At 31.0% G+C, this 115,343-nt stretch carries 102 protein-coding genes, 1 riboswitch and 1 other annotated feature (2 of these 104 cut by a window edge); of the genes, 19 read left to right on the plus strand and 83 right to left on the minus strand.

Annotation, left to right across the window (positions count from 1 at the left end; genetic code table 11):
• From OCU55_RS10710 to OCU55_RS10795, 18 genes are all read right to left on the minus strand, one after another.
• On the minus strand, positions 1 to 172 hold the beginning of the coding sequence (locus OCU55_RS10710) for an RrF2 family transcriptional regulator (protein WP_261852310.1). The gene continues 275 nt to the left of window position 1, outside the view; 172 of the gene's 447 nt are visible here — the first part of the coding sequence; the start codon lies at positions 170 to 172; the stop codon falls past the left edge of the window.
• Positions 173 to 495: 323 nt separating this feature from the next.
• Entirely contained in the window at positions 496 to 1,764 is a 1,269-nt protein-coding gene (locus OCU55_RS10715; protein WP_261852311.1) for a replication-associated recombination protein A, read from the minus strand.
• Positions 1,765 to 2,103: 339 nt separating this feature from the next.
• On the minus strand, positions 2,104 to 2,604 hold the full coding sequence (locus OCU55_RS10720; RefSeq protein WP_261852312.1) for a flavin reductase family protein: 501 nt from the start codon (positions 2,602 to 2,604) through the stop codon (positions 2,104 to 2,106).
• Between the two features lie 23 nt (positions 2,605 to 2,627).
• On the minus strand, positions 2,628 to 3,296 hold the full coding sequence (locus tag OCU55_RS10725) for a Type 1 glutamine amidotransferase-like domain-containing protein (RefSeq protein WP_261852313.1): 669 nt from the start codon (positions 3,294 to 3,296) through the stop codon (positions 2,628 to 2,630).
• Between the two features lie 42 nt (positions 3,297 to 3,338).
• Positions 3,339 to 3,644: a hypothetical protein gene (locus OCU55_RS10730; RefSeq protein WP_261852314.1), complete on the minus strand. Its 306-nt coding sequence runs from the start codon at positions 3,642 to 3,644 to the stop codon at positions 3,339 to 3,341.
• A 29-nt stretch (positions 3,645 to 3,673) separates the two neighbouring features.
• Complete coding sequence (locus tag OCU55_RS10735; RefSeq protein ID WP_261852315.1) at positions 3,674 to 4,237, minus strand: DUF402 domain-containing protein; 564 nt, start codon at positions 4,235 to 4,237, stop codon at positions 3,674 to 3,676.
• 297 nt (positions 4,238 to 4,534) lie between these two features.
• Positions 4,535 to 5,308 carry a GGDEF domain-containing protein gene (locus OCU55_RS10740; protein ID WP_261852316.1) on the minus strand — a complete coding sequence of 258 codons (774 nt, stop codon included), beginning with the start codon at positions 5,306 to 5,308 and terminating at the stop codon, positions 4,535 to 4,537.
• 183 nt (positions 5,309 to 5,491) lie between these two features.
• Complete coding sequence (purD, locus tag OCU55_RS10745) at positions 5,492 to 6,745, minus strand: phosphoribosylamine--glycine ligase (RefSeq protein ID WP_261852317.1); 1,254 nt, start codon at positions 6,743 to 6,745, stop codon at positions 5,492 to 5,494.
• 20 nt (positions 6,746 to 6,765) lie between these two features.
• Positions 6,766 to 8,271 (minus strand): bifunctional phosphoribosylaminoimidazolecarboxamide formyltransferase/IMP cyclohydrolase, encoded by a 1,506-nt coding sequence (purH, locus tag OCU55_RS10750; protein ID WP_261852318.1) that lies wholly within the window; start codon positions 8,269 to 8,271, stop codon positions 6,766 to 6,768.
• A complete protein-coding gene (gene purN / locus OCU55_RS10755; RefSeq protein ID WP_261852319.1) occupies positions 8,272 to 8,907 on the minus strand; it encodes a phosphoribosylglycinamide formyltransferase in 636 nt (211 codons plus the stop codon).
• Positions 8,895 to 9,896: a phosphoribosylformylglycinamidine cyclo-ligase gene (gene purM / locus OCU55_RS10760; RefSeq protein WP_261852320.1), complete on the minus strand. Its 1,002-nt coding sequence runs from the start codon at positions 9,894 to 9,896 to the stop codon at positions 8,895 to 8,897. The genes purN and purM overlap by 13 nt, the downstream gene beginning before the upstream one ends.
• Before the next feature lie 7 nt (positions 9,897 to 9,903).
• Positions 9,904 to 11,313, minus strand: coding sequence for an amidophosphoribosyltransferase (purF, locus tag OCU55_RS10765; RefSeq protein WP_261852321.1), 1,410 nt, complete (start codon positions 11,311 to 11,313; stop codon positions 9,904 to 9,906).
• Between the two features lie 23 nt (positions 11,314 to 11,336).
• Complete coding sequence (purC, locus tag OCU55_RS10770; RefSeq protein ID WP_261852322.1) at positions 11,337 to 12,041, minus strand: phosphoribosylaminoimidazolesuccinocarboxamide synthase; 705 nt, start codon at positions 12,039 to 12,041, stop codon at positions 11,337 to 11,339.
• Complete coding sequence (gene purE, locus OCU55_RS10775) at positions 12,041 to 12,520, minus strand: 5-(carboxyamino)imidazole ribonucleotide mutase (RefSeq protein ID WP_261852323.1); 480 nt, start codon at positions 12,518 to 12,520, stop codon at positions 12,041 to 12,043. Before purE ends, purC begins: the two co-directional genes overlap by 1 nt.
• A gap of 48 nt (positions 12,521 to 12,568) precedes the next feature.
• Positions 12,569 to 16,312: a phosphoribosylformylglycinamidine synthase gene (locus OCU55_RS10780; RefSeq protein ID WP_261852324.1), complete on the minus strand. Its 3,744-nt coding sequence runs from the start codon at positions 16,310 to 16,312 to the stop codon at positions 12,569 to 12,571.
• Positions 16,313 to 16,832: 520 nt separating this feature from the next.
• Positions 16,833 to 17,882, minus strand: coding sequence for an alanine racemase (locus OCU55_RS10785; protein ID WP_261852325.1), 1,050 nt, complete (start codon positions 17,880 to 17,882; stop codon positions 16,833 to 16,835).
• Between the two features lie 681 nt (positions 17,883 to 18,563).
• Positions 18,564 to 19,172, minus strand: coding sequence for an HD domain-containing protein (locus tag OCU55_RS10790; protein WP_261852326.1), 609 nt, complete (start codon positions 19,170 to 19,172; stop codon positions 18,564 to 18,566).
• A 48-nt stretch (positions 19,173 to 19,220) separates the two neighbouring features.
• Positions 19,221 to 19,910: a YjbE family putative metal transport protein gene (locus tag OCU55_RS10795; protein WP_261852327.1), complete on the minus strand. Its 690-nt coding sequence runs from the start codon at positions 19,908 to 19,910 to the stop codon at positions 19,221 to 19,223.
• Between the two features lie 367 nt (positions 19,911 to 20,277).
• Between OCU55_RS10795 and OCU55_RS10800 the strand changes: the two genes are divergently transcribed.
• On the plus strand, positions 20,278 to 21,948 hold the full coding sequence (locus OCU55_RS10800; RefSeq protein ID WP_261852328.1) for an alpha-keto acid decarboxylase family protein: 1,671 nt from the start codon (positions 20,278 to 20,280) through the stop codon (positions 21,946 to 21,948).
• Between the two features lie 116 nt (positions 21,949 to 22,064).
• On the opposite strand, the gene OCU55_RS10805 is transcribed toward OCU55_RS10800, so the two are convergent.
• Entirely contained in the window at positions 22,065 to 22,955 is an 891-nt protein-coding gene (locus tag OCU55_RS10805; RefSeq protein WP_261852329.1) for a GGDEF domain-containing protein, read from the minus strand.
• Positions 22,956 to 23,526: 571 nt separating this feature from the next.
• On the minus strand, positions 23,527 to 25,722 hold the full coding sequence (locus OCU55_RS10810) for an alpha-galactosidase (protein WP_261852330.1): 2,196 nt from the start codon (positions 25,720 to 25,722) through the stop codon (positions 23,527 to 23,529).
• 366 nt (positions 25,723 to 26,088) lie between these two features.
• Here OCU55_RS10810 and OCU55_RS10815 point away from each other — a divergent pair, with 366 nt between their 5' ends.
• Together OCU55_RS10815 and OCU55_RS10820 are read left to right on the plus strand one after the other, a co-directional pair.
• Positions 26,089 to 26,583: an RNA polymerase sigma factor gene (locus OCU55_RS10815; RefSeq protein WP_261852331.1), complete on the plus strand. Its 495-nt coding sequence runs from the start codon at positions 26,089 to 26,091 to the stop codon at positions 26,581 to 26,583.
• Positions 26,576 to 27,964: a serpin family protein gene (locus tag OCU55_RS10820; protein ID WP_261852332.1), complete on the plus strand. Its 1,389-nt coding sequence runs from the start codon at positions 26,576 to 26,578 to the stop codon at positions 27,962 to 27,964. Before OCU55_RS10815 ends, OCU55_RS10820 begins: the two co-directional genes overlap by 8 nt.
• Positions 27,965 to 28,028: 64 nt before the next feature.
• Here the strand turns inward: OCU55_RS10820 and OCU55_RS10825 are convergent, their stop codons facing one another.
• The 6 genes from OCU55_RS10825 to OCU55_RS10850 all read right to left on the minus strand — a co-directional run bounded on the left by OCU55_RS10825 (position 28,029) and on the right by OCU55_RS10850 (position 32,807).
• The gene (locus OCU55_RS10825) at positions 28,029 to 28,424 is read right to left on the minus strand and encodes a (deoxy)nucleoside triphosphate pyrophosphohydrolase (protein ID WP_261852333.1); all 396 of its coding nucleotides are present in this window, start codon (positions 28,422 to 28,424) and stop codon (positions 28,029 to 28,031) included.
• Between the two features lie 192 nt (positions 28,425 to 28,616).
• Positions 28,617 to 29,351: an amino acid ABC transporter ATP-binding protein gene (locus OCU55_RS10830; protein ID WP_280923796.1), complete on the minus strand. Its 735-nt coding sequence runs from the start codon at positions 29,349 to 29,351 to the stop codon at positions 28,617 to 28,619.
• Between the two features lie 17 nt (positions 29,352 to 29,368).
• Positions 29,369 to 30,145 (minus strand): amino acid ABC transporter permease, encoded by a 777-nt coding sequence (locus OCU55_RS10835; protein WP_261852334.1) that lies wholly within the window; start codon positions 30,143 to 30,145, stop codon positions 29,369 to 29,371.
• A 243-nt stretch (positions 30,146 to 30,388) separates the two neighbouring features.
• Complete coding sequence (locus tag OCU55_RS10840; protein WP_261852335.1) at positions 30,389 to 31,225, minus strand: transporter substrate-binding domain-containing protein; 837 nt, start codon at positions 31,223 to 31,225, stop codon at positions 30,389 to 30,391.
• Between the two features lie 251 nt (positions 31,226 to 31,476).
• A riboswitch (Lysine riboswitch) is annotated at positions 31,477 to 31,660 on the minus strand.
• A gap of 190 nt (positions 31,661 to 31,850) precedes the next feature.
• Positions 31,851 to 32,099, minus strand: coding sequence for a DUF1858 domain-containing protein (locus tag OCU55_RS10845; protein WP_261852336.1), 249 nt, complete (start codon positions 32,097 to 32,099; stop codon positions 31,851 to 31,853).
• Positions 32,100 to 32,435: 336 nt separating this feature from the next.
• Positions 32,436 to 32,807, minus strand: coding sequence for a pyridoxamine 5'-phosphate oxidase family protein (locus OCU55_RS10850; RefSeq protein ID WP_261852337.1), 372 nt, complete (start codon positions 32,805 to 32,807; stop codon positions 32,436 to 32,438).
• Between the two features lie 140 nt (positions 32,808 to 32,947).
• Here OCU55_RS10850 and pdxR point away from each other — a divergent pair, with 140 nt between their 5' ends.
• Positions 32,948 to 34,378, plus strand: a complete 1,431-nt coding sequence (gene pdxR / locus OCU55_RS10855) for a MocR-like pyridoxine biosynthesis transcription factor PdxR (protein ID WP_261852338.1) — start codon at positions 32,948 to 32,950, stop codon at positions 34,376 to 34,378.
• A gap of 191 nt (positions 34,379 to 34,569) precedes the next feature.
• On the opposite strand, the gene OCU55_RS10860 is transcribed toward pdxR, so the two are convergent.
• The 3 genes from OCU55_RS10860 to htpG all read right to left on the minus strand — a co-directional run bounded on the left by OCU55_RS10860 (position 34,570) and on the right by htpG (position 38,026).
• Positions 34,570 to 35,049: a hypothetical protein gene (locus OCU55_RS10860; RefSeq protein WP_261852339.1), complete on the minus strand. Its 480-nt coding sequence runs from the start codon at positions 35,047 to 35,049 to the stop codon at positions 34,570 to 34,572.
• Positions 35,050 to 35,259: 210 nt separating this feature from the next.
• Entirely contained in the window at positions 35,260 to 35,985 is a 726-nt protein-coding gene (locus tag OCU55_RS10865; protein WP_261852340.1) for an alpha/beta hydrolase, read from the minus strand.
• A gap of 160 nt (positions 35,986 to 36,145) precedes the next feature.
• Positions 36,146 to 38,026 carry a molecular chaperone HtpG gene (htpG, locus tag OCU55_RS10870; RefSeq protein WP_261852341.1) on the minus strand — a complete coding sequence of 627 codons (1,881 nt, stop codon included), beginning with the start codon at positions 38,024 to 38,026 and terminating at the stop codon, positions 36,146 to 36,148.
• A 449-nt stretch (positions 38,027 to 38,475) separates the two neighbouring features.
• Between htpG and OCU55_RS10875 the strand changes: the two genes are divergently transcribed.
• Positions 38,476 to 40,386 carry an NAD(+) synthase gene (locus tag OCU55_RS10875; protein ID WP_261852342.1) on the plus strand — a complete coding sequence of 637 codons (1,911 nt, stop codon included), beginning with the start codon at positions 38,476 to 38,478 and terminating at the stop codon, positions 40,384 to 40,386.
• Positions 40,387 to 40,488: 102 nt separating this feature from the next.
• On the opposite strand, the gene OCU55_RS10880 is transcribed toward OCU55_RS10875, so the two are convergent.
• The gene (locus OCU55_RS10880; RefSeq protein WP_261852343.1) at positions 40,489 to 40,914 is read right to left on the minus strand and encodes a YaaR family protein; all 426 of its coding nucleotides are present in this window, start codon (positions 40,912 to 40,914) and stop codon (positions 40,489 to 40,491) included.
• A gap of 322 nt (positions 40,915 to 41,236) precedes the next feature.
• On the opposite strand from OCU55_RS10880, the gene OCU55_RS10885 reads away from it, so the two are divergent.
• Entirely contained in the window at positions 41,237 to 43,855 is a 2,619-nt protein-coding gene (locus OCU55_RS10885; RefSeq protein WP_261852344.1) for a calcium-translocating P-type ATPase, PMCA-type, read from the plus strand.
• A gap of 106 nt (positions 43,856 to 43,961) precedes the next feature.
• Here OCU55_RS10885 and OCU55_RS10890 read toward each other — a convergent pair whose 3' ends face one another.
• From OCU55_RS10890 to OCU55_RS10900, 3 genes are all read right to left on the minus strand, one after another.
• Positions 43,962 to 44,816 (minus strand): ComEC/Rec2 family competence protein, encoded by an 855-nt coding sequence (locus OCU55_RS10890; protein WP_261852345.1) that lies wholly within the window; start codon positions 44,814 to 44,816, stop codon positions 43,962 to 43,964.
• Positions 44,817 to 44,997: 181 nt separating this feature from the next.
• Positions 44,998 to 45,831: a CvfB family protein gene (locus OCU55_RS10895; protein ID WP_261852346.1), complete on the minus strand. Its 834-nt coding sequence runs from the start codon at positions 45,829 to 45,831 to the stop codon at positions 44,998 to 45,000.
• A gap of 14 nt (positions 45,832 to 45,845) precedes the next feature.
• Complete coding sequence (locus OCU55_RS10900; protein ID WP_261852347.1) at positions 45,846 to 46,346, minus strand: gamma carbonic anhydrase family protein; 501 nt, start codon at positions 46,344 to 46,346, stop codon at positions 45,846 to 45,848.
• Positions 46,347 to 46,556: 210 nt separating this feature from the next.
• On the opposite strand from OCU55_RS10900, the gene OCU55_RS10905 reads away from it, so the two are divergent.
• Positions 46,557 to 47,582: a CehA/McbA family metallohydrolase gene (locus tag OCU55_RS10905; RefSeq protein ID WP_261852348.1), complete on the plus strand. Its 1,026-nt coding sequence runs from the start codon at positions 46,557 to 46,559 to the stop codon at positions 47,580 to 47,582.
• A 9-nt stretch (positions 47,583 to 47,591) separates the two neighbouring features.
• Here the strand turns inward: OCU55_RS10905 and OCU55_RS10910 are convergent, their stop codons facing one another.
• On the minus strand, positions 47,592 to 47,924 hold the full coding sequence (locus OCU55_RS10910) for a hypothetical protein (RefSeq protein ID WP_261852349.1): 333 nt from the start codon (positions 47,922 to 47,924) through the stop codon (positions 47,592 to 47,594).
• A 355-nt stretch (positions 47,925 to 48,279) separates the two neighbouring features.
• Here OCU55_RS10910 and OCU55_RS10915 point away from each other — a divergent pair, with 355 nt between their 5' ends.
• From OCU55_RS10915 to OCU55_RS10925, 3 genes are all read left to right on the plus strand, one after another.
• Positions 48,280 to 48,738 carry an Lrp/AsnC ligand binding domain-containing protein gene (locus tag OCU55_RS10915; RefSeq protein ID WP_183276733.1) on the plus strand — a complete coding sequence of 153 codons (459 nt, stop codon included), beginning with the start codon at positions 48,280 to 48,282 and terminating at the stop codon, positions 48,736 to 48,738.
• Positions 48,739 to 48,869: 131 nt separating this feature from the next.
• A complete protein-coding gene (locus OCU55_RS10920) occupies positions 48,870 to 49,094 on the plus strand; it encodes a DUF378 domain-containing protein (protein WP_261852350.1) in 225 nt (74 codons plus the stop codon).
• A 380-nt stretch (positions 49,095 to 49,474) separates the two neighbouring features.
• Complete coding sequence (locus OCU55_RS10925; protein ID WP_261852351.1) at positions 49,475 to 50,281, plus strand: putative ABC transporter permease; 807 nt, start codon at positions 49,475 to 49,477, stop codon at positions 50,279 to 50,281.
• A 49-nt stretch (positions 50,282 to 50,330) separates the two neighbouring features.
• Here OCU55_RS10925 and OCU55_RS10930 read toward each other — a convergent pair whose 3' ends face one another.
• Together OCU55_RS10930 and OCU55_RS10935 are read right to left on the minus strand one after the other, a co-directional pair.
• On the minus strand, positions 50,331 to 52,076 hold the full coding sequence (locus OCU55_RS10930; RefSeq protein WP_261852352.1) for a phosphoenolpyruvate carboxykinase: 1,746 nt from the start codon (positions 52,074 to 52,076) through the stop codon (positions 50,331 to 50,333).
• A gap of 345 nt (positions 52,077 to 52,421) precedes the next feature.
• Entirely contained in the window at positions 52,422 to 53,147 is a 726-nt protein-coding gene (locus OCU55_RS10935) for a lysophospholipid acyltransferase family protein (RefSeq protein ID WP_261852353.1), read from the minus strand.
• Positions 53,148 to 53,343: 196 nt separating this feature from the next.
• Between OCU55_RS10935 and OCU55_RS10940 the strand changes: the two genes are divergently transcribed.
• A complete protein-coding gene (locus OCU55_RS10940) occupies positions 53,344 to 54,210 on the plus strand; it encodes a ComEC/Rec2 family competence protein (RefSeq protein WP_261852354.1) in 867 nt (288 codons plus the stop codon).
• A gap of 77 nt (positions 54,211 to 54,287) precedes the next feature.
• Here OCU55_RS10940 and OCU55_RS10945 read toward each other — a convergent pair whose 3' ends face one another.
• Both OCU55_RS10945 and OCU55_RS10950 read right to left on the minus strand, forming a co-directional pair.
• Positions 54,288 to 54,971: a ribonuclease H-like domain-containing protein gene (locus OCU55_RS10945; RefSeq protein ID WP_261852355.1), complete on the minus strand. Its 684-nt coding sequence runs from the start codon at positions 54,969 to 54,971 to the stop codon at positions 54,288 to 54,290.
• Positions 54,972 to 54,986: 15 nt separating this feature from the next.
• Positions 54,987 to 55,715 (minus strand): HAD-IB family hydrolase, encoded by a 729-nt coding sequence (locus OCU55_RS10950; RefSeq protein WP_261852356.1) that lies wholly within the window; start codon positions 55,713 to 55,715, stop codon positions 54,987 to 54,989.
• 331 nt (positions 55,716 to 56,046) lie between these two features.
• On the opposite strand from OCU55_RS10950, the gene OCU55_RS10955 reads away from it, so the two are divergent.
• The 3 genes from OCU55_RS10955 to OCU55_RS10965 are packed head-to-tail and all read left to right on the plus strand — an operon-like array spanning position 56,047 to position 58,242.
• The gene (locus tag OCU55_RS10955; RefSeq protein WP_200274054.1) at positions 56,047 to 56,268 is read left to right on the plus strand and encodes a FeoA family protein; all 222 of its coding nucleotides are present in this window, start codon (positions 56,047 to 56,049) and stop codon (positions 56,266 to 56,268) included.
• Positions 56,269 to 56,294: 26 nt separating this feature from the next.
• Positions 56,295 to 58,058, plus strand: coding sequence for a ferrous iron transport protein B (gene feoB / locus OCU55_RS10960; RefSeq protein ID WP_261852357.1), 1,764 nt, complete (start codon positions 56,295 to 56,297; stop codon positions 58,056 to 58,058).
• 13 nt (positions 58,059 to 58,071) lie between these two features.
• On the plus strand, positions 58,072 to 58,242 hold the full coding sequence (locus OCU55_RS10965) for a FeoB-associated Cys-rich membrane protein (protein WP_261852358.1): 171 nt from the start codon (positions 58,072 to 58,074) through the stop codon (positions 58,240 to 58,242).
• Between the two features lie 3 nt (positions 58,243 to 58,245).
• Here OCU55_RS10965 and OCU55_RS10970 read toward each other — a convergent pair whose 3' ends face one another.
• Complete coding sequence (locus tag OCU55_RS10970) at positions 58,246 to 59,049, minus strand: ribonuclease H-like domain-containing protein (protein WP_261852359.1); 804 nt, start codon at positions 59,047 to 59,049, stop codon at positions 58,246 to 58,248.
• 2 nt (positions 59,050 to 59,051) lie between these two features.
• A complete protein-coding gene (gene argS / locus OCU55_RS10975) occupies positions 59,052 to 60,743 on the minus strand; it encodes an arginine--tRNA ligase (protein ID WP_261852360.1) in 1,692 nt (563 codons plus the stop codon).
• 236 nt (positions 60,744 to 60,979) lie between these two features.
• Positions 60,980 to 61,186 (minus strand) — a binding site (T-box leader).
• 187 nt (positions 61,187 to 61,373) lie between these two features.
• Between argS and OCU55_RS10980 the strand changes: the two genes are divergently transcribed.
• A complete protein-coding gene (locus OCU55_RS10980) occupies positions 61,374 to 62,888 on the plus strand; it encodes a Ppx/GppA phosphatase family protein (RefSeq protein ID WP_261852361.1) in 1,515 nt (504 codons plus the stop codon).
• 118 nt (positions 62,889 to 63,006) lie between these two features.
• Here the strand turns inward: OCU55_RS10980 and OCU55_RS10985 are convergent, their stop codons facing one another.
• The 9 genes from OCU55_RS10985 to OCU55_RS11025 all read right to left on the minus strand — a co-directional run bounded on the left by OCU55_RS10985 (position 63,007) and on the right by OCU55_RS11025 (position 72,444).
• The gene (locus OCU55_RS10985) at positions 63,007 to 63,246 is read right to left on the minus strand and encodes a DUF3892 domain-containing protein (RefSeq protein ID WP_261852362.1); all 240 of its coding nucleotides are present in this window, start codon (positions 63,244 to 63,246) and stop codon (positions 63,007 to 63,009) included.
• 309 nt (positions 63,247 to 63,555) lie between these two features.
• A complete protein-coding gene (gene trmB / locus OCU55_RS10990; RefSeq protein WP_261852363.1) occupies positions 63,556 to 64,194 on the minus strand; it encodes a tRNA (guanosine(46)-N7)-methyltransferase TrmB in 639 nt (212 codons plus the stop codon).
• A gap of 17 nt (positions 64,195 to 64,211) precedes the next feature.
• On the minus strand, positions 64,212 to 64,847 hold the full coding sequence (locus tag OCU55_RS10995; protein ID WP_261852364.1) for a site-2 protease family protein: 636 nt from the start codon (positions 64,845 to 64,847) through the stop codon (positions 64,212 to 64,214).
• 230 nt (positions 64,848 to 65,077) lie between these two features.
• The gene (locus OCU55_RS11000; RefSeq protein ID WP_261852365.1) at positions 65,078 to 66,142 is read right to left on the minus strand and encodes a hypothetical protein; all 1,065 of its coding nucleotides are present in this window, start codon (positions 66,140 to 66,142) and stop codon (positions 65,078 to 65,080) included.
• A gap of 10 nt (positions 66,143 to 66,152) precedes the next feature.
• Positions 66,153 to 67,154, minus strand: coding sequence for a phosphodiester glycosidase family protein (locus tag OCU55_RS11005; RefSeq protein WP_261852366.1), 1,002 nt, complete (start codon positions 67,152 to 67,154; stop codon positions 66,153 to 66,155).
• 26 nt (positions 67,155 to 67,180) lie between these two features.
• On the minus strand, positions 67,181 to 68,056 hold the full coding sequence (locus OCU55_RS11010) for a M15 family metallopeptidase (protein ID WP_261852367.1): 876 nt from the start codon (positions 68,054 to 68,056) through the stop codon (positions 67,181 to 67,183).
• 169 nt (positions 68,057 to 68,225) lie between these two features.
• Positions 68,226 to 69,602 carry a PhoH family protein gene (locus tag OCU55_RS11015; protein ID WP_261852368.1) on the minus strand — a complete coding sequence of 459 codons (1,377 nt, stop codon included), beginning with the start codon at positions 69,600 to 69,602 and terminating at the stop codon, positions 68,226 to 68,228.
• A gap of 392 nt (positions 69,603 to 69,994) precedes the next feature.
• Positions 69,995 to 71,104: an LCP family protein gene (locus OCU55_RS11020; RefSeq protein ID WP_261852369.1), complete on the minus strand. Its 1,110-nt coding sequence runs from the start codon at positions 71,102 to 71,104 to the stop codon at positions 69,995 to 69,997.
• A 386-nt stretch (positions 71,105 to 71,490) separates the two neighbouring features.
• A complete protein-coding gene (locus tag OCU55_RS11025; RefSeq protein ID WP_261852370.1) occupies positions 71,491 to 72,444 on the minus strand; it encodes an L-lactate dehydrogenase in 954 nt (317 codons plus the stop codon).
• 339 nt (positions 72,445 to 72,783) lie between these two features.
• Here OCU55_RS11025 and rocF point away from each other — a divergent pair, with 339 nt between their 5' ends.
• The gene (gene rocF, locus OCU55_RS11030; RefSeq protein WP_261852371.1) at positions 72,784 to 73,686 is read left to right on the plus strand and encodes an arginase; all 903 of its coding nucleotides are present in this window, start codon (positions 72,784 to 72,786) and stop codon (positions 73,684 to 73,686) included.
• Between the two features lie 225 nt (positions 73,687 to 73,911).
• Positions 73,912 to 74,523, plus strand: a complete 612-nt coding sequence (locus OCU55_RS11035; RefSeq protein WP_261852372.1) for a 3'-5' exonuclease — start codon at positions 73,912 to 73,914, stop codon at positions 74,521 to 74,523.
• A 313-nt stretch (positions 74,524 to 74,836) separates the two neighbouring features.
• Here OCU55_RS11035 and OCU55_RS11040 read toward each other — a convergent pair whose 3' ends face one another.
• Positions 74,837 to 76,138, minus strand: a complete 1,302-nt coding sequence (locus tag OCU55_RS11040) for a M48 family metallopeptidase (protein WP_261852373.1) — start codon at positions 76,136 to 76,138, stop codon at positions 74,837 to 74,839.
• Positions 76,139 to 76,297: 159 nt separating this feature from the next.
• Between OCU55_RS11040 and rd the strand changes: the two genes are divergently transcribed.
• Positions 76,298 to 76,459 (plus strand): rubredoxin, encoded by a 162-nt coding sequence (rd, locus tag OCU55_RS11045; RefSeq protein ID WP_261852374.1) that lies wholly within the window; start codon positions 76,298 to 76,300, stop codon positions 76,457 to 76,459.
• A 185-nt stretch (positions 76,460 to 76,644) separates the two neighbouring features.
• Here the strand turns inward: rd and pflA are convergent, their stop codons facing one another.
• From pflA to OCU55_RS11180, 27 genes are all read right to left on the minus strand, one after another.
• The gene (gene pflA / locus OCU55_RS11050) at positions 76,645 to 77,379 is read right to left on the minus strand and encodes a pyruvate formate-lyase-activating protein (RefSeq protein ID WP_261852375.1); all 735 of its coding nucleotides are present in this window, start codon (positions 77,377 to 77,379) and stop codon (positions 76,645 to 76,647) included.
• 140 nt (positions 77,380 to 77,519) lie between these two features.
• Entirely contained in the window at positions 77,520 to 79,745 is a 2,226-nt protein-coding gene (pflB, locus tag OCU55_RS11055; RefSeq protein ID WP_261852376.1) for a formate C-acetyltransferase, read from the minus strand.
• 444 nt (positions 79,746 to 80,189) lie between these two features.
• Positions 80,190 to 80,750 carry an orotate phosphoribosyltransferase gene (gene pyrE, locus OCU55_RS11060; RefSeq protein ID WP_261852377.1) on the minus strand — a complete coding sequence of 187 codons (561 nt, stop codon included), beginning with the start codon at positions 80,748 to 80,750 and terminating at the stop codon, positions 80,190 to 80,192.
• Between the two features lie 40 nt (positions 80,751 to 80,790).
• Positions 80,791 to 81,687, minus strand: a complete 897-nt coding sequence (locus tag OCU55_RS11065) for a dihydroorotate dehydrogenase (protein ID WP_261852378.1) — start codon at positions 81,685 to 81,687, stop codon at positions 80,791 to 80,793.
• Positions 81,688 to 81,699: 12 nt separating this feature from the next.
• Positions 81,700 to 82,440, minus strand: coding sequence for a dihydroorotate dehydrogenase electron transfer subunit (locus OCU55_RS11070; protein WP_261852379.1), 741 nt, complete (start codon positions 82,438 to 82,440; stop codon positions 81,700 to 81,702).
• The gene (pyrF, locus tag OCU55_RS11075; protein WP_261852380.1) at positions 82,430 to 83,323 is read right to left on the minus strand and encodes an orotidine-5'-phosphate decarboxylase; all 894 of its coding nucleotides are present in this window, start codon (positions 83,321 to 83,323) and stop codon (positions 82,430 to 82,432) included. The genes OCU55_RS11070 and pyrF overlap by 11 nt, the downstream gene beginning before the upstream one ends.
• Positions 83,316 to 84,527, minus strand: coding sequence for a dihydroorotase (locus OCU55_RS11080; protein WP_261852381.1), 1,212 nt, complete (start codon positions 84,525 to 84,527; stop codon positions 83,316 to 83,318). The genes pyrF and OCU55_RS11080 overlap by 8 nt, the downstream gene beginning before the upstream one ends.
• A gap of 3 nt (positions 84,528 to 84,530) precedes the next feature.
• Positions 84,531 to 84,971 carry an aspartate carbamoyltransferase regulatory subunit gene (locus tag OCU55_RS11085; RefSeq protein ID WP_261852382.1) on the minus strand — a complete coding sequence of 147 codons (441 nt, stop codon included), beginning with the start codon at positions 84,969 to 84,971 and terminating at the stop codon, positions 84,531 to 84,533.
• On the minus strand, positions 84,971 to 85,894 hold the full coding sequence (gene pyrB, locus OCU55_RS11090; protein WP_261852383.1) for an aspartate carbamoyltransferase: 924 nt from the start codon (positions 85,892 to 85,894) through the stop codon (positions 84,971 to 84,973). The genes OCU55_RS11085 and pyrB overlap by 1 nt, the downstream gene beginning before the upstream one ends.
• Positions 85,895 to 86,750: 856 nt before the next feature.
• Positions 86,751 to 87,458, minus strand: coding sequence for an ABC transporter ATP-binding protein (locus OCU55_RS11095; protein WP_261852384.1), 708 nt, complete (start codon positions 87,456 to 87,458; stop codon positions 86,751 to 86,753).
• 457 nt (positions 87,459 to 87,915) lie between these two features.
• A complete protein-coding gene (locus tag OCU55_RS11100) occupies positions 87,916 to 89,160 on the minus strand; it encodes an ABC transporter permease (protein WP_261852385.1) in 1,245 nt (414 codons plus the stop codon).
• Between the two features lie 17 nt (positions 89,161 to 89,177).
• Positions 89,178 to 90,338: an ABC transporter permease gene (locus tag OCU55_RS11105; RefSeq protein WP_261852386.1), complete on the minus strand. Its 1,161-nt coding sequence runs from the start codon at positions 90,336 to 90,338 to the stop codon at positions 89,178 to 89,180.
• Between the two features lie 72 nt (positions 90,339 to 90,410).
• The gene (locus tag OCU55_RS11110; protein ID WP_261852387.1) at positions 90,411 to 90,761 is read right to left on the minus strand and encodes a hypothetical protein; all 351 of its coding nucleotides are present in this window, start codon (positions 90,759 to 90,761) and stop codon (positions 90,411 to 90,413) included.
• A 579-nt stretch (positions 90,762 to 91,340) separates the two neighbouring features.
• Entirely contained in the window at positions 91,341 to 91,961 is a 621-nt protein-coding gene (locus tag OCU55_RS11115; protein WP_261852388.1) for a DUF5105 domain-containing protein, read from the minus strand.
• An 83-nt stretch (positions 91,962 to 92,044) separates the two neighbouring features.
• Entirely contained in the window at positions 92,045 to 92,308 is a 264-nt protein-coding gene (locus tag OCU55_RS11120; protein ID WP_261852389.1) for a class II aldolase/adducin head domain-containing protein, read from the minus strand.
• A gap of 187 nt (positions 92,309 to 92,495) precedes the next feature.
• On the minus strand, positions 92,496 to 92,756 hold the full coding sequence (locus OCU55_RS11125; protein WP_261852390.1) for a beta/alpha barrel domain-containing protein: 261 nt from the start codon (positions 92,754 to 92,756) through the stop codon (positions 92,496 to 92,498).
• Between the two features lie 241 nt (positions 92,757 to 92,997).
• Positions 92,998 to 94,542: a phosphohexomutase domain-containing protein gene (locus tag OCU55_RS11130; RefSeq protein WP_261852391.1), complete on the minus strand. Its 1,545-nt coding sequence runs from the start codon at positions 94,540 to 94,542 to the stop codon at positions 92,998 to 93,000.
• 131 nt (positions 94,543 to 94,673) lie between these two features.
• On the minus strand, positions 94,674 to 95,120 hold the full coding sequence (gene rpiB, locus OCU55_RS11135) for a ribose 5-phosphate isomerase B (protein ID WP_261852392.1): 447 nt from the start codon (positions 95,118 to 95,120) through the stop codon (positions 94,674 to 94,676).
• Between the two features lie 131 nt (positions 95,121 to 95,251).
• Positions 95,252 to 95,923: a ribulose-phosphate 3-epimerase gene (rpe, locus tag OCU55_RS11140; RefSeq protein ID WP_261852393.1), complete on the minus strand. Its 672-nt coding sequence runs from the start codon at positions 95,921 to 95,923 to the stop codon at positions 95,252 to 95,254.
• A 44-nt stretch (positions 95,924 to 95,967) separates the two neighbouring features.
• Positions 95,968 to 96,903, minus strand: a complete 936-nt coding sequence (locus tag OCU55_RS11145; RefSeq protein WP_261852750.1) for a transketolase family protein — start codon at positions 96,901 to 96,903, stop codon at positions 95,968 to 95,970.
• Complete coding sequence (locus tag OCU55_RS11150) at positions 96,899 to 97,717, minus strand: transketolase (protein ID WP_261852394.1); 819 nt, start codon at positions 97,715 to 97,717, stop codon at positions 96,899 to 96,901. The genes OCU55_RS11145 and OCU55_RS11150 overlap by 5 nt, the downstream gene beginning before the upstream one ends.
• A 21-nt stretch (positions 97,718 to 97,738) precedes the next feature.
• Positions 97,739 to 98,770, minus strand: a complete 1,032-nt coding sequence (locus tag OCU55_RS11155; RefSeq protein WP_261852395.1) for a zinc-binding dehydrogenase — start codon at positions 98,768 to 98,770, stop codon at positions 97,739 to 97,741.
• A 15-nt stretch (positions 98,771 to 98,785) separates the two neighbouring features.
• Positions 98,786 to 99,826: a galactitol-1-phosphate 5-dehydrogenase gene (locus tag OCU55_RS11160; protein WP_261852396.1), complete on the minus strand. Its 1,041-nt coding sequence runs from the start codon at positions 99,824 to 99,826 to the stop codon at positions 98,786 to 98,788.
• A gap of 42 nt (positions 99,827 to 99,868) precedes the next feature.
• Entirely contained in the window at positions 99,869 to 101,140 is a 1,272-nt protein-coding gene (locus tag OCU55_RS11165) for a PTS galactitol transporter subunit IIC (protein ID WP_261852397.1), read from the minus strand.
• An 83-nt stretch (positions 101,141 to 101,223) separates the two neighbouring features.
• Positions 101,224 to 101,502, minus strand: coding sequence for a PTS sugar transporter subunit IIB (locus OCU55_RS11170; protein ID WP_261852398.1), 279 nt, complete (start codon positions 101,500 to 101,502; stop codon positions 101,224 to 101,226).
• Between the two features lie 36 nt (positions 101,503 to 101,538).
• Positions 101,539 to 102,000: a PTS sugar transporter subunit IIA gene (locus OCU55_RS11175; protein ID WP_261852399.1), complete on the minus strand. Its 462-nt coding sequence runs from the start codon at positions 101,998 to 102,000 to the stop codon at positions 101,539 to 101,541.
• A gap of 75 nt (positions 102,001 to 102,075) precedes the next feature.
• Positions 102,076 to 105,009, minus strand: a complete 2,934-nt coding sequence (locus OCU55_RS11180) for a sigma 54-interacting transcriptional regulator (RefSeq protein ID WP_261852400.1) — start codon at positions 105,007 to 105,009, stop codon at positions 102,076 to 102,078.
• 486 nt (positions 105,010 to 105,495) lie between these two features.
• Between OCU55_RS11180 and adhE the strand changes: the two genes are divergently transcribed.
• Entirely contained in the window at positions 105,496 to 108,102 is a 2,607-nt protein-coding gene (gene adhE / locus OCU55_RS11185; protein WP_261852401.1) for a bifunctional acetaldehyde-CoA/alcohol dehydrogenase, read from the plus strand.
• A 179-nt stretch (positions 108,103 to 108,281) separates the two neighbouring features.
• Here adhE and OCU55_RS11190 read toward each other — a convergent pair whose 3' ends face one another.
• The 6 genes from OCU55_RS11190 to OCU55_RS11215 form a co-directional block, all read right to left on the minus strand.
• Complete coding sequence (locus OCU55_RS11190) at positions 108,282 to 109,061, minus strand: serine hydrolase (protein WP_261852402.1); 780 nt, start codon at positions 109,059 to 109,061, stop codon at positions 108,282 to 108,284.
• Positions 109,062 to 109,205: 144 nt separating this feature from the next.
• Complete coding sequence (locus OCU55_RS11195; protein ID WP_261852403.1) at positions 109,206 to 110,303, minus strand: 6-phosphofructokinase; 1,098 nt, start codon at positions 110,301 to 110,303, stop codon at positions 109,206 to 109,208.
• Positions 110,304 to 110,456: 153 nt separating this feature from the next.
• Positions 110,457 to 110,903, minus strand: a complete 447-nt coding sequence (locus tag OCU55_RS11200) for a hypothetical protein (RefSeq protein ID WP_261852404.1) — start codon at positions 110,901 to 110,903, stop codon at positions 110,457 to 110,459.
• A gap of 210 nt (positions 110,904 to 111,113) precedes the next feature.
• Positions 111,114 to 111,956 (minus strand): undecaprenyl-diphosphate phosphatase, encoded by an 843-nt coding sequence (locus OCU55_RS11205; protein WP_261852405.1) that lies wholly within the window; start codon positions 111,954 to 111,956, stop codon positions 111,114 to 111,116.
• A 479-nt stretch (positions 111,957 to 112,435) separates the two neighbouring features.
• On the minus strand, positions 112,436 to 113,413 hold the full coding sequence (gene manA / locus OCU55_RS11210; protein WP_261852406.1) for a mannose-6-phosphate isomerase, class I: 978 nt from the start codon (positions 113,411 to 113,413) through the stop codon (positions 112,436 to 112,438).
• A gap of 127 nt (positions 113,414 to 113,540) precedes the next feature.
• Positions 113,541 to 115,343 carry the 3' portion of a tetratricopeptide repeat protein gene (locus tag OCU55_RS11215; RefSeq protein ID WP_261852407.1) on the minus strand. 51 nt of this gene lie beyond the right edge of the window, so only the last 1,803 of its 1,854 coding nucleotides appear in the window; its start codon lies beyond the right edge, outside the window — the gene reads right to left on this strand; it ends in the stop codon at positions 113,541 to 113,543.

The following is a 115,343-nucleotide window of genomic DNA, read 5'->3' on the forward strand; positions in this document are numbered from 1 at the left end:
TACTCTTGATAAGCTTCGCCTTCCTCAAAGGACTAAAAAGCTGTTCTAAATAATATTCGGAAATACTTTGTCTTTCGGAAATGGTCTTAATGGATACGGGTGCTTCGCCATAATTAATGGCTAAGTCAACCATAGCCTTTACTCCATAACGTCCTTTGGTTGACAACTTCATACTATCACCCCTTAATGTTGAGTAAAACACTAAACTTTCCATTTCATATAATAGCAAATCCGACTTAAACTGTCAACAATTAAAAAAGAACATTTTTCCTTATGACTTTATCAACTTGCACTTACTAATCAATACTAAGTATACTTTTTAACAATTTCCCCACAATTACATAAAGGATTGATAATTTTATCAATCCTTCTTTAAAATATTATTAATTCATTAAATTTTCTTTATCATATTATACCATTACTTTTTTGTTATAAATTTATATTTTTTATTTATGCAAATTAGCGTTTTATTTTTTTGATAATTAACTTTTGAAATCATTCCTTTATCTTCTTCCAGTAATCAAATATAACCTTCTCATTCTTATTCTTTCCTGGTACATAATAATTTCTGCTTTTTAAATTGTCTGGAAGGTATTGTTGTTTAATATAATTATTTTCATAATTATGAGGATACTTATATTCTATTCCTCTTCCTAATGCCTTTGCCCCACTATAATGCGCATCCTTTAGATGAACTGGTATGTCACCAATGTTTACCTGTTCAATATCTTGAAGTGCAGCATCAATAGCACTTACCACAGAGTTTGACTTTGGTGCAGTGGCTAAAACTAAGGTAGCTTGCGCTAATGGAATCCGTGCTTCTGGAAAGCCTAGCATATTTGCTGAATCAACACAAGCTTTAACTATCATAGCCGCATTTGGATATGCGAGGCCAATATCTTCAGATGCAATCACCATAAGTCTTCTACATATTGATTGGATATCGCCAGCTTTAACCAGTCTAGCTAAATAGTGAACTGCCGCATCTGCATCACTACCTCTTATGGATTTTTGAAAAGCACTTAAGATATCATAGTGACTATCACCTGACATATCGTAATTAAACACCTTACTTTGAGTACAATCTCTGGCTACTTCTTCATCTATTAGTATTATCCCTTCACTATTAGGGTTAGTTGAATTTATTGCTACCTCTAAGCCATTGATAGCTTTTCTTACATCTCCATTTGAAGAGGCTGAAAAGTAATTCAATGCTTTGTCATCAACCTCTATGGTAGTATTTTTATGATCCTCCTTTAATATGTCTACAGCTCTAACTAATGCTTTTATAACATCGCTATCTTGCATTGGTTTAAACTCAAATACAGTAGATCTACTTATTATCGCTTTAAATATATAGTGATATGGATTCTCTGTAGTACTTGAAATAAGAGTTATTCTACCGTCTTCTATAAATTCAAGCAGAGATTGCTGCTGCTTCTTATTGAAGTTTTGAATCTCGTCTAAATAAAGAACTACACCATTGATCCCATCAAAACTATCAAGCCCTTCTATTATTTGTTGTATATCTTTTATAGAAGCATTGGTTGCGTTTAGCTTATAAAACTTTTTCTTGGCTCTTGCAGCAATTATATTTGCAACAGTAGTCTTTCCTACACCTGGCGGACCATAAAAAATCATATTTGATATAGTTCCACCTTCTACTATTCTATTTAGTATCTTGCCTTTTCCTAAAATATGTTGTTGACCAACTACCTCTTCTAAAGTAGTTGGCCTTATCTTATCTGCTAATGGTCTATACACAATACTCACATCCTACTTACATTTGTTTATAAAAAAATGCGGTTAAAGCGCAGTGTTAAAATCTTAAACATAACCTATATAAATTGATTAAATAACTCCAACTTCTTTCAAGCCCGCATTTTTCCTGTAAATTTTTAACTTTTTATCTTTTTAAATTCTTATATTTTTATAAATTTATGCATTTATAATTTTTTCAAACAAGAACAGTTTCAATCTTTTTAATAAAGGTGTTTCTATAAAAATACTACATGAGTAAGCCATTAAAATCAAATAATTTTCTTAAATAAAATAACTTACCACAACACATATGTGATAAGTTATCTATACATTCTTCTAATTTTATTTTTCGTAGCAAGAAACTATTTCTCCATAATATATGGTGTGATAGTCACCTTTCCCGTATGATCTTTCTTTAACCTCTGGGCTCACAAGACTTTCATCCATATCCTGTTTGTAAACAATCTTACATTCATAATACATATTACAGCCATCAACTACAGGACTTTCAACATCATTTGAAGGTACAAACTTAATTCCAGCTTCAGCTACTTTGTCTATATCTCTTCCTGATTTAGTTCCGCATATCCCAAGGGCTGCTTTCATTTCATCTCCATAAGGTATGCTTATGGTAAAACTATCTGCTTTTTCAATTAGTTCGTGAGTAAATCTTGATTTTCTAATTAAAGCGGTTAAAGTAGGCTTTCCCCAAATGAATCCTATACTTCCCCAGCTTATAGTCATTGTATTAACCTTTTCCCCTGATTTTACAGTAAGAAAAGCTCCTCTTTTATGTAATTTTTCCATTCCCTTTTCAAGGTTTGTTATAAAATCAACTGACATCTTTTGTCCTCCTCTTTATGCTATTAAAATACTTTGTAGTTACCTTTATATACTGAAACAGATCCATTCTTTATGTTTATTATATCTCCATAAAATTCAACTTTATCCCCGAGTAGAGATACTCCATACCCATCATTAAAAGCAAATATGTTCTTATCTGTGTTTATTGTATAATCTATAAGCTTAGGCAGTAAAACCTTATTTTCCTGCCAGTGAGGTAAAACTTCAAACTTAGTCAATGAAAAACCTCTTGTCTGAAGAGCTTCATAAGAATTTTCATAAATTAGTGATGATAGAGAAATATCTTGTGTTAAAAGTATGCTGCCCCCGCCTACTCCAACAATTATTCCATTTCTCTTTGCAAACTCTTTTAGCGCTTCTGTGAGCTTTCTTTTTCTTAAAAGTAGTAAGAATTTATAAGTATTTTCTCCTGATAAGTATATAACATCTGAATTTAAAAGTTTTGTTATTAATGAAGGATTATACTGCGCTGCAAGATCAAAATAGAGTATGTCACCGTATCCTAGTTCCTTATAAAACTCAGAAATTTCCTTATAATACTCTATACTTTTCTCAGATGAAGATGGTATATATGCAATTCTACCTTTTCCTTTTTTTATCTCACTGATAAGAGCCTTGTTTAGAGGGTTTTCCTTATCAGTGCTTTGTTTTCCCATTAAGAATAATTTCATAATGTTTACCCCCTAGTCCCCAAAATTTCGTTTATTGCTACGTTATTGATTGTAAATTCTTCCTTTATAATACTCTTCATTATCGTCTTCAAAAATATCAATTTCAATATAAGCCCCTTCAAGTGCTGAAACAGTATATTCTATAGTAAATCCTTCTATGTTAACTGTCTCAATTTCATATTTCTCATTCATACAGGTCGCTAAAGTCATATATTGATCTTCTTCACTATCATATATAGAATTAACCTTTAGTATTTTAAAAGTTGCTTTCTTTATATAGGTGTAATTGCTCTCGTCTCTATAATTATCTTTTCCATTAGTATCTTTGAAAAAAGAATTATTAAACATGGACACCTCCAATATATTATATCTTTATTTTAGGCTTCACATCTAAGTTGCTTTTTAGAGTTACAATCTCCTAAAATTCTTTTTAGCATACATCTACTTAAAGTTATTAATTTGTGTATATCTACAATTTGCTCTAATATTTTTATTTCCCTATAAGCCTTATCATACTGACACAAATTAATATCATTATTATATAGTGCCTTATTAATTTCTTTCTCACCTATTATCTTTTTGAATCCATCTGGTAGAACCAGCAAACTTAATATAAGGTCTTCAAACATCAAACTTATTTTACCATCAACTTCATTATTATCTATTATTTGAAATTCCCACTGAAGTATTTCATCTTTATCGTCAAGTATAGTTATGAGATTGTAATTTGCATTTAATGGAGTTATCTGAAGCCACTTAAATTCATTATCCATTATTTTTATTCTTTTGTCATCTACGCTTCTAAAAACGGCCTCACTCACCTTGTGAATTGCTGCTAAGTGAACATAACCATTAAATTCTTCTGTATTAATAAAAGAAACTCTAAAGTCTACATCCTTTATTTGACTATAATCTAGTTTTTGTTCAAAATTCCTCCTCATTATAAACCTCTCCTTGAAACTATGACTTAACGAAAATCATATAAAATCTTTACAAAGCTCATTAAAGTTTCAACTGAATGGATAAAAATTCTTAAACACTGAATTTAACTTATCCAAATTTTATTGTATAACTAAATTAATGATACTTTTTCATAATTAATATTTCTACAAAACAAATAAAAATCCTCTCATGATGTACCACTTCATTATAAAATTTATATTTTCAAATCTGCCTCTCAGAAGCCAGATGCATTTTGAAAATAGTTTTCTAATTGAAGTGGTACATCCATGCTTGTTTTAATCTACAAATTTAACATTGTTCTTTCCGCTGTTCTTTGCTATATACAGTGCCTTGTCTGCCTTGTCAAAAAACTCTTTATATGTTAGTTCCTTTTTGTATTCTGCCACTCCAACACTTACAGTTACTCGCTCAAGTGCAACAAATATATTTTCTGAAACTAATTTTCTTACCTTTTCTCCTAATATCAAAGCACCTTGCATATTAGTTTCTGGAGCAAGTATAACAAACTCTTCTCCTCCCCAACGTATAAAAAAATCCGTTTTTCTTAATTTAGAAGTTATAATTTTCGTGATATTTTTTAAAATTACATCTCCTCTACTATGCCCATGCTTATCATTAATTTTCTTAAAATCATCAATATCAAAGATTATCATTGATAATGGGATATTATATCTCTTGCTTCTTTCAAATTCAATCTCAATTATCTCCTGAAGTTTTCTTCTATTGAAAGCTCCAGTAAGTTTGTCCACCAAAACTTCTTCTTTTAGTTTAAGGTTTTCTTCTTCGAGTTTAGCTAGTTTCAAATTAACTTGTTGCAGTTTACTGTAAGTAAATTTATGTAAAGCAAAAATATCAATTGCTATTACAATAATAAAGAAACTTATTGTCTGCATTCCAAGCAGAGTATTGTTTTTAATTATGTATTTGAAAATTATTCCTAAAAATATTATAGCTATAACTGATAGTATCAAAATTATTAACTTATGTGTATTTCTAATATATTCATCTTTATTTCTACTGATTGTAACACCTTGTTTTAAATCTTCCACTGTTATATATCCTCCAACAAATTAAATTCTCCTGTTCAACATTGCTAATCTTTACAAATATATTGGAGTTTTTAATTTATTATTCATTAAATATATAACTAAAACATTTTTAATTATGGAAAAAAGACTGCCAAAGAATAAAACTTCATTTTGACAGTCCTTTATCTATAATACGCTTAACTCTTACTCAGAAATTAATCCTATATCTTTTCTGAAATATCTTCCTTCAAAAGTTACTGAATCTATATTGGAGTATGCTTTTTCTCTTGCAGCTTCAATTGTATCTCCTACACCTACTACCGAAAGTACTCTTCCACCTGAAGTTACTAAAACCTCATCTTTAATAACTCCACCAGCAATAAATACATTCTCTTTTACAGCAGGATCAATCTCTATCTTAAAGCCTTTTTCAAAGGCTTCTGGGTATCCTTTTGAAGCCAAAACCACATTGCAGCATGCACCGTTTTTCCATTTCACCTCTGCAACACTTAATTTTTCTTCAAGTGAAAGTTCTATTAGTTCTAAAAGATCACTATCCATTAAAGAAAGTACTGATTGAGTTTCAGGATCTCCCATTCTTACATTGTATTCAAGCAGATAACATCCTTTTTCGGTAATCATTACTCCAAAAAATACAATTCCTTTATAATCAAAACCTTCTTCTTTTATTCCTACAAGAGTTGGATCCATTATATTCTTCTCAAAGTCTTCAAAAACTTCGTCAGTAACATAAGGATTAGGCGCTATTACTCCCATACCACCAGTATTAGGACCTACTCCTCCATCAAAAATCTGTTTATGATCTTTTGCCGATATAAAAGGGATTATAGTCTTACCATCAGTTATTGATAATATTGAAGCTTCAACACCTTGTAAAAACTCTTCAATAACTATCTTTTTACCTGCTCCTTTAAACTTATCTTGCACCATAAAGTCTTTTATAGTATCTTCTGCTTGTTTAAAATCTTCGCAGATACTTACGCCTTTTCCTGCAGCTAACCCGTCCGCTTTTATTACTATAGGATACTCAGCACTTTTTAAGTACTCTACAGCTTTCTCACTATCATAAAAAACTTCATAAGCTGCAGTTTTTATATTATATTTTCTCATAAAATCCTTGGAGAAGCTCTTGCTACCTTCAAGCATAGCAGCTTTTTGCTCTGGTCCAAATATCCTTAAGTCTTCCTTCTTAAATAAATTTACTATACCCTTTGTTAATGGTTCTTCTGGTCCTACCACAGTCAAATCGATGTTATTTTCTTTTACAAACTTAGCCATTTCTTCGTAAGTTTCTAACCCTATATTCTCACATTTATCTTCTAGCGCTGTTCCACCATTGCCAGGTGCTACATATATCTTTTCAACCTTTTGGCTTTTTGCAAGCTTCCATGCTATTGCATGTTCTCTTCCTCCGCCTCCAATTAGTAAAAGCTTCATCAATAATCACTCCATCTATATTAGTGTTTGAAATGTCTTATTCCAGTGAACACCATGCTTATACCATGCTTGTTACACTGATCTATGGATTCTTGATCTCTAACAGATCCACCTGGTTGAATAATTGCTTTTATATCATATTTTGAAGCTTCTTCTACTACGTCACCAAATGGGAAGAAAGCATCCGAAGCAAGAACTGTAGCTCCTGTTCCTCTCTTTAAGGCATCTATTGTAGGCCATATTCTATTAACTTGACCTCCACCGATTCCCACTGCTTTTCCATCGTTTATTACAACAATAGCATTTGATTTAACGTATTTTACTACCTTCATACCAAAAATCATATCCTTCATTTCCGCCTCAGAAGGAGTATTTTCAGTCACTACTTTTAATTCTTCTATAAGCTTCTTATCTTCTTCTTGTACTAATATTCCGCCATCCACTGTAACCATATAATTTTTAGCCTTTGGAGCTGAATTTACCTTTATAACTCTTAAGTTCTTCTTTTTTCTTAAAACTTCTAAAGCCTCTTCATCAAATTCTGGCGCTGCTACTACTTCTAAAAATATCTTGCTCATCTCTTCTGCTGTAGCCTTGTCAAGTTTTCTGTTTACCGCAACTATGCCACCAAAGATTGAAGTAGGGTCACACTCATAAGCTTTTATATAACTGTCATATACATTTTCTCCTATAGCCACTCCACAAGGGGTATTGTGCTTTAATCCACAGGTAACTATTTCATCAAACTCACTTACAACCTTCCAAGCAATATCAAGATCCTTTAGGTTGTTATAAGAAAGCTCTTTTCCATTAAGTACTTCAAAAGTATTCATAGCGCCATCCACTTCATTATTTGAATAGTAAGCAGCACTTTGATGAGGATTTTCACCATATCTTAATTCTTGTTTTTTCTTGTAGGAAATTGAAAGGTATTCTGGATATTCTTCTTCTCCTTCAAGTAAAAAGTTACTTATAGCTCCATCATAAGCACTCATAAGATTAAACACTTTACCTGCAAGAACTTTTCTTGTTTTTAGACTTACATCTTCACTTTGCTCAATTTCTTCTTGAACCTTGCTATAATCCTCTATATTGCTTATTACTACAACATCTTTAAAGTTTTTAGCTGCTGCTCTAAGCATTGTAGGACCACCGATATCTATAAATTCAACCTTTTCTTCAAAGCTCAAATCTTCTTTTAACTTTTCAAAGAAAGGATATAAGTTAACAACTACTAAATCTATAGTATTTATTCCTCTTTCTTTTATAGTGTTCATATGCTCTTCGTTGTCTCTTATAGCTAAAATCCCTCCATGAATCACTGGATGAAGGGTCTTAACTCTTCCATCTAGCATCTCAGGTGCTTTTGTAATCTCAGCTATTTCCTTAACAGCTACACCATTTTCCAGAAGATATTTGTAAGTACCTCCAGAGGATATTAACTCCACATCCTTACTAACAAGAAACTTAGCAAAATCAAGTATGCCAGTTTTATCATATACGCTTAACAAAGCTCTTTTTATCATTTAAAAAACCTCCTTAGGATTGGTACTATTCAGTAAAAAAGTTTTTCCATCTTTTATTATAACTTTCCCTTCACTTATAAGCTTTATAGCTTTAGGTAAGATTTCGTGTTCCTTTACAAGAATTCTTTCTTGAAGTGTTTTTGGTTCATCCTCTTCACGAACCTCAACCACTTCTTGAAGAAGTATTTCTCCACCATCAACCTCTTCATTAACAAAATGCACTGTACATCCAGAAAATCTAACCCCTTTTTTAATAGCAGCTTGATGAACCTTTATCCCATACATTCCAGCTCCTGAAAAAGCAGGAATAAGAGAAGGATGGATATTTATTATCCTGTTTTTAAAGTATCTTAGCAAATCTCCATTTAAAATGGATAAGTAGCCTGCAAGCACTACTAAATCAACCTTATCTCTTAAAAGCTCTAATATCTTATTTGAAGATTCAGAGCCAAATTCCTTCTTATCTACTACATACGCTGGTATATTTTTTTCTTTTGCTCTTGTTAAGGCAAAAGCGTCTTTTTTATCAGAAATAACAGCCTCAATGGAGCAGTTTAAGTACCCTTTTTCAATACTTTCTATTATGGAGCCAAGGTTACTTCCTCCACCTGAAACTAGTACTGCTATTCTAAACAAATTCCTGTACCTCCGTTCTTAACATATCCAATCTCATAAGCTTTCTCGCCTTGAGATATTAAAAGCTCAAGTACAGCATCTTTATCTTGTTTATCAACTGCTAATATGAAACCTATTCCCATGTTGAAGGTGTTGTACATATGGTCCTTTTCAACGCCTCTATTTATTATTTCCTGAAAAATATTTGGAAGTGGATAGCTATTCTTATTGATAACCGCAGTAAGTTCTCTGTCCCCAAACATTCTTGGAACATTTTCTATAAAACCTCCACCAGTTATATGTGCCATTCCTTTTATATCATAACTTTCTAGAACTTTCATCACTGGTTTTACATATATTTTGGTAGGCTCAATCAAAGTTTCCCATACTGGCTTTCCATCAAATTCTTCATTTAAATCAGTAAATATCTTTCTTACCAAAGAGAATCCATTAGAGTGTATTCCTGAAGATGCTAAGCCTATTAGGACATTTCCTTCTTCTATGGTACTTCCGTTTATTATCTTATCTTTATCTACAATTCCTACTGCAAATCCTGCTACATCATATTCTCCTTCTTTATAGAAGCCAGGCATTTCTGCTGTTTCGCCACCAACTAAGGAACAATCTCCTTGAAGACAACCATCGGAAACACCTTTTACTAAATCTGAGGCTACTTCCGCCTCAAGTTTGCCACAAGCTATATAATCTAGGAAAAATAGTGGCTTTGCACCATGACATAATATATCATTTACACACATAGCAACGCAGTCTATTCCAACCGTATCATATTTTTTTGTCTTAAAAGCTATATCAAGCTTTGTACCAACTCCATCTGTTCCTGAAACTAGCACTGGTTTTTTATACCCCTCAGGGAGTTCTACCATTCCAGCAAAGCTTCCAAGTCCATTTAAAACATATTTTGATAAAGTTCTGCTTGCATATTCTTTTATGAGTTTAACGGATTTATATCCTTCTTCAATATCTACTCCTGCTTGTTTGTATGTTAACATTTCTTCACTACCTTTCAAGATGATCTTTTGCTGTTTCTATTGGGGTTGACACTGGATAAATTCCATTAAAGCAGCCTAAACAGTAACCTTTCTTTTCTCCAAAACACTTTAATAAACCTTCTAAAGAAATATAAGATAGAGAATCTGCACCAATTACCTCATTTATTTCTTCAACTGTTCTATCTGAACCAATTAATTCTTTTCTATAAGATATGTCTATTCCAAAATAACATGGAAATTTCACTACTGGTGATGCAACTCTAAAGTGAACTTCTGTAGCCCCTGCTTTTCTAAGGGCTTCAACAAGATGTCTTGAAGTTGTTCCTCTAACTATTGAATCATCAATAAGAATTACTCTTTTACCCTCTACATTTACTTTTAACGGATTTAGCTTTACTGATACCGCTCTTTCTCTAATCTCTTGATTTGGTGTTATAAAGGTTCTTCCAACATACTTATTCTTCACGAAACCTGTTTCATAAGGAATACCAGAGGCTCTTGAATATCCAATTGCAGCTGAGATTCCTGAATCGGGAACACCTATTACAATATCAGCCTCAACTGGAGACTCTTTGAATAGCATTTCTCCAACTTTAATTCTTGATTGATGAACATTTATGCCATCTATTGTACTATCTGGTCTTGCAAAATAGATATACTCAAACACACAAGTTTCGCACTGAGTTTGTTCTGAATATCTTACACTTTCAATACCGTGTTCATCTATTATTACAATTTCACCTGGTTTTACGTCTCTTACAAATTCAGCACCAACTGTATCTAAAGCACAGCTTTCAGAAGCTAAAATATAACTATCATCAATTTTCCCTATACATAAAGGTCTTATTCCATTAGAATCCCTAACACCTATAAGCTTATCCTTAGTCATCATGACTAAAGCAAAGGAACCTTTTATGGTTTGAACAGCATCTGCTATAGCTCTTTCTATTCCTCTTTTTGCTCCTCTAGCTATTAAGCTTATAATTACTTCTGAGTCTATCGAGGTATGAAATACGTGTCCAGAATCTTCTAGAAGTTCTCTAAGCACATCAGCATTAACTAGATTTCCGTTATGTGCTATGGCAATAGAGCCAAGCTTGTATGAGCTTAAAAGTGGTTGTGCATTTTCCACATTAGTCGATCCTGTAGTTGAATATCTAACATGTCCAATTGCTATATGTCCCTTTAATTCCTCTAGGTGCTTTTCTTTAAAAGCTTCAGTTATAAGGCCTAAATCTTTATGATGCTTTAAGCTTTCACCATCAGAAACTGCAATACCCGCACTCTCTTGTCCTCTGTGTTGTAATGCATAAAGTCCATAGTATGTGATTCTTGCTACATCTAAGTTGTTCTTGGAAAACACTCCAAATACTCCACATTCTTCTTTAAACTTATCTTCAATCGGCTCTATTCTCATAATCAGATTCCTTTCACTAATAATTACTGGTTAATTCTATTAAGTATTTCTACATATGCATCTTTAACATTTCCAAGATCTCTTCTAAATCTGTCTTTATCTAATTTTTCATTAGTAGTTGCATCCCAAAATCTACATGTATCTGGCGATATTTCGTCAGCAAGTAATATTTCTCCGTTATATCTGCCGAACTCAATTTTAAAGTCTATAAGCTTTATGTTTTGCTTTAAGAAGAATGCCTTAAGTACATCATTAACCTTGGCAGTCATTTCATACATTTTTTCTAATTCTTCAAATGTAGCAGCCCCTATTCCTACTGCATGATAATCATTGATTAGTGGATCTCCTAAGGAATCATCCTTTAAGCAAATTTCAAAAACTGTAGTCTTTAAAGGGAATCCTTCTTCTAGTCCTAATCTCTTAGCCATACTTCCAGCTGCTACATTTCTAACTATAACTTCAAGAGGTACTATTTCAACCTTTCTGCAAAGTTGCTCTCTATCACTTAACTTTTCTATAAAGTGAGTCTTAACTCCTTCTTTTTCAAGAAGTTCAAAAAGCACTGAAGTTATTGCGTTATTTAAAACACCCTTGTCTTCTATTTGACCTTTCTTTTCTCCGTTAAATGCTGTTGCATCATCCTTATAATAAACTATTACCTCATCAGCCTTATCTGTTGCATATATTTTTTTTGCTTTTCCTTCATACATCATTTCTCTTTTTTCCATTATAGTTCCACTCCTTCTCCATTTTCTTTTATAAATTTTTCTTTCATATCTTTACGGAAATTTATTAGCTTTTCTTTAAGCTCTGGATATTTTAATGAAAGCATCTGTACCGCAAGCATACCTGCATTATAACTGTTGTTTATTCCAACTGTTGCTACTGGTATTGATTTAGGCATCTGCACTATTGAATATAGAGCATCTAGACCATTTATTGCTGCGTTTACAGGTACTCCTATTACAGGCATTGTTGTATGTGATGCTATAACTCCAGGTAGATGTGCTGCAAGTCCAGCACCTGCAATTATTACTTCAAAACCTTCTTCATCTATTTCATGTAGAGTTTCCATAAGCTTTTCAGGAACTCTATGAGCAGATAATACAAAAGCCTTATATTCCACTCCAAATTCCTTCAGAGCATTAGCTGCTCCCTTCATTACATCAGTATCTGATTTTGAACCAAAGAAAATTGCTACTTTCATCTTATACCTCCAGCTTGATTAAAATTATTTTTATCATTAATTTCAGCACTATTTAAAGTAATTCACACCAGACTTGAAGAGTTTTTGGTCAAACTCTCCAACAATGTTCTTATACAAGTTTGCACCAATTCTTTCTGAATGACCCATCTTGCCAAGTATTCTTCCATCAGGACTTGTTATACCTTCGATTGCAAGCATTGACCCATTTGGATTGTATGGCATATTAAGTGTAGCCTCTCCATTCATATCCACATATTGAGTTGCTATTTGTCCCTTTGCTTGAAGCACTGTTAAAAGCTCTTGTGGTGCAACAAATCTTCCTTCACCATGAGATATTGGAACAGCATTGATATCTCCTAAATTAACTTCATTAAACCAAGGTGACAGCTTTGAAACTACTTTTGTATTTACTATTGAACTCATATGTCTTCCCATAGTGTTAAAGGTTAATGTAGCCATCTCTTCTTCCATATCAACTATCTCTCCGTATGGAAGTAACCCTAGTTTAACTAATGCTTGGAAGCCGTTACAAATACCTAGCATAAGTCCATCTCTATTTTTTAGAAGTTCCATCACAGCATTACTAATTCTTTCATTTCTAAACACAGTCGCTATGAATTTAGCAGATCCATCAGGTTCGTCTCCGGCACTAAAGCCTCCAGGAAGCATTATTATCTGACTGTTTTTAATTTCTTTTTCCATTTGCACTAATGAATCTAAAAGACTTTCTTTAGTAAGATTCTTAAGTACTAGCTGTTTTACTTCAGCACCTTCTTTTTCAAAGGCTCTTGCACAGTCATATTCACAGTTTGTACCTGGGAATACAGGTATTAGCACTCTTGGTTTTGCAGTTTTAATTGCTGGTGACTTTTTATAGCTATTTTTATATAGAATAGAAGTTACCTTTTCATTTTCTTCTTCAGTCTTAATCTTAAATACTTTATTTAATTTTCTTTCCCACTGTAATATAAGTTCATCAATATCAAAGCTCTCATCTAAAACTTTAATAGCTGCTTCTTCTATTGTTTCACCAATAATCTTGTAACTAGCCCCTTTAAATTCGCTATCAATATCTACTCCACATGGAACTTCAAGTATAAATGTTCCATAGTTAATATTGAAAAGTTCCTCTTTGCTTAATGCTGAAAGCCTAACCCCAATTTTGTTTCCGAAACACATTTTAGATATCCCTTCACAAATGCCCCCATTTTTCAAGGAATATGCTGATATAATTTTTTTCTCTTCTATCAATCTTTCAATTACTTCTAAATTTTTCTTAAATTCTTCTATATTAATAAGTTCACTTTCATCTCTATTCACACTTACATAAATCACTTGAGAATTTACTTTCTTAAACTCAGGTGAGATTATATTTTTAGCTTTCTCAACAGCTACAGCGAAAGATACTAAAGTAGGTGGTACATCCATCTCTCCAAAACTTCCTGACATACTATCTTTTCCGCCTATGGCTGCTATCCCTAAATCTATTTGAGCTTGGTATGCTCCAAGTAGTGCTGCTAGTGGCTTTCCCCATCTTTCAGGATTTTTTCCAAGCTTTTCAAAATACTCTTGGAAAGTTAGCCAAACCTTTTTGCTCTTACCACCACAAGCAACTATCTTTGCTACAGATTCTACCACTGCGTTATAAGCACTATGGTATGGACTCCATTTAGCAATTTTAGGATTGAATCCAAATGCCATTAGAGTTGCTTCTTCAGCTTCCCCATTAACTACAGGTATCTTCGCCGCCATTCCTTCAGCAGGAGTCAACTGATACTTTCCTCCAAAAGGCATTAATACAGTTCCTGCTCCTATTGTTGAGTCAAATCTTTCAACTAAACCTTTTTGTGATGCAACATTTAAACTCTTTAAAGTTTCTATCCATTGTTTTCTTAAGGTTTCACTATTTTCTTCGTTAAATACATTTTCTTCAGATCTAGGTGCTTTTAATATAGCGGCTGCTGTTTGCTTTGCCCCATTTGTATCTAAAAATGCTCTTGATAAATCTACAATCTTTTTACCATTCCAGAACATTCTCATTCTTTCAAGATCAGTAACTTCAGCAACAATAGTTGCTTCTAAGTTTTCTTCAAGTGCTAGTTCAACAAACTTCTGTCCATCTTCTTTCGAAACAACTACTGCCATTCTTTCCTGAGATTCTGAAATAGCTAGTTCTGTTCCATCAAGACCTTCATACTTTTTAGGTACTAGATCTAAGTTAATATCAAGACCTCTGCAAAGTTCTCCTATAGCTACGGATACTCCTCCTGCACCAAAGTCATTACATCTCTTTATCATATTAGAAACCTTAGGATTTCTAAAAAGTCTTTGTAATTTTCTTTCAGTTGGTGCATTTCCCTTTTGCACTTCTGCTCCACATTGCTCTATTGACTCAACTGTATGTTCTTTAGACGATCCAGTTGCTCCACCACAACCATCTCTTCCTGTTCTTCCCCCAAGAAGAATTATTATATCTCCCTTTACAGGTTCTTCTCTTCTTACATTCTTAAGTGGTGCTGCTGCTATTACCGCACCGATTTCCATTCTCTTAGCAACATAACCAGCATCGTATATTTCATTAACCTGTCCTGTAGCAAGACCTATCTGGTTACCATAAGAGCTATATCCATGTGCTGCACCTAAAGTTATCTTTCTTTGAGGTAGTTTCCCCTTTAAAGTACTTTCTATAGCTACTGTAGGATCTCCACTTCCTGTAACCCTCATAGCTTGGTATACATAAGTTCTGCCTGATAGTGGGTCCCTAATCGCCCCACCAAGACATGTAGCTGCCCCTCCAAATGGTTCAATTTCAGTAGGATGATTATGTGTTTCGTTCTTGAACATCACAAGGTAATCTTCAGTACCTGCTTCTGTTTCAACCTTTACTTTTATGGAACATGCATTTATTTCATCTGAAATATCTAGATCTTCAAGCATTCCTTTAGCTTTAAGTTCTTTCATTGCTATAACAGCTATATCCATCAAAGTCATATCTTTGTGTTTATCTTTATATAAAAGTTTTCTAGCTTCTTTATATCTATTAAAACTTTTAATGATAGGACTTGTGTAGACACTTTCCTCTATTTCAACACTTTCTATTGCAGTTAAAAAAGTTGTGTGTCTGCAGTGATCTGACCAATAAGTATCTATAACCTTTATTTCAGTAATACTTGGATTTCTATTCTCCTCTGAGAAATATTCTTTTATTAATATTAAATCCTCTATAGTCATAGCTAAGCCTAATTCTTTATGAAGAAAACTTAGCTGATCTTCATTCATATTTATAAAACCATGTATATTTTTTACTTCACTTGGAATTTCATAGGATGAGAACAGTTCTTTAGATAGAGGATCAACCTCTCTTGAGTCAACAGGATTTATGTAATATTGTTTTATATTTATTAGTTCATCTTTACTTATATTGCCACTTAAGCATACAACCTTTGATGATTTTATCTCAAGCTTATCTCCTGCTGTTAGGATTTGAAAACATTGTTCAGCTGAGTCTGCTCTTTGATCATATTGGCCTGGAAGGTATTCTACTGAAAAAACAGCTTCTCCTTCTAAAATAGGAAATTGGTCTTCATAAACTTTATCTACCATAGGTTCAGAAAAGATTATAGCTTTTGCTTTTTCATAAACTTCACTCTCAACTTCACTGAAAGAATATTTGTTTATTAAACGTACATCTTTAATAGTGTCTATTCCTAAATTTGTTTTGAAGTCCTCTAGTAGTGCTTTTGCTTCAATGTCAAAGCCCTGTCTTTTTTCTACATACAAAGTTCTAATCATGATTTCCTCCCAAAACACAAATATTCAGATTTATTATAGCTTAATGCTTTTAAGCTTTTAAAAAGTCGCTGAAGCGACTTTCTTCAGTGATTTTTTTTGCGCATCTGCCTTTCCTAATGCATATTAGGAAAACTAGGCTGGCGCCATATTATTCTTTTTTTATTCTTTAACTTATATTATGTTTTAAGTCTGTTACGCATTTTTATGTATGTACCATTTCGTAATAAAACTTATTATTTTTAAATTCTCTCACCATAAGCAGTGAGAGTTTTAAAAATAGATTTCGGTTCGGAGTGGTACATCTATATATTAAATTATAATTTCCTAAAGAATAAAAAAATCCTAAGGGCACACTTAGGAATGTAATCGCCCTTGATTACGAATTATACTCTAAATAGTCTTAAAATTATTCGTCTTTATAAAAATAAAATAACACTCGCTCCATACTTTGTCAATAATAAAACAAAAAAATAAGTTATTATTCGTTATATGACGAATAATAACTTATTTAAACCGCAACCTAATTCGTTATGTAATTTTTCTCCACTGATGAATCTGCAAGTATAGGAGATATATCAATTCTAAGTATACTTTCTATATTTATGCCATTCATTGATATTAATGTAGTATTCATGTTAGCAGTACCAAGAATTCTTACTCCAATGTTTCCCGAAAAGATTACAGGTCTAAACTTAACATGATTATAAATAGCCTTTAAAATATCATAAAGTACATTATGCTTTACTGACTTATTAAAGCCAAAATGCTCTATGTTTCCAAAACCTAATACTCCCACATGCATATCTTTCTTAGCTTTATATTTACATCCATAACCAACATATCCTCCCTTTTTTACAAAGTGAGTATTAACTGGTTTAGCATAAAACCCGTAAGCTTTTTTGAATCCCTGATTTAACCCATCATATCCATATAGAATATTTCCACTTCTAACTGTGTTAGTAAACTCAGCCAGTTGTCTATATTCACTGTTTAGTGTGCAAGTTGAATTTAAACAGTGTATATGGGGTATTATCCCTATATACTTCTCAACTGTGCCCCTGAATATATTAATTTGATTTTTCGTATACTTGATATCGCTTCCATTATGTAAGTGAGTATATATTCCATCTATAATTATGTTTTCAAATTCATTTTGTATTCTTTCTATTACACTATCAATTCTTTCTGGGCTTATTCCCATTCTATTCATTCCACTATCAACATATAAGTGAACTTTTATACTTGTTTCAGGTGAAAGCTTATCTAGTATAGCTTCGTTATCTATTGTAAAAATTACATTATCCATGTCTGTATTAAAATCAGTGAAAGTTACCAATGGAGTCAATAGTAGGATTTCTTTTTGACTTTTAACTCTCTTAGCCTCTTCTAAATCTCCAACAGCGAAGAAATCTACAAATTGATCTAAAAATTCAGTAATCCCTTCAATTCCTAATCCGTAAGCATTTCCTTTAACGACTGCTATTATTTTTTTGTTATTAGTCAAGTCTTTTATTCTATCTACATTGTTCTTTATCTTATCTAAGTACACATCGCACCAAAAATTCTTCATATGATGTTCCCTTCCTATTTTTAATCCTTGTACCTCTTTGAATTTGTCCATATATAGGCACTGCCTAAAAGTATTATTATCACAGCTTTAACAATTGTTGCGGTATCCATATATATCCCCTTCTCACAATATATATAGATAATCCAGTCTTATTTAACAAAACTAAGTGATACTTCTATTAACTATCAATAGTAATAGGAGTATCAAATATAGATTTTATTTGGAACTGGTTTATCTATAGATGAATCACTTCTTAATAAAATTTATATCTTCAAATTCTCCTATCAGAACCCAGAGGAGTTTTGATCATAGATTTCCAATTTAAGTATTTCATCTTTTGATGTACACTTCGTATTTAAATATATATTCTTAAAAACATTACAACCGACTCAATACATCTCAATTCAATATTATATACCATAGATATACAATTTTAAATTGATTTTTACACAAATTGAGCTGGCACATCTTTGGAGACAAAAAAAAGCTGCCAATCGGCAGCAAGATCCTACGTAATGACCATATCGGTCATTAGTATTATATACACTTTTTCATATTATATACATTTTTAAATTTAATTTTTAGGGGGTAAAAATTAAAACTTATTATGTTTATATAATAGCTTAGAATTGTATTATACTTATGTAATAAATATGTATTGTTTGTGTGAAATAAAATTTATCAACTTTTTAAAGAATCAAGATCAATATCAGCTTTTATCAATTTCTGTTCAGCTTGTTCTAACACTAATTTTTTAAGTTCCATTAAGGCCGGCTCAAATTCAACATGTTTGTCAAGCATATAGCACATCTTAAATTCTATATCTATCCACGTAGATAAATCTGCTTCGTTATGCTGTATTTGCGCTTCTAACTTGTCCAATCCATTGGCAATCTTAGCCTCATAAGTTTCTTTCTCTTCAAATTCCATCCATAAATCATACATATCATTACCTAAGATACCACCAATCATATCTCTTATTTTTTCAATGGCTCTGATTTCATTTTTATGTTTCATATTCTTTTTTATCTCATTGTTCATAGTATCAAAAGTAGGAATATCTCCCACTTCTGCTTCTACTAGGTCATGTATTATAGTCATCTTTAAAAGTTTTTCTAAATCTATAGGCTTAGTAAGATGTTTCTCTATCATTATGGCCATAAGAGAAAGCCTCCAACTGTGCTCTGCAACACTCTCTTGCCTTCCATTAGATAAATAACTATGCCTTAATTCATACTTTAGTTTTTCAGAAAAATTTATAAGTTCCAATATACTCCTTAGTTCTCCCACTTTGATCCATCCCATCTTTCATTTATGTAATTTTTGTTATACTATCTCTTATAGATTTTCAATACCATAAACCAACACTGCTAATGCACATAAAATCGAAAAAATTAAACCTAGCGCAGGATTTATATTATTTATTGCCCCTGACACTAATTTATCGTCAAAAATCATTTTCACTGCAGTATAAACTAGTAAAGCTGCGCACATATATATAATCACAGGAAACCTTACCATCATCTCAGCGATAAATTCACTTCCCCAAAATATAATAGGCATGCATATCATTAATCCGAAGATTACCAGTCCCATCTGCTGACCTGTTATCTTCTCAGTATCAGTCATAGCAATTGAAACTATCGCTAATACATTATCTAGGCTCATACTTATATCCGCTACTGTTATCGATATAATTGCTTTAAAAAAGCCACCAGTTTGTCCGCTTTTTGCTCGGACACCTTTACCTTGGTCTTGAATCATATTAAAAGTAATATATAGCAGCAATATGGCCCCTATTATATTGATATGAAGCCAATCTAAAGTATATAAAAAGCCAATAATACCTACGAAAAATATTCTAAGAAAGAGTGCTACCCATACTCCCATAATATTGGCAAGCTTGGCCTTCTTTGGTGGTAAATCTTTTATTGCCAGTGCTATAACCCCAACATTATCACCAGAAAGAACTAAATTGATAAAAAAGATTTCAATTCCCTTTGAAATAAGTTCAGAAAATGTGTACATATTAACCTCCATTTACAACAGCGTGTACTTTGCTATAGATATTTCTATTTTGTTTAAATATACGCTATTATGTCCGTAAAATATGCTGTATACATTGTTTTAATTTGAAATAGTAGAAAACACATAAATGTATCTCCTGCTTTTATATCATAATTATCTATCAGTTTTTTGAATAGACATATGCTTATAACCAGCCTTAACTGCAAAATATTATACACTAAATATTTTATTAACTGGCTTTATTTTTAATTAAAATCCAAAGCATAAGGTTTATAACCTTGGCTAAAATATTAATTAAATTGCATTTAAAATAATTATCAGATAATGTTTTTAAATGCAATTTAATTAATCTAGGAGGTATGTTGGTATGCTTCAACAACAAAAAACAAATTATACAAATGAGCCAACTGTAAGTGAATATTTATATGATTGTTTATATAAAGAAGGAATAACTGAAATCTTCGGAGTACCTGGAGATTATAATTTTTCACTTTTGGATACATTAGAACACTATAAAAAAATTAATTTCGTAAATTGTTGCAACGAATTAAATTCTGGATATGCAGCAGATGGCTATGCAAGAATAAAAGGAATGGGGGCAATAATTACAACCTTTGGTGTAGGTGAGCTAAGCGCATGTAATGCAATTGCAGGTTCCTACAGTGAAAATGTCCCCGTTATTCATATAGTAGGGGCCCCTAAAACAACCGTCCAACTAGAACATAAAAAGATGCATCATACTTTGCTTGATGGCTATTACGACGCATTTATAAAAATTTATGAGAATATAACCGCATATACTGCAGTCATCACAAAAGAGAATGCAGAAATAGAGATACCTAAAGCTATTAGTATTGCAAAAGATACAAAAAAACCGGTATATTTACTTATTGCCATAGACGTAGCCGAACAGAAAGTTACTACTAGAAGTTTAGTTACAACTGAAAAGCAAACTGATGAAAAGTCTCTAAAATCAGCTATTGACCATATAAACTTAATGATTACAAAGGCTAAAAATCCTATTATAATCCCTGATATCTTAGTATTGAGATATGGTCTACAGAGTATAGTAGAAAAATTAGTAGACAAAATGGATATACCTGTTGCTACAATGATGATGGGAAAAAGTTCTTTTAATGAAAGTCATCCTAATTATATAGGTTTATATGCTGGAAATTGGGGAAGCAATGAAGTTCAGAAGATAGTAGAAAGTTCCGACTGCCTCATAACTATAGGAGCCATTTGGTCAGACTATAATACCGGTTCCTTCAGTGCAAATCTAAATCCACTAAATATAATAGAACTTCAACCTACTTATGTTAAAGTTGGAATGTCTGTATATGAAAATATCCTAATAAGAGATTCACTAAATGAACTTTTAAAAATTGCAAAAAATAAATCAACACCAAAGCCTAATGTACATTTTCCTTACACCAATAGCGTTGCAAGTTTAGAAGATAAAATTTCATCTAACTTCTATTATCCTAGGATACAAGAATTTATTAAAGAAGATGATATTATTATTGCTGAAACAGGGACATTTGCATATGGAGTATCTCAGCTAAGGCTTCCAAAAGGAGTAACATATATAAATCAAAGTGGTTGGGGAAGTATTGGATACGCAACTCCTGCTACCTTTGGAGCATCTATTGCAGCTAAAAATAGACGTATTATTTTATTTACAGGAGATGGATCGCATCAATTAACCACACAAGAGATAAGTTCTATGTTGCACAACAATTGTAAACCGATAATCTTCCTGCTTAATAATAACTTTTATACAATAGAAGCATATCTAAATAATCCTAATAAGGTCTATTATAATGATATCCCAAATTGGGATTACACTAAGCTTGTTGAATCTTATGGAGGAAATTCATATGTCACAAAAGTTTATACAAATATAGAACTAGATGAAGCAATTAAACAAGCCGAAGTTCAATGTAAAGAAAAGCTCTGCTTCATAGAAATGATCTGCGATAAAATGGATGCACCATATATGGTACATAATATACATGATATGGTAAAACAAATGTAATAAAAAACTTACAAACCATTGAAATATCGAGGTTTAGTCAGCTTAAAAATTTTATATTTTTTTATACAGTAAAAATAGTAGAGAAATCACTAAATATAGATTTCTCTCCTATTATATTAAAATACAATTCTATTTCTTCCAGCATTTTTAGCTTCGTATAACTTTTTATCAGCAAAATTCAAAAATTCTTCTACTGTTATTTTTTTATCAACAGTTGAGCATATTCCAAAGGAAGCAGTTACCTTTATATCTTCATTATTATGAATAAACTTCTTTTTCAATATGCACTCATGCATTCTTTCAGCTATTTCCAATGCAGCTTTTTCATCAGCCCCCGGTATACATACTAAAAATTCTTCTCCTCCGTATCTTCCGATCCAATCTTTCTTATTTCTTATGCATTGTTTTAGGCATCCTGCTAATTCCTTTAAGACAAAATCCCCTGTGGTATGACCAAACTTATCATTAATCATCTTAAAGTAATCCACATCAACCATTATTATTGAAATAGGCTCATCCTTCTTAAAACATAGTTGCATATCTATAGGTAGTGTTTCATCAATAAATCTTCTATTACCAATGTCCGTTAACGAATCCCGTATAGTCATAAGTTTCAAATCACTTATTATATTACTAACCTTACAGCCTTCACCATCTAAACTATGTCCATAAAAAAGACTATCTGTAACTTCCTTGATAAGTTCCACTATTAATGTCTTGTTTTCAACTTCAATTGGTAATACTGTAATAAGATAAGATTTACTATCCACACTCTCTATTTTCATATAAGTCTTTTTATCCTTTAATGCTCTAATAGATATACAATTTTCACAAATGGATTCTCTACCAATTTTATTAAAACATGTACTCCCTTTCTCAACTATAGTATTTCCATTATATAGGAGCACCCTCTTTGTAATTGGATCAATTACCCTTATAACATCGTATAGTTTCTTGAATATACTTAAATTATTCTCAATATAATCTATCGTTATATCATTATCCATATATTAAAATCACTTCCAATCCTTATTATGCCTTATAGTCGTATGGCTTATAAATAAACCTTACATTCTTAGAGCCTTCTACTTGAAATAGTAATAGTTTTATATTAAATCTATAATGTAAGTTGTACACTTTATCAATGAAGCTTAAACTTTCAAGGAAATAAGTATTCAAGTCAATCTATAAAATTAGATTTGAGTGATTAAATATATATTTTCTATCACTTAATATTTAAACTACAATTTAAGAAATTATAATGCAATAAAATCTAAATAAAAAACAAGCCTGTATAGATGTAACAAACTTCATACAAAATATATCTATTTCCTTCAAATATAGAACCTATTTATAGTACTCTTATTATCGAGATTAAAACTAAGTTCTAAAATAATTAAGTGCAAACATCTAAAAAATTCAAGTTGTTTGCACTTAATTATCTCATTATTTAATTATTTTTCAAGTTTTTTCTGATACATTTTAAGAAAATCTGTAACTTTTACTTTTATATACTAGGGTTTCAAACGCTCTATATGTTACAAATCACTATAATCCCCATAGTCTCTACTTTAAGTTTTACTTTGATTTAATCTTCCAAACAACACTTTGATAATCTCCAAATAAAAATGGTATTGTAATGCCTGAATACATTAACTCATCTCCGCCAAAAATCCCTTCACATTCACTTACAAGATAATCTTTATCTGGATCTAATCCAATAAGTCTAAGTTTTCTTACAGGCGCATCAGCCTCGGCAAGGATTCTAAAATATGCAACCATTGCTTCATTCTTATCCTCCGACACATACATCCAAGCAGTTTCATTTCCCTTACCTTCAAATGGACTTACCAATCTGAACATATCACCGAATTGAATCAAAGCTCTTAATTCTTTATACTGCATTACTTGTTCTTTAACTTCTTTCTTTTCCTTCTCTGTGAATTTAGTAAGATCTAACTCATATCCAAAATTACCTGACATAGCTACATCGCCTCTCATCTTAAGAGGCGTATTTCTTCCGACTTGGTGGTTCGGAACAGCTGAAACATGAGCACCCATTGTACTAACAGGATACAAAATACTAGTTCCATATTGGATTTTTAATCTCTCCACTGCATCTGAATCATCACTAGTCCAAATCTGAGGCATATAATAAAGTATTCCTGGATCAAAACGACCACCACCACCTGAGCACCCTTCAAAAAGAATTTCTTTAAATTCATTCGTTAGTTTATCCATTACTTTATATAATCCTAATATATATCTATGAGCAGTTTCCCTTTGTCTATCTGCTGAAAGAAGCTTCGATCCTATCTCTGTCATATTTCTATTCATATCCCATTTTACATAACTTATTGGAGCACTACTCAATACTTCTGAAAGAGCTTTTATTATATAGTCGCAAACATCTTCTCTTGATAAATCTAATATTAATTGAGTTCTTGCAGTAGAGCGAGTCCTATTCGGCACATGCAAGCACCAATCTGGATGAGCTCTATATAAATCGCTATCTGGAGAAACCATCTCTGGTTCAAACCATAATCCAAATTTCATATTTAGATCATTTATTCTATGGCCTAAACTTGTTAGCCCATCATGCAATTTATTCTTATCTACTACCCAATCGCCCAAAGAACAATCATCACTATTTCTTTTTCCAAACCATCCATCATCCAGAACAAAAAGTTCAATCCCGAGTTTCTTTCCCTCTTTTGCTATAGCTATGAGCTTTTCTTCATTAAAATCAAAATAGGTTGCCTCCCAATTATTTATTAATATTGGTCTTGTCTTATCTCTATATTTGCCTCTGCAGAGTCTTGTCATGTATAGCTTATGATAAGTTCTAGACATTGCACCAAGCCCTTGAGATGAATATACCATTACTACCTCAGGTGTTTGAAAATCTTGACCTGGTTCCAATAACCATGAAAAATCAAATGGATTTATTCCTATTGAAACTCTTGTTGATTTATACATATTTATCTCAGCTTGTGCCAAGAAATTTCCACTATACACCAAACTTAAACCATAAGCCTCACCTTGTTCTTCTGTACAATCTTGACTTATTATTGCAATAAAAGGATTATGCTCATGACTACTTGAGCCCCTTCTACTTTCAATTGAATGCATGCCTGGAGTTAACTTTTCTCTTATGATATGCCTTTCTCTAGCCCAAGATCCATTTAGATGTAAGAAATCAAAATCATCTCTTATAAAATCTACACTCATACTTAGTCCACGTAAGAGCTTTAAGTTACTATTTGACTCATTAACAAATCGTGCACTTCTTGTGATAACATCATATTTTTCAAACACAGTATATAATAGATGTACTCTTAGTCCAATCAAGCTATCAATCAAAACTATTTCCAAAGTTTCTGCTTCATCTTTATCTTCAACATAAGTGGCTGGCAAGCCTTTAAGTTTTGGTTTACCTTTAGAAATTGTATGTGATTCATATCTTAAATCAGTTATAGTTGAACCATTCTCTAGTTGTAGTTGATACGCAGGAGCACGAAAATCTGTATTTCCATAGGCTGGATACTCTTGAGGAAGTGTATCTAATGAAAATATCTTATCTTTATCATCTGGGTTTGCCGAAAAAGAAGTTCTTCCTCTATAAACTAACATATCTTTTTCGTTTACATTTCTGATTTTCTTACCCCAGTATAGATGTGCAAGATATCCATCTTTTACAATTTGCATAATATAACTTGTATGTCCAGCTTGTAAGTGAAAAACTTTATTATCTTCATTATATGTAATTCCCATAATCCATCTATCCTTTCATAAAACATACTTAAAAATATATGATTCAAACACAGTTCATTTAGTTTAATTTTATGTAATATATTCTACCAAAGGGTTAATAAAACGTATACAATGAGATATGATGAATTATTTTTACAAATTTATATATAATTACAATATTTCTTAATGCTAATTCATCTCCATATAATTACTATTGCAAAAAATCAGTTAACTAAATATATGGATGAAGCATTCTCCTCTTAGAACTCAGAGGAGTTTTTCAATAAGTTTTAGATTAAAGTGTTTCATCTTTATATGGAAATTTACTACATTAACTGAAACATTCTGCATCTATCAGTCGTTTATAAATTGAAAGGGGGTTAAGGTATGTATACTATATCCCAATATGATAGTAACTACTATCGCGAAAAAATAGAAGCCTATGGAAATACAGTTTATAAAATATGTAGATTATATTTAAAGGAAAATGCAGATATTGAAGATGTATTTCAAAAAGTATTTTTAAAACTTATAGAAAAGAAACCTTCCTTTAAAGATAACAACCATGAACATGCTTGGTTTATTAAAGTCACTGCAAATACTTGCAAAGATTTTTTAAAAAGTTATTGGAACAAAAATACCGTTCCTATTAACGACATTGATTCTGCTACTGAAGATATTGAGCTTAGCGAAGTATTTGAGGCTGTATTTAGTTTAGAACCTAAATATAAGATAGTAATTTATATGTACTATTACGAAGGCTATTCTACCTCTGAAATATCAAATATACTAAAAGTTAATCAAGCTACTATTCGTACTCGACTAAAGAGAGCTCGTGATAAACTTAAAAACAAATTGGAGAGGGATGAGTTTTATGAGTGATAAATTTAAAAAAGATCTAAACAATATAAAACTGAATGATAATTTAAAGAATAAAACTATGGATATGATAAAACAGACATTAGATAAAGAGCAAACTTCAAGAAATTTATTTTCCTTAAGGAAATCTTTTGTTTTTGCTTTTACATCTTTTGTACTTATACTACTTATTATCGGTATAACTGTTATTAAGGGGCCTTTTAATAATTCAGTAAAAGCAAAAGATCTAATGCAAGGTGTTAGTTTCGAAAATATAACTTTAAAAGAGAACCTTTCAAAAGAGTTTTTAGATTCAACTTCAGAATTCTCCATATCAATGTTTAAAGAACTTTCAAAAGAAAAAAATGCTGTTTATTCCCCTTTATCATTATGTCTTTCCTTAGGTACAATACTCAATGGCTCTGATGGCAAATCAAATGATGAGATCTTAAGAACATTATCAAAGTATGGAGTAAGTGAGGCAGATTTAAATATCTATTATAAAACTTTAACTTCAAGATTAATGAAAAGCAGCAAAAATTCAATATTGAATATATCAAATTCTATATGGTATGATGATGAGCTTAATATAAATAACGATTTTCTTAAGATAAATAAGACTTATTACGAAACTAGTGCTTACAAACTTGACCTTCAATCAGATAACGCACCAAATTCCATTAACGCTTGGATTAGTAAAGTTACAAACAAGAAAATAGATACCATGATAGATACTATAGATAAAAATGCAGTTATGCTAATGTTTTCTACTCTTTATTTTAATGATACCTGGAAGTTTCCTTTTACTGAGCCCACCCATAAAGCAAATTTTACTACAAGTGATAAGAAAACTATTAATGCAGAGTTCATGAGTACAGAAATAAATATAAAAAATATTTCTACTGAAGCCGAACAAATTATATCCCTTCCATATAAAGAAGGAAACTTATCCTTTATAGCAATGATGCCTAATGATAATATTAATATCCGAGATTATATCTCAAAGCTTGATAAAGACACCCTAGCTACTAAAATAAATTCCTTACAAGTAAGTGATACACATGTCATACTTCCAAAATTCCAAATTGGATACAAAAAATCCCTAAATAAGGATTTATCTTCACTTGGAATAAATACTATATTTGACGAAAAAAAAGCTAATCTCTTAAAAATGGGATCAACAAAAGGCAATATTTTTGTAAAAGATATAACTCAAAAAAACTACATAACCGTAGGTGAAAAAGGAACTGAAGCATCTTCTGCAACCAAAAGTGAAGAGATATCTAAGGGTATATCTACAGCCAAAGTAATAAACTTCAATCATCCTTTTCTATATCTTATAATAGATGATACTACTAATCTTCCTATACTCATGGGTGTTGTGGATACACCAATTCAAAAATAAATCTACGACAATATACGCTTTTAAAATATCTTCAAAGCTTTCATAGAATATGTGAAAGCTTTTTTTAATTATATTCTCGATATAACTTTTTAAGTTTCTTAACCAAAGGTATGTCTGCAGGTGCAAAATTGAACTCATCTATCTCTTCAATAGCAACCCATCTTATTGCACTATGAACTGTGAGCTTTATCTCGCCTCTTATAACTTGTGCGAAATATGCAAGAAGTTTTATCTGCCCATGGGAATAATCATATATACTTTCACCTAAGAAATCCCCCACTTCAATCTCTATATCAAGTTCTTCTTTTATTTCTCGCTTTAAGCACTGCTCCTCTGTCTCCCCTATTTCTATCTTACCTCCAGGAAATTCCCACATTCCTTCTTCTTTTTCATCTTTTCCCCTTTGAGCTATCAAAATCATTTGATTCTTTATGATAATAGCTGCAGTTACTTCTTTCATATAGTACTTCCTTTCAAAATTGCTTTTATGTATTCTAATATAATATTATAATATTTTAAAAACCAAGTATATAAATGGTATTATAATTTTAAATTCTATATTCTTTTAAACCTCATTTGAGCCAGCGTGTCATCAAATAGAAAAAAGCAGTAAATATTTAAATTTACTGCTCCTTAAAAGGCTTTAATTTTATTATTTTAATGTACGCTTTAAGAACTCTCTAGTACGATCTTGAGTTGGATTCTTAAAGATTTGCTCTGGAGTTCCTTCTTCTGCTATAACTCCTTTATCCATAAATACTACACGATCAGATACTTCTTCAGCAAAGCCCATTTCATGAGTAACTATAAGCATTGTTAGTCCACTTTCAGCAAGCTCTTTCATAACCTTAAGAACTTCACCTACCATTTCTGGATCAAGTGCTGAAGTTGGTTCATCGAATAACATTACATCTGGTTCCATTGAAAGTGCTCTAGCTATAGCTACACGCTGTCTTTGTCCACCAGATAATTGCTTTGGCTTAGCATTGATATATTGCTCCATACCTACAACCTTCAAATACTTTCTTGCGACTTCCTCTGCTTCAGCTTTTGAACGCTTTAGCACTTTTACTTGTCCAACAACACAATTACTTAAAACATTGTGATTATTGAACAGATTAAAGGACTGGAACACCATACCTAACTTTGTACGATATGCATAAATATCGTGTTTATCATCAAGAATGTTTTCACCTTTATATATAATCTCTCCACCGGTTGGCTTCTCAAGTAAATTAACACAACGTAGAAGGGTAGATTTTCCTGATCCTGATGATCCTATTATACATACAACTTCTCCTTTTTTAACTGAAAAGTCTATGTCCTTAAGTACTTCATGAGTTCCAAAATATTTACTTAAATGCTTAATATCAATTATATTTTCCATACTATTCCCTCCTCCGTTTAATACATATTAACTTCTTTATTTTTTTTAGCCATATCCTCAGGTGTTTCTACTTGCATTTGATTTGCATACATAATGTAGTTATCTGGTCCATCTAACTTTCTTTCAATTAATCTCAATATCCTTGTTACTGTAAATGTCATTATGAAATAAAGTATACATGCCACAAAGAATGATTCAAAATATCTAAAGTTATTTCCTGCAACAGATTTTGTTTGGAAGTATAATTCTGTTACTGAAATTACGTTAAGTACTGAAGTATCTTTTATGTTGATTACGAACTCATTACCTGTAGCTGGTAATATATTACGTATCGCTTGTGGTAATATAACATTAACCATAACTTGAAAATGCTTCATACCTATAGCATCTGCTGCTTCAAATTGCCCTTTATCTATTGATACAATACCTCCACGAATAATTTCTGACATATAAGCACCGGTATTTATAGATACTATAAGTATAGCAGCAAAAAGTCTATCCATATTTAAATTGAAAGCTAATGCTGTACCATAGTAAATTACCATGGCCTGTACAATCATCGGCGTTCCACGGAATATTTCTATATAAATAAATAAAAGTGCATTTACTAACTTAAGAAAATATCTTTTAACACCCTTTTCAGGCATTGGCACAGTTCTTACAACTCCTACTAATAAACCTATTACAAATCCTATTATAGTACCAGTCAGTGCAACTAACAGCGTAGTTCCCGCTCCTCTAAGGAACATCTGCCAGTTTTCCGAAACAATCTTTACAACCCAATCAAAACTCATATTTATCCTCCTTCAATAATGAAACCGAATGTGGTACAGATATGCTGCTTCATAATTACATAATACTTTTCAAATTCTTTCCTCATCACATAGGAATATTCTAAAAAGTTTAAAGAGAAGCGGCACACCCTTAAATACATTCGGTTCCTAATAAAAAACTGTTTTTATAACTTTAATTAGTGGCTTTTTCAAAGCTATTTTCCAAATCTTATCTTTGGAAAATCCAACATGTTTACAACATTGCTATTTTGCTGCTGGTTGATTTTTTATAGCTGTATCCATTATTGTTTTTCTTTGTTCTTCTGAGATACCTGCTAATGTTTTATTAATCTTTGCAGTTAAATCACTACCCTTTGCAACACCTACAGCTATTGCTGTATCATCATCAGATGTAGTAAATCCAGTTTTGAATTCTACCATTTTGTACTTTGAATTTGCAGTTTCAGCACTTACACCTTCTGGACGTTCTGAAACATAACCATCTATTATACCTGATTCAAGTGCAACTCTCATTGCTGGGAAGTTATCCATAGCTGGTTGTTTTTGAACACCTTGTATTTGGTCTATCACTGAATAGTGGAATGTATTTAATTGAGCAGTTATTTTTGCTCCTTTGAAATCTTGGATTGATGTAGCACTTTCATACTTACCACCCTTTTTAACTACCATAACTAAGTTTGATCTGTAGTAGTTATCAGAAAAATCTATAGTTTTCTTACGTTCTGCAGTAGGTGACATACCTGCTATGATTGCATCAATTTTACCTGAAGTTAATGCTGGTACGAGGCCATCCCATTCAGTTTTTACTACAACTAAATCTTTACCTAAATCTTTAGCTATCTTTTTAGCTATTTCTATATCGTATCCACCTGCATACTCTGAGCTTCCATCTATCTTTACAGCTCCATTTGAATCATCTTTTTGAGTCCAGTTAAATGGTGCATATCCAGCTTCAAGACCTATCTTAAAAGTTCCGTTAGAAGCTGAGCTCTTGTCAGCATTTGCCTTTGTTCCACAACCTGCTAAAAGCACCGTAGCTGATATTGTCATTGCTATTAATAACGCTAATTTCTTTTTCATGTTTAAATATCCCCTTTTTATTAAATTTAAATTTGTAATATGTTACTTGTCCTAATTTAAGACATTATTTAATTCATTAATAAGTTCTCATTACTTACTTTTGTTTTAAATTTACAAAGTTATTAAGCTTAAGTTTTATGCAAACTTATCCACATTTTATATTTTTTACAAATTTCGTTGTAATAAAAAAAGACCTGAGATGAGCTCAGGTCCTAATACACAAAGTTAGCCTAATACCCCTTCTTTTTCCCAAATGAGATAGCACAACTCAATAAACCGGGATGTTTATTGAGACAGTCCTGCAGTTCTTAACTGCAGACCCAGCAAATAATACTGAGAAGTATTATAAACTTCGGCGACATTTCCTTCTTCTTAGAATCATAGTACTCTCAAACTCCTCTAAGAACTATTAAACACCGCGCCTCTACCTCACTAAGTTAAAGTGAGGCCTTATTAAATTATATAAACAGTGTACAACAGGACATACTATATGTCAATATAGATTTGTTCATTATTAATTAACAATTTTTGATACTTCGTTCCATTATATGCACAATCTATTAAAGCTCTGTAATAATAAATTCTGCAAATTCTAAAATAAGCTTCGGGTTGAAATACTCCATAATTATAAACTTTTTTCTTTTATATGATTTTTGATCTTATTAATTAAATCTTCAACTTCAAAACCACTTTTTTCACTAACAAGTGCTATCGTTGCCTTTGATGACATAGCCTTAAATACTATCGGATTTTTTAGTTTTGCAAATTTAGGGGATAACTCAATTAAAAATTCTCTAATAAACGGATATCTTTTAGCAATATCTCCTATTAATGTTCCTTCATTAATATCAAATTCTTTTATATCGTAACTCATAATGTACCATCCTTCCATAAATAATATACATCTATCATAACTTTGCTATGATCATATGGATGTACCACTTCGTAGTAAAATTTATTTTTTTTAAATTCCCTCACCAGAAGCCGTGAGAGTTTCAAAAATAGGTTGCGGTTCGAAGGGATACATCTATAGTAACATTTATAAAAAGACATTTCTGTGACTTAAGTTACAGTTTTATGATTTTGTTTAAACTCTTTCTTTTTCCTAAGAGCGGCTGTATTTTTCCATTCATGAATAGTTCCTATGCAGTAAAAAACAAGTTCTGCTCTATTTACATCAAATAGAACAGAACTTGTTTTTTTATAGGTTTTAAATAGTTTGTTTTGCAGATATAACTGTAATCTCTAATACTCTACTTAAAAACGGGAACTTTTCTTTCATCATATCGTAATCTGAACCTGATTCTAAGAACTTTGCTGTACCTTCTATTAAAAATCCAGCACCTATGTATTGATGTCCCATTACTTCTTTGCTTCCAAAAGTAAGTTTAACATTATTATTTAATTCTATATTTTTCTGAGTTCTTCTCATTCCTGCCGCAGGAATAAGTAATCTACCGTCTTCTGTAGCATTAAGATAAGAGTTCCAAGTATTAACTACATGAGCTTCATTGTTAGCACATGTCACAATAGCAACTACACCTTCGTGGGAAATAACCTCAAGTAATTTTTCGTTTAACATAAAACATCCTCCTTGTAAAAAAGCTTTTATTAATTAGCAATTGACTTCCTTATGCGATAATTATACAATCAAATTGGAGCCATCAAAAGTGCCAGTTTAGTTTATTTTTTTGGATACAGTTTTAAGGAGTATAAACAATTATGATCATTTTAAAAAGTAATTCAGATAAACCCTTATATCAACAAATATATGAGCAACTAAAGAAACAAATAATATCAGGTGAGCTTTCTGCCGGAGCTAAACTTACCTCTACTCGTACTCTCTCTACTATATTAAATGTCAGTAGAAACACCGTAGAAAATGCTTATCTTCAACTATGTTCTGAAGGCTATATTGAAAGTAAACCTGGCAGTGGCTATATTGTCTTAGAAGTGCTTCCTGAAGTATTATTTGCAGATAATAATAAATCATACGATGTAAATAACTCTTTAAAAAACGCCGAAAATAATTCAAACAAGAAAATTAATACTACAGATTTAAGTTACGACTTCGAATACGGAAAACTTAGCAGTTCTGATTTCCCCTTAAAGATTTGGCGTAAAGTATCAAATAAAGCATTAGCAACATTAACTGCCGAAGATATGATTTCATATAGTGAAAGTAAGGGAGAACTTAATTTTAGAATAGAAATAATGAACTACTTAACTAAATCAAGAGGTGTATCTTGTAATACTGATCAGATTATTGTATGTACAGGATTTGCATATTGTTTAAGCCTAATTTGTCAACTACTTAGACAGGATTTTGATGAAATCGCAATTGAAGACCCAGGCTACTTTGGTACCAGAGATATCTTTGCTAATAACGGTTATAAAGTTTCTCCTATATCTGTAGATAAAGATGGAATAAATATTGCCGAATTAGAAAAATCTGCAGCTCGAATAGTATATATAACTCCTTCACATCAATTTCCTACCGGAGCAGTAATGCCTATACAAAAGAGATTAAAGCTTTTAGATTGGGCCATTAAAAATGATGGAATAATTATCGAAGATGATTACGATAGCGAACTAAGATATAGCTCAAGACCTATCCCCTCAATACAAAACATCGGACACAAAGAAAAAGTTATATACATAGGTACTTTTTCAAAGTCACTATCGCCTAGCTTACGGGTAAATTATATGGTACTCCCAGAAGCATATTTAGATAGATATGACAAACTATTTAGGATTTATCAATCCTCTGTTCCAATAATACAGCAGAGAGTACTTTATCAATTTATGCACTTGGGACACTATGAAAGTCATTTAAGAAAAATCTCTCTAGCAAATAAACGAAAACATGATTTATTAGTCAGTGAAATCCACAAAACCTTGGGAAATAGAGTTGTAATCCACGGAAGAAATGCTGGTCTCCATGTTTTAGTTGAGGTGAACAATGGTCTTACTGAGAATCAGCTAATAGAAAAAGCAGCTAAGTTTGGTGTAGTTGTCTATCCTGTATCTATGTTCTGGATCAACTTAGAAAAATATTCAAACAACATGGTTTTACTTGGTTTCGGTGGAATGACTGAGGAGCAAATCATTAATGGAATAAAAGCGTTAAAAGAAGCATGGTTTAATAACTAATTTTTTTAATTTACCAGTGTTTTAAATATTGAAAACAATCACTATGAATAAAAGCATTATCCAGATTAGGATAATGCTTTTATTCATACATTCAAATTTAGTTTTTACCTATTCAGCTTTAATTATAAACTAATCGATAACATAAATTATCAAAATAAAAATTCTCAGAATCATCATTTTTTTATAGTTTATTACTTTCTAACAGCATTAGGATTCTTTTCATCAAACTTAATAATTGAACTCATCTTAATTTCATCTTTGTACTCTTTTTCTTTTCCACCTATTGTATATTTTATCTTAACTGTCATTTTAGAATCTTTAGATATTTTAACATCATCAACAACGTTAAAAGCATATATAACACTCTCATTAGATTTTCTAAAATCGTCACTCCCAGAAAGGTCAAATACCCTTTTTCCAGCTACTTGTATTTCAATATACATTGAATCTACTTTATTTTCTTCTCTTGTAAGTTTCAATACAAATCCATCTTGAACATATAACTTATCTTCAAATGATACTAATGTAAGATTATTAATTCTTAAATCGTCAGCTATTATATCCGTCTTATAGATTACAACTGAATTACTTTTAAAAAGTTTCATCCCAAGTAAAATTGTTAATATTAATATAATAATAACTAGTAGACCTATAACACCTCTTTTTTTCATAATCCCCACCCATAATTAAATTCAATAACTTAAATATGATTCATTTTTACTTGTTTATTTCTTAAACTTCGTAATTTTAATCTTCATAAATCAGTTATCCTTGAAATTATTATACCATAGCAACCCTGTTTTGTATGCATTTTACATATAATCGATTAATCTTATGCATTTTTGTAACATTTCAACTATACATTCATAAAATTATATCTATTATAGATCTTTCACAAGCCATAAAATGGCTTTTGTAAATCTTTCATTTATTTCTGTAAAATGCCCTCCATTATTCCACTCTAATTTGACATTTTCTTCACTACTAAGTTGCTCTTGCAGTATTTCAAATACTTTTTCAGTACATCCCCCTACATTAGCCATACGTGGGTTTCTGCTTTTACTTTCCTTTATTCCAAGAGACAAATAAACTTTAGCGTCTTTATTACAAAGATTATTTAAACTCATATATTCTACCCATTTGTCGTACCATAAGGAGCCTGAAAGACTCCCTATTCTACCAAAACACTCACATCTATAAAGTACATATAAAGCTAAAAGCCCTCCAAGGGAATAGCCAATCAATACGTTATTTTTATAATCAGGCTTAGTTTTGTAGTTATTATCAATATATGGTTTTATTTTATATAAGAGAGTCTCTATATAATTATCAGCTTTGCCTCCAAAGTCTTCGCCCTCTCTAGCTATACCTTTTGCTGGCCAAGGAGTGTAATCATCATTCCAGTTTTTAGGTTTAATATTTACTAGAATAAATGGAGGACAATCTTTATAAAAATATGGTTCCATAGCGTAAGCTATTTCTCTTATATCATTTGCTCCATTTATATATACAACCGGAAAACTTAATTTCCTTTCAATATATTGTTCAGGAACATATACGCTACAACTATATCCCTCACAAGTAATCAAGTCTATACTACCTCTCATCTTCTACTCCTTTTAATGTATTTAGGCTATGTTTAAGAATATCGTTGAAATTAAGTGTTTATACTGGAGATGCTCTATTTCAGTACGGTTCTTTAATAGCGCTTAAATCTAAAATAATAGAGCCATCCCCTATAGATCTATAGTGAGGATGGCATTATTATTATTTCATTATTTTGCAAATATTATTTGTAAATTCTACAGGGTCTCCAATTGATAGACCTTCTATAAGTAGAGCCTGATTATATAATATATCTGTATATAAATTGAACTTATCTTTGTCAGCTTCATAAGCAGATTTTAGTGATTTGAATACGTCATGATTTACATTTATCTCTAAAACCTTATCAGCCTTAACCCCTTGATTGTTTGGCATTGCACTTAGTATCTTTTCCATTTCGATTGAAAGCTCTCCATCATTTGCAAGGCATACTGGATGATTTTTTAATCTCTTTGAAGCTCTAACTTCTTTAACTTTTCCAGATAATATAGACTTCATTCCTTCAAAGATATCTTTGTTTTCTTTTTCTTCTTCCTTTGAAGTTTCTTTGCTATCATCTTCTTCAATTCCAAGGTCATTGCTTGACACTGATCTGAATTCTTTTTCTTTATAAGACATAAGCATCTTTATAGCAAATTCATCTACTTCATCAGTAAAGTATAGTATTTCATATCCTTTATCAAGTAAAAGTTCAGTTTGAGGAAGTTTTTCTATTCTCTCATTGGATTCCCCTGAAGCATAGTAAATATACTTTTGACTTTCTGCCATTCTATCTACATATTCAGCAAGCGTAACCATCTTCTTTTCCTTTGAAGAATAGAACATTATTAAGTCTTGAAGAACATCTTTATTGCTGCCATATTCACTGTATAGACCGTACTTCAATTGTCTTCCAAAAGCCTCGTAGAACTTTTCATACTTTTCTCTATCATTCTTAAGCATAGTTTCAAGTTCACTCTTAATCTTATTCTTTATGTTTTTTGCAATAAGCTTAAGTTGTCTGTCATGCTGTAATATTTCTCTTGATATATTTAAGGACAAATCTTCTGAATCAACTATTCCTTTTACAAAACCAAAATAGTCTGGAAGTAAATCTCCACACTTATCCATTATCATAACACCACTTGAATATAATTCTAAACCTTTTTCATATTCCTTAGTATAGAAATCATATGGAGTTCTTTCTGGTATAAATAATATTGCGTTGTAGCTAATAGCACCATCAACACTTATATGGACATGCTTTAATGGCTTATCAAAACCAAAATGTTTTTCTGAATAAAAATTATTGTAATCTTCTTCTTTTAATTCAGATTTATTTTTTCTCCAAATTGGAACCATACTGTTTATAGTTTTTTCTTCAGTATAGTTTTCGTATTCATTTTCACTACCTTCTTTAAGCTTGCTTTCAGTAACATCCATCTTAATTGGATATCTAATAAAGTCAGAGTACTTCTTGATTATGGACTTTAGTCTATATTCTTCTAAGTATTCATCAAAGCTTTCATCTTCTGTATTATCTTTTATCTTAAGGATTATATCTGTACCTACAGTATCCTTTTCGCAAGGTTCTATAGTGTAGCCTTCTACTCCTTTTGATTCCCATTTATATGCTTCGCTACTGCCAAAAGCTTTACTTATAACAGTTACGTTATCAGCAACTAAAAATGCAGAATAAAATCCAACACCAAATTGTCCTATTATATCATATCCATCTTTTATTTCATTTTCTTTTTTAAATTTTAAAGAACCACTTTTTGCAATAACCCCTAAATTATCGTCAAGGTCTTCCTTAGTCATTCCAATACCTGTGTCAGATATCTTTATAATTCTACTTTCTTTATCAACACTAACCTTGATAAAGTAATCATCTTTTTCGAATGATATAGTATCGTCTGTTAATGCTTTGTAGTAAATCTTATCAATAGCATCACTAGCATTTGATATGAGCTCCCTTAAAAATATCTCCCTATGTGTGTAGATTGAGTTAATCATTAGATCCAAAAGTCTCTTGGATTCTGCTTTAAATTGTTTTGTTTCCATGTATAAAACCTCTCCTTTCGCAATTGAAACCAGGCATTTATATATGTGAGCCTAGTTTTACTTCAATGTACAAGGTACCTACTCTTTAATTTTTTTCTCTCTTAATTTTAAAAGAGCAAAATACCTAATAAACAGCTACTTATTTGTCTATACTAACTTAATAAGTAACTTATTGTTAGCACTCAAGTTTAGTGAGTGCTAACCCCTATTTTTTATATATCACTTTTTAAATTTTATGTCAATATATTTTGTTATAAAACATCTATGTATATAAGATATATTGTTAATGCAACTACTGTAATTTATTTTCACAAATATTGATTTTATTTGTATTTACAATTAACATTAATATAGAAGAATCACTTCATATTTAAATTTAAATTTTTAAATCGAAGTAATTCATATTTATATAAACTTTTAGATTGTTATATAGGATGGAGTTGAATTATATGGAGTTCATAAAAGTAGGTGCTGCTTGCCCTAAGATAAAAGTTGCAGATATAAAATATAATGTTGAAAATATAAAACAATGCATAGATGAAGGTTTAAAACAAGAAGTTAAAGCTTTAGTTTTTCCTGAACTTGCTGTTACCTCTTATACTTGTGGTGATTTGTTTACACAGTCTAGATTATTAAAAGAATCTATAAACGGTGTAGAAGATATATGCGAATATACTATGGGAAAAGATATTCTTATCGCTATAGGCAATCCCCTTATATATAACAACTGTCTCTATAATTGTGCTTTTATTATATTTGAAGGGAAAGTCCTTGGTATTGTACCAAAAAGCTATATACCTAATTATACAGAGTTTTATGAAAAGCGATGGTTTACTGAAGGTATTGGTCTTAAAGGTAAAACCATTGACTTACCTTTCCAAAAAGCTGTTCCTTTTGGTACAGATCTTATTTTTAGTTATGAAGATGCCCGTTTTGGATTTGAAGTATGCGAAGATTTATGGACTGTAGTTCCACCAAGCTCATATCTATCTATAGCAGGTGCAAACATAATAGGTAATCTCTCAGCATCAAATGAACTTGTATCTAAAAGCGATTATAGAAAATCTTTAGTATCTGATCAAAGCGCTAGATGCATGTGTTCTTACATTTACAGTTCTGCTGGTGTACATGAATCCACCACAGATTTACTTTTTAGCGGACATATGCTCATTACCGAAAACGGTTCGAAGCTAAGTGAAAATGAGCGTTTCCAAAGAGATAATCAAGTTATTTCATCAATAGTAGACTTATATAAACTAAATTCAGAAAGATTGAAAAATGTAAGCTTCAGAGATACTGCAAGACTTAATACGTTAGAATTTAGAAATATTGAATTTGCTTTTGACAATGTTAATATCACTAATTTCAATAGATTTATTGATAAACATCCTTTTGTTCCTTCTTCTGAAGCACAAAGAAAAGACAGATGCAAAGAGATATTTAACATCCAGGCATCAGCTTTAGCAAAGAGATTAGAGCATACTACTCTAAGCAAAGTTGTCATTGGAATTTCAGGTGGACTTGACTCTACCCTTGCACTTTTAGTTGCAGTTAAAACCTTTGATTTGTTAAAACTACCTAGAAAAAACATAATAACAATAACAATGCCTGGTTTCGGCACAACTGATAGAACTTACAACAACGCACTAACTTTATGCACTGAACTCGGCTGTGACCTTAGAGAAATAAATATAGTAAAAGCTGCTCTTCAACATTTTGAAGATATAGGTCATGATAAAAATATTCATGATGTTACGTACGAAAATGTTCAAGCAAGAGAAAGAACTCAGATTCTTATGGATTTGGCAAACAAAGAAGGTGGTATACTTGTAGGAACAGGTGATCTTTCGGAACTGGCACTTGGTTGGTGTACTTATAACGGAGATCATATGTCAATGTACTCTGTAAACTGCTCTATACCTAAAACTCTAGTTAGATATTTAGTTGATTACGTTGCTAAATATGAGGTAAGTAAAAATGCCTCTGATACTTTATATGATATATTAGATACGCCTGTAAGTCCTGAACTTCTACCAAAAGACGAAAATGGTGATATAGCACAAAAGACTGAAGATATTGTAGGACCATATGAACTTCATGATTTCTTCTTATATCATTTTATAAGGCATGGTTCTTCACCTGAAAGAATAATGTTCCTTGCTAAAGCTGCTTTTAAAGATTTATATGATGAAGAAACTATTAGAAAATGGCTAGATAAATTCTTACACAGATTCTTTTCTCAACAATTTAAAAGATCTGCTTTACCAGATGGTCCTAAGGTCGGTACAATTAGCCTTTCTCCAAGAGGTGACTGGAGAATGCCATCTGATGCTTCCGTTAATAGCTGGCTAAAATATTAAAACTATATAATCTTTAAGATAATAAGAATACCTGCGATATATCGCAGGTATTCTTATTTTATATCTATGAAAAACTTTTCTTAAAGCTTTAACCAATAACTTTTATTTATAAATATCTACCATTAAACCTTGAATTTCATCTACTGTAGATGCAATAGAAATGTTATCTTTCTCTTCAGATAGAAGAGCATCAGTAATTTCCTGTAGCTTTACATCGATTGTGTCTACCGTTATAAAATACTGAGTCTGCCAGAAGCTTATATCTTTTTTTACATTGTACATATATTCTAGTACTGACTTTAAATACTCTTTAATTTGATTTTTATAAGCTCTAACATCTGCATAACTTTTAGTAATTACAAGTCTATTACCCTTTTTCTTTATATCATCCATCAAATCTTTTAACTGCTCTTCAGACTTTTTTTGTCTTTCCTTATTAAAACTCTGCGAAAAATCCTTTTTACTATCTATTTTCTTTCTCTCTTCACTTTGGACAGCAGTTTTTCTACCTACTCTTGATATCTCCATAAAATCCCACCTACTTATCAATTTTTATATCTTTAAGTAATACCATAACGATTCTTTTTGCCTAATTTATTTTCAACCGTTTTCTTGTCAAACAAGGAAAGTTTTAAAATCTATATACTATTTGCATATTTATTTTATTAATTACTAATATTAATGTGTATTATTATATCAAAATATAATGAAAGTAACAACTAAGTTTATGGTATATTATGTCGAATTGTTTTTTCATTCCAATTACTTCATAATATTCAATATGTGATATACTTATATTAGATGTCTTAATTAAGGTTATTTTATACTATATAATGAGGTGATATATTCTATGTGGCACACAAAAAATACTACTTCTGTTTTGAAAGATTTGAACGTAGATGAATCTATTGGCTTATCTACTGAAGAAGCTAGGAAGAGACTCGAAAAGTATGGTGAGAATAAATTAGCCAGTAAAAAGAAAAAAAGCATATTTCAGCTTTTCATCGCACAGTTAGCTGACTTTATGATTTATATACTTATAGCCGCTGCTTTTATTTCAGGAATAATGGGCGAAATCAGCGATGCTATAATAATCATTATTGTAATCCTTGTAAATGCAGTGGTAGGGGTTGTTCAAGAATCTAAAGCGGAGAAAGCTTTAGAAGCTTTAAAGGAACTTTCCACTCCAAAGGCTGTTGTAAAAAGAAATGGAGAATTAACAGAGATTCCATCTGAAGAAGTAGTTCCAGGGGATATCGTTATAATAGATGCTGGCAGATATATACCTGCTGACTTAAGATTAATTGAAAGTGCAAATCTTAAAATGGAGGAATCCGCCTTTACAGGTGAATCTGTACCAGCTGATAAAGATGCAAATGCCATAATTGAAGGAAAAGTAGGTGTTGGAGATCAGCACAACATGGTATTTATGTCTACTCTAGCTACATACGGAAGAGGGATAGGTGTTGCCGTTGGTACAGGAATGGATACTGAAATAGGTAAAATAGCAAAAATGCTTGATGAAGAGGTTGAAGATTCTACTCCACTTCAAAAAAAGCTCGAACAGTTAGGCAAGTATTTAGGCATAGGTTCCATCGGAATATGCTTTATCATTTTTATAGTCTCTATGTTCCAAAAAAGAGATGTTTTTGAAATGTTACTTACTTCAATAAGCTTAGCTGTTGCAGCTATACCAGAAGGACTTCCTGCAATAGTAGCAATTGTTTTGGCTATGGGTGTTCAAAGAATGATTAAAGAGAACGCTATTATAAGAAAACTTCCTGCAGTTGAGACTCTTGGTTCAGTTAATATAATATGTTCTGATAAAACTGGAACTCTCACCCAGAATAAAATGACTGTAACTAAATTCTATGCAAATGATAAGTTGCTTCATATAGAGGATTTAGACTTTAACATTGAAACTAATAAGCTATTAATTGAATGTATGATGCTTTGTAACGATGCTACATACTCTGAAAATTCAAAAACAGGTGATCCTACAGAAATTGCTCTTTTAGAAGCTGGTTTTAGGTATGATATTACTAAGGATGTTATAAATGCGGAGCATAAAAGAATTGATGAAGTTCCTTTTGACTCGGATAGAAAACTTATGTCAACAGTTAATTCATATGCTCAAAAATATAAGGTCTTTACTAAAGGTGCTATTGACAGCATTCTAAAGATTTCCACTAAGCTTATGCTTGATGGTGAAATCCTTGATTTAACTGAAAATATGAAAAAAGACATACTAAAAGCTGTAGATTTAATGTCTGACGATGCACTTAGGGTTTTAGCTGGAGCATATAAAGTTATTGACTCTCCACCACATATTGAATTAGATGAAATAGAAAAGGATCTTATCTTCATAGGAATGGTTGGAATGATTGATCCTCCAAGATTAGAAGTTAAAGACTCTATTACATTATGCAAAAAAGCTGGAATTACACCCGTTATGATTACTGGTGATTATAAAAATACAGCCTTTGCCATTGCTAAAGAACTTGGAATTGCAGATAGTCTAAATCAATCAATTTCTGGGGAAGATATCGATAAATTAAATGATGAAGACTTCAGTAATAAAGTAAGAGACTTAAGAGTATTCGCAAGAGTATCTCCTGAACACAAAGTAAAGATAGTTAAAGCTTTCAAGTCACATGGCAATATTGTTTCCATGACTGGTGACGGAGTAAATGACGCGCCATCGTTAAAAGCAGCTGACATTGGTGTAGCTATGGGTATAACAGGTACTGACGTGGCAAAAGGTGCCGCCGACATGGTTCTAACAGATGATAACTTTACAACAATAGTCTCTGCTGTAGAAGAAGGAAGAAACATCTTCAGTAATATAAAGAAATCCATTGTTTTTTTACTTTCTTGTAATCTTGGCGAAATAATAACTCTATTTGTAGCTATACTGTTAAATTGGGACTCTCCACTACTTCCAATACATTTACTTTGGGTAAATCTAATAACCGATAGCTTACCAGCCTTAGCGTTAGGCGTTGATCCTGGTGACAAAGGCGTAATGGATCTTCCACCAAGAAACCCAAAGGAGAGCATCTTTGGAGGAAGTACAAAGTTAATGTTGCCGCTTAACGGAATATTAATAGGAGTATTAACACTAGTGGCTTTTAGGGTTGGCGAGTACCTATATCCAAATTCAGTTCCACATGCCAGAACTATGGCCTTTGTAGTACTTAGTGTTTCACAGTTATTTTATGCATTATCAATCAGAAATGATAGAAAATCCATCTTTCAAATCGGGTTACTTTCTAACAGATTTTTGATTATAGCTATAATAATAGGAATTATCCTACAAGCTTCTGTTATTACAATAACACCTATAGCAGAGTTATTTAAGGTATATTCCCTAACCTTTAAAGATTGGGGATTTGTAATATTACTATCTCTAGTGCCATTGATAATAAATGAATTATTTAAGGTAATTTTAAGGAGCAAGGAACTATAAAAAAACACTGTAGAGTTTTTTAATGAAATCATCTACAGTGTTTTTTATTTTTCATGAAATTATAATAAAGCAGAAATATCTTAGATATAAACTAATTGTTTAAACACTAATTTTTTCTCGAATACACTTCTAAGTGAACGACTCCAGCATCGTCTTTTTCGCTTAAAACCATTATGTCTCCATATTGATCTGTTCTAAAGACATTGCATTTGATATCTGTAAGGTTTTTTACCACTTCACTATTAGGGCTTTCTTCGCCATTAGAAGTTATTATTGCAACGCTTGGCTTAACCCTTCTCGCAAAATCCTTATATGTTCCACTGCCAATTCCATGATGAGCAACTTTCAAAACATCTATATCCTTAATTTCTTTGTTTTTCATAATTTGCTTTTCTAAATCTCTTTCAGCATCTGCCATAAATAGATACCTTAAATCAGCTATTTCTCCTAAGAGTACCATTGAATTATTATTTTCTAGAACCTTACTTGGTTTTGTTGGGGTAAGAGCTTTAAGATGTATATCGTTATGTTCTAGATACCATCCAGCCTTTACATATTCATATTTTACCTTGGAGGCTTCTACAACTTTCATAACTTTTCCTTTTTCATTTTTATTTACACAAAACTCTGGGAGCATCAGATGTGACACCTTTACAGATTTCAAAACAGCTTCAAGCCCACCAAAATGATCATTGTGATAGTGTGTAAGTATTACATAATCTAGTTTATCAATTGATTCACTTTTTAGATGCGCTATTAGCTTGGAACTATATTCTTCAACTCCAGTATCAATAAGAACATTAAAATCTTTACTAAGTATCAATATTACATCACTTTGCCCAGTGCTTAACACCTGAACTCTTGTAACGTTTGAAAGATTCTCAATTCCAAACACCTTGAAACTTGTAGTAAATAGAAATAAAATCATGATTGCGATTACTTTCTTGCTAAATTTTCTCATATGTATGAACCTCCTTTTTTCCTTTGATAATAGTATGGTTCATATAACTTCTATAGATACACAAGTTTATCAATTAATTTATATTTTCATATACTATTGTAACGACTTATAATAAACCTCATTTATGCATATACTAATAAACGTGGTTTTAATTAAAGTAAAAATAGGTAGCCTTAGCTACCTATTTGTCTATTAATTTTGTTCCATTTTCGTCTTGACTTATAATTCCTTCTCTCATAAGCCCACCCAATGCCATTTTAAAGTAATTTTTGCTCGAGTTAAAAACTTCTTTTATAACATCTGGTGAAGACTTATCGTTATATTTCATAGCCCCACCGTTATCTTTAAGATATTGTAATATCTTTTCTTGAAGCACACTTCTTTCTTCAAGCTTTTGTCTTCTAGGGGTTAGACCAACTTTCCCATCCTCATATATTTTCTTTACTCTTGCCTTTATTTCATCGCCAGGCCTTACGTCAGAGAAATACTCGTTATTAAGAATCACGCCCCTGCATAAACCATTTACTGCTACCATAAGAGAACCATTTGTCTGATATCCATATACAATACCAGTTGTTTCTTCACCTAAGGTAACATCTTCCCATATATCAAGCGCTCTATCAATATCAGTTGTTGCAGCTAATCTCTTCGTTTTATCTTCATATATGTAGAACAAATATTTCTTTCCTATTTCTAGTTTATATTTCTGTTCCCTTATAGGTACAAATATATCTCTTTCAAGACCAAAGTCAATAAATGCACCTAGCTCTGTTATAGATTTAACTTCTAGATATGCTACAGTATGAATAGTTGCAAGAGGTGTCTTAAGAGTGGCAATAAGCCTATCTCTAGAATCTCTGTATATAAAAGCATGAACCTCTTCACCTACTGCAAGTTTTCTGTCTAGGGTATTTCCGTATGGTAACAATATACCATCATCAGTTCCACTTAAATAATATCCAACTGAACTTTCTCTTACAACCTCTAGATTGTTAAAATCACCTAATTTAATCATACATCCTCCGTACTTTACTTATATTTTTTTGAAAGGTTTATATATCTCTCTGCAGATGCACCTATGTTCCTAATTTCCTCTTCTGAAAGTTCCCTTATAACTTTCGCAGGAGAACCAAAACATAAGACACCCGAAGGTATATTTTTATTTTCTGTTACTATGCTGCCTGCCCCTATTATTGTATTTTCTCCAATTGTTGCTCCATTTAGTACTATTGACCCCATTCCAATCAAAACATTATCACCTATTGTGCAGCCATGAATAATTGAATTATGCCCTATAGTAACATTTTTTCCAATCACTACTGGATTATTAGTGTCTACATGCACAGTACTGTTATCTTGAATATTTGATCTCTCATCTATACTTATACTATTAATATCACCACGTATAACTGTGCCAAACCAAATACTTACATCTTGCTGTATGTCTACTTTACCTATTATATCTACATTATCTGCAATATAAGCCTCATCATGTATTTTTGGATAAACTTTATCAAATGAATACTTCATTTTATATCGCCTCCTATGCATGACTATTATTTTACCATAGTAAATGTTTTATAGCCATATTTTATAAGACTAAATTTTATTTAAGCTTATTTTTAATTAAAAAGTGGATTTATAGTTCCTAATAAAATTTATTATTTATATTCAATTAGAGGTTAATAAAAATAAGAAACAATAATATTATATAATAAAGCAATTTATAGGAGTCATAATTTGAGCAAACATAGGAAACATAGATCAGAGGATTTACAAAATTTTGATTCAAAGAATATTAAAATCTTATATGGAATACCTCACTGCCACACTAATATATCAACCGGAAAATGTTCAGCTGTAGAAGCCTTAGAATATGCCAAAAAAAACAGGCTAGACTTTTTAATAATAACTGATCATAATCGATATTTCTCAAGTAACTCACATAAAGAGCATAACTCCAAATGGGATGAGTTAAAGAAATCATTGGATAGATTTAATAAAAAAAATGAAGACTTTGTAGGAATAGTTGGTTTTGAGGCAAGTTCCAACCCTTGGGGACACCTAAATATAGTTAATTCATCATCATGTTTTTCAGGAGTTATTAGAAACTTTAACAACTTAATGCTCTGGATGATTTCCAATGGAAATTGTTATATATCAATTAATCACCCTGGAAGTATCGTAGAACAGATACCTTTTAGTCCTTTTTTAAATAAGTTTATTAATACAATAGAAGTAGGAAATGGCTCTTATCCAAGTAAGTATCATAGATATTCAAAAAGATATTTCTCAATGCTTGATAAAGGTTGGATGCTCGGAGCAGTAAATGCTCAGGATAATCACCAAATAAACTTTGGAGACACTGAAAATCTAACTGGAGTATTAGTAAACAAGTTAGATAAAACCTCAATAATAAATTCTCTAAGAAATAGAAGATGCTTTTCTAGTGAGTCTAGAACGCTAAAATTTTATTTTACCATTAATAATTCCTTCATGGGAGAAGAGCTTATTATTGAAAAGAATATTAATCTAAATTTTTATATCCATGCAGAAGATAGAGTCAACATCATCGAACAAGTTCAAATAATAACCTCTGGAGGAAGAATACTTAAGACTCTAAAAGAAATCTCTCTCCATAATGTAAAATACTCAATTTCACTTCCTGCTACTGAGAAAGAGAGATGGTACGTAATTAAGCTACTTCAAAAAAATAATAGGGAAGCAATAAGTTCTCCTATCTTTATAAAAATAAAAAACTCCTGACGGAGTTTTTTATTTTTTATCCTTATTCATATTCTTAACCCTATTAGGTTTAGCTTTAGGTCTTATAGTAACTTTGTTTTCTTGTTTTTTCTTTGCAGTGCCTTGATGTATCTCCATGAACCATAATAATAATATTACAAATAAACCTGAAGACACTGTACTTGCTATAGTAGTTTGAATTTTTAATACAATAGGTAAAATAAATACTACAATTGCGATACCCAAGACTATCCATTTACTGATATTTATTTTACCCAAAACAAATATCTTCAAAAGATTAAATATAGCTAAAACAACTACGGCAAATAACAAAAGAAATCCAATATTTTTAGCAAGTTCCATTCTACCACTCCTCTAATCTAGCAAAATTAACATCTTATAATCTATATTAGACGAAAATCTAAACATTTTCAATAGAATAAGTTTAACTTGTATAGGTTTAATATTTATTATGTATTTAAATTTGATTTATAAAAAATTTAGTTGTAAAATAGATACTTACATCATTTTCTTCTATAATCAAGATTATGCAATTACTTTACAATAATTATGAAGAAAATGATGATTATAAAAAATAGTGCAGTATTATTTTAACTTTTTAGTAGAATTAAAATGCTTTTTTTGATAAAATATAAATTGAGTATATAGATACTTACACTAATAGGATATAAAACATAGAAGAGGTGAATTTTTGCTTATGCAAAATGTTAATTTGGATGAATTAGATTTACAGATATTAGATATTTTAATTAAAGATTGTAGAACTCCTTATTTAGAAATAGCAAGAATGTGTCATGTTAGCGGTGGAACTATCCATGTTAGAATGAAGAAGATGGAAGACTTAGGAATAATAACTGGGACAAGGATTCTTTTAAATCTTCCAAAACTAGGTTATGACGTTTGTTGCTATGTAGGTATTTATGTAGATAAAACATCATCTTTTTCTTCAGTATTTGATGAATTATCTAAAATAAAAGAAGTTGTTGAACTTCACCTTATTACAGGAAATTATTCTGTATTTGCAAAAGTAATTTGCAAGAGCATTTCTGACCTTCAAGATATATTAATGAATAAAATAAATACAGTTACAGGTATTGAAAGAACAGATACATTTATATCATTGTCACAACCTATAGATCGTAACATACAACTTTAAAGAGCTGATCGGCTCTTTTTTTACTGTTTTTGGGACTTTTTTATTTTCCATTAAACTTCTTTTTTATTACTACATAATTTATATTTTTTCGGAAAAAATATAAGAGAAAAGTAAGTAAAGGAGTGATTTAAATGAAAACTCTAGATATAATAGCATTAGTTCTAGTCATAATTGGTGCAATAAACTGGGGACTAATTGGCTTCTTCCAATTTGACTTAGTAGCTGCTCTATTTGGTAATATGACAGCTATAAGTAGAGTTATATATGCCCTTGTTGGTATTGCAGGACTTTATGCCATTTCATTTTTTGCAAAAGATAGATACACAAGCACAAATAGTAATAATAACTGTGAATAATTAATAATAAATCCCCTTATTAAATAAGGGGATTTATTATGTATAAAAATATACTAAAACTTATCCTTTTCAAATAACATCTAAATTAATAATAAATTTCACATAACACTTCATAAAATAATTATTTTAGCTTTAATAAATAAAAATAAAATTGTTTTTCCAACAGCTTAATAAATCCCATCTAGACTTCACACAATATTTTCATAACAAGATATAATACTTTCACAAATATTTTAACACCTCTAAACTTCCATAATTCTTATAATATTATGCTTAATTACTTATATAATACATAATATTTACACTTTTTTAAATCAATATTAATAAATATAGTATATAATAGATAGTAAATGTCTACAATTTTCAAAAGGAGGTGAATTATGCTTATACAACTACTAAATGGATTTTCCATGTATGAAATAGTTTTTTTCTTTGCTATTTACTCTTTTTTAGGGTGGTGCATTGAAGTTGCTTACGCTTATACAAATAGAGGTTACTTTGTAAACAGAGGTTTTTTATATGGTCCATTCTGCCCAATTTATGGACTAGGATTTGTATCAATTATTGTTTTTCTTGACAATTACAAAGATAACTTGATTGCATTATATTTATTATCTACGTTACTAACATCTATAATAGAGTATGTTACAGGCTATCTATTAGAAAAAATATTCAAATCAAAATGGTGGGACTACACCGAAGACCCATTTAATCTACATGGTAGAATATGTCTTCATTTTTCATTAGCTTGGGGACTTGCTGCAGTTGCAATTGTAAAAATAATTCATCCTATTTTCTTCATTTTCGTAAATATCTTACCTTTAAATGTAGGTATTTATGTTTTTTACGTGCTTGTCAGCTATTTTATGATAGACTTAATTCTAACTATTAGTTCCTTAATCCAACTTAATATAATCCTCTCTAAATTGACATTTATAAGTGGAGAGTTAAAAAGAAGATACTCATATATAGTGTCTGTAACTAAAGAAAAGGCTATAGGAACTGCTCAAGATATGGAAGAAGGATTTAGAGATTTAATTGATAGTTACAATAAAAATCTATCAAAAATTAATTTTAACCATAAACGTCTTATAAAAGCTTTTCCTAATATGAAATCAGCTTATTTTGACACTATAATAACTGAATTAAAAGAAAAAATCTCATCATTAAGAGATTTAATAAAATAAAGGTATATCAGTATTAATACTGGTATACCTTTATTTCTGTATTTTAAAATTAAAGTGATTTTATAAGTTCAAACAATTCAAGTGCTGCAGTCTTAGGTCCATTTTTTTCAAGCCCTGATACTGCTAAACAAGTCTTTATTTGTCCAACCTTTATACCATCTTCAAAACTTCTGTTAAAGTATTGATCAATTAATATATCAGTTTCTGCTTGCTTTTGTGCTGGTCCAAATGGGTTTGCGAAATATGATGTAACCAATCCTGTTTCAGTAGTTGTACCTTTAGCCATTCTTGCCCCAGCTTTAAATACCTCGATTGCTTTTGCAGGAGACTCAAATAATTCAATGGCATTTCCGCCTTGCTCTATTCTCTCATAATTGTTGGCATAAAGTAAAATATCTACTTTGTAACCTTTAACAATCTCTTTATAAGTTGAAACTGGCATTACAAGTCTTGCATTTATCTTATCAGGATTCATAAATATACTTCTATCGATTTCTTTAAATGCATATCCTTGATCTAAATCGTCGAGTCTAACAAAAGCCCCTACTTCAGTTCCATACCCAAAAACGCCTTCATTTTTCAGCTTAAATGATCCCATATCATCAAACACTACTGTCATTTCACTTACGTGATCTTCACTTAAGGCTCTGAATGCTTCTAAGCTTTCTGACTTACCTGCTCCACTATCTCCTATAATTACTACATTAGCGTTCTTACCATTTTTAAGAACTATATTTACCATTGCACCATGTATTGGTAAATACCCTCTTTTTATCATTATAAGATTGTGTAAAGTCAAACACATCTTTTTCATATATCCAAAATAATCTATATTTTCATTATGGTTAACATAACCATACATTATATCATTCTTCTTATCTTCGTAGAAAACTGTTCTAAGATCTTCTGTATCTTCTTCCACACCAAAAGTGTATACAATATCAGGTTTTCTTCCTTTATATTCATCTTCTCTTGCAAGTTCAAATAAGTTACTTAAAGTTATACCATGTTCCATGAAATCCCTGTGGAAGTAAACAAAAGCTAAAAGTTCTCCAATTTTTGCTGGGTAACAGAACCAATTATCTTTTTCTATCTTTCCATGCACTAAAGGATTCTCATAAACTTCAGTAAACATACCATCTCTTGTATTTTTCTTAGGATATGTTATAAAAGGAGTTTCTAATGCTATTGTTTCAATAAACGGAACATCTTGTAAAACCTTATATTCCTCTGGAACTGTCCATATAGGATTATTTATAAGAATACATGCGTTACCACCTGCTGGTAGTTGTCTAAATATATTTGGCATTGTTCCTATTACGTTCTTTTCTATAGTTCTATAAAAATTTAATATAAGCATTGAGAATTGAGAATTCGCATCTAAAAAGCTTACTGATGCAATTCCATCTCTGATTCTATTATTATGAATAATCGTATATCTCTCTAATCTTCTCCAGAAAGAATAAATGTCTTCAATTATGGCAAAAAATCCTTCTCTATCCTCAATTATTTTTTCAACATCCTCATTGTAAGAGATTATTTCATCAGCGCTCATTATAGTTAATAATTGAAAGGTTCTTACTAGAGCTTTTCTGATTTCTCTTGTGTCTTTAGTCCCCAATTGTTGTGCAAGTAATTTATAACTATGGGAGTTTCTCACTTGAGCTTTCTTTAAAAACGTATCTAATACCCTTTTAAATCCATAGCTTTGCAATAAGCTTTCATAATTACTGCAATATTTCTCTGTAAAATTAATTGTTACCTTATCATTGCTCATTGAAAATTCTTTACGCATTTTCGGCCCCCTCATGCATGATTTTTTTTTATAAATTGCATATTCATAATAAATACATAAACCTTATCTCGATTATACCATAACTTATGCAATTTAACCAACACCTTTTTTCATTTTCTTTCATATTAGCATATTCATTTATCACTTAAACTGCTATCATTTAATAGTATTTTAACTTGTTCCTAAATTGATTTTTGAAATTTTATTAAATGCAACTAGCTTTTTATTAAAAATACTTTCAATTTCTAAACAAAATCTTACTATAATAATATTTGCTTTTATAATAAGAAAAAAACACTAAATAGATTGTTAATAAAACCCATCAATCTATTCAGTGCTTCTATTTTAGGCCTCTAGTCTCATCTTCTTCAAATTTGCTTCTATCTTATCGTGTATTATTGTTGCTAGTTCTCTTTGTTCTTCTTTAGTAAGTTTATCTGGATATATTGGTTCATCAAATATTATCTTTATATTAGCACTTTTAAATTTCTTTTTTTCTTCATACCCTTTATATGAGCCATCTATTGTTACAGGCACAATTGGAACATTAGCTTTTGTAGCAAGCTTCAAGCTTCCTTTTTTAAATTCCTTAAGTTTACCATCTTTTGCTCTAGTTCCTTCGGGAAAGATTGCCATTGAATAACCTTGTTGAAGATTTTCAACACCTTTGTTTATAACATTTATAGCTTCTCTTATATTCTCTCTATCGATAGGCACGCTATGTACAGCCTTGAGCCATTGTCCTAATATCGGAACCTTTAGCAATTCCTTCTTAGCAATAAATCCTATTAGTCTATCTGCATTTAGCACCAAAGTTGGAATGTCGAATAAACTTTGATGGTTCATTACAAATACGCATGGTCCTTCTGGGATATTTTCCACTCCAACTGAATCAACTTTATGATTTAATATATTGATACTAAATTTCGCCCATGCAACATACTTATTTCTTACATATTTGTCTGCAGCTTTTTCGCCTCCAAATTTCTTAAGAACAAATATAACTCCACCTCTAAAGAATTCTAAAATCATGTACAGCCCATACCAAATCATCAAAAAATAAATTTTCACTATATTACACCTCAAACCTTTTCTTATATCTTGCATATATTATTATACTTGGATGAATTATTTAAAGCAAGATTTCAGTATTTTACCTTTACATTTAGCTAACTTGATAATAAACTATTTTTGTTAAGGTTGCTTTTATTATAATATATATTTATGTATAACACACTATATTAACTTATTATTGGAAAGGATTATCATGAAAAAACTATTTAAATTACCTATTTTATTAATTCTATTACTATCGCTATTTATAGCTGGGTGTTCTAATTCAAAAACAGATATCAGCACTTCAAATAATTTAACTTCTGGAAAGCTTGTAGTTCATTATATAGATGTTGGGCAAGGTGATTCAATTTTAATTCAAACTAAGGATAAGAATTTTCTTATAGATGCTGGTCCTAAAGAAAATGAAGATAAGTTATTATCATACTTAAAGAAAATAAACATCAAAAGATTAGATTATGTTGTAGCAACTCATCCACATGAAGACCATATTGGTGGTATGACTAATATAATTAAAACCTATGATATTGGTAAGTTTTATGCGCCTAAGGTAACAAATACAACTAAAACATTCCAGAACATGTTACTTGCATTAAAAGACAAAAATAAGAATATTAATGTAATAAAACCTGGAATGGGCGACGATATAGATTTAGGAGAAAATACCAAAGTCGAAGTTTTCTCTCCAAACAGCTCAAAGTACGATGATCTTAATAACTATTCACCAATTATCAAGGTTACTTATGGAAAGAATTCTTTTCTTTTCACAGGAGATGCTGAAAAATTAGAAGAAAGTGAAGTGCTTCAAAAAAAATATGATATTAAAGCAGATGTTCTAAAGGTAGGTCATCATGGCAGCAGTAGTTCTACTGGAAAGGATTTTCTCTCTAAGGTTTCTCCTTCAATAGCTGTCATATCATGTGGAAAAGGAAATGATTATGGTCATCCCCACAAAGAAACTCTAAAGACTCTTGAGGATGCTAAAGTAAAAGTATACAGAACCGATATATCTGGTACAATAGTAATTACTTCAGATGGAAACAATATAGCCGTAAAGTAATCCCATTAATACTTTAACGTTTCAATGAATTAAACTTAAAATCAATTAAAACATAATATAAAATAACAGCACCTGTATTATTCATTAATACAGGTGCTGTTATTATCTCCCTCATCTACTTTTATGTATTTGTTCCAATTCATACATATATGAAAGAGATTGACCACGTCTTGCTCATTATATTGTAATATTTTATCAACCTTTTCCTTTGGCATTCTCAGTATATAATCTTTGTCCTTTATAACCTTATGGAAAGTCTTGGCTAGGTTCGAACCACTCATTAGCTCGCCTTCCCTAACTATATCAAACTTCTTCTCTAAGGCTTTAAGACCGATACCCATTTTTATAAGCTTTTCATATTCTTTTTGAATATCTACTGAAACAAAATAATCATCAAACTTAAACTCAACTCCATATTGATTAAATAGGTAATTAATAACAGTAAAATCGTTATTTCCAGAAAAAGTAACTATGTATCTTTTCCCTTCTTCGTAGGCTTTTATAAAATACTTTTGAGCTAAAATAAGTATATCTCTTATTTCGTACTTATTTTCTATCATATATTGAGTAACTAAAAGTTCTGTTTTTTCCTTATCATATATGCAGGCTCCAAAAACACCAACACATTTAGGTTTCTTATAAACATAGTGCTCTAAATCAAAGAATATTGATTTAGAGCAATCATACTCTTCATCATTGACTTTAATGATGAAACTATCATCAATTTCCCCTACGGGTACATCTCGCTCCTTTATTATCACTTTATCACTCTTTCCTTATAGAATTTCAAATCTGTCAGGTTTTAAACTATAAATAAGATCTTTTCTTTCAACTATAATATTTATCTTCTCTTTAACCTCCTTATTATTTTGTATTTTATTTAGCAATTCTCTTGTTGGATTTATACAGTAAGGGTTTTTTACAAGACTCATCATTGTAAAATCTCCTGCAGTATCACCATAAGCAAAACTATTATCTAACTCTATATCATATTTATTTACAAAACAATTTATAGCTTCCATTTTGCTTTTATGATCCCACATAGGCATCACATCACCAGTATATCTCCCTTTACTATCTAATAAATACTTTGCACCCTCATAATCATCGAATCCGTGTTTTAAAGACATTTCTTTAACCAACTCTTCTGGACTACCTGAAATAGTTATAAGCATGTGCCCTTGTTCCTTATGCCACTTAATTCTGTCTCTTGAAAAAGTATATAGTCTTTCACCTTTTTGTTCAATTACTTTTTTTGCAATAAATTCTATTTGATGTTTGTAAAGACCTTTTATTGCTTCAAGATATATATCAATCATCTTTATTAAGTATCCATCATAGTCCCCCTGTCTTTTATCCCATTTCAAAAATTCAGGTCTAACTTCATTATACCATTTTTCTGACTCTATTATTTCATATTTTATCATTTTCTTGAACATTTCTGTTATTAAGCCTTCTCTATATAATGTTCCATCAATATCAAAAAACGCTGCTATCTTCTTCATATTATCCCTCCTATAAATTATAGTTCAATTATTAGTACTTTGTATAATTTTGCATACTATTATATATTGAAACTTATTACAAAGTAAAGTTATGTTTATATTTTAACAATTATTTATTGTTAATAGCACTTGTTTTATAATAATTATTATTAACGCTTTCAATATTTACTAAATATATTATTATCTTATTCAGCAATTTAATTGTACTAACAAATTATTTTCTTAATATTCTTTATTTTAAAAATATTATTATTTTGTGTATTACCTTGACTTTTTATTAACAGGGTGGTATTATTTTCTTGAGAATGATTTTCAATGTGAGGTGGAAAGAATGTGCGTTTACGATTTAAGGCCAGGTCAAGTTGGTGTTGTGGACAAGATTTCTGGTGATGATAAATTAGTTAAAAGATTGCTAGCGCTAGGTTGTATCGAAGGAACTGAAGTAACTCTTAAGAGAGTAGCTCCTTTAGGTGATCCACTAATAATAAATTTAAGAGGTTTCAACATAGCAATAAGAAAAAATGATGCAAAAAACATACTACTAAAGAAGTAATTAATGTTTAAAGAGGAGGATTTTTGATGACTACAGTAGCACTATTAGGGAACCCAAATGTGGGTAAAACTACTCTTTTCAACGCGCTGACTGGCTCAAATCAATATGTAGGAAACTGGCCTGGTGTAACAGTAGAAAAAAAAGAAGGTAAGTTTAATAACATAAAAATTGTAGATTTACCTGGAATTTACGCCATGGACACATTTTCAAATGAAGAAAAAGTATCAAAAACTTTTTTAGAAAACGAAAATGTAGATTTAATAATTAATATAGTTGATGCTTCAAACCTAGATAGAAATCTATATTTGACACTTCAACTTAAACAATTTAAAAAACCTATAGTTGTCTTACTAAATATGGTTGATGTTGCTGAAAAGAAAGGTTTTAAAATTGACTATAAAGCCTTAGAAGAAAAACTTAAGATTAAAGTTATTCCAATGGTTGCTTCAAAGAAAAAAGGCATTGATCATGTAAAGAACATGTTAGTCAACAATGAATTACCTCTAACTATAGATGATAATGACTATTATTTCAACTCTGAAAAGGATGCTTATAATTTTATAGATGGAATTATAGATTCTTCAAGAATGAAGAACGGAAAAGGAAATCTTTCTTTTACTGATAAAATTGATAGAATAGTACTTAATCCATTTTTAGCATATCCAATTTTTATCGCAATTATGATATTTATGTTTCAATTTACTTTCGCTTGGGTAGGCCAACCCCTTGCAGATTTATTAGATGGAATTTTAAATAATAATTTAATTCCTTTTTTATCTAATCTTTTATCAGGAACAGCACCTTGGTTTCAATCGTTAATTGTTGATGGCATAGTTGCTGGTGTAGGTGGAATAATGACATTCTTACCTATAATCATGGCATTATTCTTATGTGTTTCAGCGTTAGAAGACAGTGGATATATGGCAAGATCAGCATTCATAATGGATAGCCTTATGAGAAAAGCTGGACTTTCAGGAAAAGCTTTCATTCCAATGCTTATGGGATTTGGTTGTAATGTTCCAGCAATAATGTCAGCAAGAACACTTGAAAGTGAAAAAGATAGAAAACTTACAGCTTTACTAATTCCACTTATGAGTTGTAATGCAAGACTACCAATATATGCAGTATTTGCTCCACTTTTCTTTGGTTCAAAAGCAGGACTAGTTGTAGGAGGTCTATATTTCCTAGGTATCGTCGTAGCCTTCCTTGTTGGTATGTTGTTTAAAAACACTTTATTCAAAAAAGATGAGGAACCATTTATAATTGAATTACCAGAATATAAAATTCCTGAATTTAGAACAGTTATGAAAAACACTTGGGATAAGGGTAAGGGCTTCTTAGCAAAGGCTGGTACAATAATATTTGCTATGACGGTTTTAATATGGCTTTTACAAAGCTTTAACTTCACTGGTAAGGTTAATGATATAAACCAAAGCTTCTTATTTAATATAGGTAATTTATTAGCTCCAATTTTCGCACCTTTAGGTTTTGGAAACTGGCAAGCTTCAGTTGCATTATTAACTGGTATTTTAGCAAAAGAGACTGTAGTTTCTACTATGACCGTTATATACGGTGGTAATTTAGATGCTGCTGTAGCTTCAACTTTTACTACAGTAAGTGCATTAGGATTTATGGTATTCGTGTTGCTTTACACTTCATGTGTTACAGCCTTAGGTACTATGAAAAAAGAGTATGGTACAAAAATGGCAGTTTTCTCAGCAAGTTATCAATTCGTACTTGCTTGGGTAGGAGCATTTGTAGTATTTACTATCGGCAATTTAATATTTTAAAGAAGGTGTTTATATGGAAATACTAATAACTCTTATAATTGTAGCATTAGCAGGTTTTATATTATTTAAAAATGTAAAAAGTTCAGCTAAGGGAGAATGTAATTGTAGTAGCAATAGTAGTTGCTCCGCAACACATTGCCCAAAATACGAGTCAAAAATCAGCACTATTCCTATAAAAAAGTGAGCATCATAGATGCTCACTTTTTTTATTTTCTAAAATCTCTTCTATCTTATTCATATTTACTTTATTTTGTATTAACTCATAAATAATTCTTGAGGCTACTTTTTTAGGCATATTAAGCAACATAGACTTGTCAAAAGATATTCCCTTTTTTCTAATCAAGTATTTAATATATTGCTTCTGATTCTTCGAAAGCATATCATCTCTTTTTAATCCTCTATCTTCTATATCCTGGAGGATTAAAAACAATAGAGGTAGATTCGATACATCTTCTTGATTATGAAGAATTATCTTATTCTTTATAGCTTCATCTCCAGTACTTAAATATTCGAAGTATGCATCTCTGCATTCCTTTCCATTGAAGCTATCTTCTCTTTGAATCCCTAGATATTTCTCCATATCTTTCAAAGAATACCCATCTAAATCCAATGAATTTCTATAGGGAGATATCTCCCTGTAGAAATCTATATGCTTATCTATAATCGGAGTTTCAAATCCGTTAATCGAAAGTCTTTGAAATATAAACGGTTCATCAAATGCTAATCCATTGAATGTACACCATATGTTTTTTCCTTTAATTAATTTCAAAAACTTTTCTAACAACTGTTTCTCTTCATTGTATTCACAAAATAAAATTTCATTTGTAAATGTTTTATTTTCAAACTTACCCACTGAGACAGCAAAAACCTTATTATTTATTTTATCAAAGCCGGTTGCCTCTATATCAATAAACGCTATATTTTTGAAGTCATATTTATTATACAAAGCCCTATCAAGTTTCAATACATTTTGAGTTGTTACAAGTTCCATATCTACATCTTCTCAACTGTTTCTATGCCTATCAATCCTAGGCCATTTTTTATTACTTGGCAAGTTGCTTCTACTAACTTTATTCTTGCACTCTTTAATTTCATATCATCCACATTTGAAACAGAATGTGCATTGTAGAACTTGTTAAAAGCTTTTGCTACATCAATTACGTACCTAGTTACAACAGAAGGTTCAAGTTTTTCTATTGCATATAATATACTATTTTGGAATCCATCTAATGTTTTTACAAGTTCAAATTCTTCCTTTGATTGTAGCATTGAGAAGTCACTTTCTTCTGTTATCTCTCCTACTTTTCTTAATATACTCTTAGCTCTTGCATAAGTATATTGGACATATGGACCAGTTTCACCTTCAAAGTTAAGAATTTCTTTCCAATCAAATACTATATCTCTTTCTCTGCTATTTCTTAAATAAGTAAATACAACTGCACCTATCCCTACCTTTTGAGCTACTACTTCTTTATCCTCAAGTGTTGGATTCTTTTCGTTTATTACTTCCAAGGTCTTCGAAACAGCTTCTGACAATAATTCATCTAGAAGTATTACATCACCTTTTCTAGTAGATAACTTTTTCTCAGCAAATCTTACTATACCAAATGGTACGTGCACACAGTTTTTAGCCCAATCGTGTCCTGCTAGTTCTAAAACCTTAAATACCTGATTAAAATGTAGTGACTGATCCTTTCCAACTACATATATAGCCTTTGAAAAATCATAAGTTTTCTTTCTATACATTGCAGCTGCAAGATCCCTAGTTGCATATATAGATGCCCCATCTGATTTTAATACAATGCATGGAGGCATGTTGTACTCATCTAACATAACAACTTTAGCTCCGTTGCTTTCAACTAATAGACCTTTTTCTTCAAGCTCTTTTACTATACTATCCATTTTATCGTTATAGAAACTTTCTCCAGCCCAAGAATCAAAGTCTACATTTAAAATTTCATATATTTTGTTAAACTCTTTCAATGATAAGTTTCTAAATCTCTCCCAAAGAGCAACAGCTTCACTATCACCATCTTCAAGCTTCTTAAAGTACATTCTTCCTTCATCTTCTAGTGATGGGTCCTTTTCTGCTTCATCGTGGAATTTTACATATATTCTTAATAATTCTGCTATTGGATGTTTCTCTAATGCTTCTTCATCAACCCATTTTTTATAAGCAGATATAAGTTTTCCGAATTGTGTTCCCCAATCACCTAAATGGTTTATTCTTTCAACATCATATCCTTCAAAAGAAAACATTTTGTATAAAGAATTACCTATTACTGTAGTAGAAAGATGACCAACATGGAATGGTTTTGCAATGTTTGGTGATGAGTATTCCACTATTATATTTTGGCCATCACCTATCGTTGATGAACCATAGCATTCTTTTTCTTCTAATATCTTACTTACAGTATTTTTTGTAAAAGTTCCTTTGTCTACAAAAAAGTTGACATATGGTCCTAAGTTTTCTACCCTTTCATATCCTTCTACATTTATCTTATCCTTCAGTTCTGCTGCAATTATATTTGGAGCTTTCTTTAAAGTCTTGGCTAACTGAAAACATGGAAATGCGAAATCACCCATCTCTGGTCTTGGTGGTACTTCAATTAATCCTTCTAATGTATTTACATCTATTTCTAAATGCTCTTTTAATCTTTCAGCTGTAAGTTTCTTATAATCCATTATATCTCCTCCTGTATATCTTATATAAAAATCCTAAGGCCACTAGCCATTGATTTTATTTCGTACTCAACTATTACAATTTGTTCATCTACTTTTCTAACCTATATTTAAAAAACTTTCAGTCTAATAAATTGTATTCTTTAACTTATATTATATTTTAGGTTTTTTACCCATATTTATCCACAGATATCTTTGAATTATAATTTCCTAAAGAATAAAAAAAGCTCATCTCTTTTTTTAGAGACGAACTTATATCCGCGGTACCACTTCTATTGGTTTAAAAAACCCACTCATATATTTAACGCATATTGCGGCATGCCCTAATTTTATTTTCAAGCAGCATCTCCAAGGCTCTCTTCCTTTAATCTTATCTTACAGGGCTTACACCATCTCCTGTTCGCTTTAAGACTCGAATAAAGTACTCTTCTTTTCTTAGACTTTAATTATTTAATTATTTATATTATATCCAAAAAAAAATTTTTTTGTCAATATGGAATTTTTATTTCCAAAATTTCCTCTCAAAACTCATCAGTGTTGAAAATAGTTTTAAAATAATAATTCAAAAGCAGTTGAAAACTTTTAGTTTTTTATATACTATTTTATTATATGTTACATTAAGGAGATTTGTCTATGAAAAGATTTGGGGTAATTGATCTTGGCTCTAATTCAGTACGAGTAATGCTTGCACAAGTTGAAGATACAGGCTACTTTAAGATAATTGATGAAATAAAAGAAACTATAAGACTTGGAGAAGATATTTCTAAGACCTCCTCTATTTCAGCAGAAAAGATCGAAAAAACTTTAGCAACACTAAAAGCTTTTAAATCTCTATGCATTGAATCTGGCGCATCTGAGATAATATTAGTTGCAACAGAAGCATTAAGATGTGCTACTAACAAAAAAATTCTTAAGGATAAAATAAAAAAGGATTTATCTTTAGATATAAGAATCTTGAATTTTGATGAAGAAATCTATTATAATCACCTAAGTATAAAGAATAGCCTTTACTATAATAATGCTCTTATGGTAGATATAAGTGGTAACCATACTCATTTAGCTTGGATAAGAAATAATGAGATAATTAAAAAAATAACTATACCTTTAGGTTGTATAAATATTTCAAACGACTATGATCTTACTGATGTTATTACTTATAATAATACTTTAGCTGCAAATAAATTTGTTCAGGATACTATTAAAAATATACCTTGGCTTTTTGAAACAGAATTTGAAAGTATAATAGGAATTGGAGGAACTATAAGAAATATTGCAAAAATACAAAAGCATACAAAAAGATATCCTATAGGAACATTACATAATTATTCATTTGATGATTATGACGTCTGTCAGATATATAATCTTTTAAAATGTAAAAACCTAAAAGGACGAAGTAAGGTAGAAGGATTATCAGTTGATAGAGCCGATGTAATATTTGGCGGCCTCATTCTTTTAAATAAATTAGTAGAGCTTCTTTCAATAAAAAACATCAAAATTTGTGGAAGAGGTCTTAGGGAGGGTATAGTCCAGGAATATCTTAATAATAATTATACAACTGCCTGGAATGACATACTGGACTATAGCATTGAAGGCATAATTGAGACTCTTAATATAAATAAAAAACACGCTCAAAAAGTTTACAGCATTACAAAAAAACTTTTTGAAGCCTTAAAACCCATTCACAAACTTGGCGATGAATATAACAATATAATTAAAACATCTTCCCTTCTGCACGATTGTGGTATCAGTATAAGGTATTATGACCATCATATACATTCGTTTTATATTATACTTAATTCTGCTATAAGCGGTCTTTCACACAGAGAGATTTTAATGAGTGCATTAGTTGCATCTATGCATCGAAACAACAATTATCAGCTTCCTTTTATAAAATTTACAAGTATCGTCAATAGATTGGATATAGAAGCTGTTGAAAGCATTGGAATATTATTAAGAATTGCTGAAGGTCTTGATAGAAGCTTAGAAGGAGCCGTAAATGATTTTGATGTCACAATTACTGATGATACTATTACCCTAATTTTGAAATCAGAATCTGAGCTTATTTTAGAAATTGGCCAAGCGATGAGAGCCGTAAATAAATTTCACGAAATATATAGGAGAAATTTGATTGTATTAAAGCAAAACTAGTAGTTGTTTGAATTTATTATATTTTGAAAATATCTTTCAGATTTCAATCAGCCCTATATAAGTTCTCCCAAAGCTTATCTTATTCATTTATAAACTTTGGGAGGATTTTTAATTTTTATTATTCTATTTCAGGTAAATTATCTAAGTTATTTTTTTTTGTGCCATCAGGGTAACTTCTAAGGTATTTTTCTCCTTTACGAGAAGTTGAGACCTGTACTCCACTTATTTCCCCTTCTTTAGCTAAGCTAATTGCTTGCTCTTTCTCTAATATTTCTCCGCTATCAAGCTTATACGCTTCAATTTCATCATTACTATCTTTTATAACTCCTACTATAGTTCTTGTTGAATTTTCACTCATCTTTATCACTCCTTTATATAACTTATACAAAATAAACTTAATTATTGATCTTAGGTTAAATTGTTTGTATTGTACAAACCAACAATTTAAAAATTCATTTACCATTATCCAAAGAGCTTGAAATCCAAGTTTTATCAGTAATTCATATGATTTATTTATATTTGAATAATGTATTTATTTATTTTATTATTAATCTTTCTTACACTTTTTATGTATTGTATATTAACACTTGTTTAATAACTGTAATTTTTCCTAGCAAAATAAAAATAGAGACTATCATATATGTTATATATAATAGTCTCCAATATTTTAAGACTTAAGTCTTGCAATTAAAAACATTGTTTTCATCCCTAAAGAAGTAAACTTTGCTTCGTATTCGGTCATAATATTTTCTTTGAACTCATCATTATGCAAATCATATGTTAGGTATTCTAATGTAAAACCACTCTCTTTAAAGTATTCTTGTGATTCTTCAAAAAGCCCTATATCATCTGTTTTAAACCAAATCTCGCTATTAGGCTTAAGAAAAGTTTTATATATCTTTAAAAAACTGCTATGTGTAAGTCTTCTCTTCTTATGTCTTTCTTTAGGCCATGGATTACAAAAGTTTATATAAATCTTGCTTATTTCGTCTTTATCAAATACATCTCCAATAAAAGATATATTCATAGGTATGAGCCTTACATTAGGCACCTCAGCCTCATTTACCTTTTTAAGAGCGTAAATTAATACTTCATCCTTTAAATCAATGGCAACATGATTTATATTAGGGTTTTTAGTAGCTTTTTCGCTTACAAATTTACCTCTGCCACATCCTAATTCCAAATGTACCGGATTGCTATCGCCAAATGCTTCATTCCATCTTCCTTTAAATTCCGACGGATTAGTAACAACATTTTTTGCCTCTTCTAATTCTGGTCTTGCCCACCATTTTTTCCTAAGTCTCATATTTTCCTCCTAATTGATTATGCAATAATACCATTAATTATTTTCGAGCAGATATCTAATATAATTCCTGTTGGTTTCTCTAAGAACCTTGCTCCACCAAAAGCTATCAAAGCAAATATTACAAATTGATATCTATACAAAGAATCTGATATTCTACCAAAAGCTGAAGGGAATAAATCTTCAAGTATTCCAAAACCATCAAGTCCAGGTAAAGGTAATAGATTAAATACAAATAAGTTTACATTTATAATGATTATTAGATTTAATATTTGAACTAGTATATTCGTTATATCAGTATAGTTATTTATAAAATAAAATTTATAGGCCAATCCGAAGATAACTGAAAATACGATAGCTACTAACAAATTCGCTAGAGGCCCAGCTATTGTCACCTTCAAATCATCTTTATAACCATTTTTAAAAGCTCTCCTATTTATTTGTACAGGCTTCGCCCATCCAAACTTTGCTATCAATATCATGATAAATCCTATTGGATCTATGTGTGATAAAGGGTTAAGGGTAAGTCTCCCCTGGAATCTTGGTGTTTTATCTCCAAGCATGTCTGCAACTTTTGCATGAGCATATTCATGAAAAGTAAATCCAATCAGTATTGCGGGAATAATTAAAATTAATTCTAATATTTTATCTCTCATACTTTTCTCCTATTCTTAAAATTTCTACAACCTCTGTTTTTTCTATGGAATTTTACTATACATAATTTTTTATATTAAGTTTCAAACAGATTAAAATACTATTACATTTTGCAATTATAGCACATATATATAGGTCACTTCAATGTTTAAACTTTTCTAGTATTTTGATTACAATTAGGAATACACCACCCGATAACTTACTATCAAGTGGTGTATCTTATAACATTTTATTAATTTATATATACATTTCCATTTTCCATGCTTAAAACTTTTCCATTGCAAATCTTTAAGAACTTACCTTTAAAGCTAATACTAGTTGTCCCATTTAAATCTTCTAATTTATTTTCAGTACTGTTAAGCTTATATATAGAATTTTCTACAACTATTAAATCTTCTGCTTTTTCAATATTATTTAAAGATAATTGTTTCCAAGTAGAAGTTTTTTCACCTATTGAACCATAATATATTTTACTCACATTACCATTACTTATTAATCCTATATATACATTTTCTGATTTATCTACTCCAAGTATTCTAGTAAGTCCTTTTTGCGTTAAAGATAACTTCTGCTCCAGATATGTAACATACACATTACTATTTAAAGATGAATTATATATCAATTTATCCTCATGTGGAATCAAATAAATATCTTGAATTTTACTTTCTCTTAAAGCAACTTTTTCAAATTCATTTCTTACATTTAATTTATATATTTCACTGCCACCATTACTTAGGTCCACCTTAACAAATATCAAATCCTTAAGTGGAGAGCTTATTATACTATTAATTGAAGCTTTTTTGTCCTTAAGCTGAATAGAAGCCAAAAGTTCTTTTTCCTTAGTTGATATATCATATTTATAAAAAGATACACTTGTACTATTTTCTTTTGAAGTTGCAACAACTAAATTTCCTTCATCCAACCACTGATATTTCAGCAGTTTAAGGCCTTGGAAATCTACAGTGTTATTTTCTGTTTTTCCTACTATCTGAAGAACGGAATCTTTAATATATGCTACCTTGTCATTTTCCTTAGAAAGTTCTATTTCAGTAGAATCTTCAGGAACTGAAAATTTAATAGTAGTATCAATTTCATTCTTACCAGAAACGGAACTGTTGTTTTTATCATTAGATTTTGTACTTGTTGCATTAGTACTATTTACCGCTGCAGTTGATTTATCTTCGTTATTGCTACTAAAACCACTTAAATAAAAATTATTAATGTAATATAAAACTCCAACTTGAAGTATAACTGCTATTATAAAATATAATCCTAAATTCTTTATGTATTTAGTCATATAGACCCCCCTATTTAATGATAAATGAAGTCGGAATAAATCTAACCCCATCTTTACTAGAAGGATTATTAATTATCTTACCGTCAACCACCATGGTTGTGGAAGAACCTCCATCTAAGTTTGCAGCATTATAAGCACCATTTTCAAGCATTATATTCTGTACATCCTTTAGAGTTGCCCCCAAACTGCCAATTTGTCTACCATCTATAACCAGCATCAGTACAGTTCCATCTTTTCTTTGACCAATGGCTGTTCTTGGAGCGATTCCCCAACCACCATTTCCACTTTTAATAACGCCCTCTCCGTTAATTACTAAAAAAGGACTAAATGAAACTGCATCTTTAATATTCAGTCTTGTTATATCACTTCTACTGTACTTACCAATAACCATAATACCATCTTTATTGAATCCAATAAGTGATACTTTTTCCTCCAATTTATCGTCAAAAACAATCTTTCCATCCTTAACTACTAACCCAGTTGGAACTCCACCGTTGCCTTGTCCATTTTCATCCTGAAATCCACCTGCATTTATTCCGGCTACTGCATTTTCTTTTTTCACTATATCATCAAGTTTCATACCAAAACGTCCAAGATTTTCAGTCAGCCCAAGCTGAATTCTCTTCGCATCATTTACTATCAACAAATGGCCACTAAAAGAATTTCCTTTTATCTCTTTTACTTCCATTCCCTTGTCGCCTTGATTATCAGTACTTACAGAGTTATTAATACTAATCTCATCCAAATTCGAATTCTTACTATCATCAATTGTATTGTTTGCCATAATACTATGTATCTCTGTTTCATTTAAGAATAAAGTAGCTAAATATTGATGATTAAGTGTAGTCATTGCAGAAGTTACCACTAACTCCTTTATGTTTTTAAATGGTCCGTAAAATACCATTGGTATAGCAATTATCAATCCAATAATAATATTTGCAAAAATAAAATTAAATAAATTTAAACTTATTTTATTAAAAAGATTTCTCTTCTTTTCTTTATTTTCTTTCATTGTTTATTCCTCCAGGAATTAATAACTTAATTATTTTTCTCTGCTGCAAGTTTACGCATATATTCTTCAAGACATAAATTATTTTCATACATATATTTAGCATTCTCTTTCCCTACATATCTCAAATGCCATGGTTCATAATTATATCCAGTTATGTCACTCTTACCTTTTAGATATCTAATAACAAATCCATATTTATAAGCATTTTCTGCTATCCATTTTCCTTCTTTAGTTTTTTCAAAATCTTCAGCCAAATCATAGTAAGGTGAAGAATTTATATCTACCGCAAGCCCCGTCTGATGTTCACTTGATCCTTGTTTAGCAACGTATTTACTAGCTTCTGTAGCGCCGTCACTTTTCAATTTTCTTTCATAAACACTTGCTTGACTTTCAAAACTTCGATAACCTGATACAAAGATTAGATTAATTTTTTCTTTCTTTGCATCACTAAATAAATCCTCTAAAGCTTCTGCAGCTTCTCTTTTCAGTTTTTTATTTTCATTTGCAACAGAACCTAGCATCTTCACTTTGGGAATCACAAGATTATCTGGTTTATATGTATCATCTAAAGGATAATCCTTATTTACTAAAAGAAGTCTAGAATCCTCTGATGATATTTTATTCACTAATTCACTTGTAAGCTGAACATTTCCATGATCATTAGAAACTCCGTTCTGTTTAATTGAACTTATATCACTTCCATTGTTTATAGAAATGTTTTTTGTACTATTCTGGCTAGTTATATTTTCTTTGTTAGTCATTACTTGAGTATTCTTTTTCGATTTATTGATTGAGATTATAGATGCTGATAATACTACAGACATGGTAAAAATAAAGGTATACAAAAAAATTACTTTTTTCATAATAGATGATTTTTTCTTTATAGTGTTATTTTCATTCATTCGACCATACACCTCTTAATTTATCTACGGTTTAATTTAATTTTAACAAAAATATATTCCATAGTCATTAGTTCTTTAATGGTTATATAATAAAGCAGGTAAACCATATCGTCTACCTGCTTTATTATATCTTTAATGAAATTATAATTCAATTGAGTTTATAGTTTGTTTACAATCTTTTTGCGCCTTCAAAAGCAATAGCACTTCTTTCACATTCATCATATTTCAAAGTTACTTGATAACAAAGTTTACTTCCCTTCATCTTTTCTGAAGCATAACACAAACCATTTGATCTAGAATCTAAAAATGGTTGGTCTATTTGATCTGGATCACCTATTAATATTAACTTTGTTCCTTCACCTACTCTAGTTATAATTGCCTTTACTTGCTTTGGGGTAAGGTTCTGGGCTTCATCAATTATAACCCAGTTCTTAACAATCGATCTTCCTCTTAAATAAGCCACTGCTTCAGTAGTTATAATCTTCCTGTCGAACAACTCCATTATTTTATCATTCAATTCCTTCTCATTTTTATATCTCTCATTTTCATCTGAATCTATTAAAATCTCCAAGTTATCAAATATTGGTCTCATAAAAGGAGCTATTTTTTCCTGCTCAGAGCCTGGCAAATACCCAATTTCTTCATCCATTGTTACATTTGGTCTACATACTAATATCCTTCTAAACGGGCTATTTTGCTCTTCTAATATTTTTTGCAGTCCAGTTGCTAATGAAAATAAAGTTTTTGCTGTTCCAGCTGGTCCTTTAATTATTGCTAATGGTGCTTTTGCTGCATCTGTCCATAGGCATTCCATCATGAACTTTTGTCCAACATTTCTAGCTGAGAGCCCAAAGGATTTACTATCTTTATAAATTAGCGGCACTATCATCTGTCCATCAAATCTACCTAATGCAGTTTGTTTGTTATTCTCTGCACTGTGTAAAATCAAAAACTGATTTATTTCTAGTTTCGGTTCTACATAAGTCTGATTGCTATTATCATATATAGACAACTCACTTGGCTTTAATTGCTTTTCCTTATAGAATTTCTCTATTACCTCTTGAGTAGCATAAACTTCAATTCTACCAGTATATTGGTTATCTTGTTCTGGAACTACTTCTTCATGAAAATCATCAACTTCAATTCCTACAGTATCTGCCTTAATTCTTTCAAATATATCTTTTGTTATTAAATGAACATCCTCTCCACTTTCTTTAAGTGCTATACATACTTGTATTATCCTATTATCAGCCTTCACAATATCCCAGCTTGGAGGTATTTTAGTTCCATAGTGATTTGACTCAACTCTTAAACTGCCCCCACCAGGCAATTGAATGCCTTCACTTAAGTTACCTTCTTTCCTCAGTTTATCCAATAGCCTTGCAGCATGCCTAGCATTTAATCCCAAATCATTATTTATCTTCTTCAAATTATCCAATTCTTCTAATACAACTTCAGGAATAACTACATCATTATCCTCGAAGGTTAACACAGCCCCTGGTGAGTACAATAAAACGTTGGTATCAAGTACATAAGTTTTTTTCAAACTAACAACCCCCTTATATAGATTCGCTTCATAAAAGTATTTATATGAACTACTTTACTTAAATTAAATTGCAATACATTTGTGTCTGAAGCGTTTATATTAATAATATTCTGCTTAAACTTTTAAATGTACCTTTATAAATGTATATGTTCAATAATCGAAACTTAGTTTAGCAAATTTAATATAATTATTAATTATTATTTATTAATATATAGGAGCTAGAATTGTTAGTTTATTTAATTTTATTGAATTTTACTATATGTTTTATCATATAAAAAGAGGAATTTTTAATAATATGTAGAATATATATTATTTGAACGGAATTTAATTTGCCCTCTTAACTTTATTTTTACTTTATATTTTGATATAGGACTTTTCCTATATCTTATTTTTTATTCTCTGCTTGAATAATCATTAATTATCCATTGAACCTTTTCGCTGTCGAAATTTTTAGGATCATATTTTTTATCTTTAAAAACAAAATCGTTCAGCATCTTTGCATTTTGTTCTTTATCAATTAAAAGTACCCATGACCCTCTATAGATCTTGCCTACGCACAGTTCATTTGCAGGAAGCTGAAGCCCTTCAAATTCTACACTCCCCATTGAGTATGCTGTATAAGCGTAGTTCATAAGTTGTATTGGTTCTACATTGGTTTTTATATATGGAAGTATTTCTTTTAACATGTTCGGATATTGTATTGGATTAATACTCATTATCTTTTTACCAACTTCAGTCATTACTGTCCTTTGTCTTTGAGTTCTTTCATAACTTCCGTTGCCTACTTTTCGTATTCTAGAATAAGCTAAAGCTTGTTGTCCATCCAGATGTTGCATTCCTGCGTGAGAGATTTCAGGTGATTTGACATCATCTACTTCACCTATATATTTATTTATCTCTTTAATTTCATATTCTTTTATATTGACATCTATCCCACCTAATTCATTTACTATGTCTTCAAACCCCCAAAAATTCACAATGATATATTTATCTATTTTCATATTAAAATTTCTATAAATTGTATCAGTTAATAATTTAACACCTCCATATGCAAAAGCGCTGTTTATCTTATCCTCTCCATGCCCTTTTATTTGTACATATGTATCTCTCATTATGGATGTGTATTTTATCTTCTTGTGATTATTATCCAAGGTAGCAATTATTATAGAGTCTGATCTTGAACTTTCGTTCAAGGTTCTTCCATCAGTTCCTAACAATAGTATGTTGGTTACTCCCTCTTGTTCTTTATATGTTTCTGCCTTTGCATTCTCATTTACTTCCCTATCAGGAATGTCTCCTGATAAAGGATTAATTCTTTGAAATGATTGATTAAAGTACTGACTTACTTGAACTTTTTCCTCAATCTTTTCTTCTGTAAAATTGATTTGATCATTAGAATATATGGTATTTCTTAGGTACCAATATCCAAAAGAACAAAATATAATCAATAATAGCATTATTATTGCAACAAACTTCAAAAAACTTCCTGCTTTTTTATGCATCGCCATCACCCTAAGCTTATTTTATTTCCGTATTTAGGATAGAAACATTAAAAATATCATCTTCAAATTTATTACTGCCAATTTTATTAAAGTATAAATTTGTTAATATATCTTATATTCATAAAGTATTCCAAATTAGTATATCCAAAATAATATAAAAAATATAAGCATATGAAGTTTTAGCTTAATTTATATATTTATATGTAAGCTAACTGCTACTTGCTTATTGCATTCATAAAAATTTTTATAACTTCAAAACCAATAAAAAAATCACCACTTACATCTAAAATTACCATTCTTAAACTTTCCCACAAATTTCATCTTGGATAGTCTAGGAACTTAAATATTAGATAAAGTGGCAATTTGAATATAAATTATATTTATGGTTATTGTAACTTAGCATCTTTTAAGTGAGATTTTAATATTTCTGCTGATTCAGTTAATTTATTTTTCTCTTCGTCAGATAATGGTACTTCTAATATCTTATGAGCACCATCTCTATTTACTATAGTTGGTATAGCTAAATAGACATCCTCTACATCATACTGGCCTCTAAATAAAGATGACACTGTAAGGATTGAATTTTCATCTCTAAGAATAGCTTCCACAATTCTTCTTATTGCCAAGGCTACAGCATAATTTGTATATCCTTTTTTATTGATTATATCGTATGCTGCATTTTTAACTTTTTCTGGTATAGTGAATTTAAAGTTTCCATCACATCTCTCACAAGTTTTCTGGCAATAATCTTCTGCACTCATACCAGCTATATTAGTTAGACTCCATGCTGCAATTTCTGAATCCCCATGTTCACCTATAATATATGTGTGAATGTTTCTTGCATCAATTTCAAAATGATCACTAAGCATTGATTTAAATCTAGATGTATCTAAGACAGTTCCAGAACCAATTACTCTATTCTCTGGTAACCCTGATAACTTATATGTTATATAAGTTAATATATCCACTGGATTTGATACAACTAGTAAGATTGCATTAGGACTATACTTTACAATCTCAGGAACTATCTGTTTAAACACCGCCAAGTTTTTATTTATAATATCTAACCTTGTTTCTCCTGGCTTTTGTCCTATTCCCGCAGTAATTATAACTATATCTGAATCTTCTGTATCTGAATATTCTCCCGCCATTACATTCACAGCCTTCACAAAAGCTGCTCCATGCGCTAAATCCATCGCTTCTGCTTCTGCTTTATCTTTATTTATATCCACTATAACAATTTCTGAAGCTAACCCTTCTAGCATTAATGCATATGCTGTAGTGGAACCAACAAAACCTGCTCCTATAATTGATATTTTACTTGCTTTATCCTTTAACATTTACTTCATCCTCCTTTTTTGGGTTATATTCTTTATTATGACTATGATAGAAATATAACCTTTTTATGGTTTTTGTTACTGGTATAAAATACTTTTTATACTTAAAACTATATATTAATTAGTATCTTTTTTTGTTGTATTTAATATACTATTGTATATTAATATATTATATCATTTGATAGCAATTATCAAGATAAAATGATAATTTTTTAACATATATTTTTATAAGAAAATTTAAAATAACATTTTTTTTATTTTTTTTTCAAAAATACTTATATTTTGCAGAAATATAATATATAATCTTTTTTGGCTAACAAAAGATTATTGGAGGTGCTTCATATGAACATTAATTTGATAGGTGTTCCTCTTTTCTATGGATGTGATAGACCAGGCGTAGAATTTGGACCAAATGCCTTAAGAGATAATGAATTAAAAAAAATCCTTAGTGTAGATGGTAAACACAAAATTTATGATTTAGGAAATTTATACGTTGAGACGGTTGATGAAAAAGATAAATATACTAACCATAGCGTAATGAAGTATTTATCTCCAATAACAGAAGTGAATACTAATTTAGCTCACGTTGTATATAATTCATTAACATCTGATTGCTTTCCCTTTACAATAGGCGGCGATCACTCTCTGGGTCTTGGTTCAGTTGCTGGATCAGCAAGATTCCATGGTGATGACTTCGGCGTAATATGGATAGATGCTCATGGTGATATAAACACTGATACAACTTCACCAAGCGGAAATGTACATGGTATGCCACTTGCTGCTTCAATGGGACTAGGTTATAAAGACCTTGTAGATATATATTTTGAAGGAAGAAAAGTTAAGCCGTCAAACATTTTCATACTTGGCGCAAGAGACTTAGATAAGGGTGAGTTAGACCTTATTGAGGAACTTGGACTGAATGTATGGACTACTAAAGCTATAAAAGATAAAGGAACAGATAAGGTTATTAGAGAATTCTATGATGCTTTAGACTCATCTAAAGTAAATAATTTTCATTTAAGCTTTGATATAGATTGTTTAGACTCATCTTTAGTTCCTGGTACTGGCACCCCAGTAAGTGAAGGATTATCATTAGATGAAGTTACTTCGATTACAAAATCAGTACTATCAACTAAAAAAGTTCGTTCAATGGATTTTGTAGAGTTTAATCCAAAACTAGACATCGAGGATACAACACTAAAAAATTGCCTTAAGATGCTTCAAGTTATAGCTGAAAATCTTTAATCTCGGATTCATATCCGAGATTTTTTCATTTTCAACTTTACTAATTTATTGATTAAACTTTTCATATAAAACTTTTTATTATATTATGTTATTATATGATTTATAATTGAAGAGTTAGTAAATAATTTTTTGAGTATAATATTCACTTGATATTTTTACATAATTATTAATATAAAGGTTTAAATACTCATTGAATTTTCATGCGATGCTATTAGGAGGAAAGAAATGAAACTCTTATTTTTTGATACTGAAACAACAAGTATAAGACCAGGCAGCATATGCCAATTAAGCTACATAGTGGTTGATTCTTCTGTGAAGCCACAAACAACAATAGGCAAAAACTTTTTCTTTACAGTAGATCAGATGGATCCAGCTGCAGAAGAGGTTCATGGCTTCTCTATGGAAAAATTATATGATTTAAGCAATGGATTGTATTTTGAAGACTTAGTTGAGGAATTCTATGAAGACTTTATAACAGCAGACTTTGTTATAGGCCATAATGTTTCCTTTGATATAAAGTTTTTAAAGCATGAATTGTCTGGAATGGGCGAAGACTGGGAACCTAAAAACACTTTTTGTACAATGAATTATTATAAGAATGTATGTAAATTATTAAGACCTAACGGTGAATACAAGAACCCTAAGTTAGAAGAACTAATAAAATTTCTCAACATTACTAAAGAAAAGATTGCGCAGACTGCAGATAATCTTTTTGAAGGTAGCGGCAATTATCATGATGCACGATTTGATACTGCAGCAACTTACCTTGCTGTTATTGAAGGCATAAAACAAAAACATATTCCAGCAGGTTACTTTAGTAAAATGATTAATAAATAGGTAATGGTTGTCTAAAATAAATCTTTTTCTAAAGATTTTATTTTAAGACAACCATTTTTTATTTATTATTTTGGCTATTTTTAAGAAAATTACTAAAATTAATTGGTTATACAGGAGACGCTATTTGAGCGAGCTATTAGAATTAAATGATTTTTTCAGATGGAATGGCGTTAATAAACTTTATTGTTCGAACGTAGTGAGTTTACAGTTTTAGCCATGGAATATGACAAAATCATATTAATTCTTTGCGTAAGCTCATTAAAGCGTTGGATGTTTAACCAATTAATTTCAACATGGTGCTTTAACAGCACATTTATTTTTCATTTATTATTTTATCGAATCTATAATCTCCTGTTTCCCAAGGCTTATAATTATTACTCATCTCAATTCTTTCCTTAGGTGTAGGATGATCATACACCCAAAACTTATAAACTGGATTCACATCATTCATAGATAGATTGGTTTCCATAAATCTAGCTTCTAGCTTTGCGTTAGTTAGATTATCATGAGTTAGTTCTATTGCAAATTTATCTGCATCCATTTCAATTTTTCTAGAATACCAGTTTGTGAGTGGATCAGAAAAAGTTGATAATATTGTGAAAATAAGTATTAAAATAGGTATTGTAGCTAAAGATTTATAGTTTCCTATATTATTCCTAAAAAATCCTACTTTCATTACTATACTTTTTGAAATTAAATCTGTAAGCCCTAGCAAAATTATCGAAAGTATTCCTGATAGCGCAATAGATTTAGGAATATGATTAAGCTTATAATGTCCTATTTCATGTGCAACTACAGATTGAATTTCTGCCGAACTTAACTGATTCAAGGTATTATCCCATATAACTATTCTCTTTGTATTGAATATGCCAGACATATAAGCATTTAATGCTTTAGTTTCCTTACTCTTATCTACTTCTAATATCGTAACATCACCAATATTCGCCTTCTTAGCCAAGGTTAATATCTCCTGTTTTACCTGAACGTTCTGTATAGGCTTAAAATCGTTAAATAAGGGATCTATGAACACAGGAGCTAAAATACTACCTACAAACCCTACAGGCACTGTAAGAAGCCCTAGGACGATATACCAACGTTTGAACTTTATAAATATAATATAAGGAATTATTACAAAAACTATTGTTATAGCAAAATTTAAGGCAAAGCTTTTAATATAGTTTTCTCCCCACAAAGAAAATGTTGAGTTTGATATACCTATAAGTTTCAATCTATAAAAAGAGCTGAAGAATGATAACGGAATAGATAAAAACAAATCAAAAAACAAATAAAGTGACGTCAATTTAATGAGTCTAAGAAATTCATTTCCTTTAAACGAGTTTGCCAAGTTGATTGCACCTAAGTAAATAAACAAAATTGGTATTAAGAATGTTATAATTAGTCTTACAACTAAAAAAACTTTTGAGAACTGGTAATTTGCTATTGCTCTTTCCGAAGAGTTAGGAACCTGTACTTTATTGTCAGATACCTTATATTCCACCTTATTACTAGCCTTAAGTTGTGATTTCACAGTTAATTCGGTAGCAAAAGTTAAAATACACGTTATAAAAAATAAAAAAATGCATATTATAATAGTATTGAGTAAAAATTTTTTCATTACTAAGCCTCCCTCCATTACTATTATTATAGTATAAATTCTGCTAATTATGAAAAAATATACTTGATTTATTGTTTTCATATGATATAATAATATTGAATTAATTAATAATTATTATTTGTTAATAACACTTTATATAAATTTAGGAGGTAATTTAAGATGAAAAGTTATGTTTGTGATGTATGTGGTTATGTTTATGATCCAGCAATAGGTGATGAAGACAATGGAGTAGCTCCTGGAACTTCTTTTGAAGATGTTCCAGAAGATTGGTTATGTCCTCTATGCGGAGTTGGCAAGGATCAATTTTCAGTAGTTGAATAATAATTACTAAAGAAAAAATCGCTGAAGTGACTTTCTTCAGTGATTTTTTTGCGCATCTGCCTTTTATTAAGCGTATGTGAAGAATCTTACAGGCGCCATATTCTACTTTTTTTTATTTTCTCATTTATTTTTACATTTATCTTCAACTCAATTAACAAATTAGCTCAAACTAAAAACGCCAAGGTTTAGCTACCTTGACGCTTTTTTAGACTTTCATTTATCTTGTCCTGCCACTTTTTTGTATATTCTTTATTCATAGGCTTTACATCCTTAAGCCTATAATTAATATTCATTATCTCATACTTGTTTACGCCCAATACATGATAAGGAAGTAATTCCACCTTTTCTACGTTCTTAATAGTCATTATATATTTAGAAAGCTCTTCTAGATGTTCTTCACTATCAGTTATACCTGGCACAACAACATGTCTTATCCACATTTTCTTTTCTAATCTTTGTGCTACTTCCAAAAATTTTAGAGATTCATCTATGTTAGACAATGTTAATTCCTTATATTTTTCTTTCTTAATATGTTTTACATCAAATAATATTAGATCAACATAGTTTAATATTTCTTCATAATTTCCTAGTCCATATCCGGCTGTATCTAATGCCGTATGTATTCCATTTTCCCTACATAGCTTTAAACACTCTATCAAAAATTCTGGCTGTAGTAATGGCTCCCCACCTGAAAAAGTAACTCCACCTCCTGATTTTGAAAAATACGGCTTAAATCTTAGTATTTTTTTAATCAGTTCCTCAGCACTTATTTCAGTTCCGCCGCCTCTTTCTGCCCATGTATCTGGATTATGACAATATGCACACCTTAATTTGCAACCCTGAAAAAAAACTACTACTCTTATTCCAGGACCATCTACAAGCCCCATTGATTCTATGGAATGAATTGTCCCTTTTATCATACTCATTCTCCTCTCTTTCATGCTACCATTGAGTATTTAACTAAAAACGCTTAAATTTAACCTCATGCATGAAATGACTTGTTAAAAAACTGTCAATCTTTTTTAATAAAGGAAGCTCAACTGAGCTTCCTTAAATTATATTATAAACTTTCGTGGAATGTTCTGCTTATAACTTCTAATTGTTGGTTTCTTGTTAATCTGTTAAAGTTAACTGCATATCCTGATACTCTAATTGTTAGAGTTGGGTATTTTTCTGGATGTTCCATAGCATCTACTAGAGTTTCTCTATTAAACACATTAACATTTAAGTGATGTGCTCCTTGTGAGAAATATCCATCCATAACTGACACAAGATTTTCTACTCTCAAATCAGCTTCCTTACCTAATGCATCTGGTACTATTGAGAATGTGTTTGATACACCATCTTCACAATATGGAGTATATGGAATCTTAGCTACTGAGTTTAATGATGCTAGAGCTCCATTTGCATCTCTACCATGCATTGGATTTGCTCCTGGCGCAAAAGCTTCTCCAGCTTTTCTTCCATCAGGTGTAGCTCCTGTTTTCTTACCATAAACTACATTAGAAGTTATAGTAAGTACAGATAATGTATGCTTAGCGTCTCTGTATAACGGATGTTTCTTAAGTTCAGTAGAGAATTTTTCAACTAATTCAACAGCTAAATCATCTACCTTATCATCATCATTTCCGTATTTAGGGAAGTCACCTTCTATTTCAAAGTCAACAGCTATACCATTTTCTCTTATAGGTTTAACCTTAGCATATTTAATTGCACTTAATGAGTCTACAGCAACTGATAAACCTGCTATACCAAATGCCATTAGTCTTCCTACTTCTGTATCATGTAAAGCCATTTGACCAGCTTCATAAGCGTATTTATCATGCATGTAGTGAATTACATTCATCGTATCAACATAAAGCTTAGCTACATATTCTAAAACCTTATTGTAGTTTTCTTTTACCTTTTCAAAATCAAGTACTGCATCAGTTATTGGCTCAAGTCCTTTAATTACTACAGTTCCCTTCTTTTCATCCACACCACCGTTTATAGCGTATAACAGTGACTTAGCTAAATTACATCTAGCTCCGAAGAATTGCATTTGCTTTCCTACCTTCATTGCAGAAACACAGCAAGCTATTGCATAGTCATCTCCGTATAAAGGTCTCATCACATCATCATTTTCATATTGAATTGAATCTGTAAGGATTGACATTTCAGCACAATACTTCTTAAAGTTTTCAGGAAGCTTTTCTGACCAAAGTATAGTTAAATTTGGTTCTGGAGAAGTTCCAAGATTGATTAATGTATGTAGATATCTAAATGAGTTCTTAGTTACTAATGGCTTACCATTAATTCCAACACCACCTATGGATTCAGTAACCCAAGTTGGATCTCCTGCAAATAATTCATTATATTCTGGAGTTCTTAAGTGTCTTACGAGTCTTAGCTTGATTATAAATTGATCTATAATTTCTTGAGCTTCTTCTTCAGTTAATACACCATTTTTTAAGTCTCTTTCTATATAGATGTCTAAGAATGTACTAGTTCTTCCTAGTGACATAGCAGCCCCGTTATTTTCTTTAATCGCTGCTAAGTAACCTAAATAAACTGCTTGAACTGCTTCTTTCGTATTTGTAGAAGGTACTGATAAGTCAACACCGTATTTTGCTGCCATTGACTTTATGTCCTTTAATGCTCTTATCTGTTCTGAAACTTCTTCTCTTTTTCTTATTAGTTCATCTAAGAAGTCACCCTTTAGTTCTTTAAGATCATTCTTCTTTTCTTCTATTAGGTAATCAATACCGTAAAGTGCTAATCTTCTATAGTCACCAATTATTCTACCTCTTCCATATGCATCAGGAAGTCCAGTTAAAAGTCCAGCAGATCTAGCAGCTCTTGTTTCATCGCTATATGCATCAAAAACACCTTGATTGTGAGTCTTTCTGTACTTAGGAAAATACTCAGTTATATCTTTGTCTAACTCATAACCATAAGCCTCTAAAGATTGTTCTACCATTCTAAATCCACCAAATGGATTTACTATTCTCTTAAGTGGTGCATCTGTTTGTAATCCAACGATTACTTCGTTATCTTTATCTATGTATCCTGGTTCATAGTTATCTATACCTGAAACTCTATCTGTTGCTACATCTATAATACCTTTTTTAATTTCTTCAACTATAAGATTGCTTGATATTTCCCAAACCTTTTTTGTTTTATCTGTTGGAGCAGCTAAAAAGCTTTTATCTCCTTCATATAATGTATAGTTCTTTTGAATAAAGTTTCTTACGTCAATCTTTTCCTGCCATGTACCTGATTTAAAACCATCCCATTGTTTATACATGAAAATCCTCCTTGCTGTAGCTTTATTGCTACACTAAAAGTTCTATTGATATCATAATATATATATCTGATGTTCTATAAATATTATACCATATTAGTATACATTTGTTAAGATATTATTTCACTTGAAACATATTTTCATTTACCTTTTTTATTATTTTATTTATTTTTCAGTTATATACATAATAATTTTAAAATTATATCGCATATTTTATATTAAACAGATTATATATCACTCAATACTTTGTTTATTTTTTAACGATATTTTTTATAAACATTTCGAATTATTTACAAAAATTATTTTTTGTACAAACATTCTTTAATTTTTTAACAATAAAGTTCGTCTTCACACTTTAAATAATAAATTATTAAATTAAATATTGCAAGAGAAAGAGGATACATTTTCTTTTAAAAATTGCATCCTCAATTGGAACCACTTTCATAATTACTTTATATTCCTGCTTCCAGGTTTAATATATGGTATGTTTTCCTTACACATAGGACATTCATCTTTATCATAAGATTCAATTTCTAACTTTATTGCACTGAACATAGGATAGTCAGTTACTTTTGTAGTAGTTCTATCAACTATACATATTACTGCTACTACCTCTCCGCCCAAACTTTCTATAACCTTAGCTGCTTCTTTAAAGGATTTACCAGTTGTAACTACGTCTTCGGTTATAACCACCTTTTGTCCAGGCTTTATAGAAAATCCTCTTCTTAGTGTCATTTCTCCATTTTCTCTTTCAGTGAAAATTGCTGGTTTCTTCATCTGTCTTCCTAATTCGTACGCTACTATTACACCACCCATAGCAGGTCCTACAACTAAGTCAAAATCAATATCTGAAAGTTGCTCTGCAACAACACCTAATACTTTTTCTGCTTTATCTGGATGTTGTAACAGCTTTGCACACTGACAATATCTATTAGAATGTTTTCCTGATGATAGTAAAAAATGTCCTTCTAGTAAAGCTTCAACTTCTTTTAATATTTCTAAAACCATAATTTCTTATCTCCTTTTAATCGAATATATTTATTAAACTTTAGATGATTCCTATTATCTCATTGATATCCTTTATCCCTTGATCTTTTAAAAATTTCTCTATTCCTTCTATTATTTCTGGTGCAGCTGTTGGATTTGCAAAGTTTACTGTTCCAATTTGCACTGCCGTAGCTCCTGCCATCAAGAATTCTATAGCATCGTTGGCATTCATGATTCCACCTAATCCAACTACAGGTATATCTACAGCTTTAGAAACTTCATACACCATTCTTAGTGCAATAGGTTTTATTGCTGGGCCTGAAAGTCCTGCAAAGGTATTATTGAAAACTGGTTTTCTCTTATTTATATCTATGGCCATGCCCTTTACAGTATTTATTAATGATAATGAATCAGCTCCAGCTTTTGCACAACTTAACGCCATATCAACAATATCTTCTGCATTTGGCGATAACTTTACCATCAGTGGCTTCTTTGTGACCTTTCTTACTTTAGATACAACATCGTACGCTACATCTGCTTTAATGCCAAAAGCCATACCTCCAGATTTAACATTTGGACATGATATATTTAGCTCAATCATATCTATATCTGTTCTATCAAGTTTTTCAGCACCTATTTCATAATCTTCAATGGTGCTTCCACCTAAATTAGCTATTATATTTGTATTTAAAAGTCTCATCTTAGGTAAAACTTCGGTTATAAATGAATCGACCCCCGGATTTTGCAAGCCCACACTATTCATCATACCTGATTCTGTTTCAAATACTCTTATTCCATCATTACCTTGTCTACTATTTAGTGTTAGACCTTTTGAACTTATGCCTCCTAAAATTCCTACATCATAGAAATCTCCATATTCTTCTCCAAAACCATACGTGCCTGAAGCAGCAATAATTGGATTTTTAAAATCTATCCCATTTATATTTACTTTTAGCATAGCTTCATCCCCCTAAAGTTCTAGATCATGACCATTAAATACAGGGCCATCTTTGCAAGTTCTTTTATTACCTTCTTTTGTTTTGCAGGTGCATACAAGACATGCTCCCACACCACAAGCCATATGTTTTTCCATAGATGCATATATCTCTACATCATTTGCCTTTGCTCCATCAATTACCTTCTTCATCATTACTTCTGGTCCGCAGCATAATACTGTATCATACTTTGAGTAATCTATAATTTCTGTTACAAAGCCTTTATGTCCATAAGTTCCTTTATCCGTAGCTAAGAATACTTCATCAACAAAATCCTTTAATTCTTCGATTAAGTAAATGTCATCCCTAAATCCTGCATATAAGTCTAACTTTTTTGAAACTCCTTTATCTTTTATAACCTTAGATAGCTGAAGCATTGGAGCTATTCCTATACCTCCAGCAACTAACGCTACTCTTCCATACTGTTTATTTTCATCAAATCCATTCCCTAAGGGACCAATTACTTCTATGAATTCATCTATTTTTAGTTCTTTAAATTCTTCAGTACCTTTTCCTACTACAGCATATAGGAATGATATGACACCATCTCTTTTTTCACAGATTGATATAGGCCTACCTAGAAGCGCTTTTTTAGGTTTTAACATATAAAATTGACCAGACACTATATCATCATCACAAGCTAAAGAAATCTTATAAATGTTGCTTACTAAGTTTACATTATCTATTATCTTAACTTTTTTATAGTTAGCCTTCATTTTTAGCCTCCAATCCAAGCACTGCCCTCTTTATATCATCTCTCATTCTTATAGTTTCTTTTCTTGCGCTGTCCTCAAAATTGATGAAATTTTCTTCTTCTTTATATGCAAGTAATATCTTTCTAGAAGAATTTACTACTCCACCGTTGCCACTTTTTAGTGATATGGCAACATCTTCTGCACTTCCACCTTGAGCCCCATACCCAGGTATTAAAAAGTACGATGATGCAAGGCTTTCTCTAAGCTTTTTTGCTTGCTCTCTATGAGTACATCCAACTACAACTCCAAGAGAACTGTAACCACTATCCCCTATATAATCTTTGCCTAGGGTTTCTATCATACTTCCTACATGCTCGTAAACTTCACTTTTACCGTCTATGATGCAGTCTTGTATATCACCTGATCCACTGTTTGAGGTTTTCACTAGTGCAAATATCCCCTTATTATGTTTTTCTAAATATGGTAGATACGGTTCTATACTATCCATCCCCATATATGGATTCAGTGTTATGAAATCACTCTCAAATTCTCCTGTAAAATGTGCTTTCGCATACATCTTAGCAGTTGCAGCTATATCACCTCTTTTTATATCTGCTATAGCAATTAAATCTCTATCTCTAAGATATTTTAAGGTTTTACTGTAAGCTCTAAGACCTGCCATCCCCAAAGCTTCATAATAGGCAATTTGCAGTTTAAAACACGCTGCTACATCAAAAGTTGCATCAATTATTCTCCTGTTATATTCAAAGATAGCATCCTCAATATTTACAAACTTACTTAGTAGCTCCTGTGGGATGTAGCTTATATCAGTGTCTAACCCAACACATACTACCCCATCTTTTTCTACCTTTTCATATAACTTGTCAACTATTTGATTACTCATTTATAGCTTCCTCCTGCCTATCAAAAATTATCTTTCCAGCTTTTATAGTCTTTTCGATTACTCCATAAAACTCCCATCCTAAAAATGGAGTATTTTTACTTTTTGAAAGTATATCATCTTCTTTAACTTTAAAATTCTTTTCTAGATCAATTATTACTAAATCCCCTTCATATCCCGGACAAATCTTACCTTTCTTTAACTTCAAAAGTTCAGCTGGCTTTGAACTCATCATCTCACTTAGCTTATTCAAATTTATATATTTTTCTTTTACAAGCTTGGTGTAACATATGGGAAATGCTGTCTCAAGTCCTATAAGTCCAGGTGCACCTTTTTCTTTGTCCTCATATGAATGAGGCGCATGATCAGTACCAATTACATCTACATCTCCATGTTCGATAGCTTTAACTAGGAAATTCACGTCTTCCATAGGTCTTATTGGAGGATTAACTCTGTAATTTGAAACATCATTACTTAATGCTATATGATGCGGTGTTACTTCGCATGTAACCTTTGTTCCATCGCACTTTGCATCTATCACATATTTCATAGCCTCTTTAGTACTTACATGGGCCATATGCAGCCTAGCTCCAGTATACTTTGCAAGACTAACATCTCTCCAAGTCATCATATTTTCTGCAAGCCTCATATCTATATCGGAAAATTCATGACTTTCAGCATGAGATATTACAAGCCAATCCATTTCCTTAGCCTTATTCATAGCTTCCATCATAACTCTGGAATCTGAAACTCCCTTGCCGTCATCGGATATCGCTTTTACTTCATCAGAGAATTCTTCTAAATGTGTTATTGTTTGTCCATCAAAATTCTTTGTTATAGATACACATTGATGAACATCTATTAAGTCAGCTTCTTCATTTTTCTTATAAACATAATCTAGAACTTCCTTTGAGCTGCAAATAGGGTTTGTGTTAGCCATTAAATTAACTGTGGTATATCCACCTTTGGCAGCAGTCCTTGATCCAGTGTATAAATCTTCTTTATAAATAAAACCTGGCTCCCTAAAATGGGCATGCATATCAACAAACGCAGGCATAACAGTAAGTCCTTCAGCATCTATAATCTCACACTTTTTATCGCTTATATTACTAGATATTTCTTCAATCTTTCCGTTCCTTATATATATGTCACCATAAAAACTATGACTTGCATCTATAATGTTGGCGTTCTTTATCAGTAAATCCATGATCTATTCCTCCAGTCTAATCGTTAGTTTATGTTCTTCATCACAATAACAACATCTATACGTACCTTTTTCTCTGTTAGTCAGTATGAATTTTTGAGGGATATAATCCTCTACTGTAGTAATACATCTTGGATTCTTACACTTTATTAAGTTTTCAACTACGCTTGGAAGTTTTGGTTTAAGCTTTTTAACTATACTTTCACCTTCAACAATGTTTATTGAAATTGAAGGTGATATAAGTCCTAAAATCTCATAGTCGATATCTATTACATTATCAATCTTTATAATATCTTTTTTACCTAATTTCTTACTCTCCACGTTTTTTATAAGTGCTACAGAGTAATCTGCACTGTCTAAATTTAGATATTTATATATGCTGTTTCCCATTCCAGCTGTGATATGATCTATAACAATACCTTTTTTTATACTTGTAACTTGAAGCATTATTTCACCCCCAAAAGCTTTGCAATAAGGGCCATTCTTGCATACATTCCGTATTTAGCCTGTTTAAAGTAACACGCTCTTTCATCTTCATCTATTGAATAGTCAATCTCATTTACTCTAGGTAGTGGATGCATTATCATAAGATCCTTTTTAGCCTTCTTTAATTTTTCTTTATCTAAAATATAGCTATCTCTAAGTCTTAGATATTCTGCTTCGTTAAAGAATCTTTCTTTTTGCACTCTAGTCATATAGAGTATATCAAGTTGTTCCATTGAGTTTTCTAAAGTTTCCACTTCCATAAACTCAATATTGTTTTTGTTTAATACTTCTTCTCTTATATAATCAGGAATCTTTAATTCACTTGGAGAAATTAAGATATACTTATTATTATCATATCTTGACATGGCTTTTAGTAAGGAATGTACTGTTCTACCAAACTTTAAATCTCCGCATATACCTATAGTCATATTGTTAAAGGTACCTTTAAGCTCTTTAATTGTTAGTAAATCAGTTAAGGTTTGTGTAGGGTGTTGATGACCTCCGTCTCCAGCGTTGATAACTGGAATTTCGGAGTATATAGACGCTACCTTTGCTGAGCCTTCCTTTGGATGTCTGATTGCAATTATATCTGAATAGCAGCCCACAGTTCTTATTGTGTCTGCAAGACATTCACCTTTAGAAACAGAACTTGAATTAGGTTCTGAAAATCCAATTACTTTACCACCCAGTCTCATCATTGCAGCTTCGAAACTGAATCTTGTCCTAGTACTTGGTTCATAGAAAAGAGTTGCTAGTAGTTTGCCATCGCAAACTTTAGAAAATTCTTCTGGACATGACATTATATCACTTGCTAATTTAAATATTTCTTCTAATTCTTCTTTGGATAGATCCATAGGATCTATTAGACTTCTGCCTTTTAACATATTCATCTCTCCTTTTTAACATCTCGGTGTTAATTTAAAGAAGGAAAACTATATAGAATGCTAATATTATTTTGCCCATCTGCCTTTTCAAAATATAGCGTAGAAATTATGGCAGGCGAATACCTTTATTTTTTACTGTCAGATTTAAAAAAACAGCTAAATAGTTTAAATAATTAGGTTTAGCTATCTTGAAAAATTTAGCACTTCCTAGGCAGTAAAAAAGCCTTCCTATAAAGGAAGGCATAATATCGCTACGTTAGCACACAGATAAACCCCAAATGTTTTATGTTATATAAAGTATACATAAAATACTAGGCTATACTTACAACTCTGCTTGGTTTATCTTCATTTTAGCATTAATATAACTTCCTTATTGATCTCTCTGGATCAAGTTAAAGGTTAATTGTTAAACATAGGATATCACTTATTGCCTGTACTGTCAACTTTTATTTAGGTGGTAACTCTTCATCCTCTAAAGCGTACAACACGCATTCTATGAGTAACTTTTTAAATAGTTAAAAATTTACCTTTATGGATGTACCACTTAGTAATAAAATATATTATTTTTAAATTCTCTCACCAAAAGCCGTGAGAGTTTTAAAAATAGATTTCGGTTCGAAGTGGTACATATATAGACATACAACTTCAAATTGAAATTTATCAAAATAATGCTTCGTAAGACCATCGAAAGCATTATTTTGAGTCTAATGATTGAAGTAGTATGTCAGTTTAGAGGAATAGATATCCCATTTCCATAATCTAGAAATATGCTAATAATCTATTTAACTATTAAAGGTATTTTACTTAATAAATACATTTCATTTGGTACTGGTATATCTCTATAAAAACTTTTCGATTATACCTTAATACTATCTTTCACAACTTGTCCATCAAGTATATCAATTCTTCTGTTGCAATAAGCTGCTATATTCTCATCATGAGTTACTATTATGACAGTTTTACCTCTTTTATTTATGTCTACTAACAGATTCATAACTTCTCTGCCATTCTTTTGATCCAAGGCTCCGGTAGGTTCATCAGCAATTACTATCTCCGGTTCTGACACCAAGGCTCTCGCTATGGCAACTCTTTGTTGTTGACCACCAGACAATTGGTATGGATACTTAAATCTATGTTCCTTTATCCCTAGGGATTCTAGCATGTTTAAAACTCTTGAATTTATTTCCTTCCTTGAAAGCTTATCTTTTCTCTCAGAATATAAGTTTTTATATATTAATGGAAGCTCTATATTTTCTTGAACAGTATGATCATCAATTAATGCAAATTGCTGAAAGATAAATCCTATATTATTATTTCTAGTCTGCGCCATCTCTAAGGAACTTAAGCTTTCAACTTGTCTTTCATCAATATAATATTCTCCTGAAGTAGGTTTATCTAAACACCCTAAAATATTTAGCATTGTGGTCTTACCTGACCCAGAAGGTCCCATAATCGCAACCATTTCTCCTTCTTCTATATTTAAAGATACATTCTCCAAAGCCATAGTCACAGTTCCATAAGTAATGTATTTTTTCACTACATCTTTAATCTTTATTAGACTCATTTAACTCACTGCCCTCCAATTAATTATATTTTAATCTATGCTTAAGGGGATTTGTAAATTTAATTGGTTATACAGGAGATGCTATATGAGCGAGCTACTAGAATTAAATGATTTTTTCAGATGGAGTGGCTCTAAAAAATCGCTAATCGTTCTTTATTAGTGATTTTTTTTACGCATCTGCCTTTTCTGAACGTATGTGAAGAAATTCTGGTAGGCGACATATTCTCACTTTTTTACTCTTTATATATATCCTCTTTGCTTTCTTAAATTTTATATATGAAAGTTTTACAAGAAAGCATGATTAATAAAGAGTAAAAACTGTACTGTTCGAACGTAGTGAGTTTACAGTTTTAGCCATGGAATATGACAAAATCATATTAATTCTTTGCGAATGCTCATTAAAGCATCGGATGTATAACCACTTAATTTCAACACGGTGCTTTAACAGTTCCATGTTTTAAGCTTCTCTAATTAACTCTATCGGTTCTAGTTTAAAGGTTTTAATAACTAATGGAATTACAGAAATAAGCATAAAAAAACCTGCAACAAAATATGCTATACCTACAACTTTTAAATCTATTAATATTTGAGGCACAAGATGCTCAACACCAAAAGCGCATAAGTAAGCAGCTACTCCAGATATAAGGTACAATAATACCAGTTCTAATCCTAACATAATGGATAAGTTACTTTTTCTAGCTCCTAAAGCAAATCTTACTCCGATTTCTTTTTGTCGTTTTATTAAGGTGGAAAAAGACACACTTAAAATTCCAAAGGATGATAGTAAAAGCATTATTACTACATAAAAAATTCCAGTATAATCTTTTTTAGCATACTGCTCTAACTTCGCATATCTATCTCCCAAATTCAACAATGTAATATTATGAGTCTTTATCTTATCAGTATATTCTTTTTCTATTGCCTCTACATCAGCTTTATTTTTCAACTTTATCAGTAATGTCTGAAAAGCCTCTCTAGTTCCATCCATATGTGCAGGTAATTTTGAGGAAATAACTACGTATCCATTATTCTGTAACCCCAACTCTTCAACACCATCATCCTCTGTAGGCTTAGTTGGGTCTAATACTCCTACTATTTTATACTTTATAGGTTTATGAGTTTTGTAATCTATGGCACCAGGTAGTTCAACAATAGAGCCAATCGGATTTTTCTTTTCTAAGGGTGGTCCTATCAAAAGTGGCACTAATTCATCTTTATTTTCATTATTTTTATAATAACTCTTTAAACTCTCTCCTTTTATAACCTTATAATCATAAAAGTCAACTGCATTCCTATCATCAAAAATAGCTAAGAGATTTAAAACGTTTGCTTTAAGCTCTCCTGGATTGTTTGAATTAGGCTCTAGTACCTTAACATAGGTTTTACCTATCTTGTCTACTCTATTATCCTTTTCAAGTAATTTACTTAGCTCTAGTGTAGGAAGTAAACTACCTTTATCTCGTCCCATAAAACTGTTTTTTGTTAAATTATCCTCATTATGCAATTCCATAGGAAAAGAATTAACTATAAAAAGCTCTGGGGTAACTACCTTTAAAGCTTCATCTACATATGAGAAACTGTACTCAAGCCTACCTAAAATTAAAAGCATAATAAAAAAACATAAAAATAGTTCAATTATCAATAATATATTTCTCTTTTTTTGTTTGAGGAAGGATCTCCAAGTCATTTGCAAAATCTCCAATTATAAACCCTCCTTAATTAAATAGCTTTTATTGCATCTGCTGGATTCATATCCAAGGTTTTTTCTACAGGTATTAGTGATGCAAAGTACCCTATGAACAAAGCTAAACCTAAGCCAACAATAAAATTTATCCATGATAGATTAAATGTAAATTCATATTTATTAACTATTGGTTCAGCAAAGTTTAATAATAGAATTTGTACTAAGAGTGCTAACGTCGAAGATATTACAGCAACTAACAGCATATCTTTCTCCACACTCCTTTTTATATAAGCATCATTAGCTCCCAATACTTTCTTTATGGATATTTCCTTCTTTCTTCCGTCTATCCAAAATATAGATATATTGATAATATTAATTAATGCTACAATAAGTAATGGCAAGCTTACTACTACCACATCTGTAAATACTTGACTAAAAGGTACAGTCAAATTAACGTCTGTCTGTACATCATACCTGAAATTATTGTTAAATTTCCTACTCAAATCACCAAATATATCTTTTATACGATTTTCATTTGCTCTGAATAAAACATTTATGCTAAGTTGGCTTTTATCGCCGTTTCTAGCTATTGTCTTTCCATCAAAATTACTTATATATCCTTGTGGTAGAGAACCAACAGGAATATATGCTACCCTATCAAAATTGGTATCCATATACCTTTTGCCAATTATACCAGTAACTACATATTTATCATTATAAAAATCTATTGAATCTCCAATATTAACCTTAAGCTCCTCAGCAATTGCACGACCTAATATTACTCTTTTTGAGTTACCTTTACATTCCTCTGGAGTAATAAATCTTCCAGAATATAAAGCAGGTTGCCAATCTGTTTTTTTCTCATAATAAAAAGGGACCACCTGCCCTTGGCTAACTTTTTTATCTTTCATAAACTCTTCAATATCCAATTTCAAAACATCTACTTCTGCACTTTTCCCTAATTCCTTTAATATATTAATAGTATTATTTTTATATAATCCATCGTCTTCAGTATGTATATATATGGCTGTCCTATTCTCTAATTTACCAAAATTACTTTGATTATATTCAAAAGCTCTCTTTTGGATGCCGCTTATTAATACCGATACAACAAGTATAGATATTACATATCCAATTACAATTATCCCAAATTGTATTGGTCTTCGTTTCCAACTTCTTAGTGTATTTCTTAACATAATAATTCTCCAATTTACATTAAAATCGATAATATTGCAAAGTCTTAAAACTTTGCAATATTATCATTAAAATTACTTTGTTGATGATGCACTTGTTATTTCATAATGTTGATTTTGGAAATGGCCATTATACGTAGTAACACCACCATTACCATATACAACAGGAGTTTGATACGATCCGCCACCATTATCATAAAAAGTTATTGTCCTTTGGCCTCCATCAGCTTGCAGATAACTCTGATCAGTATAAGATGATTTAGGTGCACTTGATTCATAGACGAAATAGTATGCATGTCCTTTCACAAATGTACTATTTGCATAAGCAGCTACAGTAGAAGACATCGCAGATGCACTAATTGATGCTCCCATAACTAAAAATGTTGAAACTCCTAAAATAGTGAATAACTTTTTTGATCTTTTCATGTTCATAACCTCTTCTCTCAATAAATATTTATGCAAGATTGCCCAAGGATAGTTATCTTAGCCTACTATAATAACTTGCTTATATTTCAAACCACCTTAGGATCCATCAGAGGTTTGAAATAACTATTAATCAAATAATTGTAGTTATATATTTTCTAACATCATCTAGCTTGGACAATAATTACAGCTTATAAGTTAATTTGACAATCCAAATTCGTTTAAATAAGCCTTTTAAGAAACTATATCATTAAGATTTACGTTAACTTGCACTTATTATTATTGCGCATACGTTTGCACAATTCAAGAAATACCGTTCGCTTGTTTTTGACAAATACCACCATTAATAAACAATATGATTAGTAAAGCTAAAAACTTCCTCCTTACCCAATTTAAAAGCATTCTACTTTCCTATGAAAAGATATGTTTTTCACTCAATATCATGAATATTTTGCCCTAATGCCTCTCCTTTACAAAAAAGCCTCAATAATTCATAAATTCTATGAATCATTGAGGTTTTGAAATTTTTCATTTATTTAATAATTTATCGTATTGCTTTCAACTTGTAGTATAAATTTATAGTTAGTTTACTATAGCCGACATCAAGTCAACTAATTCACTTTCCTTTGGCATCCATACATTGTTTTCTTTAGTAAAAGTCAAAGTCATGGTCTTTGGATTTTCAACAAGAACACCATCTGCTATCTTTCCACCAACAATTTTAAAAGATTCTTGGTAGATATCTTTTTCAGTCATAGATGGATTAGCCTCAAACTTTTTCTTAAGTTCATCTTGAGCAGTTTTTGCTATCTTCTCCATATCAAATCCACTTAATTTTACTTCTACCTTTGCAGTATCTTTATCTTCAGATATCTTCTTTACCTCATATTTTACTTTCTTTAATCCGGCAAGTATATCACTTTTAAACTTATCTTTCACTTCATTTGTTAATATGTTTTCATCTACTCCTGCAGATGAGATTCCCTTCATCAGTCCGTTTTCAAAAGCATCTCTTATACCAGTATATTCTTTTTCAGTTATACCGACCTTATCTATACTACTCTTATCATCTTTTATAACTACATCTAGAATTATTTTTGCACTTTCTTCTGGAGTTGTTTTTGGTCCACCGCAAGATATTAAAGTTACAACTGAAAGCATGAGGGTCAAAAATACAACACTAATCCTTTTAAAATTTTTCATGTAGATTCTCCTTATAAATTAATGTTTTAAACTTACTTAATCATTATATTTATATAAGGAAATTATGTTACAAAGAATGTCAACTATTTCTCCTCTCTATTTGATTGTCCATAATAATAGTTTGCACCATGCTTTCTTAAGAAGTGATTGTCTAATAAATTATTATCTATTGAATCTATATCTGAATTTAAATTTAAAGAGTCGTAAGCCAACTTACAGACCTCTTCCAGTATAACTGCATTGTGAACTGCATTATCTGCATTTTTTCTCAAAGTGAATCTCATTAATCCATACCTAAGTAAACCCACATTGGCTTTTAATTCCTTTTTCTTCAATTGTTCTATCATTCCACTACGCTTCTATTATCCCTCAAACCGTTGATATTACTATATATTTATATAATTTTATATTTATATATTTTTATAAATATAACTTTTTACATTGTGAATATTACTTCCTTTATCAAATCCAATTTCAAAATCTAATTTAAGTTAATTTGACTCTCTTATATTTCATGCATCGCTGTATAAATTCTCATCCTCTGCAGCTAAGTTTTAAATAAGAATACATCTTGATATATTTTTCAGGATTCATGGTGGCCAGATGTATGTCCAAAGGAATATCGGTAGCATTTTTAATAGCCTCTAAAACATATGGCCCCATAGCTAAATTATTAACAAAAATTCCATCCATTACATCACAGTGTAGTAGGTCTATTTTTGCTTCTTTAAGCTTTTTTAGTTCTTTATCTAAATTTAATTGATTTCCACACATTATTGACGCTGCTAGTTTCATATATTTACACCTCCATAATTCGCAACAGCTTGTTATCTTGTAGGGATACTTGATAACTTATAGGATTCTCAGGAAGTATATAAGAGTTCCTATATCGAAACTTAATTTATACTTGTTCGAAAATCCAGGCTTCTCGGGATTTTCGGGCATGTATAAATTAACAGTTAATTTAGGAAATCTACAATTCTGTTAGCTTTACATAAAAAGTACTTTATCTATAAAGATGTACATTTATATAAATCTAAGATAATATAAGTTCCTTATCTTTTTCATTCATACTTTTTACTTCCGACAAATCTAACTGTTCATAATTTTTCAGAAATGATGTTAAAGCATTTAATATGATACTAGTACCACCCTTGCAATCTGACTCAATATTTATAGGTAACACTGGTTCATGCAGCGACATTCTTAATAACAGCCATCCGTCACCGTTATCTTTATCACAATTGATTTTTATTCCTTCATAGTTTTTATCCTCAATACTCCAACCTGGAATATTAGGCACATAATTTCTTAGACCACTAATAACTTGGCTTCCATAACTGCCAAACTCTTCAGTTTTTATTTTAACTCTAACTTCCATACTTTCTAACGGTTTTTTCAGATTATCTATTAAGCTTTCTATCTTCTTTCCCTGTTCCTTTAACTTTGCCATTTTAATAAGTATTTTAGCTATAAGATAAGCTCCATCATCTAAAAAATAATTTTCCTTTAAAGCGGCATGTCCTGAAGTTTCAATAGCAAGCTCACTATTTGAGCCTTCTTCATTTATCCTTTTTGCTTCATTTATAACATTTCTATAACCTCTTTTAAATCTATGATGAACTCCTCCAAGCGCTGTAATAAAATCTCTAAGTCCATTAGAAGTTACTGAATCTGTAACTATTATGGATCTCGAATGTTCTTCTAAAACTATGGCTGAAATCAATGCAATAAGTGAGTTTCTGTTTATCTCAGTTCCACCTCCACTAACTATTGCAGCTCTATCTACATCGGTATCAAATATTATTCCTAAATCTGCTCTTGACCTTATCACAGCATTACTTATTGATTTCATCGCTTCTATATTCTCTGGATTTGGAATATGGTTCGGAAACATTCCATCAGGATTTAAGAATTGACTTCCTTCAGTATCTGCCCCTAATCTTATAAGTACTTTGCTTGCAAAAAAGCCGCCTGCCCCATTTCCTGCATCTACAATTATCTTTAATCCTTGTAATGGTTTATTATAATTAACTTGTGAATTAACTTCATTTCTTATCTTATTAACCAGAATATTTGAGTATTCTTCTATGAAATCTATTTTATTTAAATTACCCTTTGTAGTAAAAATAAGCTCGGTTTCACAAGCAATATTCAAGATTTCGCTTACATCCTCTTTTTCACAACCACCCTGTGGAGTAAAAAACTTAAGTCCATTATAATAGTAAGGTAGATGACTTGCGGTAATCATTATAGCTCCATCACATTTATAACTTTCATGTATTGTAGTCACAAACATAGCAGGGGTAGTACACATCCCACAATCGTAAACATCACACCCAACATTAATTAGTAAATCTATTATTTCTTCCTTAATAGAAGGACCTGATAGTCTAGAATCTATCCCTACAGCTATATTAATTTTCTTATTATCAGTCCTTTTATTTCTTAACCAATTAAAGAATCCATGTCCTATAAATCTTGCTACTCTAGGTGTAAAATTTACGCTATGCTCTGAATTTTCAATAGCTATTCCTCTTATATCTGTACCATTTTGAAGCATCTTTAATTTTTCGATCATAAAAATTCCCCCTAGCTACTTAAATATTTTAACGTTTAATTTCAAACTTAGATAATATCTTATGTGTTAAAAGTTCTTCTTAATACATCATATTACTGGTTAAAAACATATAATTTTTCAAGCAAAAATACTTAAACCTCTCCACGTTCGATGTTCTCAACCATAGCTAATCTATTGCTATGCCTTCCACCTAAAAATTCAGCGTTAATCCAAGTATCAACTATGTCAATAGCTAGGCCTTCTCCTATTACTCTTTCTCCTAGGCATAATATATTTGTATTATTGTGCTCCTTAGTAGCTCTAGCTGAAAAAGTGTCACTTACTACTGCAGCTCTTATTCCATTGAATTTATTTGCGGCTATTGACATACCTATTCCAGTTCCGCAGCATAATATACCAAGTTCACATTCTTTTGCTAATACAGCTTTAGAAACCTTAATACAGTATTCAGGATAGTCAACACTGGTTTCACTAAATGCCCCAAAATCTTGAACCTCAATGTTTTTTCCCAATAAATATTGTCTTATTTTATTCTTAAGCTTTACTCCTCCGTGATCACAACCTATTGCAATTTTCATATCTATATCAACCTTTCAATATTTACTAAATTCATAATTGTTGTAAATCTATTAATGCCGTAGTATAATCTATAAAAGAATAGGAGAATACTCGCAATATTCTCCTACTTTTTTTATTAACACTGTGGGGGCTATGGGATGTTCTTAATTTCATTAATTACCTTGTTAAACAAGTCTATGTTTTCAGCTAAGTCTTGTTTAAATAGTGATGATCCTATGACAATGTCTCTAGCTCCACAATCAATAACATCTTTAATATTGCCAAGTGTAATGCCCCCATCTACCTGAATCGTAAAGTCATAATTATTTCTTTTCTTGATTTCATTAAGCGCCTTTATCTTTTCTAAGGTGAATGGTATAAATGATTGTCCTCCAAAACCTGGCTCTACTGACATTATCAATATTCTATTTGCTATTGGATAAATGTGTTCTAAGCAACCTATTGGTGTTGCCGGATTAATCGCTACCCCTGCTTTAATACCAAAGCTTTTTAAGTAATGTATGCTCTTATACAGATGTAGTGCCGCTTCAGCATGTATTGTGATGCTGTTTGCTCCAGCTTCCACTAGTGCTTCTACAAACTTATCTGGTTCTGTTACCATCAAGTGAACATCAAATTCAATATCTGTTAGTTTCCTAAGTGCTGCTACTTGGTCTATTCCAAAGGATAGATTCGGAACATAATGACCATCCATAATGTCTATGTGTATTGATTTGATATCTTTATTGTTAAAAACCTTAAAATCTTCTCCATAATTACATGCATTGGCTGACAACAATGATGGTGAAATTATTGTTTCCATAACTTACTCCCCCACTTTTTAATTTTATAAATCTAGTATTTTTATTAACCTAAGATTGTTGCTATAACTTCTTCCTTTAAGTGTTCTTTTGTTAATCCATAGAATTCCATTAAATCCTTTGGTTTTCCTGACTGTCCAAAAGTGTCTTTCATTCCTAATCTTTTAACAGAAGCAAGATTTTCTTCACTAACTACCTCACATACAGCCGAACCAAGTCCACCTATTATACTATGTTCTTCTATAGTTATTATCTTTCCAGTCTTTTTAGCTTCGGATACTATTAGTTCTTTATCAATTGGCTTTAATGTTGCCATATTAATAACTGAAACATCTATACCATCTACAGCTAATTCTTTGCTTACTTCCAAAGCCATTTCAACAGTTATTCCTGTAGCAATTATAGTTGCTTTGCCTCCTGATCTAAGTAACTCTCCCTTACCGATCTTAAAATCACAGCCATTTGGATGTATATCTTCTACTGCCATTCTTCCTACTCTTATATACACTGGTCCATAGTATTCTGCAGCAGCTTTTATAGCTTGTTTAGTTTCTTCTCCATCGCTTGGGTTAATTACTACCATACCAGGAATACTTCTCATTAAAGATAAATCTTCTATGGCTTGGTGAGATGCTCCATCTTCTCCAACTGTTATACCAGCATGACTTGCAACTATCTTTACATTTAATTTAGGATAAGCAACTGAATTTCTAATTTGTTCAAAAGCTCTTCCTGCTGCAAACATCGCAAAAGTTGATGCAAATGGTATAAGTCCACAAGTAGACAGTCCTGCTGCCGTTCCAACCATATTTGCTTCAGCTATTCCCATATTAAAAAATCTCTCTGGTGCAACCTTTTTAAAATCTGCACTTTTAGTTGATTTAGATAAGTCAGCATCTAGCACTACTATATTTTCATTAACTTTTCCTAACTCTGATATAGCTTGACCGTATGCTTCTCTAGTAGCCATCTTCATATTAATTACCTCCCTTGATTTCCTTCAGTGCTGCGTTTAGTTGTTCTTTACTTGGTGCTACTCCATGCCATCCTGCATTGTCTTCCATAAATGATACGCCTTTTCCTTTATGAGTTTTTGCGATAATCATTGTTGGTTTTCCTTTTACAGTTTTAGCTTCTTCAATGGCATTATTTATTTGTTCAAAATCATGTCCATCTATGCATATTACATTCCAACCAAATGCTTTAAACTTCTCATCAATTGGATTGATGTTCATAACTTCTGAATTTTTACCATCGATTTGTAGACCATTGAAATCAAGAAAAGCAGTTAAATTGTCTAATTTATAATGTGCTGCCGCCATTGCTGCTTCCCAAACTTGTCCTTCTTGGCATTCTCCATCACCTAAAATTGTGTAAACTCTGTAATCTTTATTCTGTACTCTTCCAGCTAAAGCCATTCCATTTGCTGCTGATAGTCCTTGACCTAGTGATCCAGTCGACATATCTATTCCAGCAATTGCTTTCATATCTGGATGTCCTTGTAGTATTGAATGTATTTGTCTTAACTTACCAAGCCATTCCTCAGATACTATGCCTTTTTCCATTAGAGTTGCGTATAGTGCAGGTGCTGCATGCCCTTTTGCTAAAACAAATCTGTCTCTATCTGGATCTCTTAAATCCTTAAGGTTTATATTCATTTGCTCAAAATACAAAACTGTAAGTATGTCAGCTATAGATAGTGATCCACCTGGATGTCCTGACTGAGCTTCTGTTATCATCACTAATATTTTTTCTCTTATTTTTTCTGAATGTACTCTCAATAAATCTGCATTCATAACAACACTTCCTTCTACAAATTAAGATCTAATAACTACTTTTATTTCAGTTCCCTGCATTGCTGCATCGATTCCATCTCTCCAGTCATCAAGTGGAACTATCTTAGTTACAAGCTTCTCTGTATCAACTTTTTTATTTTTTAATAATTCTAATGAAGTTACCCATGAACTTGGTTTTTGTGATCTACAACCTATATAGTTTATTTCTCTTTGAACTATGACTTCTTGATTCATTTCATTCATGCTTTTCGCAAATATACCAATTTGAACAAAGTCACCTTTTTTCTTTATAAGCTTCAACCCTTGATTAACCGCATGGATTACACCTGAACAATCAAATGCCTTATTAACTCCATAATTATTTGTTTTTTCCATAACTACTTTTTCTAAATCTTCTTGTAGTATATCCACTACTCTGTCGATTCCAAGTTCAGTAGCCAAATTCATTCTTTCTTTATCCTTTGTTACACCTGCAAGAATTACATAAGCTCCTTGAGATTTTGCCACTTGGCTTACTAGTAATCCTATAGGTCCTGGACCAAAAACTAGAACTACATCATCTTTTACTACTGTTGTCTTTTCCAAGGCAGCATGTACACAGCAAGCAAGAGGTTCTGTTAAAGATGCTGAAAGTGATGATACTTCTTCTGGTAAAACATGAACACTTTCTTCTCTAGATATCACATACTCAGCAAAACTACCATTTACCTGAGTCCCTATACCTCTTCTTGATGGACATAAGTTGTAGTCTTTACTCTTACAGTAATCGCACTCTCCACAAGTTTCAAAGGTTGTTTCACTTGTGACCCTATCTCCAACTTTAATGCTTTTCACTTCAGGTCCTACTTCTACTACTACTCCAGAAAATTCATGTCCTAAAACCACTGGAGTTTTTATATTAGCGTACTCACCTTTAAAAGAATGTAAATCTGAACCACATATTCCACTAAACTCAACCTTTATCTTTACTAAGTTCTTTTCAGCAATTGGTTCAGCTATATCTAACAACTCCATGTTGTCATAGCCTGGTTTAGTTTTTGTTAATGCTTTCACTTATAAATCCCCCCTTTAATCTTGAACGATCATTATCTTGTTATATTCTTCTTTTCTTTCTCCAATCATTTCAAAAGCTTTTGCTGTGTCTTCAAGAGAAAATCTATGTGATATAAGTTGTTTTAATTTAATCTTCTTTTGCTTTACATACTCAATGCTTTTAAACCATTCTTGCCCTGGAAAAGGTGCTGAATATGAATTCCAAAAACCTTGAATATTCAATTCTCTTCTAAATATACCTTCAAATGCAGCTTCTGATAACTCGATACCTGCATGTCCTATACCCTGATAACCAATCTTTCCTTTTTTCTTAGTTACTAGTAAGCATTGTTCTTGAGTAATTTTTGACCCTGCACATTCTATACAGATATCTACTCCAAACCCATTAGTCAATTCCATTATCTTTTCAACTGGATTTTCTTTTAATGCATTAATCCCTATATCTGCACCTAAACTCATAGCCTCAGATATTTTCTTATCTGATATATCTACGGCAATGATTCTTTCAACTCCAGATACCTTAAGCCATTGAATTGTAAGTTGTCCGATAGTTCCTGCTCCTAGAACAGCTACGGTGTCTCCAAGTTGAGGATTTATATTTAACACTCCATGTAGTGCTACTGCCAAAGGTTCAATCATAGCAGCTTCTTCATAGTCAATATCATCTATCTTTAACACATTAGTTGCTTTTACATTTACATATTCTGCAAATCCTCCAAAGGACGTAGCACCTAACATATCGTAACTCTCACAAAGTGAAAATTGTCCTTTTTTACAATACTCACATTGATGACATGGTTCTAATGGAACTGCAACAACTCTATCTCCAACCTTAAATCCCTTAACATTCTTACCTACTTCAGCTATATATCCTGAAAATTCATGTCCTAATATGGCTGGTACAGGATATTTCCATTTCTTTAGTGCTCTTGGAGGATCTGACCCACATATCCCTGCTGCCTTAACCTTTATCTTAACTTCATCATCTCCATAAGGCTTTATCTCGATATTTTCATACCTTATATCTCCTACTGAGTGCAATACTGCTGCTTTCATAATTTCCTCCTCCTACTTTTATTATTTTATATATTTAAATTCTTAGAATATAGCTTTAGCTAACTCAGCAAATTTTAATATTAACCAGTTAAATAAGTTACCACCCATATCTAAACTTGAAATTTGAGTTGCACCATTTGGCATATGGAAGTTTGCATTTGCCATCATTGATGTATGAACATCTGCAAAGTTTGTAGCCATAAATAGTGATATAGCTATTAATATAGTTCCAGTGATTACTGAGTGAACTATATTTCCTTTTCTAAATCCAACTATAAACGCCATATAGAAAGGTATAGTTGCTAAATCTCCGAAAGGTAATACTTTATTTCCCGGTAATATTACCGCTAAGAATAGTGTAATTGGAACTAGAATTAATGCTGTAGCCATAACTGATGGATGTCCAACTGATACAGCTGCATCTATACCGATATATAATTCTCTTCCTGCATATTTCTTTTGAAGCATCTTTTTAACTGCTTCGGATATAGGAATTAAACCTTCCATTAATATCTTTACCATTCTTGGCATTAAAAGCATTACACCGGCCATTGATATACCTGTTTTAAATATAGCTCCTGGATCTTGTCCAGCTAGTGCTCCAAGTACACATCCAAGTATTAAACCCATCATCATAGGTTCTCCGAAGATACCAAATCTTTTTTGAATTGATTCAGGATCTGCGTGTAATTTACTTATTCCAGGTATTTTTTCTACTACATTTCCTATTAGATATCCTAAAGGTGCAAAAGCTGCAGTTGATCCAGTTGGAAGTGATATACCATCAAGGTCATAGAAGTTTTTAACCATAGGAGCAGTTTTGTCTGCTACAATTAAAACAATAATTTCATATAATACTGCACAAAGTATTGCAAACCACCAGCTACCAGTTACTATATATCCAGTTGCTCCTGCTGCAACAAAGTGCCAGTAGTTCCAGATATCAATATCAAGAGTATTTGTTAATTTAAAGAAAATCATTATTAAGTTAACACCTAAGCATATTGGTATTAATACTGCTGCAACTGGTGAAGCCCAAGCTGCCGCTGCTGCTGCTGGCCATCCAGCATCTATTACAGTTAAATTCAAACCAAATCTTGCAACCATATCTTGCGCTACAGGTCCTAATGTTCCTGTTAAAAGACCAGCTACTAGATTTATACCTACGAAACCAATACCAATTATTATTCCTGATTTAAAAGCTTTTTTGAAGCCAGTTCCAAATATTAATCCGATTACTAAGATTGCGATTGGTAATATTGCCGTTGGTCCAATTCCTAAGATGTACTGAACAATTCCCATAAGTTTATCCATTATACATACCCCCATAAATTAGATTTTATTTTTATTTAAACTGTCTTCTTACCTTTTATATAAAAAGACAGATTTAAAGCGTTTTACTTTAGTTGATCTAGTATTTGTTGATCTAACTTTTCTGTACCAATTCCAGTTATATATGCTGTTGCTTTAATAGCTGGTATCTTATAAGTTGTTGGTAAAATTGTAGTTGAAACTATTAAATCTGCCTGGTCTTGTAATGATCCAACTTCTGCTATCTTACATTGTGTTATTTCTGCATCTATACCATGTTCTTTTACTAAATTCTCAACTCTGTCACAAACCACCGTTGAAGTTGCAATACCTGCTCCACAAGCCACTAATATACGTTTTTTCATATTAAATTCCTCCTAAAATTTTATTTATACGTTTACTTAATTGATTGTATCTAACAACTTAATTACTTCTTCCTCATTTTTAGCTGATATAATTTTATTGATCACCTCCTCTTGTTGAATTAAATTCATTAATTCTTTTAGAGCTTCTAATTGACTATGTGGCTTATTTAAACCCAACATGAAAATTAGACTCACTTCAGTTTCTATAGTTTCATCATCCATTTGTTTAAAATAGATTGGTCTTTCTGGTACCACTACTGATATAAATTGATTATTAACATACTCTGCTTCAGTATGAGGAATGGCTACACTATAATTAGATAATTTTATTCCTGTTGGGAAAACTTCTTCTCTAGACAGCAATCCTTGCAAAAAGTCTTCTTTAACATATCCATACTTATAAGCTTCTTGGTGCATCATTTGAAACAATTCATTTCTACTTTTACATGGTAAATTTAGTTTTATTAATTCTTTCTTAATATAACTGCTTATCTCCATTTCAATTCTCCTTTCCTACTCCAGTCACTATATTACTCAGCAATCTTCGTGCCAAGATTTTGGCATCTTTTGATTTTATGAAAACATTTTCTTCACTTCTATATTTGAACTCTTTGCAGACAGCTCATTTAAAAGGTTTTCATCTCTTATGATTTTAAATAACTTTTTAATTTCTTCTCTATTATTTTCTTTTAGTGCCAGCATAAAAACTAAATCTACCATTACCTCCCCATCCCATTGAACTGGATTTTTTAGTCTAGCTATAGAAATTACTGGTTTTATAACATTTTCAGGTAGCCCATGTGGAATCGCCACTTTATTATTAAATATGCCACTACCCATTCCTTCTCTTTTGTAAACACTTAGAGCAAATTTACTATTTACATAACCATTGCTTTCAAGTTCTTGTGCCATCTTATCTAGTACATCTTCTTTAGATAATGCATCTAGATCTAAATATATTAAATCTTCCTGTATTAAAGCTTCTAGTGTTCCTTCCTTCACTTCTTCTTCTTTTTCAACTTCACTATATATATCCATTAATTTTTCTAGCCTTGAAATGCCTTGCCCACTGAGAAGACTCTCATATGAAATAAAAGGCACCTTTTTTAATTTTGGATTAATAGTTCCACAAACTGCTAAAATCTCATATTCCGAAGAAATTTTATTTACTTCATCTTCTACATCATGCTTGTCAATAAACCCAATAGGAAATATCTCCACTCCAGAATTCATCCTCTTTAAATGATTTTGAAGGAATTTTTTAATGCTTAAGGCATTACCATGTCCAGTCAAGCAAACAGTTACCAATGCCTTTTTCCTGCTCTTTAAATAATTAGCATTTGACACTTCATCCTTGAAGGTTCCCTTATACATTTTAGATTGGTTTAATTCTTCAACAATGTTTTCTAGATTTGCACCTTCAATTGAAGCCTTTCTTACTGCTTCCAGAGCAATAAGTGTATCTACTCTTCCAATTGTTTTCGTTGGAATTCCCGTTACTTTTTCTACCGCCGAAGCAAATCCACCCAAGGATCCCATATCAACTAATAATAAGCAGCCTCTACCTTCATCAACCTGTTTTACAACCCTAATAGTTCTTTCCAATGCATCTTCGGGAGATTCATCTAACTCTATCTCAATTCCTACAGCGTCATCTACCCCAAGTAGCTGATTGGCAACCTCAGCCATACCTTCTGCTACATGACCATGAGTAATTATTATAACCCTTACCTTTGGTTCTAGAATGAGCTCGTCGGAACAAAACTTATTAATGTATAACGCTATATATCCTGATTCATCCTCTGGTATCTTTAGTTTCGTAGCTTTTTCAATCATTTTTCTGATTTTTTCTGCTATTTCAAACTCTTGAGTTAATTTGTCCTTGTTTCTATTAATATTTGATTTTATAATTTTTTTCCCAGTCAAAATTCTCTCTATTGTAAAATTAATGTGTATTGCTAACGCTATAAAAAAGCTCTTATTTATAACCTTGTATTTGCCCCTTACAAGCTCAAGTATGCCTTCTGTAATATCAATCACTTCTGGCATAACGATGGTTTTAAGTTCATTAATATTAAGTAGCTTAGCTATATTCTTATTATTCATTATCTTGCCAAGCTTGTCTTCTACCTTTTCATGAAGTATTTCATCTATTACTTCAACCTTTAAGCCTTGCTTTTCAAGTAATTGGAATTCATTTTCGATGTACTGATAAATCTCGTTTTCATTGACATATTCGTTTATTTGGCTTTTAGAACTCTCCATATTTTTTATATCTATATACAAATCATCAGTGACTAAGTTCATTAATGTTTTATTAATTGCCCCGCCTTTCAAAAATGGACTTTTAATAAAGTTATTTAAATCCTCCATATCTATTAATACTTCATCAGTATTTTGCGACATATATTTGACATAGCTCTTAGCACATATAACTTGAATATCACTTTTTAATTGCCCAATATTTCCTTGGCAGTTATATAACATTAGGCTCATTAATACATCTTTCGAAACTAAAAGATTCTTATTTATTCTATTCGCCTCTCTTATTAGAAACATAATTATTATTTCTAGTCGTTCTGATAGAGGCCTATCATTTAATTTAGGAAGTTCAATAAGCATAGGAATTCTTCTTCTGAAGGTTAATAGTAGATTAGACTCTGGGTTTTCTGTAGTAGCCGCTAAAATCAAAACGTTTACGTTTCTTTCAGTATTTGTCTCTCCAAGTCTTCTATATTTACCTTTATCTATAAGATAAAATAATATCTCTTGGCCTTCAGGCGGGAGTCTGTGTATTTCATCTAGAAATAGTATTCCACCATCAGCTTTATCAACTAGCCCCTCTCTATCTACGTTTGCTCCAGTATATGCTCCTTTTACCACGCCAAATAATTGAGATATAAGTAAATTAGCATTCTCAGCATAATCCGCACAGTTAAATATGACCAAAGGAGCATCTTTAGGCTTGACGTTGCTGTGTATAGCAAATTCATACATACATTCTGCAAGCTCACTTTTTCCGACACCTGTACCTCCATAAATAAGTGTATGAAGTCCGTTAGGAGGGTATAATATTGCAGCCTTAGCTAAGTCAATTTTGTTTTTAAGACTTCCATTAACCCCTATTAATTTATTGAAACAAGTATCTCTTCTATTAGTTTGTTTTTCAATAAACTCTCCAGCATTTATTATCTCTTTTTCATTTTGCACTAATTCTTCAGCATGATCTTTCATCACTCTAGATATTATATTTCTAGAAACTTCGTACCCTCTTTCAATCATTAATTCTGTTAGTTTTCTCTCAGATACATTAGGATTCATCTTTAAGATTTCCTTTAAATCCTTCAATAAAATATCTTTTCTTCTATCTCTTGAATCTGGAATATTTAGTCTATTTCTCTCAGCAATAATTTTTGCTCTTGGCATAGATAGCATTTCACTAAGTTCTTGATCAGTATATGGATTCTTTTTATCCTCAGTTTTAATAATCTCAATCAATTTATCCATAAATTACTCCTCCCAATATTTCTATACAAAGAATGACCTATTCCCTCACACCTCATCTCTAATTTTTACTTTAAATATATGTATTATAATTTTATCAGTAAACTGGCATATTTAGTTATGATTTTAGTTCAATCTTGGTTTGGTAAATTTGTAATAATAAGAAACTAATTATGTAATAAAACAGTTTATGCCATATTATAATTTAAGCAATAGCTGTGCCAATACATTATAAACCACCATATAGTTAATTGTTTGACAATCTACATTAATTCAAAGTGAACAATTTTTGTATATTTTAAAATATAAATTGTTTGTTATTCCGTTTTTTCTCTTCATTTTTGGTTATTGCAACCAATACTTTGGGTATTACAAAAAAGTTTTTCTTGAATTTTCTAAAAATTTCACTTGATTTGTAAAAAAGTTTGTTATATTATTAACATAATAATTAAATTTTTAACAAACTTTTTTTGAAAGAGGGGATCTGTAATGAAGGTTGTAAACAATGAAGATCTATTAAAAAAACTCGACGAGGTAAGAAAAGCACAAAAGTTATTTGCCACTTACTCCCAGGAAAAAGTAGACGAGATATTTAGAAATGCAGCTATAGCTGCAAATAATGCACGAATTAAATTAGCCAAAATGGCTGTTAATGAAAGCGGAATGGGAGTTCTTGAAGATAAAGTGATGAAAAATCATTTCGCCGCTGAATATATTTATAACAAATACAAGGACGAAAAGACTTGTGGTGTTATTGAATACGATGAAGCTGCTGGTTTTAAAAGAATTGCAGCTCCAATCGGAGTAATAGCTGCTGTTATCCCAACTACAAATCCTACCTCCACTGCAATTTTTAAAGCTTTAATAGCTTTAAAAACTAGAAACGGAATAATATTTTCTCCACATCCTAGAGCAAAAAATGCCACTATTGAAGCTGCACGAATTGTTTTAGATGCAGCCATTAAAGCTGGTGCCCCAGAAGGTATAATCGGTTGGATAGACGAGCCTAGTATCGAACTTTCTCAAACCATAATGAGAGAATCAGATATGATATTAGCTACTGGCGGTCCTGCAATGGTAAAGGCAGCTTATTCCTCTGGAAAACCTGCTATTGGTGTTGGAGCTGGTAACACTCCTGCAATCATAGATGATAGTGCTCATATAAAAATGGCTGTTAGTTCAATTCTTTTATCAAAATCCTTTGATAACGGTGTTATATGTGCGTCAGAGCAATCTGTTCTAGTGCTTGATTCAGTATATGATCATGTAAAAAGGGAATTTGAAGACCGTGGTGGTTACGTATTAAAAACTTCAGAAGCTGAAAAATTGAGAAAGATACTTTTAGTTAACGGCAATATAAATCCTAATATTGTTGGTCAATCAGCTGTAAAAATTGCTGAACTCGCAGATATAAACGTTCCTGAAAACACAAGAGTTTTAGTTGCGGAAACAGAAATAGTGGATTTCTCTGAACCTTTTGCACACGAAAAGCTTTCACCTGTTCTTGCCTTGTACAAAGTAAAAACATTTGATGAAGCTGTTGAAAAAGCAGAATTTCTTATTGAGCAAGGAGGCCTTGGACATACTTCAATCCTATATATTGATACTTTAACTCAAAAAGAAAAAGTAGACAAATTTACATCAGCTATGAAGACAGTGCGAACATTAATAAATGTGCCCGCAACCCACGGAGCCATGGGCGATGTATTTAATTTTAGGCTAACACCATCATTAACCCTAGGCTGCGGTCCATGGGGTGGAAATTCTGTATCAGATAACATCGGACCAAAACACTTATTGAATATAAAAAATGTAGCTGAGAGGAGAGAAAATATGCTTTGGTTTAAGGTCCCACAAAAGATTTACTTTAAATATGGTTCTTTACCTTTTGCTATTAGAGAACTAAAAGACATGAATAAGAAAAAAGCTTTCATCGTCACTGATAAAATACTAAATGATCTTGGGTATACAGATAAAGTTACATCTGTTCTTTCAGAAATAGGTATTGATTATAAAGTATTTACTGAGGTAGAACCTGATCCTACTCTTTCTACTGCAATAAAAGGTTCTAAAGAGATGTTAAATTATGAACCTGATGTAGTCATTGCCCTTGGTGGCGGCTCACCGATGGATGCAGCTAAAATAATGAGAGTCCTATATGAACATCCTGAGATAAAGTTTGAAGATGTTGCTATGAGATTTATGGATATAAGAAAAAGAATATGTCCGTTCCCTAAGTTGGGAACTAAAGCAATGATGGTGGCTATAGCAACTTCAGCTGGTACAGGCTCTGAGGTTACTCCATTTGCTGTTATTACTGATGAAAAATCCGGTATAAAATATCCGCTTGCTGATTATGAACTTACTCCTGATATGGCAATAATAGATGCAGAACTCATGATGAATATGCCTCGAGGATTAACTTCAGCTTCCGGAATAGATGCATTAACACATGCAATTGAAGCTTATACATCTATCCAAGCATCAGAATATACAAATGGTCTAGCTTTAGAAGCAATTAGATTAATATTTAAATATCTACCAACTGCTTACAACGAAGGTACAACAAATATAAAGGCCAGAGAAAAGATGGCTCATGCTTCCACAATGGCTGGTATGGCTTTTGCAAATGCATTCTTAGGAGTTTGCCATTCAATGGCTCATAAGCTTGGATCAGAACATCACATACCTCATGGAATTGCAAATGCTTTATTAATTAATGAAGTTATTAAGTTTAATGCTGTCGACAATCCAAAAAAACAAGCTGGTTTCCCTCAATACAAATATCCAAATATAAAAAACAGATATGCTAATATAGCAGATCATGTAAAGCTTGGTGGAAATACTGAAGACGAAAAGTTACAATTATTAATTGATGCAATAGATGCTTTAAAATTAAAGATCAATATTCCAATGTCAATTAAAGAAACTGGAGTATCAGAAAACTCCTTCTACAGAACTTTAGACGATATGTGCGAACAAGCCTTCGATGATCAGTGTACTGGAGCAAATCCAAGATACCCATTAATAAGTGAAATTAAAGAAATGTATATAAATGCATTTGAAGGCACTGAATATACTAAAACTTCAAAATAGTTTATGATATCCGAAAGAATTTAAAAATATAAGTTTTATTATGAAGTGGTACATCCATATATATACAAAAATCAGTAAATCAACAATTATAAGTTGATCTACTGATTTTTTATATTTATTATTCATATTTTTGAAAAATTATAACTCCTAGAAACCTAGGAGTTATCAAGAGTTTGGGCTCAATGCCAATTATTCATTAAATTGTCCCACATCATCTTACCACATTTAGCAAGAGTTATTGTTCCGTAAACACTGTTTGGTATATCCATAGACAATACTGAAAATGCAAAACTACCTTTGCTTAACTCTATAAGTTCAGTATCATTTTCAACACCACTCTTATCTCCAGTTTTACTAGAAATATCATATTTCAAATCTTCTGGAATATAAAGTGCTAATTTATTTTTTATTTGCTGTCTTCTCAATATGTCTACAAGCATTGTACTATTTTCTTTGCTCAAATAAGTAGCTTTGTAAAGATGCTTCCATAAAAGACACAAATCATATGCACTAGTCATGTTTTCAACATCAGAGTGTTTGTGTCTCTCATCAGTAGTTTTCCTATTTAATTCCGTATTCTTCAAGTTCATCTCTTTTAATATTTCATTTATTCTGTCCATTCCAATGATATCAATTATCTTATTTGCGGCAGTATTATCACTTTGTATTAACATTGCAACTAAGAGTTCAAACACAGTATAGTCTCTATCATTAAATTCATGAATAATTCCAGTACCATAAACTTTATCTTGTTTTTCTATCTTTATTTTATCCAAAAAGTTAAGTTTTTCGAGCTCAACTTCTTTAATTAAAGCTATAGCAATTGGAAGCTTCATACACCCCGCTGCTGTCATCTTAACGTTTTCATTATAACCATAAGTATAACCACTCACCAAATCCTCGAAGAAAAATCCATATGTTCCGATCCTTGTCTCTAAATATTTTTTTATCTCCTTCATAATACCCTCCAGCTTTCTATGTTTGATGTCTATACTAATTATAGCATATTTTCAGAATATTTAGAAGTATTTTATAAATATTCTTATTATTTCTATTTTAAGCTTTATAAAAGCACTAATTCATATGAATTAGTGCTTTTGATATTAATCTCCAAAGGAAATTCCTATTTTTTTAGCAACAGTTACTAGTTCTCCATCTGGATTTACATCCTTAGTCTTTCCAATAACATTCTCTAAGCTTTCATAAGAAATAGCATCACCTTTTAAGCAAACCATATTTCCGAACTTTCCTTCATTAATCAATTCAACAGCAGCTACACCATATCTAGTTGATAATATTCTATCATAAGTAGAAGTATTTCCACCTCTTTGTATATGTCCAAGAACAGTACTTCTTACTTCATGATTTTTTATTAAATTTTCTAAATCAATTGCCAACTTATTTGCAATTCCACCAAGTCTTATTGGATCAGGTGAATCAGCAACTACTTTAGAAACAACTACTTCACCATTTAATGGTTTAGCACCTTCTGCTACTACGATTATTGAGAATGGTTTACCTTCAGCTTCTCTTTGTCTTATTTTATCTACTATCTTATTAATATCATATGGAATCTCAGGTATCAATATAACATCAGCCGAACCAGCAATTCCTGATTCTAAAGCTATCCAACCTGCATTTCTTCCCATTACTTCTAAAAGCATTATTCTATGATGTGATTCAGCAGTAGTATGCAATCTATCAAGAGCTTCGGTTGCAATTTCTATTGCAGTATTAAATCCAAAAGTTACATCTGTAGCTTCTAAATCATTATCTATTGTTTTTGGAACTCCTATAACATTAACACCTTTTCTTGCAAAATCTCTTGCAGATGTTAGCGTTCCATCGCCACCGATTACTACTAATGTATCTATGCCTTCTTTTTTCAAGTTTTCAACTCCAACATCAGATACATCTTTTTTCACAATCTTTCCATCTTCTTCAACTTGATAATCAAATAGATTATCTTTGTTTGAACTATATAAAATGGTGCCTCCTCTGTGAAGAATTCCAGATACTGACTCAAGTGTTAGAGGAACTAAATCATTGTTATAAAGACCTCTATATCCAAACTTGTAACCATAAACCTCATAACCATACTGTAATATAGCAGTTCTAGTAACTGCCCTTATCACTGCGTTTAGCCCTGGGCAATCTCCTCCACCAGTTAATAATGCGATTTTTTTTACTTTTTCTGCCATCTCATATCCCCCTCTACCCGAATGTTCATTCTTTTATATATTTTTGTGTAAATGTGTACATTAATTTCTATTTAATGATATCACATTAAAATCTTTGTGAAAAGTATATTTTTTTAATATTGAAAATTTTATAAAATATTCTCAAAATTAAATTTATTTCAAGATTAATTCCTTATATACTTCTTCATACTTTAGCATATCTTCTGTATTCTCTGTTTTACTCATGTTTGCATGCATCTCTAAATAGAAACCTTTGTCGTCAATCATATTCATTTCAGACAATTTTTTCAAACTATCTAGAGAAAATAGAGCTTCCCATTCTTCTTTACCTATATATTCTTTATATTCATCATATTCATCCTTTGTTAGTACTGTCTCAAATTCACCATCGTAATATAATACGAGTTCCCCATTCATTTCTTTCAAATTTTCTATCTTTGCCCAAACTGGCTCATTTATAGTATTTCCCTTAATTATTACAATAAGTTGATTTTTAATTACAAGTAATTTACTTAGTTGCACCCATGACACATCTAAATCATTTTTACTCCATTTTTTCCTATCAAGTATAACTTTAATTCTATCTGCTACTATAGACATATCCTCACTCCATTCTTTTTATGTTATTATTCTCTTTAATATGTCTATTAATTCAAATAATAATTAGCAAAAACGGAAAATTTTCAAATTTAATAATCCTATCTATTAGCTTAATCAAATAGTTAAAATATTATAATGATCTAAAAATTCCAAAAAAAATTGAGTACATATTAATTTCTCTTATGTACTCAACTTTTATATTATATGTTCTTATTTTATTAATTTAGCAAGTATTAAAGCTATTAATATAAGTCCTGCAAACAATCTATAAACTGCAAAGACTCTCATAGGTTTCTTCTTTAAGAAAGCTATAAATCCATCCACTACAATTAATGCAACTATAAATGCCACAACAAAACCTGCCACTAACGCAACTACTTGAGTAGAAGTAAGCGTAGCGTAATTGAACTTTATCATTTTAAGAGCAGATGCCCCCATCATTATTGGAATAGCTAAAAAGAATGAAAATTCTGCAGCAACTGCAGTATTTAAACCAGAGATCCATCCTCCAATTATTGTAGATGCACTTCTTGACATTCCAGGCCACATTGCTAAACATTGAAAAAGGCCTACTTGTATTGCTTGACCATAACTAATCTCATCAATATCCTTAACAGATCTTGCTCTTCTAGCTTTCTTTCTAAAACTATTTTCAGCTACTATTAATAATATACCTCCAACTATAAAGCCTATAGCAACAGTTTTTGAGCTGAATAGATATTTATCTATCATATCGTTAAATAACACACCTAGTATTAAAGCAGGAATCGTTCCAACAACTATTACTAACCAGAACTTAATTCCTTTTTTCTCAAACTTGAAGAAGGATTTTATCATCGTCCATATCTTATTCCAATATAAAACTACAATAGCTAGTATTGCACCTAATTGTATAACTATTTCAAACATTTTAGTAAATTCAGTTCCATTAAAACCTATTAAATCACCAACTATTATCATATGTCCAGTAGATGAAACTGGAATAAATTCAGTTATCCCTTCTACTATACCAATTATTATAGCCTTTAAAATAAATATAAAATCTAACGCCATATGCTCACTCTCTTTCACTTGTTATTTGACATACCACTTAATTATAAAATTTGGTAGTTGTTTTGTCCATTAAAAATTAATTAAATTTAGTTTACATTATTGTGAACTCTCTTCTATGGTAAAGTACTGAAATTAATTGGTTAATCATCCGACGCTTAAATGAGCTAACGCAAAGAATTAATATGATTTTGTCATATTCCATGGCTAAAACTGTAAACTCACTACGTTCGAACAGTACAGTTTCTTAACGCCATTCCATCTGAAAAAATCATTTAATTCTAATAGCTTGCTCATATAGCGTCTCCTGCTTAACCAATTAATTTCAACAATCTTCTTGAACAGATCCAAATAAAACAATGATATTTGAAGATGTATAAACAAAAAATTCCAAGATTTATAAAGAGGTAAGACCAAAACTTGAAGCTTGAGCCATATCACTTCTTTACTCCTGGAATCGATAAATCTAAAATCTATAATCTTTATTTTTTAACTATTTCTAGTATTTCAGTCTCTACTTTTTCAACATCTGGTACGAAGCTCTTTAATAGTGAAAGACTTCCTGAAATCTCGTATTCTCCAAGGTTTGCAGGGATAAATATGCTATCACCTTTTTTAACAGAAATTTCGCCAGCTGAGTACTTAATAGTGCCCTTACCTTCTACACAAGTGAATATGTAGAACCTTTCTTCATCACTGAATTCCTTTACTGCCTTATCCACATCATACTTTATTATTGTAAAATAATCACAAAGAGCTAAGTATGTCTTAGAAAATCCATCGAAATCTACTTTTAACCCGTTACTGTTTTCACCCTTTAAGCTGAAGTCAATAACATCCAAAGCCTTTTCAACATGAATTTCTCTTCCTCTATTATAATCATACACTCTATAAGTTGTATCGCTATTTTGTTGTATTTCAGCTATTACTACACCTTCACCAATAGCATGAACTAGTCCGCTCTTAACAAAGAAAAAATCACCTTTGTTAACTTCAATCTTATTTAAGTATTCATCAAAGTTTCCAGTGTTAATTGCATTAACAAACTGTTCTTTTGTACAATTTTTAGTTCCAACAATTAAGTTAGCTCCTTCAAAAGCTTCAAGTACATACCAACATTCAGTCTTTCCTAAATCCCCTTCTACTCTTAAACCATATTCATCATTTGGATGAACTTGCACAGAAAGTTTATCTTTCGCATTTATAAGCTTAACTAAAAGAGGAAATCTCTCCTTATCGATTTTAGTACCAACTAATTCGCTACCTAATCTTTCAATAAGTTCTTTAAAGGAAGTTCCTTTATATTTACCATTAGAAACTACACCTGTTCCATTTGGATGGCACGCTATATCCCAGCTTTCACCTATTTCCCCTTCTGGAAGATTATCTCTAAAAAGTTCAAAATCTCTTCCTCCCCATATCTTATCATAATAGATGTTGTCAAAAATAATTGGATACATAATGTATTCCTCCCTTGTAGTACTTAATAAATTAATGATATAATATGATACTTCAAATTTCTAGTTTTGTATATACAAGTTTCTAATAAAAGATTTCCTTTCGAACACTACGACTATATATCTTATCTTAATAAAACAATGTAAAGTCTGGAACCTTTATACTAGAACCATCTTCCTTATTATAGTCATCATAAATCTTCTTCGCTTTCTCATAATTTTCAGTAATTGTTTTTTTAGTATATTCATCAGTTGACTGTAGTATTCCAGTATAAGCAGCCTTCAAGTTAACCATACCTCTTTCAAGATCTCCATTTATAGAAATATAGAAGCAACCTGCATTGTTTAAGGTAAGAATATCATTTTTATCTGCCGCATATGCAAATCTTATTTCTTTTATAGCATCTGTGTTTTTATTATCTCCTAAATATATAGTTCCAAGTGTCCTGTGATACTTTGGCTCCGATTCATTTAAAGCAATTGATTTTTTTAGTAAGTCTACACAATCATCCTTTTTATCTTGCTTAAGTTTGATAATAGCCATATTATAAACTATTTCACTATCATTAGGTTTGATTAATGACGCTTTATAGAAGAACTCATACGCTTTATTTAAGTCTTGTTCTGTATACCAATAGTAATTGGCTATATTTAAAAGTATGTTGTAATTATACGGTTCTTTTAATAACGCAGTTCTAAAGAATGGTTCAGCCTCTTTATTTTTATTCATTTTCTTTAGAATTTCAGGCATTAAGAATCCATAATTATCAGGATAATCCTTATTCTTAAGAATACTGTTGTTACAGTATTCTAGGGCCTTTTTATAATCTCCTTTGTCTAGATAGTACCAAGCTGCTGTGTGATAAACTCTGTAATCTTCCTTGTTACTGTCAATAACTTTATCAAGAAGCTCATCAGCTTCCTTAGTTTTATTAGTATTTTGAAGAGCTGAAGCTCTTATTAGCTTAACTACAATTTTTCCTGTGTCCTTGTCATTCAGTGAATCTAAATACTTTATAGAATCATCAGCAGTTTCATTAGTCATAGAATATACTTTTGCTAACCACATATTGTATGCTACATTATCTTTGTCTTTTTCTTTTAATGCTATTAGTTTTTCTAGTAATGCATCTCTATTGTATGATGAAATCTGCGCAAGAACATCGTAAACTTTATATTCATCCTTATCTAGCTTCCAAGCCTTTTCAAGATATTTAAATCCATCATCCCATTTATCAACAAGAATTTTCATTCTTGAATAATCAGCCATATCATAAGCAGATTTTTCATCTACTGGATAGGTATCAATTAAAGTCTTTGCTTTATCAACCTTATTGTTCGACATATAGGTAGAAAACATAGTTTTTATTAAAGGCTTATAGTCTTTATATTTTGATAAAGCTGCTTCCCCTTGTTTTAATGCCTCATCAAAATCTTTGTTCATAAAATCAGTAAAAACTATGTAATTAAGAAGATATTCATCTTTTTCTTTAAAGTCTTTCTTTTTTTCACCATTCTTTTCTATATACTTGTTTCTTTTATCTAAGGAGTTCTGAAGTAACTCTCTTGATTTTTCAACATTTCCTTGAACTGAATAGATTTCAGCTATCTTTACATCCCAAAGAGGCCACGTTTCCTTCTCATTAAGTTTGCTATATTCCTCTATTGCTTTACCATATTCATTTTTATAGAAATACTGTTCTGCTTTATTTGTAGCTATTTTTACGGTTTGGTCTTGAGCTTGTCTATAAAAATAATATGAAGTAGGCGTAGCAATCACTACTATTGCTGCTATTACTATTGCTGCTATTTTAACTTTTCTATTTTTAAAATTTAAATTCTTCAAATCTATTTTTCTTATACTTGATAACATAGGAACTAATTTATTTTTATAAAATCTTTTAATAAAACTTAAATCTAACTTTCTTAAACC

Source organism: Clostridium folliculivorans, assembly GCF_024341905.1.
Classification (GTDB): domain Bacteria; phylum Bacillota; class Clostridia; order Clostridiales; family Clostridiaceae; genus Clostridium_AR; species Clostridium_AR folliculivorans.

What these genes read in the sequence shown, in the direction of transcription:
- OCU55_RS10720 (WP_261852312.1), bottom strand. Translation starts at nt 2,604, where the DNA reads ATGTCAGTTGATTTTATAACAAACCTTGAAAAGGGAATGGAAAAATTA.
- OCU55_RS10725 (WP_261852313.1), bottom strand. Translation starts at nt 3,296, where the DNA reads ATGAAATTATTCTTAATGGGAAAACAAAGCACTGATAAGGAAAACCCT.
- OCU55_RS10730 (WP_261852314.1), bottom strand. Translation starts at nt 3,644, where the DNA reads ATGTTTAATAATTCTTTTTTCAAAGATACTAATGGAAAAGATAATTAT.
- OCU55_RS10735 (WP_261852315.1), bottom strand. Translation starts at nt 4,237, where the DNA reads ATGAGGAGGAATTTTGAACAAAAACTAGATTATAGTCAAATAAAGGAT.
- purD (WP_261852317.1), bottom strand. Translation starts at nt 6,745, where the DNA reads ATGAAGCTTTTACTAATTGGAGGCGGAGGAAGAGAACATGCAATAGCA.
- purH (WP_261852318.1), bottom strand. Translation starts at nt 8,271, where the DNA reads ATGATAAAAAGAGCTTTGTTAAGCGTATATGATAAAACTGGCATACTT.
- purM (WP_261852320.1), bottom strand. Translation starts at nt 9,896, where the DNA reads ATGTTAACATACAAACAAGCAGGAGTAGATATTGAAGAAGGATATAAA.
- purF (WP_261852321.1), bottom strand. Translation starts at nt 11,313, where the DNA reads ATGAGAATAGAGCCGATTGAAGATAAGTTTAAAGAAGAATGTGGAGTA.
- purC (WP_261852322.1), bottom strand. Translation starts at nt 12,041, where the DNA reads ATGGAAAAAAGAGAAATGATGTATGAAGGAAAAGCAAAAAAAATATAT.
- purE (WP_261852323.1), bottom strand. Translation starts at nt 12,520, where the DNA reads ATGAAAGTAGCAATTTTCTTTGGTTCAAAATCAGATACTGATGTAATG.
- OCU55_RS10780 (WP_261852324.1), bottom strand. Translation starts at nt 16,312, where the DNA reads ATGATTAGAACTTTGTATGTAGAAAAAAGACAGGGCTTTGACATTGAA.
- OCU55_RS10785 (WP_261852325.1), bottom strand. Translation starts at nt 17,882, where the DNA reads ATGAAGAATTTTTGGTGCGATGTGTACTTAGATAAGATAAAGAACAAT.
- OCU55_RS10795 (WP_261852327.1), bottom strand. Translation starts at nt 19,910, where the DNA reads ATGTACACATTTTCTGAACTTATTTCAAAGGGAATTGAAATCTTTTTT.
- OCU55_RS10800 (WP_261852328.1), top strand. Translation starts at nt 20,278, where the DNA reads ATGCTTCAACAACAAAAAACAAATTATACAAATGAGCCAACTGTAAGT.
- OCU55_RS10805 (WP_261852329.1), bottom strand. Translation starts at nt 22,955, where the DNA reads ATGGATAATGATATAACGATAGATTATATTGAGAATAATTTAAGTATA.
- OCU55_RS10810 (WP_261852330.1), bottom strand. Translation starts at nt 25,722, where the DNA reads ATGGGAATTACATATAATGAAGATAATAAAGTTTTTCACTTACAAGCT.
- OCU55_RS10815 (WP_261852331.1), top strand. Translation starts at nt 26,089, where the DNA reads ATGTATACTATATCCCAATATGATAGTAACTACTATCGCGAAAAAATA.
- OCU55_RS10820 (WP_261852332.1), top strand. Translation starts at nt 26,576, where the DNA reads ATGAGTGATAAATTTAAAAAAGATCTAAACAATATAAAACTGAATGAT.
- OCU55_RS10825 (WP_261852333.1), bottom strand. Translation starts at nt 28,424, where the DNA reads ATGAAAGAAGTAACTGCAGCTATTATCATAAAGAATCAAATGATTTTG.
- OCU55_RS10830 (WP_280923796.1), bottom strand. Translation starts at nt 29,351, where the DNA reads ATGGAAAATATAATTGATATTAAGCATTTAAGTAAATATTTTGGAACT.
- OCU55_RS10835 (WP_261852334.1), bottom strand. Translation starts at nt 30,145, where the DNA reads ATGAGTTTTGATTGGGTTGTAAAGATTGTTTCGGAAAACTGGCAGATG.
- OCU55_RS10840 (WP_261852335.1), bottom strand. Translation starts at nt 31,225, where the DNA reads ATGAAAAAGAAATTAGCGTTATTAATAGCAATGACAATATCAGCTACG.
- OCU55_RS10845 (WP_261852336.1), bottom strand. Translation starts at nt 32,099, where the DNA reads ATGAGTTACGATATAAAAGAATTTGATATTAATGAAGGAACATTAATA.
- OCU55_RS10850 (WP_261852337.1), bottom strand. Translation starts at nt 32,807, where the DNA reads ATGTTAAACGAAAAATTACTTGAGGTTATTTCCCACGAAGGTGTAGTT.
- pdxR (WP_261852338.1), top strand. Translation starts at nt 32,948, where the DNA reads ATGATCATTTTAAAAAGTAATTCAGATAAACCCTTATATCAACAAATA.
- OCU55_RS10860 (WP_261852339.1), bottom strand. Translation starts at nt 35,049, where the DNA reads ATGAAAAAAAGAGGTGTTATAGGTCTACTAGTTATTATTATATTAATA.
- OCU55_RS10865 (WP_261852340.1), bottom strand. Translation starts at nt 35,985, where the DNA reads ATGAGAGGTAGTATAGACTTGATTACTTGTGAGGGATATAGTTGTAGC.
- htpG (WP_261852341.1), bottom strand. Translation starts at nt 38,026, where the DNA reads ATGGAAACAAAACAATTTAAAGCAGAATCCAAGAGACTTTTGGATCTA.
- OCU55_RS10875 (WP_261852342.1), top strand. Translation starts at nt 38,476, where the DNA reads ATGGAGTTCATAAAAGTAGGTGCTGCTTGCCCTAAGATAAAAGTTGCA.
- OCU55_RS10880 (WP_261852343.1), bottom strand. Translation starts at nt 40,914, where the DNA reads ATGGAGATATCAAGAGTAGGTAGAAAAACTGCTGTCCAAAGTGAAGAG.
- OCU55_RS10885 (WP_261852344.1), top strand. Translation starts at nt 41,237, where the DNA reads ATGTGGCACACAAAAAATACTACTTCTGTTTTGAAAGATTTGAACGTA.
- OCU55_RS10890 (WP_261852345.1), bottom strand. Translation starts at nt 44,816, where the DNA reads ATGAGAAAATTTAGCAAGAAAGTAATCGCAATCATGATTTTATTTCTA.
- OCU55_RS10895 (WP_261852346.1), bottom strand. Translation starts at nt 45,831, where the DNA reads ATGATTAAATTAGGTGATTTTAACAATCTAGAGGTTGTAAGAGAAAGT.
- OCU55_RS10900 (WP_261852347.1), bottom strand. Translation starts at nt 46,346, where the DNA reads ATGAAGTATTCATTTGATAAAGTTTATCCAAAAATACATGATGAGGCT.
- OCU55_RS10910 (WP_261852349.1), bottom strand. Translation starts at nt 47,924, where the DNA reads ATGGAACTTGCTAAAAATATTGGATTTCTTTTGTTATTTGCCGTAGTT.
- OCU55_RS10915 (WP_183276733.1), top strand. Translation starts at nt 48,280, where the DNA reads ATGCAAAATGTTAATTTGGATGAATTAGATTTACAGATATTAGATATT.
- OCU55_RS10920 (WP_261852350.1), top strand. Translation starts at nt 48,870, where the DNA reads ATGAAAACTCTAGATATAATAGCATTAGTTCTAGTCATAATTGGTGCA.
- OCU55_RS10925 (WP_261852351.1), top strand. Translation starts at nt 49,475, where the DNA reads ATGCTTATACAACTACTAAATGGATTTTCCATGTATGAAATAGTTTTT.
- OCU55_RS10930 (WP_261852352.1), bottom strand. Translation starts at nt 52,076, where the DNA reads ATGCGTAAAGAATTTTCAATGAGCAATGATAAGGTAACAATTAATTTT.
- OCU55_RS10940 (WP_261852354.1), top strand. Translation starts at nt 53,344, where the DNA reads ATGAAAAAACTATTTAAATTACCTATTTTATTAATTCTATTACTATCG.
- OCU55_RS10950 (WP_261852356.1), bottom strand. Translation starts at nt 55,715, where the DNA reads ATGAAGAAGATAGCAGCGTTTTTTGATATTGATGGAACATTATATAGA.
- OCU55_RS10955 (WP_200274054.1), top strand. Translation starts at nt 56,047, where the DNA reads ATGTGCGTTTACGATTTAAGGCCAGGTCAAGTTGGTGTTGTGGACAAG.
- feoB (WP_261852357.1), top strand. Translation starts at nt 56,295, where the DNA reads ATGACTACAGTAGCACTATTAGGGAACCCAAATGTGGGTAAAACTACT.
- OCU55_RS10965 (WP_261852358.1), top strand. Translation starts at nt 58,072, where the DNA reads ATGGAAATACTAATAACTCTTATAATTGTAGCATTAGCAGGTTTTATA.
- OCU55_RS10970 (WP_261852359.1), bottom strand. Translation starts at nt 59,049, where the DNA reads ATGGAACTTGTAACAACTCAAAATGTATTGAAACTTGATAGGGCTTTG.
- argS (WP_261852360.1), bottom strand. Translation starts at nt 60,743, where the DNA reads ATGGATTATAAGAAACTTACAGCTGAAAGATTAAAAGAGCATTTAGAA.
- OCU55_RS10980 (WP_261852361.1), top strand. Translation starts at nt 61,374, where the DNA reads ATGAAAAGATTTGGGGTAATTGATCTTGGCTCTAATTCAGTACGAGTA.
- OCU55_RS10985 (WP_261852362.1), bottom strand. Translation starts at nt 63,246, where the DNA reads ATGAGTGAAAATTCAACAAGAACTATAGTAGGAGTTATAAAAGATAGT.
- trmB (WP_261852363.1), bottom strand. Translation starts at nt 64,194, where the DNA reads ATGAGACTTAGGAAAAAATGGTGGGCAAGACCAGAATTAGAAGAGGCA.
- OCU55_RS10995 (WP_261852364.1), bottom strand. Translation starts at nt 64,847, where the DNA reads ATGAGAGATAAAATATTAGAATTAATTTTAATTATTCCCGCAATACTG.
- OCU55_RS11000 (WP_261852365.1), bottom strand. Translation starts at nt 66,142, where the DNA reads ATGACTAAATACATAAAGAATTTAGGATTATATTTTATAATAGCAGTT.
- OCU55_RS11005 (WP_261852366.1), bottom strand. Translation starts at nt 67,154, where the DNA reads ATGAAAGAAAATAAAGAAAAGAAGAGAAATCTTTTTAATAAAATAAGT.
- OCU55_RS11010 (WP_261852367.1), bottom strand. Translation starts at nt 68,056, where the DNA reads ATGAATGAAAATAACACTATAAAGAAAAAATCATCTATTATGAAAAAA.
- OCU55_RS11020 (WP_261852369.1), bottom strand. Translation starts at nt 71,104, where the DNA reads ATGCATAAAAAAGCAGGAAGTTTTTTGAAGTTTGTTGCAATAATAATG.
- OCU55_RS11025 (WP_261852370.1), bottom strand. Translation starts at nt 72,444, where the DNA reads ATGTTAAAGGATAAAGCAAGTAAAATATCAATTATAGGAGCAGGTTTT.
- rocF (WP_261852371.1), top strand. Translation starts at nt 72,784, where the DNA reads ATGAACATTAATTTGATAGGTGTTCCTCTTTTCTATGGATGTGATAGA.
- OCU55_RS11035 (WP_261852372.1), top strand. Translation starts at nt 73,912, where the DNA reads ATGAAACTCTTATTTTTTGATACTGAAACAACAAGTATAAGACCAGGC.
- OCU55_RS11040 (WP_261852373.1), bottom strand. Translation starts at nt 76,138, where the DNA reads ATGAAAAAATTTTTACTCAATACTATTATAATATGCATTTTTTTATTT.
- rd (WP_261852374.1), top strand. Translation starts at nt 76,298, where the DNA reads ATGAAAAGTTATGTTTGTGATGTATGTGGTTATGTTTATGATCCAGCA.
- pflA (WP_261852375.1), bottom strand. Translation starts at nt 77,379, where the DNA reads ATGATAAAAGGGACAATTCATTCCATAGAATCAATGGGGCTTGTAGAT.
- pflB (WP_261852376.1), bottom strand. Translation starts at nt 79,745, where the DNA reads ATGTATAAACAATGGGATGGTTTTAAATCAGGTACATGGCAGGAAAAG.
- pyrE (WP_261852377.1), bottom strand. Translation starts at nt 80,750, where the DNA reads ATGGTTTTAGAAATATTAAAAGAAGTTGAAGCTTTACTAGAAGGACAT.
- OCU55_RS11065 (WP_261852378.1), bottom strand. Translation starts at nt 81,687, where the DNA reads ATGCTAAAAGTAAATATAAATGGGATAGATTTTAAAAATCCAATTATT.
- OCU55_RS11070 (WP_261852379.1), bottom strand. Translation starts at nt 82,440, where the DNA reads ATGAAGGCTAACTATAAAAAAGTTAAGATAATAGATAATGTAAACTTA.
- pyrF (WP_261852380.1), bottom strand. Translation starts at nt 83,323, where the DNA reads ATGAGTAATCAAATAGTTGACAAGTTATATGAAAAGGTAGAAAAAGAT.
- OCU55_RS11080 (WP_261852381.1), bottom strand. Translation starts at nt 84,527, where the DNA reads ATGGATTTACTGATAAAGAACGCCAACATTATAGATGCAAGTCATAGT.
- OCU55_RS11085 (WP_261852382.1), bottom strand. Translation starts at nt 84,971, where the DNA reads ATGCTTCAAGTTACAAGTATAAAAAAAGGTATTGTTATAGATCATATC.
- pyrB (WP_261852383.1), bottom strand. Translation starts at nt 85,894, where the DNA reads ATGTTAAAAGGCAGAAGTCTAATAGATCCTATGGATCTATCCAAAGAA.
- OCU55_RS11095 (WP_261852384.1), bottom strand. Translation starts at nt 87,458, where the DNA reads ATGAGTCTAATAAAGATTAAAGATGTAGTGAAAAAATACATTACTTAT.
- OCU55_RS11105 (WP_261852386.1), bottom strand. Translation starts at nt 90,338, where the DNA reads ATGTTAAGAAATACACTAAGAAGTTGGAAACGAAGACCAATACAATTT.
- OCU55_RS11110 (WP_261852387.1), bottom strand. Translation starts at nt 90,761, where the DNA reads ATGAAAAGATCAAAAAAGTTATTCACTATTTTAGGAGTTTCAACATTT.
- OCU55_RS11115 (WP_261852388.1), bottom strand. Translation starts at nt 91,961, where the DNA reads ATGAAAAATTTTAAAAGGATTAGTGTTGTATTTTTGACCCTCATGCTT.
- OCU55_RS11120 (WP_261852389.1), bottom strand. Translation starts at nt 92,308, where the DNA reads ATGATAGAACAATTGAAGAAAAAGGAATTAAAAGCCAATGTGGGTTTA.
- OCU55_RS11125 (WP_261852390.1), bottom strand. Translation starts at nt 92,756, where the DNA reads ATGAAACTAGCAGCGTCAATAATGTGTGGAAATCAATTAAATTTAGAT.
- OCU55_RS11130 (WP_261852391.1), bottom strand. Translation starts at nt 94,542, where the DNA reads ATGATCGAAAAATTAAAGATGCTTCAAAATGGTACAGATATAAGAGGA.
- rpiB (WP_261852392.1), bottom strand. Translation starts at nt 95,120, where the DNA reads ATGAAAATTGCAATAGGTTGTGATCACGGAGGAGTAAAGCTTAAGAAT.
- rpe (WP_261852393.1), bottom strand. Translation starts at nt 95,923, where the DNA reads ATGGAAACAATAATTTCACCATCATTGTTGTCAGCCAATGCATGTAAT.
- OCU55_RS11150 (WP_261852394.1), bottom strand. Translation starts at nt 97,717, where the DNA reads ATGAATGCAGATTTATTGAGAGTACATTCAGAAAAAATAAGAGAAAAA.
- OCU55_RS11160 (WP_261852396.1), bottom strand. Translation starts at nt 99,826, where the DNA reads ATGAAAGCAGCAGTATTGCACTCAGTAGGAGATATAAGGTATGAAAAT.
- OCU55_RS11165 (WP_261852397.1), bottom strand. Translation starts at nt 101,140, where the DNA reads ATGGATAAACTTATGGGAATTGTTCAGTACATCTTAGGAATTGGACCA.
- OCU55_RS11170 (WP_261852398.1), bottom strand. Translation starts at nt 101,502, where the DNA reads ATGAAAAAACGTATATTAGTGGCTTGTGGAGCAGGTATTGCAACTTCA.
- OCU55_RS11175 (WP_261852399.1), bottom strand. Translation starts at nt 102,000, where the DNA reads ATGGAGATAAGCAGTTATATTAAGAAAGAATTAATAAAACTAAATTTA.
- OCU55_RS11180 (WP_261852400.1), bottom strand. Translation starts at nt 105,009, where the DNA reads ATGGATAAATTGATTGAGATTATTAAAACTGAGGATAAAAAGAATCCA.
- adhE (WP_261852401.1), top strand. Translation starts at nt 105,496, where the DNA reads ATGAAGGTTGTAAACAATGAAGATCTATTAAAAAAACTCGACGAGGTA.
- OCU55_RS11190 (WP_261852402.1), bottom strand. Translation starts at nt 109,061, where the DNA reads ATGAAGGAGATAAAAAAATATTTAGAGACAAGGATCGGAACATATGGA.
- OCU55_RS11195 (WP_261852403.1), bottom strand. Translation starts at nt 110,303, where the DNA reads ATGGCAGAAAAAGTAAAAAAAATCGCATTATTAACTGGTGGAGGAGAT.
- OCU55_RS11200 (WP_261852404.1), bottom strand. Translation starts at nt 110,903, where the DNA reads ATGTCTATAGTAGCAGATAGAATTAAAGTTATACTTGATAGGAAAAAA.
- OCU55_RS11205 (WP_261852405.1), bottom strand. Translation starts at nt 111,956, where the DNA reads ATGGCGTTAGATTTTATATTTATTTTAAAGGCTATAATAATTGGTATA.
- manA (WP_261852406.1), bottom strand. Translation starts at nt 113,413, where the DNA reads ATGTATCCAATTATTTTTGACAACATCTATTATGATAAGATATGGGGA.